Origin of the sequence: Rufibacter sediminis (genome assembly GCF_014269285.1) — a bacterium.
GTDB lineage: Bacteria > Bacteroidota > Bacteroidia > Cytophagales > Hymenobacteraceae > Nibribacter > Nibribacter sediminis.
The window spans coordinates 1-115343 of record NZ_JACOAF010000044.1; the positions used below are offsets into that span (position 1 = coordinate 1).

General features: G+C 52.5%; 78 protein-coding genes, 2 tRNA genes, 1 rRNA gene and 1 pseudogene. 43 read left to right on the forward strand and 39 right to left on the reverse strand.

Translation table 11 applies throughout. From position 1 onward, the window contains the following. Positions 1–81 (forward strand): 5S ribosomal RNA (rrf, locus tag H7U12_RS18600); the annotation flags it as partial. Between the two features lie 490 nt (positions 82–571). Here rrf and H7U12_RS18605 read toward each other — a convergent pair. The 6 genes from H7U12_RS18605 to H7U12_RS18630 form a co-directional block, all read right to left on the reverse strand. Beyond that, complete coding sequence (locus tag H7U12_RS18605; RefSeq protein ID WP_186640913.1) at positions 572–1852, reverse strand: M16 family metallopeptidase; 1281 nt, start codon at positions 1850–1852, stop codon at positions 572–574. Positions 1853–1858: 6 nt separating this feature from the next. Further along, the gene (gene porV, locus H7U12_RS18610; RefSeq protein WP_186640915.1) at positions 1859–3025 is read right to left on the reverse strand and encodes a type IX secretion system outer membrane channel protein PorV; all 1167 of its coding nucleotides are present in this window, start codon (positions 3023–3025) and stop codon (positions 1859–1861) included. Positions 3026–3053: 28 nt separating this feature from the next. Further along, positions 3054–6911 (reverse strand): type IX secretion system sortase PorU, encoded by a 3858-nt coding sequence (porU, locus tag H7U12_RS18615; protein WP_186640924.1) that lies wholly within the window; start codon positions 6909–6911, stop codon positions 3054–3056. 93 nt (positions 6912–7004) lie between these two features. After that, entirely contained in the window at positions 7005–7256 is a 252-nt protein-coding gene (gene purS / locus H7U12_RS18620) for a phosphoribosylformylglycinamidine synthase subunit PurS (protein ID WP_186640926.1), read from the reverse strand. Then, the gene (locus H7U12_RS18625) at positions 7253–7957 is read right to left on the reverse strand and encodes a CDP-alcohol phosphatidyltransferase family protein (RefSeq protein ID WP_186640928.1); all 705 of its coding nucleotides are present in this window, start codon (positions 7955–7957) and stop codon (positions 7253–7255) included. The genes purS and H7U12_RS18625 overlap by 4 nt, the downstream gene beginning before the upstream one ends. Positions 7958–7996: 39 nt before the next feature. Further along, the gene (locus H7U12_RS18630) at positions 7997–8656 is read right to left on the reverse strand and encodes an MBL fold metallo-hydrolase (protein WP_241749538.1); all 660 of its coding nucleotides are present in this window, start codon (positions 8654–8656) and stop codon (positions 7997–7999) included. A gap of 56 nt (positions 8657–8712) precedes the next feature. On the opposite strand from H7U12_RS18630, the gene H7U12_RS18635 reads away from it, so the two are divergent. Together H7U12_RS18635 and H7U12_RS18640 are read left to right on the forward strand one after the other, a co-directional pair. Continuing rightward, the gene (locus H7U12_RS18635; protein ID WP_186640930.1) at positions 8713–9789 is read left to right on the forward strand and encodes an NAD(P)/FAD-dependent oxidoreductase; all 1077 of its coding nucleotides are present in this window, start codon (positions 8713–8715) and stop codon (positions 9787–9789) included. After that, complete coding sequence (locus H7U12_RS18640; protein WP_186640932.1) at positions 9786–12992, forward strand: hypothetical protein; 3207 nt, start codon at positions 9786–9788, stop codon at positions 12990–12992. Before H7U12_RS18635 ends, H7U12_RS18640 begins: the two co-directional genes overlap by 4 nt. Before the next feature lie 606 nt (positions 12993–13598). Here the strand turns inward: H7U12_RS18640 and purQ are convergent. Continuing rightward, entirely contained in the window at positions 13599–14291 is a 693-nt protein-coding gene (purQ, locus tag H7U12_RS18645; RefSeq protein ID WP_186640934.1) for a phosphoribosylformylglycinamidine synthase subunit PurQ, read from the reverse strand. Positions 14292–14422: 131 nt separating this feature from the next. On the opposite strand from purQ, the gene H7U12_RS18650 reads away from it, so the two are divergent. Continuing rightward, entirely contained in the window at positions 14423–15307 is an 885-nt protein-coding gene (locus H7U12_RS18650; protein WP_186640936.1) for a YicC/YloC family endoribonuclease, read from the forward strand. Between the two features lie 53 nt (positions 15308–15360). Further along, positions 15361–17469 (forward strand): M43 family zinc metalloprotease, encoded by a 2109-nt coding sequence (locus H7U12_RS22715; protein ID WP_186640938.1) that lies wholly within the window; start codon positions 15361–15363, stop codon positions 17467–17469. A gap of 331 nt (positions 17470–17800) precedes the next feature. On the opposite strand, the gene H7U12_RS18660 is transcribed toward H7U12_RS22715, so the two are convergent. From H7U12_RS18660 to H7U12_RS22905, 9 genes are all read right to left on the reverse strand, one after another. Continuing rightward, positions 17801–19072 carry a M28 family metallopeptidase gene (locus H7U12_RS18660; RefSeq protein WP_186640940.1) on the reverse strand — a complete coding sequence of 424 codons (1272 nt, stop codon included), beginning with the start codon at positions 19070–19072 and terminating at the stop codon, positions 17801–17803. A gap of 10 nt (positions 19073–19082) precedes the next feature. Further along, positions 19083–19481 carry a VanZ family protein gene (locus H7U12_RS22720; RefSeq protein WP_186640942.1) on the reverse strand — a complete coding sequence of 133 codons (399 nt, stop codon included), beginning with the start codon at positions 19479–19481 and terminating at the stop codon, positions 19083–19085. Positions 19482–19493: 12 nt separating this feature from the next. Continuing rightward, positions 19494–19874, reverse strand: a complete 381-nt coding sequence (gene gcvH / locus H7U12_RS18670) for a glycine cleavage system protein GcvH (RefSeq protein WP_186640944.1) — start codon at positions 19872–19874, stop codon at positions 19494–19496. A gap of 58 nt (positions 19875–19932) precedes the next feature. Further along, complete coding sequence (gene sov / locus H7U12_RS18675) at positions 19933–27000, reverse strand: T9SS outer membrane translocon Sov/SprA (RefSeq protein WP_241749540.1); 7068 nt, start codon at positions 26998–27000, stop codon at positions 19933–19935. 102 nt (positions 27001–27102) lie between these two features. Next, the gene (gene ruvA, locus H7U12_RS18680; protein ID WP_186640946.1) at positions 27103–27693 is read right to left on the reverse strand and encodes a Holliday junction branch migration protein RuvA; all 591 of its coding nucleotides are present in this window, start codon (positions 27691–27693) and stop codon (positions 27103–27105) included. Between the two features lie 160 nt (positions 27694–27853). Beyond that, positions 27854–30124 (reverse strand): NADP-dependent malic enzyme, encoded by a 2271-nt coding sequence (locus H7U12_RS18685; protein WP_186640948.1) that lies wholly within the window; start codon positions 30122–30124, stop codon positions 27854–27856. Positions 30125–30343: 219 nt separating this feature from the next. Further along, positions 30344–31915, reverse strand: a complete 1572-nt coding sequence (locus H7U12_RS18690) for a lytic transglycosylase domain-containing protein (RefSeq protein WP_186640950.1) — start codon at positions 31913–31915, stop codon at positions 30344–30346. Then, positions 31915–33351, reverse strand: a complete 1437-nt coding sequence (gatA, locus tag H7U12_RS18695) for an Asp-tRNA(Asn)/Glu-tRNA(Gln) amidotransferase subunit GatA (protein ID WP_186640952.1) — start codon at positions 33349–33351, stop codon at positions 31915–31917. Before gatA ends, H7U12_RS18690 begins: the two co-directional genes overlap by 1 nt. 3 nt (positions 33352–33354) lie before the next feature. After that, a complete protein-coding gene (locus tag H7U12_RS22905) occupies positions 33355–33747 on the reverse strand; it encodes a Sec-independent protein translocase subunit TatA/TatB (protein ID WP_186640954.1) in 393 nt (130 codons plus the stop codon). Positions 33748–33983: 236 nt separating this feature from the next. Here H7U12_RS22905 and H7U12_RS18705 point away from each other — a divergent pair, with 236 nt between their 5' ends. The 3 genes from H7U12_RS18705 (at position 33984) to H7U12_RS18715 (ending at position 38268) form a co-directional block, all read left to right on the forward strand. Beyond that, positions 33984–35090 (forward strand): endonuclease/exonuclease/phosphatase family protein, encoded by a 1107-nt coding sequence (locus tag H7U12_RS18705; protein ID WP_186640956.1) that lies wholly within the window; start codon positions 33984–33986, stop codon positions 35088–35090. 687 nt (positions 35091–35777) lie between these two features. Beyond that, positions 35778–37271: a cysteine--tRNA ligase gene (cysS, locus tag H7U12_RS18710; protein ID WP_186640958.1), complete on the forward strand. Its 1494-nt coding sequence runs from the start codon at positions 35778–35780 to the stop codon at positions 37269–37271. A gap of 1 nt (position 37272) precedes the next feature. Beyond that, positions 37273–38268 (forward strand): M28 family peptidase, encoded by a 996-nt coding sequence (locus H7U12_RS18715; protein WP_241749542.1) that lies wholly within the window; start codon positions 37273–37275, stop codon positions 38266–38268. Positions 38269–38561: 293 nt separating this feature from the next. Here the strand turns inward: H7U12_RS18715 and H7U12_RS18720 are convergent, their stop codons facing one another. Continuing rightward, on the reverse strand, positions 38562–39470 hold the full coding sequence (locus tag H7U12_RS18720; protein WP_186640962.1) for a S66 peptidase family protein: 909 nt from the start codon (positions 39468–39470) through the stop codon (positions 38562–38564). 327 nt (positions 39471–39797) lie between these two features. Here H7U12_RS18720 and H7U12_RS18725 point away from each other — a divergent pair, with 327 nt between their 5' ends. The 3 genes from H7U12_RS18725 to rlmN all read left to right on the forward strand — a co-directional run bounded on the left by H7U12_RS18725 (position 39798) and on the right by rlmN (position 42894). After that, complete coding sequence (locus tag H7U12_RS18725; RefSeq protein ID WP_186640964.1) at positions 39798–41216, forward strand: T9SS type A sorting domain-containing protein; 1419 nt, start codon at positions 39798–39800, stop codon at positions 41214–41216. Positions 41217–41358: 142 nt separating this feature from the next. Beyond that, the gene (locus H7U12_RS18730) at positions 41359–41787 is read left to right on the forward strand and encodes an acyl-CoA thioesterase (protein ID WP_186640966.1); all 429 of its coding nucleotides are present in this window, start codon (positions 41359–41361) and stop codon (positions 41785–41787) included. Between the two features lie 21 nt (positions 41788–41808). Then, on the forward strand, positions 41809–42894 hold the full coding sequence (gene rlmN / locus H7U12_RS18735) for a 23S rRNA (adenine(2503)-C(2))-methyltransferase RlmN (protein ID WP_186640968.1): 1086 nt from the start codon (positions 41809–41811) through the stop codon (positions 42892–42894). Between the two features lie 110 nt (positions 42895–43004). On the opposite strand, the gene mscL is transcribed toward rlmN, so the two are convergent. The 7 genes from mscL to H7U12_RS18770 all read right to left on the reverse strand — a co-directional run bounded on the left by mscL (position 43005) and on the right by H7U12_RS18770 (position 54102). Then, a complete protein-coding gene (mscL, locus tag H7U12_RS18740; protein WP_206683952.1) occupies positions 43005–43424 on the reverse strand; it encodes a large-conductance mechanosensitive channel protein MscL in 420 nt (139 codons plus the stop codon). A gap of 60 nt (positions 43425–43484) precedes the next feature. Beyond that, positions 43485–43976 (reverse strand): RDD family protein, encoded by a 492-nt coding sequence (locus H7U12_RS18745; RefSeq protein WP_186640972.1) that lies wholly within the window; start codon positions 43974–43976, stop codon positions 43485–43487. Positions 43977–44059: 83 nt separating this feature from the next. Continuing rightward, entirely contained in the window at positions 44060–45598 is a 1539-nt protein-coding gene (locus H7U12_RS18750) for an N-acetylmuramoyl-L-alanine amidase (protein ID WP_186640974.1), read from the reverse strand. Positions 45599–46054: 456 nt separating this feature from the next. After that, positions 46055–49243 (reverse strand): WD40/YVTN/BNR-like repeat-containing protein, encoded by a 3189-nt coding sequence (locus H7U12_RS18755; protein WP_206683953.1) that lies wholly within the window; start codon positions 49241–49243, stop codon positions 46055–46057. A gap of 128 nt (positions 49244–49371) precedes the next feature. Further along, positions 49372–50619, reverse strand: a complete 1248-nt coding sequence (locus tag H7U12_RS18760; RefSeq protein ID WP_186640976.1) for a hypothetical protein — start codon at positions 50617–50619, stop codon at positions 49372–49374. Continuing rightward, entirely contained in the window at positions 50609–53065 is a 2457-nt protein-coding gene (locus H7U12_RS18765) for a DUF2339 domain-containing protein (RefSeq protein ID WP_186640978.1), read from the reverse strand. The genes H7U12_RS18760 and H7U12_RS18765 overlap by 11 nt, the downstream gene beginning before the upstream one ends. 128 nt (positions 53066–53193) lie before the next feature. Further along, positions 53194–54102: an NAD(P)/FAD-dependent oxidoreductase gene (locus H7U12_RS18770; RefSeq protein WP_186640980.1), complete on the reverse strand. Its 909-nt coding sequence runs from the start codon at positions 54100–54102 to the stop codon at positions 53194–53196. Between the two features lie 157 nt (positions 54103–54259). Between H7U12_RS18770 and H7U12_RS18775 the strand changes: the two genes are divergently transcribed. After that, positions 54260–54634 (forward strand): Fur family transcriptional regulator, encoded by a 375-nt coding sequence (locus H7U12_RS18775; protein ID WP_186640982.1) that lies wholly within the window; start codon positions 54260–54262, stop codon positions 54632–54634. Between the two features lie 368 nt (positions 54635–55002). On the opposite strand, the gene H7U12_RS18780 is transcribed toward H7U12_RS18775, so the two are convergent. The 3 genes from H7U12_RS18780 to H7U12_RS18790 all read right to left on the reverse strand — a co-directional run bounded on the left by H7U12_RS18780 (position 55003) and on the right by H7U12_RS18790 (position 56822). Then, complete coding sequence (locus H7U12_RS18780; protein ID WP_186640984.1) at positions 55003–55614, reverse strand: superoxide dismutase; 612 nt, start codon at positions 55612–55614, stop codon at positions 55003–55005. 68 nt (positions 55615–55682) lie between these two features. Then, positions 55683–56129 carry a nucleoside deaminase gene (locus H7U12_RS18785; protein WP_255897018.1) on the reverse strand — a complete coding sequence of 149 codons (447 nt, stop codon included), beginning with the start codon at positions 56127–56129 and terminating at the stop codon, positions 55683–55685. A 141-nt stretch (positions 56130–56270) separates the two neighbouring features. After that, positions 56271–56822, reverse strand: a complete 552-nt coding sequence (locus tag H7U12_RS18790) for a hypothetical protein (protein WP_186640986.1) — start codon at positions 56820–56822, stop codon at positions 56271–56273. A 453-nt stretch (positions 56823–57275) separates the two neighbouring features. Between H7U12_RS18790 and H7U12_RS18795 the strand changes: the two genes are divergently transcribed. The 14 genes from H7U12_RS18795 to H7U12_RS18860 all read left to right on the forward strand — a co-directional run bounded on the left by H7U12_RS18795 (position 57276) and on the right by H7U12_RS18860 (position 71112). Continuing rightward, a complete protein-coding gene (locus H7U12_RS18795; protein WP_186640988.1) occupies positions 57276–57659 on the forward strand; it encodes an NADH-quinone oxidoreductase subunit A in 384 nt (127 codons plus the stop codon). Positions 57660–57763: 104 nt separating this feature from the next. Beyond that, positions 57764–58318 carry an NADH-quinone oxidoreductase subunit B gene (locus H7U12_RS18800; protein ID WP_062543819.1) on the forward strand — a complete coding sequence of 185 codons (555 nt, stop codon included), beginning with the start codon at positions 57764–57766 and terminating at the stop codon, positions 58316–58318. A 3-nt stretch (positions 58319–58321) separates the two neighbouring features. After that, entirely contained in the window at positions 58322–58828 is a 507-nt protein-coding gene (locus H7U12_RS18805; RefSeq protein WP_186640990.1) for an NADH-quinone oxidoreductase subunit C, read from the forward strand. 72 nt (positions 58829–58900) lie between these two features. After that, a complete protein-coding gene (nuoD, locus tag H7U12_RS18810; RefSeq protein ID WP_186640992.1) occupies positions 58901–60115 on the forward strand; it encodes an NADH dehydrogenase (quinone) subunit D in 1215 nt (404 codons plus the stop codon). A gap of 72 nt (positions 60116–60187) precedes the next feature. Then, positions 60188–60727, forward strand: a complete 540-nt coding sequence (locus H7U12_RS18815) for an NADH-quinone oxidoreductase subunit NuoE family protein (protein WP_186640994.1) — start codon at positions 60188–60190, stop codon at positions 60725–60727. Further along, positions 60709–62052, forward strand: coding sequence for an NADH-quinone oxidoreductase subunit NuoF (gene nuoF, locus H7U12_RS18820; RefSeq protein ID WP_186640996.1), 1344 nt, complete (start codon positions 60709–60711; stop codon positions 62050–62052). The genes H7U12_RS18815 and nuoF overlap by 19 nt, the downstream gene beginning before the upstream one ends. Positions 62053–62406: 354 nt before the next feature. Continuing rightward, a complete protein-coding gene (locus tag H7U12_RS18825) occupies positions 62407–63411 on the forward strand; it encodes a 2Fe-2S iron-sulfur cluster-binding protein (protein ID WP_186640998.1) in 1005 nt (334 codons plus the stop codon). Next, positions 63411–64466 carry an NADH-quinone oxidoreductase subunit NuoH gene (gene nuoH / locus H7U12_RS18830; protein ID WP_186641000.1) on the forward strand — a complete coding sequence of 352 codons (1056 nt, stop codon included), beginning with the start codon at positions 63411–63413 and terminating at the stop codon, positions 64464–64466. The genes H7U12_RS18825 and nuoH overlap by 1 nt, the downstream gene beginning before the upstream one ends. A 119-nt stretch (positions 64467–64585) precedes the next feature. Beyond that, complete coding sequence (locus H7U12_RS18835; protein ID WP_206683954.1) at positions 64586–65047, forward strand: NuoI/complex I 23 kDa subunit family protein; 462 nt, start codon at positions 64586–64588, stop codon at positions 65045–65047. A 33-nt stretch (positions 65048–65080) separates the two neighbouring features. After that, positions 65081–65596 carry an NADH-quinone oxidoreductase subunit J family protein gene (locus tag H7U12_RS18840; protein WP_186641002.1) on the forward strand — a complete coding sequence of 172 codons (516 nt, stop codon included), beginning with the start codon at positions 65081–65083 and terminating at the stop codon, positions 65594–65596. A 299-nt stretch (positions 65597–65895) separates the two neighbouring features. Then, complete coding sequence (gene nuoK, locus H7U12_RS18845; RefSeq protein WP_062543829.1) at positions 65896–66225, forward strand: NADH-quinone oxidoreductase subunit NuoK; 330 nt, start codon at positions 65896–65898, stop codon at positions 66223–66225. 58 nt (positions 66226–66283) lie between these two features. Then, the gene (nuoL, locus tag H7U12_RS18850) at positions 66284–68239 is read left to right on the forward strand and encodes an NADH-quinone oxidoreductase subunit L (protein ID WP_186641004.1); all 1956 of its coding nucleotides are present in this window, start codon (positions 66284–66286) and stop codon (positions 68237–68239) included. A gap of 11 nt (positions 68240–68250) precedes the next feature. Next, on the forward strand, positions 68251–69699 hold the full coding sequence (locus H7U12_RS18855; RefSeq protein WP_186641006.1) for a complex I subunit 4 family protein: 1449 nt from the start codon (positions 68251–68253) through the stop codon (positions 69697–69699). Between the two features lie 36 nt (positions 69700–69735). Further along, on the forward strand, positions 69736–71112 hold the full coding sequence (locus tag H7U12_RS18860; RefSeq protein WP_186641008.1) for an NADH-quinone oxidoreductase subunit N: 1377 nt from the start codon (positions 69736–69738) through the stop codon (positions 71110–71112). Positions 71113–71291: 179 nt separating this feature from the next. Here H7U12_RS18860 and H7U12_RS18865 read toward each other — a convergent pair. The 5 genes and pseudogenes from H7U12_RS18865 to aspS form a co-directional block, all read right to left on the reverse strand. Next, positions 71292–72020: pseudogene (locus H7U12_RS18865) on the reverse strand (DUF2625 domain-containing protein). 80 nt (positions 72021–72100) lie between these two features. After that, positions 72101–72817, reverse strand: coding sequence for a LytR/AlgR family response regulator transcription factor (locus H7U12_RS18870; RefSeq protein WP_186641010.1), 717 nt, complete (start codon positions 72815–72817; stop codon positions 72101–72103). After that, positions 72798–73856: a sensor histidine kinase gene (locus tag H7U12_RS18875; protein WP_186641012.1), complete on the reverse strand. Its 1059-nt coding sequence runs from the start codon at positions 73854–73856 to the stop codon at positions 72798–72800. Before H7U12_RS18875 ends, H7U12_RS18870 begins: the two co-directional genes overlap by 20 nt. A 14-nt stretch (positions 73857–73870) precedes the next feature. Then, positions 73871–74737 carry an alpha/beta fold hydrolase gene (locus H7U12_RS18880; RefSeq protein WP_186641014.1) on the reverse strand — a complete coding sequence of 289 codons (867 nt, stop codon included), beginning with the start codon at positions 74735–74737 and terminating at the stop codon, positions 73871–73873. 285 nt (positions 74738–75022) lie between these two features. After that, on the reverse strand, positions 75023–76777 hold the full coding sequence (gene aspS / locus H7U12_RS18885; RefSeq protein WP_186641016.1) for an aspartate--tRNA ligase: 1755 nt from the start codon (positions 76775–76777) through the stop codon (positions 75023–75025). 345 nt (positions 76778–77122) lie between these two features. Here aspS and H7U12_RS18890 point away from each other — a divergent pair, with 345 nt between their 5' ends. The 4 genes from H7U12_RS18890 to H7U12_RS18905 all read left to right on the forward strand — a co-directional run bounded on the left by H7U12_RS18890 (position 77123) and on the right by H7U12_RS18905 (position 82909). After that, complete coding sequence (locus tag H7U12_RS18890; RefSeq protein WP_186641018.1) at positions 77123–79600, forward strand: TonB-dependent receptor; 2478 nt, start codon at positions 77123–77125, stop codon at positions 79598–79600. Between the two features lie 418 nt (positions 79601–80018). After that, the gene (locus H7U12_RS18895) at positions 80019–80645 is read left to right on the forward strand and encodes a hypothetical protein (protein ID WP_186641021.1); all 627 of its coding nucleotides are present in this window, start codon (positions 80019–80021) and stop codon (positions 80643–80645) included. A gap of 1206 nt (positions 80646–81851) precedes the next feature. Beyond that, the gene (locus tag H7U12_RS18900) at positions 81852–82418 is read left to right on the forward strand and encodes a tetratricopeptide repeat protein (protein WP_186641023.1); all 567 of its coding nucleotides are present in this window, start codon (positions 81852–81854) and stop codon (positions 82416–82418) included. 98 nt (positions 82419–82516) lie between these two features. Continuing rightward, positions 82517–82909 (forward strand): hypothetical protein, encoded by a 393-nt coding sequence (locus H7U12_RS18905; RefSeq protein ID WP_186641026.1) that lies wholly within the window; start codon positions 82517–82519, stop codon positions 82907–82909. 99 nt (positions 82910–83008) lie between these two features. On the opposite strand, the gene H7U12_RS18910 is transcribed toward H7U12_RS18905, so the two are convergent. Beyond that, positions 83009–83554, reverse strand: coding sequence for an RNA methyltransferase (locus tag H7U12_RS18910; RefSeq protein WP_186641028.1), 546 nt, complete (start codon positions 83552–83554; stop codon positions 83009–83011). A 457-nt stretch (positions 83555–84011) separates the two neighbouring features. On the opposite strand from H7U12_RS18910, the gene mutS reads away from it, so the two are divergent. The 3 genes from mutS to H7U12_RS18925 all read left to right on the forward strand — a co-directional run bounded on the left by mutS (position 84012) and on the right by H7U12_RS18925 (position 87326). Beyond that, the gene (gene mutS, locus H7U12_RS18915; RefSeq protein ID WP_186641591.1) at positions 84012–86597 is read left to right on the forward strand and encodes a DNA mismatch repair protein MutS; all 2586 of its coding nucleotides are present in this window, start codon (positions 84012–84014) and stop codon (positions 86595–86597) included. Positions 86598–87095: 498 nt separating this feature from the next. Further along, positions 87096–87168 (forward strand) — tRNA-Gly (locus tag H7U12_RS18920). Between the two features lie 74 nt (positions 87169–87242). After that, positions 87243–87326, forward strand: a tRNA-Leu gene (locus tag H7U12_RS18925). Between the two features lie 119 nt (positions 87327–87445). Here the strand turns inward: H7U12_RS18925 and H7U12_RS18930 are convergent. From H7U12_RS18930 to H7U12_RS18945, 4 genes are all read right to left on the reverse strand, one after another. Next, positions 87446–88594, reverse strand: coding sequence for a hypothetical protein (locus tag H7U12_RS18930; protein ID WP_186641030.1), 1149 nt, complete (start codon positions 88592–88594; stop codon positions 87446–87448). After that, positions 88566–89099 (reverse strand): hypothetical protein, encoded by a 534-nt coding sequence (locus H7U12_RS18935; protein WP_186641032.1) that lies wholly within the window; start codon positions 89097–89099, stop codon positions 88566–88568. The genes H7U12_RS18930 and H7U12_RS18935 overlap by 29 nt, the downstream gene beginning before the upstream one ends. A 672-nt stretch (positions 89100–89771) precedes the next feature. Beyond that, a complete protein-coding gene (locus H7U12_RS18940) occupies positions 89772–90632 on the reverse strand; it encodes a hypothetical protein (protein WP_186641034.1) in 861 nt (286 codons plus the stop codon). Between the two features lie 380 nt (positions 90633–91012). Further along, a complete protein-coding gene (locus tag H7U12_RS18945) occupies positions 91013–93934 on the reverse strand; it encodes a PAS domain S-box protein (protein WP_186641036.1) in 2922 nt (973 codons plus the stop codon). A gap of 386 nt (positions 93935–94320) precedes the next feature. Between H7U12_RS18945 and H7U12_RS18950 the strand changes: the two genes are divergently transcribed. Continuing rightward, positions 94321–95085 carry a sterol desaturase family protein gene (locus H7U12_RS18950; protein WP_186641038.1) on the forward strand — a complete coding sequence of 255 codons (765 nt, stop codon included), beginning with the start codon at positions 94321–94323 and terminating at the stop codon, positions 95083–95085. A gap of 25 nt (positions 95086–95110) precedes the next feature. On the opposite strand, the gene H7U12_RS18955 is transcribed toward H7U12_RS18950, so the two are convergent. Further along, on the reverse strand, positions 95111–96250 hold the full coding sequence (locus H7U12_RS18955) for a glycoside hydrolase family 43 protein (protein WP_241749544.1): 1140 nt from the start codon (positions 96248–96250) through the stop codon (positions 95111–95113). 202 nt (positions 96251–96452) lie between these two features. Further along, complete coding sequence (locus H7U12_RS18960; RefSeq protein ID WP_186641040.1) at positions 96453–97994, reverse strand: alpha-N-arabinofuranosidase; 1542 nt, start codon at positions 97992–97994, stop codon at positions 96453–96455. Positions 97995–98655: 661 nt separating this feature from the next. On the opposite strand from H7U12_RS18960, the gene H7U12_RS18965 reads away from it, so the two are divergent. The 9 genes from H7U12_RS18965 to H7U12_RS19005 all read left to right on the forward strand — a co-directional run bounded on the left by H7U12_RS18965 (position 98656) and on the right by H7U12_RS19005 (position 115323). Further along, positions 98656–101718: a SusC/RagA family TonB-linked outer membrane protein gene (locus H7U12_RS18965; protein WP_186641042.1), complete on the forward strand. Its 3063-nt coding sequence runs from the start codon at positions 98656–98658 to the stop codon at positions 101716–101718. Between the two features lie 32 nt (positions 101719–101750). Then, positions 101751–103304 (forward strand): RagB/SusD family nutrient uptake outer membrane protein, encoded by a 1554-nt coding sequence (locus tag H7U12_RS18970; protein ID WP_186641044.1) that lies wholly within the window; start codon positions 101751–101753, stop codon positions 103302–103304. A gap of 104 nt (positions 103305–103408) precedes the next feature. Beyond that, a complete protein-coding gene (locus tag H7U12_RS18975; protein ID WP_186641045.1) occupies positions 103409–104872 on the forward strand; it encodes an arabinan endo-1,5-alpha-L-arabinosidase in 1464 nt (487 codons plus the stop codon). Between the two features lie 162 nt (positions 104873–105034). After that, positions 105035–107401, forward strand: a complete 2367-nt coding sequence (locus H7U12_RS18980; protein WP_186641047.1) for a glycoside hydrolase family 127 protein — start codon at positions 105035–105037, stop codon at positions 107399–107401. 87 nt (positions 107402–107488) lie between these two features. Continuing rightward, a complete protein-coding gene (locus H7U12_RS18985; RefSeq protein WP_186641049.1) occupies positions 107489–109477 on the forward strand; it encodes an alpha-L-arabinofuranosidase C-terminal domain-containing protein in 1989 nt (662 codons plus the stop codon). A gap of 291 nt (positions 109478–109768) precedes the next feature. Further along, complete coding sequence (locus H7U12_RS18990) at positions 109769–111766, forward strand: glycoside hydrolase family 97 protein (RefSeq protein ID WP_186641058.1); 1998 nt, start codon at positions 109769–109771, stop codon at positions 111764–111766. Positions 111767–111928: 162 nt separating this feature from the next. Continuing rightward, complete coding sequence (locus tag H7U12_RS18995; RefSeq protein WP_241749546.1) at positions 111929–112987, forward strand: arabinan endo-1,5-alpha-L-arabinosidase; 1059 nt, start codon at positions 111929–111931, stop codon at positions 112985–112987. A gap of 68 nt (positions 112988–113055) precedes the next feature. Further along, positions 113056–114246, forward strand: coding sequence for an aldose epimerase family protein (locus H7U12_RS19000; protein WP_186641060.1), 1191 nt, complete (start codon positions 113056–113058; stop codon positions 114244–114246). Positions 114247–114618: 372 nt separating this feature from the next. Continuing rightward, positions 114619–115323 carry an NUDIX hydrolase gene (locus H7U12_RS19005; protein ID WP_317170805.1) on the forward strand — a complete coding sequence of 235 codons (705 nt, stop codon included), beginning with the start codon at positions 114619–114621 and terminating at the stop codon, positions 115321–115323. Positions 115324–115343: the final 20 nt, after the last annotated feature.

Genomic DNA, 115343 nt, shown 5'->3' on the forward strand with positions numbered 1-115343 from the left:
TCCCATTCCGAACAGAGAAGTTAAGCCCCGCCGAGCCGATGGTACTGCGGTCACACGCGGGAGAGTAGGTAGCCGCCAACCCCCAACAAGACGCCCGCCCCTGCAAAGTCAGGTGGCGGGCGTTCTCCGTTTACACGGGTAGCGGGGAAGGACCTAGATAAGGTGGATGCCCGGTCACCGGATGGTACTTGGCTTTTCAGGCCCGGTTTAATGAAAAGGGCCCCGAAACGTGAACACGCAGGAGGCTAACCTCACCTTATATAAGCTGCTTTACATCCGTGTGGGTCCTTTACGTCTAAGTACTATATTTATTCTACACTTCTACTCCAAAAGGAAAGGGTGCCGCTACTCAGTAGCGGCACCCTTTCCTTTTATATGCTATAATATTGTGTGCCCTCACTGCTGCGTCTCTGCAGGGGAAGCATTCGTTCCCTACGTGTTCTTAGCTAGGGTAGGTCAGCCATTATCAGGGTTCATCCTTCCCCTCATGCTTATCAAAAGTGAGGCTCCCCGATCCATGATCAGGGAGCCTCACTTTAAACTATTCTGTCTTTCGTCAGCCTTGAGGCGCTCATCCCTGCCTGCCGCCTGCGGCTACGGCCAGCAGGGTATTCTCATCTAGATGACGCACGGCTGAAGCCTGCAAGTCACCCGGAGTCAACCCTTGTATCGACGCTAGCAGTTGGGAATGGAATTGAGGTGGTAAACCTAAGAGAATGTTTGATTTATACTTATCCATCTTATCGAAGATGGTAGCATGATCTGAAAGGAACTTACCGGCTAAGTGCTTTTTAGCTGTCAGGAATTCTTCTTCGCTTACTTCTTCTTCCTTCAGGAGATTGATTTCTTTGAAAATCTCTTCCAGCGTCTCGTTGATTTTATCTCCTTTGATATCAGCTCCTATAAAGAACAAAGAGTTATTTTCTTTATGCGAAAGAGAAGAGTAGATACCGTAGGTATATCCTTTGTCTTCCCGAATGTTCTTCATTAACCTGGAACCGAAATATCCACCTAAGATATGATTGAGCAAATAAAAGGCTGGATAATCTGAATGGCTTGGCTTGATAATGGGTTTTCCTACCCGTAAAGAGGCCTGCATCTGATTAGGAGTGCTCTTAGACAATAAACCCGTCTGGGGCAGGTTCTCCTCAAATGAAAGGATCTTGCTTGGATTAGCTGTAGTTCCAGTGATACCAGAGAGGATAGTAGTTACCTCCGCATCCGTGATATCACCGGTAATGAATACTTCAGCAGTAGCTAAAGAGTAAGCTTCCTGGTGGAAGACAAGCAGGTCATTTAGTTCTAAGGCGGCAATCTCTTCTTCTGTGATAGAGGAGACATATGGGTGATCTTTCCCATATACTGCTATGGTAAAAGCCTCCGTGGCTAGGTACCCATTCTTTTGCTTGTCTACGGCCAAGGTCTGGATGACCCTTTGTTTCAGAAGGGCGAATTCATCCTGCGGAAAGGACGGTTGCTGGATAATCTCAAAGGTGAGTGGAAGCAGCGATGGGAGGAATTTTGACAAGCAGTATAAGGTGACAGTGGCTTTGTCAAATCCATGGTTTACCTCCAAGGAAGCACCATAGTAATCTACCATATCCGCTATTTCTTTAGCAGAACGTAACGTGATGCCTTCCTTGAGCATTTTAGCCGTCAGAGACGCTACTCCGGGTTTGTTTTGGTACCATTTACCAGCTTTAAAAACAAATTCAACCCGTACCACAGGTTGAATGTTGTTCTTGAATACATGAAGGCGAGAACCCGAAGGGGTAATAATTACTTCTGGTGCAATAGATAAATCAGAAGATAGTTCTGCAATGGCAGGTGCTACTGTGCGGTTAAGAGACATAGAAAATTATTCAGCTTCGTCTAATCTGAAATGAAGCGAGAAACGGAACGTCTGGGCTAAAGGGTTATTTTGTTCGTTAGGGATCATGTAAGCTCCGTCAAATCCAAACTTCTGGTAACGGATACCTAGACCCATGGTAAAATACTGACGGCCGCCTTTCAACTCATTTTCATAAAAGTAACCGGCGCGGGCCGCAAACATATTGTCATACCAGTATTCTAAACCAGTAGAGAGCATAATCTCTTTTAGTTCTTCGCTTCCGCCGCCTGGCGCATCATTGAAAGATTTGAAAATACCGGAGAAGACGTTGGTGTCATCATTGGCCGCTGGGTCATCTGATCTGGTGTACGGGACCAATAGTTTGTTACCGTCAATGGCTAAGGTAATCTTGTTGTAGGGGTCCAATTCCATGGTGAAGGCCGTACCCAAGCGTAAATTGGTTGGTAAGAAGTCTTTTCTGCCGGCAGTGGTGTAAGAGATTTTCCCTCCAATGTTAGACACGTTTCCGCCCAGCGCCAGGTTGTAGTTTTTGCTACCTATCGCCAGGTCTTTGGTGTAGTATATGCCTAAATCCACGGCGACAGAGTTGCCGGGCTGAGATTCCCCAATCACGTTTCCGCCGCTTCCTACATTGACGTTCCCGGAAAGGTTGGAGTGAATGAAGCGAGCTCCTACCCCTAAGCTTAAGTTCTCACTCAGCTTCTGCCCATACGCCAGGTTAATGGCATACTCTTTCGGGTTGAAGTTCTGAATGGCATTGCCAGAGGCATCCGTGAAATTCAATTCGCCTAAATCGAAATAAAGCAGAGAGGCCGCGATGGAAGAGTTTGCCGTTACTTTCTTATGCACAGAAAGCTGACTCAGCGACATGTCATCGACGATCTTCGAAAGCCAGGGGGTATACGAAAGCGAAACACCTAGATCAGTTTCAATGAAGCCCAGTTTCGCCGAGTTCCAGTAGATCGCGTTTGCATCTGGCGAGGTGGCCACCCCTGCATCACCCATTCCAGCAGCACGGGCATCAGGTGAAACCGATAGAAACGGCACCGCAGTGGTGATGGGTCTATACTCTGTACTCTGCCCAATGGTAGTGTTTTGAGCATTGGCAGAGAGCCCAGCCAGAGAAACAAGCGAGAGAGCAAAGATCGAAGATCTGAAGAAGGTGCATTTCATGCGGTAGAGGTTGTAGTATCTGGTGGTATTATTTAAGTAAAACTAGCTTTTCGTAACGAGATGTACTAGCTCCATCCTGACGAGAACGTACATTTACCTTGTATATGTATACGCCTTTGGCTAAAACGTCATTGCTGTCGTCCCGCCCATCCCAGGTAAGGTCAGAGAAGTGGGTGCTTCCGTCACCAAACCCGTGCAGAGATTTGACCAGTTTTCCTGATACGGTAAAAACCTGAATAAGTATATCCAACTCTTGCCCCGGCCGGTTATGATCGAAATGAAAAGTAGTGTTAGTCAGGAAGGGGTTAGGAATGTTGAACACATGGTCTAACGCCAGTTTCTCTGAAGAAGCTACAATAAATTCAATTTTAGTGGTATTGGAGTTGTTATGCGTATCCCAGGCTTTCAGGGAAAGCGTGTGTGGTCCTATAGGTACGTTTTTTAGAGAATATCGGACTTTGCCAGACTGATAAGAATCTACATCGGCGGTGTAAAACTCATTCAGAATAATGGGTTCTGAGGATTTCTCATCCAGAATAGCGGTAATCTCGTGCCCAATGCCGGCACCTGCCGTGTTGATCCCGTTATCGTCAAACAAATGAGCCAGTAAAGTGGCGTCTGTTCCGGTAATGCCGCCCGAGACAAAAGACGCATCGTTCATGTACAGTTCTAACTGGGGAGGAGTGTTGTCAGCGGCCGCATCGGCATTTGCTCCGCCAACTGGTACTCCCGTGGCGCCATGCCCGTCCAGGGAGGAGGAAGAGGCGTATAAATGAATGCTACCCGCGCCAATCTGGTAATTGATGTCTTTCGGGATGACGAAGGTAACTTGGAAGGCTCCGTTTTTGATAGTGGCCAGGCCATCATACAGCACATTGCTGCGGTTCAGGACCTGGCGTCTGGCATTCTGGTCGCCTAGGGTAGTCAGCGTAGCCCGTTTATCATACACCGTTAAATGAATCTGGCCCTGAAAATCTGTAGCTACCTGTTGCTGGCTGTTTTGCACCACTCCTTCTAACTGCACTTTAGAAAGCGCCTGAAGCGTATCAGCAGAAGCCGAGGTGAACGGTTTGCCATTAAGCTTTGAAAGCACCACCTCCAGGGAAGGATAGGCGAGGCGCATTGCCGGATCTCCCAGCAGGGCGAAGTTCCGGTTGTTCACCCCAAACAAACTCGCGTTTTTGGTCTTTTGGGTGAGCACTCCCACCGTAGGCATAGACCCGTCAGAAAGCGGAGAAAACAGGAAGTTGAAGAAATTGGTATTCAAGGCCCGGTTTCCGTCTGAGTACACCGGGCGGGTAGTGGTCAGGAGTCCAATGGCCCCGCCTTCTGGGTGGAACAAAGCGGTTTCAGCTCCGGAGGTACGCCTGGGGTCATCGTAGCGGCCAATCTCGCAGGTTGCCGTCAAAAAGAAGGTGAGCTTGTTGCGGTTCTTCCAGCTCTGGATTTCATTGATCGTCAGGATTTGTTCATCGGCGAGGCTTACCTCATTGCCGTGCCCGGTGTAATTGGTGACCAACGCTCCTTTTTCAATGGCTTCCCGTAAGGCTTGGTTTGTTTCCGGGGAACGCTGGCCGTTGGGCACCGATATCTGAGGATAAAGGTCCAGGTAGATCTTTTGGGGCAGGTAATCAGAATGGTTCCGTTCAACAAACTCGGCCAGGTAATCAGCGTCGTTCAAATGCTCATTGGAATCACCGTCATCGGCTAAGAAAATAAGCCGTTTGCGCCAGTTGCCCAGCGTCTGCTCACTTTCATACCGGATAATTTTATCGATCACCAGATCGGCCTCCGCCGAAGATTTAACGGGTAGCCGGCCAATGCCAACATCCAGCAGATGGGCGCGGGAGAAATCCACCTCAGACCATTCTCCTTCGTCCTCATCCAGAAAACCTATGTAGTCATCAGAGGAGTAGGATAAGATAGGGTCAAGCGACTGGCGCGACTCATAGATCGGGATAAAGTTGGTGTTCTGCTGGATTCTGTTTTTAGGGTCAAAAGAAGCATCTCCTAACAAGGCCACCTGTAGCAGGTCATCTCCTTGTTTGTGGCTCCGCTCATACAGCATCTTTAGAAAGTCCCGGATGGCCGTAATGTCCTGTTTGCCCGAGGAGAACTCTTCGTAGATCTTAGGAAGCTCCACCACCTCTACCTCCAGACCGCTCCGGGACCGCCGATGAGCCGCCAAGCGCTGCGCTTGCGCGGAAAAGGCCGTTGGCGTAATGATGATCATGTCCAGCTCGCCGTTCAGGTTGAGGCTGTGCAGGTTCTGGTTGGCTACTTTCCCCAGAAAAGTAGGCGTAGGAAAAGCCGAACCTTGGAAAGCCAGGTACTCCCGCAGCTGTTGGCTATTGGCCGAGAAGCTGGCCGTGCCGTTGCTGAGGGTGATGGTCTGCTTCACCGGTTTCAGCGGATCAGTGACGTCCCACACCTGCGCGTCAGAGGCGGTGAGCCCGCTTATTTGGAACGTAGTGACAGCATTCCGTTTACTGGCCAAATTCCGGAAACTCGTCTGATTCCCATAGAGCTTTAGCTGCCGCTCGGCCACTAACGTGAAGTAATTGAGATAACCGGTGGCGGAAGAACTGTTGCCCGGCTGGTAAGTATAGGCTACGTTTAGCTCATTGGAGTACGCCAGTGACCCCAGTGCCGGGGAGAACTGCAGCACCTGGCTGACGCCTTCGGGGTGGTAATTATACGAACCTCGGCCAGAGATTTGGTGCGTCCCTAGAGCCGATCCGTTTAATCGCACCGAAAAAGAGCTGTTTTCCGGGGAGTTGGCCATCACCGCCGACGTAAACCAGACATTGCTGTTAGGAACCAGATCAGAGGCCGGCACGGTAAAGTTTTGCTGCAGGGCAAAAGAGGTAAACTCCTCGCCAAACCATTCGCGGCCGGAGTTGACCATGTTTCTCAGGTCTACCTCATGGAACCAACGCTCATCATACGTCTGCACCACCGGGAAAGAACCGGGCAGGGAGGCCTGCTGACTGAGCCGGAGACCGGCGGAAGGCCCAACCGTTAAATAGTAGTAGGTGGTATCACTGTAGAGATGAAGCGAGTGCAGAAACGGCGACTGGCCCGTCACCGGGTTCTCGGCCCAGGTATGAGGCCCTTGCCCGTAGAAAAGGAGGTAATCGTTAGCATCAAAGGAGCCATCCTGCTCGCCTTCTACCCACACAGCGTTCTCTACCAGATCATCGGGGCGAGGGGCGCTGTTGGCCTGCGGAAGCATTCCGCCACCGTTTCCAAACAGACGCAGGTTGCGCGGGTTCAGGTTCTGGAGGTTCAGTCCCATGGCCTGAAGGGCGGCCCGGTCCAGTTTATACATTCCTGAGGCCGGCACTCCAATCTTATACCATTCGCCGGAAGCTAACACCGACCGGGTGGAATACGTCCGGCGGACGGAGGCTTGTCCGGGCGCTTTTCTGAGGTTGTTTCCGGAAGTATAGCGATAACTGAACTTCAACAGCTTTTCCACCGCACCCGTCTGCGGGTTCAGCCGGAACGGCTGGAAAGCTACTACGGAGTGGGGAAGCCGGTTAGCGGTGCCGGAACTGATGGAAGTTTGTAGTTCTGTTTTGAGGCCCTTTTTAGGAAAAGAGCGCATTTCTGCCTCCGTTAATGGCCCAAACTCTAGGGAGGTGAACTCAAAGGAAGAGACCTGCACGTTTGGCACAGACAGAAGATAGAAAGGAAGCACCTCGCGGCCCTGAAACGCGGCTTCCTCAAAAACAGGAAGCGCAGCCGTAGCCGGAGTCCCCGGGGAGAGACCAGCAGCGGCTGCGCGCCAGGTAATAGTGCGGGTTTCCGGCGTCTGGGCCCAGGCAGAAAAAGCTGCCAGCCAAACGCCTGCCGCAAAAAGAAACTTCCTTACAAGATGCATGTACGCGGGTAAAAACAATTACTCCGCAACACAGTCCTTCTCTCATAGGTTCAGCCCAACAGAGGAGCCAACCTGTGAACGTAGGGGGATTACTTAGTTGGCTGTGAGACGGTAAGAAAATGACTCCATAATCATGTTGGCCAGTAACTTCTTACAAGCCTCTTCTACTTTCTGGGCAGCGGCGGTTTCGCTTTCCGCTTCTAATTGTAAACGAATGTGTTTGCCAATTCTTACATCAGAAACCTGCTCCAGGCCTAAATGTTCCAAGCCCAACATCACGGCCTTTCCTTGAGGATCTAACAGTTCTGTATGCGGCATGATGTCAATTTCGGCAGTGAATTTCATAGGGAAGAAGATTTATTGAAAAAGGATAGAATAATGTAAATCGCGAGATTTAACGGAACAGCGGTAAAGTTAAGGATTGCCAGGAAAAGAATGGAAAGCCCCATGAAAATAAACCGGACTTCGTTGCCTTTCCAGGCCATATTCTTGAATTTAAGCGCAAAAAGCGGCAGCTCGGCAATGAGCAGGTAAGAAAACAGCACCGTGATGCCCAGCAGTACAAACGGGTTGAGGATGATGGGCGTTAAGCCGAAGTCGTCATAGGCCAGGATCAGCGGCAACGACATGATGAACAGCGTACAGGCCGGCGTGGGCACCCCAATGAAAGAAGAAATCTGGCGGGTGTCAATGTTGAACTTAGCCAGCCTGATGCAGGAGAAAATAGTGATTAGGAAACCGGCATACGGCAGAAACGCAGGCAAATCATACCCACCGGTGTCAATGGCTTGGGAGATCATCTGCACCATGGCCGCGCCGGGCACCACGCCAAACGAGACCATATCGGCCAGAGAGTCCAATTGTTTTCCGATCTCAGAATAAGTGTTGAGCACCCGGGCCACCATGCCGTCCATAAAATCCAGGGCGGCCGCCGCCACTATCCAGCCCGCCGCCGCAATTAGGTCCTGCTGAAACACAGAAACCAGGGCAAGGCAACCACACAATAAGTTAAGGCAGGTGATGAAATTAGGAATGTGTTTCTTCATAGAGTTGTAAAGGTCTGTTTTGAGCCTGTTTTTCTGAAACTAGCTCAAAAACGGATTACCGGCTTTTTCTTCCCCAATGGTGGTAGAGGGGCCATGACCCGGATATACGGTCACATCGTCTGGGAGGGAGAACAATTTCGTGCGGATGCTCTGGATGAGCGTGTTGTAATCGCCGCCGGGCAGATCGGTGCGGCCAATGCTGCGGTTGAAAAGAACGTCGCCGCCAATCAGGTTTTTGCTTTCCGGGTGGTAGAAAACTACGTGGCCGGGGGCGTGGCCGGGCGTGAACAGCACCTCCAGCTCGGTTTCCCCGAAGGTGACGTTTTCGCCCTCTTTCAGGAATTTCTCCGGTAAAACCTCCTGGTACTGCGGAAAGCCGTAGGCGGCAGAATAGGTAGGCACCGCGCGTAACACGGCCAGGTCTTCCTCATGGATCTCCAGCGGCACGCCGTAAGTATCGGCTACGAATTTATTGCCCAGCACGTGGTCAATGTGGCAATGCGTGTTCAGCAAGCGCACTACTTTCAGTCCTTCAGTCTGGATGAATGCCTGCAGTTCCTGTTGTTCCTGTTTATCGGCGCAGCCGGGGTCAATGACCACGCACTCGTTGGTGGCGTCATAGAGCACATAGGTGTTTTCCTGGAACGGATTGAACGTGAAGAATTTTACTTGCAGACCAGTGGCAGCCATGGAGGACATTGTTTTTTGCAGGCTCTAAGTTACAGATTTCAGCGGCACAAGCCGTACCTTGGGGCATGAAATATGATTATCTGGTAGTAGGGCATGGTCTGGCCGGCGCGATTCTGACCTGTTTTCTGGAAAAGGCCGGTAAAACGGTACTGGTGCTGGATGCCCGCAAAGAGAACTCCGCCTCCCGGGTGGCGGCCGGGCTGATTAACCCCGTGGCTGGAAAACGCTTCGCCAAAAGCTGGCAGGTAGACGCGTTTCTCCCCGCCGCCACGGCCTTTTACCAGGAGATGGAAGCGCGCTACCAAACCGATCTTTTCTTCCGCAAACCTATCCTGAAACTGTTCTCCAGCCCTGAGGAGCAGAATAACTGGATGGGCAAAAGCACTGATGCCGCCTGGGACGGGTACATTGAAACCACGCACCTGCAACTCCCCGCCTCTGAATACGTTCATCAGGAATTGGGCGGTTTACTTATCCAGAAAGGAGGCTACGTGGCCTTGCGGACGTTCCTGGATGCCCGCGAAGCAGACCTCCGGAGCCGAGGCCGCTATCGGCAAGAGGCGTTTGACATGTCGCAGTTGGAGCTGTTGCCGGACGGCGTGCGGTACGGGGAGTTGGAGGCCGGTAAAATCATTTTCTGCGAGGGAGCCCAGGCGGTGCAGAATCCTTTTTTCAGCTGGTTGCCCTTTTCCTTGAATAAAGGTGAAATTTTAGATATAAATGTGCCCGATTTTGAAGCCTCATATATCTATAATAAAGCAGTTTACGTTGTGCCTTTAGGACAATATCACTACCGGGTGGGCGCCACCTATAACTGGCGCAACCTGGCCGAAGAGCTTACCCCCGAAGCCAGAGAAGAACTGGCTTCCAAGACCCAGGATATTCTGAAAAAACCGTTTGCCGTGACAAAGCAGTATGTAGGGACCAGGCCGGCGGTGCGGGACCGTAAACCCCTAATTGGGGTGCACCCGGCGTACGGGCAGGTAGGCGTTTTCAACGGCATGGGTTCCAAGGGAGTACTGATGGCGCCTTTGCTGGCCCAGCAGTTTATTTCTTTCCTGGAGCAGAGTACGCCCTTATGGCCAGAGGTGTCTATTGCCCGATATTTATCGTTATATTTAGCATCTACGTCAACCACATGAGTCAACTCTCTACTCGTTTCTTACATGTGTGCCGGTTTTTCGTGTTGCTCCTGGGCATGGGGGCACCCGCAATCACGTATGGTCAGGCTACTGCCCCAGATGACTTCGGGCAGAACCGGATCCAGTACAAGCGCTTCAACTGGCAGTACTATAGCACCCAGAACTTCAACATCTACTTCTCAGAAGACGGCCGGCAGTTGGCGCGCAACGCCGCCGACCACGCGGAGCGGGAACTGAAGCGAATCACCTCCGTCATCGGGTACTATCCTTATTCCAAAATCACCATCATCCTGTACAACTCTGTCTCAGACATGAAGCAGAGCAACATCGGGTTGATTGATGATCCGTACAAAGGCGGCAACGATGCCTTGTTTGTGAAAAGCAAGATTGAGGTGGCGTTTGAGGGCTCCCAAACCGAGCTCAAGCGCCAGATGACGTACCGCATCTCTGAGTTATTGCTCTCAGACATGATGTACGGCGGCAGTTTGAAGGAAGTCATCCAGAGCAATTACCTGCTGCGTTTGCCAGAGTGGTTTGTCTCGGGGGCTGCGGCCTACCTGGCCGAGGGCTGGAGCGTGGACATGGACGACTACATGCGCGACATGATCCAGAAAACGGGCGGAAAACGCCCCGATCCGCTGTTTGCCCGCAACCAGCGCGTCACGGGACAAGCCATCTGGAACTACATCACAGAGCGGCACGGCGCGGCGGCTATCCAGAACATCCTGAATCTGACCCGCATCACCCGTGACATAGAGGTAGGCATTGCCAGCAGCCTGAACATGCCCTACAAGCGGTTCAGCCGCGATTGGTTTGCGTACTATACCCAAATGAACACCTTCGCTGATGCCACATTGCCTTCACCCAGCAAAGAGAACAAGATCAAGAAAGGCAACGCCCGGCAGGCCCTGTATTCAGAACCGGCCCTTAGCCCCAGCGGCCAGAAACTGGCGTTTGTGATCTATGACCGCGGCGCGTACAAAGTCTTTGTGCGGAACCTGTCTTCCAAGAGCCAGCGCGTGGTGTACCGGGGCGGCTATAAAATGCCCAACCAGGAAGTGGACCCAACGGTGCCTTTGCTGTCCTGGCGGTCAGAGACACAATTGGGTATCTCAGATGTACGGCGCGGGAAACTGCAGCTGAAGCTTCAGAGTGCCAATCAACGGTACATCCCCGGCGTGGCCACGGTGAAGAACCTGTTAGGAAAAACCAAGAACGTGCTTCCGCTGAGTGCCTACAGCCAGGTAGTGGGCGTAGATTTCTCTGAAGACGGGCAACACATGGTGTTAAGCGCCGTCAAGAACGGACAAACAGACCTGTACCTGTACCGCAACGGGCGCCTGGTTCGCCAATTAACCGATGACGTGTTTGATGACCTGCAACCGTCTTTCTTACCCGGTACCAGCAACCGCATCGTGTTCAGTTCTAACCGTTACGCAGATTCGTTGCAGTCTAGCCGGGGCAAGTTCAGCTCGGTGACCAACAACTATGACATTTACCTGTTTGACCCCAACAACGCCCAAAGCCGCTTCTGGCAACTGACGTACACGCCTTCCAACGAAGTGATGCCCATCGGGCTTTCAGAGGACGAAATCATGTACCTGGGGGAGGAAACCGGCATCCGGTCGCTGTATCGGCATAACATCAAGACGGGGTCCATTGCGCGGGTGACAGATTTCAGACAGAACATCAAAACCTATGACTACAATGCGCAGACGGGCAACCTCACGTTTGTGGCCAATGACCGAGCCAAGGAATTCCTGTACTGGTACCCCAGCTCGCCTTTGCAGGCCGTAGCCCAGCAGGATTTCAAAACCAGACGCCAGCAAGTGCTGGAAGGCAATTTGCAGCGCCGCATCCAGCAGGAAAACGCCCGGGTAGCCGCTGCCCTGGCCGCCAAAGCCGCCGCAGATTCACTGGCCGCTCTTAGGATAACCCAGGTACCAGATAGTACTGGCCGCACCCCAGACAGCACGGCGGTTGCAACCGCTCCGGCCAAAACTCCGGCCCCCGCCGCCAAGCCCAGAACCATCATGAGCATGGCATCGCCAGACTCGCTGGTACTCAATTATCCCCGGCCGTATGACCTGCGTTTTGGCGTGAACAGCCTGCTCACCTCCGTGTACGCCGATCCATTGTTAGGCTTCGGGTTTGTGATGGAAGTAGGCATGGCCGATCTCTTTGAAGATTACCGGATTAGAGGCGGGGTTTTCGCCCTCACTGATCTACGGACCACCAATTTCTACGCCGAATACTCAAACCTGAAAAACCGCTATGATTACCGGGTTGGGTTCCAGAAACAGAGCATTGAGCTAACCTCCACGGGCGGGCTGCGGACCAGGTTGGCTAAATATGAGATTCTTCCGGCGTTCAGCTACCCCTTGACCAATGCGTTGAGTGTGAAGGTGCTGCCGAGGTTTGCCAACGTGCGGGCCATTGCCATGGAGAATTTCGCTGAACCTGATCAGGTGACGGACTTAGCCGGGATAGGCGGGGAGATTGTGTACGATAACTCGGTGGTGACCGGCATGAACATGCGCGAAGGAACCCGCATGAAGGTGGGCATCAGCAGAATGTACGGCATCAAAAACAAACCAGCGGGCTTCGGTAACTTCTACGTTGACATACGGCATTATCAGAAAATCCACAAGGAGTTTGTCTGGGCCAACCGGTTAAGTTACGAACAGTCCTTCGGGCCGGCGCCCAAACGGCACAAGCTGGGCGGCGTGGATAACTGGATCAATGCCGATGACGATGACAGCCTTGCCATGGGGCCGGTTGATTATCTGTTCATGAACTTTGCCACGCCCATGAGGGGCTTCAACTACGGTGCCCGCAACGGAACCCGCTATGTGCTGTGGAACTCAGAACTACGGTTGCCGGTCTTCCAGTACCTGTTTGAAGGGCCTATCAACTCGGGCTTCTTCCGGAACCTGCAGCTGGTTGGTTTCTTTGATGCCGGTACCGCCTATGACAGCGGAAACCCGTTCAGCGATGATAACTCCGTGAACACGCAACCTGTGCCGCGTCCTCCATTCCAGGTGATTGTCCGCAACTTCCGGAACCCGTTCATGTACGGCTACGGCTTTGGCGCGCGCACTACCTTGCTGGGCGTCTATGGTCGGTTTGACATGGCCTGGGGAGAACGCAACCTGAAACGCGAAGGACCTAAGTTCTACTTCTCCATGGGTTATGACTTCTAATCAGCGATAGCCGGTGCCGGAAAAACCCGTTTATAAGCTGATTTCCTGAAAACGCCCTTAAAACAGAGCGCCTCCTTTTAAGTAAAAGGAGGCGCTCTGTTTTTGCCAGATACGGTAGCTTTCTCTGCGCAAATGCTCTTGAGGCGGCATCTGTTTTACGCCTGATTTCTCTAAAACAGCCCCAAAACAGCAACACCTCCTTGAAGAACAAGGAGGCGTTGTATCATGAAGTAGTTGTTTTCGCTGCCTTTGTTGGTGTTATCACCAACAACCTTGCGGTTGCCAGCACAAGGGCAACCACAAGGGATTGCCCCTACAAACTATTTACAGGAAAACCATCATGGGCCTTCCAAAGGTGAATGGAATGCGATAGCGCTTAAACTGCGTTGACCAGCGCAAGGGCAACCACAAGGGATTGCCCCTACAACCTATTTACAGAAAAATCATTCCGTCCCTTTAAAGGTGGACGGAATGCGAAAGAGGTCCATTCCTGTTTTGAGGCTGTTTTACAGAAAATAGCCCTAAAACAGCAATGCCTCCCTGGAAGACCAGAGAGGCATTGTATAATTGAGCAAGTATGCTGCTTTCTTCTGGAAAGGAAACGGGTTACGCCTGTACAGACTGTAAGAGTGATTCAAACAGAAGACGGCCATCGGTGTTGTTCAGGTCGGCGTCAACGGCGCGCTCTGGGTGCGGCATCATGCCAAACACGTTCTTGTTCTTGTTGCTCACGCCGGCAATGTTGAGCAAGCTGCCGTTGCAGTTGCAGTACTCATTCACCTCACCGTTGGCATCACAGTAGCGGAACATGATCTGGCCGTTGTCTTCCAGTTGCTTCAGGGTGTCGGCATCGGCGTGGAACCGGCCTTCGCCGTGGGCGATCGGAATTTTATAGGCTTTGCCAGGTTCTAGCAGAGCGGTAGGCAGCGCCTCGTTGTTCTCTGGGGTGATGTACACGTTCTGGCAGATGAACTGCTGGCTGGTATTGCGCAGCAACGCGCCGGGCAGCAGGCCCGCCTCCGTCAAAATCTGGAAGCCATTGCAGATGCCCCACACGTATCCGCCGGAGTTGGCGAACTTCACCACTTCCTGCATAATAGGCGAAAAACGGGCAATAGCGCCGGAACGCAGATAATCACCATAGGAGAAACCTCCTGGCAGCACTATGAAATCACAGTTCTGCAAATCATGGTCTTTGTGCCACAGCCTGACAACTTCCTTCTGGGTAGTGTGTTGCAACGCATCAATGACATCCTGGTCACAGTTGGACCCCGGGAAAACGACAACTCCAAATTTCATACGGCAAAGATAAAGAAAATACCTGAGCTTAGTAAAGGAAAGCCCCTCAGAAAGCTCAGGCGGCAAGATAGGGAGAGAGTGGCACTTTTTTCATAAATTTACTTTTCAACTTTTTACTTACGTAAGTACTTATGCTTTTATCCATGACTGGGTTTGGGGCGGCCCACCTAGAGACAGAAGGTTCTATGGTCAGCATTGAGCTGAAATCGCTTAACTCAAAATCCATGGACCTGAGCCTGCGCATCCCGCGCAGTTTGTCTGACAAAGAGCTGGAAATCAGAAACCTAATAGGCAAGAGCCTGGTGCGCGGCAAGATCAACCTCACCATTGAGGTCAGCCGCAACAAAGCCAACGCCACCCGCAGCAGAATCAACACCGAGTTACTGAAGCAGTACTACCAGGAAATTGAGCAGGCCGCCCAAGCCCTGGGAGCCCAATCGCCGGATCTGTTCCGGTTGGCCCTGCACATGCCTGACGTTTTACAGGCCGAATCTTCAGAAGACACCAAAACGGAGGAGATTGCCTGGGAGCAGGTGCTCCCGCTGTTGCTGGAAGCCATTGACAAGTTCAACACCTTCCGGGCCGATGAAGGCAAAGCCCTCACCACCGAGATTGTTTCCTACATAGACCGCATCCGGATTCTGCTGGCCGAGGTGGATAAGCATGATCCTACCCGGGTAGAGCAGATCAAACAGCGCATCCAGGGGCACCTGCAGGAGATCAGCTCGTCAGAGTCGTTCAACCAGAACCGCTTTGAGCAGGAGATGATCTACTACATTGAGAAACTGGACATTGCCGAGGAGAAAGTGCGCCTGGTCAACCATTTGCATTATTTTACCGAGACTGTCTACCTGCCTGAACCAACCGGTAAGAAACTGGCGTTCATCTCTCAGGAAATAGGAAGAGAAATCAACACCATCGGTTCCAAAGCCAATGACGCCACCATCCAGCACCTGGTGGTAGAAATGAAGGAAGAGCTGGAGAAGATCAAAGAGCAGCTGAACAACATCTTGTAGCCGTTCGGTTTCGGCCTGTTTTCCAGAAAACGACCCTAAAACGCACCTAGCCGATGTCCCGAAGACTACGCATCTTTTTCTTTCTGCTGATCTTGGGGATGGGCGAAGTCCTGGGGCAGGACCGTTCCTGCGGCACCATGGAGTACGTGAAGCGTCTGGAGCGGGACAGGCCTAACCTGCGGGCGCAATTGCAGCAACAAGCCCGCGAAGCCAGAATCGGGACGAAAAATGCCTTCGAGAAACGGGTCCTGGGTGGGGTGGTGACCATTCCGGTGGTGGTGCACGTAGTGTACAACACAGACGCGCAGAACATCTCAGACGCCCAGATCAAATCCCAGATTGCGGTGCTGAACAAAGATTTCCGGCGCCTGAACACCGATGTCTCCAACACGCCTGAAGCTTTCAGAGGGGTGGCCGCTGATGCCGAGATTGAGTTCTGCCTGGCGCAGCGTACCCCAGACGGGGAACCTACCACCGGTATTACCCGCACCAAAACCACTACCACCACGTTCAAGGTAGACGATGCCATGAAATTCAGCGGTACTGGCGGAAAAGATGCCTGGAACACGAGTCAGTACCTCAACATCTGGATTGTGCGGTTCGCCGCTAGTGAATCGGTGCTGGGGTATTCTCAGTTTCCTAACGCGGGGGCACCCTCCACTGACGGTGTCGTGATTGATTACCGATACTTCGGGACCACGGGCACCGTCTCCCGTCCGTTTCATCTGGGCCGCACCACTACCCATGAAGTGGGTCACTGGCTCAATCTGTTCCACATCTGGGGCGATGAAGAATGCGGAGATGACCAGATCGCCGATACGCCTACCCAGGAAACGAAAAATACCGGTTGCCCCACGTTCCCGCATGCCAGCTGTTCCAATACCAGTGATATGTTCATGAATTACATGGACTACACCAATGACGCCTGCATGAACCTGTTCACCACCGGGCAGAAAAACCTCATGCAACAGACGCTTGCCGCGCATAGAGCGGGGCTGCTTTCCTCGCCCGGCTGCACGGCTCCGCAGGTACCTGATCTGGATGCCGCCCTGCTGGAAGTGTCTTCCCCCGGAAAAATTCTCTGCACTACTTCCTTCACCCCGGTGGTGGTGGTGCGCAACCGCGGAAATCAGTCCCTCACCTCGGCCCAGATTCAGTACAGCGTAGACAACGGCCCCACCCAGACATTCAACTGGACCGGCTCGGTCGCTTCCTTCCTGAATGCCACCCTCACTCTTCCGGCAGTGACAACAGCCGCCGGAGCACACACGATCCGGTTTACCATCGTCTCTCGGAACAACGCTGCTACAGACGCTAACGCCGCGAATGATGCCATCTCCGTCGCTTTTCAAGCCCAGGGAACAGCCCTGCCGCTGCAGGAAAGCTTTGAGAGTGCCGTTTTCCCGCCCGCTGGCTGGACCATCCAGAACCTCAACCAGGATCTCACCTGGGAGCGTACCACCAAAGCCGCTAAAACCGGCGCGGCCTCGGCGTACATGCAGAACATCGCCTATGAAGCCAATGGTCTGGTGGATGAGCTGATATTGCCTCCCTTGGATTTGACCACCAGGGCCATGCCTAAAATGACCTTTCAGGTGGCATACTCGCTGCTGTCAGAAAGTGGTTTCTCTGATACCCTGGAAGTCTGGGCCTCCACTAACTGCGGAGCCACCTACCAGCGCCTCTACCAGAAAGCTGGGAAAGACCTGACCACCGCCACTCCTTATTTCACCGAGGACGACTTTGTGCCGACCGCTTCGCAATGGCGGCTGGAAACCGTTGATCTGGCGGGCCTGGCTTCTTCTAAAACTGTGCTCCTCAAGTTCCGGCACATCACGGACTTCGAAAACAACCTTTACTTGGACGACGTGAAAGTAAACGGAGACCCGCTGGGGGCCGAGGAAGAACGCGCCAAACAGGCCATCACGGTTTCCCCTAATCCTACTACTGGAATTCTCTACATTGATTCACCGGAGGCCGTTATCACCAGTGTTCAGGTCTGTAACGCAGTAGGACAAATCTTGCAGGAAACCTCCTCGCCCCGGCATGTACGGGGCCAACCGCTGCAGTTCTCCCTGCAAAACCAGACGAACGGGCTCTACCTCATCAGAATGCAAACCGATAAAGGTGTGGTGGTGCGCAGGGTTCTGCTGATGCGGTAAATCGCACTTAGAAAGCAGAAGGCCCTATCCAAGCCCATAGCCTGCTGCAGGCAGCTGGCACGAGTCTGGAGACTCGCGCCAGGGGCTGTTTTGGAAGTTTTCTAGTTTCAAAGATTAATCGGCGAGGACTTGGAAGTGCTTCCCGGCTTTGTGAGATGGGCACCTTATTGCGTTGCTTCCGGATCCTATCGTTAGCTGTTTCTACTCATAAGGGAAACTATGCCGCCGGAAACAGGTTCCTTCGTTTTCCTTCCCGAGCCATATAGAAGCACAGCTGTTTTGGGCCTGTTTTCGGAAAAACGGGGCCAAAACGGTCTTCGGCTGATACGTTTTACAAGGCTTTGATGAACCCTTGGATCAAGGCCATCACTTCTTTGAATTTAGTGAGCGGCAGCGTGTCAGCGGTGTCTTTGGGATGGTGGTACTCGGTGGTGGTGCCGCCCAGGGTGTAGAAGAAGAACGCGGGAACACCTTTCTCGGAGAAGAAGTAATGGTCTGAGTTGGCGGCTTTGCCCCGGCTCCTGATCTGGGAAACATACCGGTGCTGCTGGTTCAGTTGCTGCAACAGGGAAAACTGTTTGGGGAAGACGCTGCCGTTCACTACCATCAGTCCTTCTTCGCCGGTGCTCATCAAATCAAGGTTCAACAGGAACTTGATTCTGTTCAGCGGGAAGAGCGGATTCTCGGTGTAGAAACGCGAGCCTACCAGACCCGCTTCTTCTCCCGCGAAAGCCATGAACGTGATGGAAACGTCTGGCGTGTTTTGGGGCTGGGCGTAATAGCGGGCTAGTTCCAGCAACATGGCCGTGCCGCTGGCGTTGTCATGCGCGCCGGGAAAATACAAGTCTTTGCCTTGATGGCCTAAGTGATCATAATGCGCCGTCACTACCAAAAAGGAATCTGGCTTGATTTTACCAGGAATAAACCCGATGACATTCTGGCTCCGGTACTGTGGGTCAAGGCGGGCATCTACGGCAAAGGACACTTTCTTCGCTTTTTTCGGCCAGGATTTTTCCAGCACCTCCAATATCGGGAACGGCAACTGCTCGCCCTTGATAGTACCCATCAACTTGGGGCCGGGCTGGCGCACGATCACGGCAGCCACGCTTCTGAGCTGCGGCTGGAACGGCTCCGGTAACGAAAGCAACTCTTGGAAATGGCGTTGGTACACCACCAGTATTTTGTTGCTCAGGTTATTGGTCAGGAACTGTTGCGCCACGTCCACGTCTTTCAGGATCAGGGTGTCTATGTCATAGACTCTGCCTTCGCCGGCTCCGGACCCGGTGGCCGCGTGCGCGATGAAATCAACCCCGGGCACCAGGGCTTTGCCGTCAATCTCCAGTTTAAGGCGGTTCTCCAGAATGTTGACGGGAAGGGTAAACGGTTGCTTGTAGCCGGCAGCGAAGGGACGCAGACCAATGGCTTCAAACTGTTTCTGTAGATAATTGGCGGCCAGGCTATCTCCTTTGAAGGCGTACCCGCGGCCGTGCAGAGCCGGGGAGGAGAGATCAGAAATGGTTTGGCGCACCCGCGTCATGTCCTGGGCTTTTGCCTGAACACATAGTAGGAAGAGGAGGAGAGAAAGCCAGCGGTAGGGGAGCATGGAATCGTTTTTAGCCTGTTTTACGGAAACTGGCCGCAAAACGCCGCACGAACAGAAACCACAGCGCCAAGCCAATGACCCCGCCAATGGAATTGCTCAGGGCATCTACGGGATCTGCGGCCCGGCCCAAGCCCATGGAGCCTTGCAGGATCTCCACCAGAATACCGAAAGCCACTACCAGCAGAAAAGAGCCGGTGATTAGGCGGGTTTTTAAATGGACGGAAGGGTCACGCTGTAACCCGAAAAGCAGGAGAAGCAACTGCACCCCAAAGAGGAGGGCGTGCACCAGGGAATCAACGGTGAAGAACTCCAACTCTGGAGCAGGTGGTAAAAGAGGGGCGGGCAATAAGGTCAGTACCAGAATGATTACTGCCCACCCCAGTGCCAGTGCATAGTAAGCAAGACGCACGGCAGAACGATGTTAGGCGCCTACCAGCTCGCGGTACGCGGCGGCAGAAAGAAGCTCGCCTACTTCGGCTTGCTCAGCGATAGACATCTTGATCATCCAGCCATCGCCGTAAGGATCAGAATTCACCAACTCAGGGCTGCCGTCCAGTTTCTCGTTGATTTCCAAAACCTGGCCAGAAAGCGGGCTAAACAAATCAGAAACGGTTTTTACCGCTTCAACGGTACCAAATACTTCTTCTTTGGCTACGTCTTTGTCCAGGGTGTCAATGTCTACATACACAATGTCACCCAGCTCGCGCTGCGCGAAATCAGTAATGCCTACGTACGCTACATCGCCTTCAATCCGGATCCACTCGTGGTCTTTGGTGTATTTCAGCTCCTCAGGGAAGTTCATAAGAGATTAATTTAAGTTTGTTTCAAAATTACATTCTTTTTGGCACGTGCCGCAAGCCTTATTCAGATAAACTGAACCGAAGCTGGATGCCGCCCTCGGTCACGGTGTTCCGGAACGCGTTGGCCACTTTGGGTTCGTTGATGTTCTTGGTGAAGTAGAACTGCAGGTTCAGGCGCTGGCTTACCACGTAATCAACGGTAGGCCGTATCTGTACCTGCAACGCGCCGGCGGTGGTCAGGTTGTTCTGGTACTCGTTTCCGTTGGTATCTACCGCAATGGTGCGCTGAATGGTTTCATTGTCCCGGAAAGTAAAGTCCAGGCGCATGGTCAACTCATTCTCCAACGTTCTGCGCGAGCCACCCACCCGGAACGGAATTTTGAAGTTAGTGGTGGTGTAGCCCAGGCCTACTACCACATCTTTCACGTCGTTCTCGGTTACCTGCGCGTTGGTCATGTTCAGGAGCAGGTTGCGTTGGGTTTTGTACTCCAGACGGCCGGTGATCTGTCCTTTGGTCCGGAAGTTAATCCCCACCAGTGGGTTCATGCTCTCGGTGATGGCTACCTGGCTCACGATGTAGTACGGAATCACTTCGCCATTTTCGTTTGCCCGGTCCGGGAAGCCGCTCGGCTCAAAGCTGTAGTCCAGCGACGTGCTGAAGTTGGCAACCGTGTAGGTAGACTGGTAAGCGTGGTTCAGGGTAAAGGAACTGAAATATTGCTGGAAGAAAGGCAAGGCCGCCAAACCATTGTACACCACGTTCCAGTTAGGCAGTGGTAGTGCATCAAACGGTTTGGTGGATTTTGCCTTGTAGCCGTTGATGTCCTTGCCCTGATACGCGTTCAGGAACGCCGGAATGAGCACGTCCTGTGAATTCAGGGCGTACAGCCCCGGTCCGTTGTTGGCCGTGTTCAGCCTTTCTGCCACCGTAGCCCGGTACCGGATAAAGTTTTCAAAAGCCTCTGAACTGTTCCCGGAACCTGACTCAAACATGGTTTGCAGCGAGATAAAGGAAACGCGGTAAGAGCCGGTGGTGAACGGAGTCTGCCGTTTCACGATCAGATCCTCAGTGTCACGACGGTAGTACACTTCATCAATCTCAGATTTGTTCATGATCCCGTCCAGGGTGATGATGAAGTTCCTGAATGGCTCAATGGTGGCACGGGCTGTTAGGTTAACGGATTTCAGGGAGCTCAGCGGCGTGTTCAGGTACTGACTGCTGTCGGTGTACCAGCCTTCGCGGTTCGCTCTCTGGAACAGTTCATCCAGTTCATACTGCTTGCCCAGCACGAAGTCCAGACCCGGCGCGCCAAACCCATCGGCTAGCCCGAAGTTCTTAGTGGTAGGCAGGAAGCCCGGCAGCAAGGTGCCTTCGGTACGCGCATACGTGAAGTTGACGGACCGCGCTGACATCAATGCGCGCAGGATTCCGTTTAGGACCTGCCGTCCGCCACTTCTGGTAGAATCTGGCGTTGCTGGCTGCCCCGGCTTAACCGACTGCTGCCGCACTCCCGGGTTAGGAGAGGCTTCGTTTGCCGCCTTCAGGAAGCGCACCTTGTTGTAAAGGCGTACCAGGTCCAGTTTTCCGCTCAGGCTGGTCTCAGTGTTGTTCTCAATGGTGTTTCCCAGTTGCAGGGTATCGTTTCGGCTGAGGGCGGTAGAGGCGGAGGTCCAGGTGAAACCGGCCTGGTACCGCGCATCGGCTGAAACCCAGTCGGTGAGCGGGAACTTGTCCAGCGGTAACCGGTACGTGGCGGCTACTATCTGGTTGAAGTTGGTATTGCGGCCAAATCTCTTCAGGTTATCCCAGATCACTTTGTTTTTGTAGCGCAGGGAGTCCACTTCGTCCGTAATGCGCCCGTCTGGTTCATCTACCACGGCCCGGTTGGTGGCGGTATAGTCCAGGGAAAGGCTCTTGGTGATGTCCCACTTCACGTCATAGATGCGGTTGAAGAAGAACGATTTCTGGAAAGTAGGCAGGAAACCGACGGTGTCTGGCAAACTGTACGGCGAGGTGCGGCCCTGCAGGAAGGTCTCGTTGTAGCGGCGGTCTAAGTCTGCCCGTACGGAGATTCTGCTGGGCTGTAGCGTGAAGTTGAATTCCTTCAGCCATTTGAGGTACGGCGACTGGAACGCTTTCACGTTGGCAAACGGGGTATAGCTTTTAGGGGAGTTGTTGTAGTTGTAAGCAATACCGCCGGTGTAGGTTTTAGAGTAGTTCCGGTCCGTGGAGATATCGGTGTGCAGGACTTCGGTGTAAGCGTAAGAGAAGGACAGGTTCTCTATGTCATACACGTGGCTCTTGGCTTCCGGATCGGTTTTCTCTTTCCGGACGTTGAGCAGGTTCACGCTCTTGGTGGTGGTCTGGCTTACTACTTCCTTCCGGTACCGGTCCTTTTCTGAATCACTGTCAAATTTCTGCAACGAAAGGTCTAACTCGGTGTCTCGGTCCAGCGGGTCATAGCGGGGCTCACTGACGGTGCTGCCGTACTGCACAGACAGGGGCACTACCAAGCCTAAGCCAGAAGGCAGCAGTTTCTCCGCGGCCACGTTGGCGGTGACATCAAACTGGCTGGTGGTCTCTCTAGCCCGTTGCGAGGCGGTCTGCTGAATGCCGCCAAACCCTACAGTGGTGTAAGAACCGGTGGCGGTGATGTTGGCAAAGTCAGCGAGCTTCACGTTGGCGCGGGCGGTGGCGGCCCAGCCGGCGGTGCGGTCAAAATCTGACACACGCAGCTCATTCACCCACAGCGTCACCGAATGGGCCGCCTTGTCTGGTGAGGCCGGGTTCTCCAGACCTATCATCAAACTCTGCACGTCACTGAAGTCCGGGTTCCCTATCACTCTGAATACCTTGCCGTCTTCGCGGGATTCGGTAAACACCTGGTTCAGCGGGAAGCTGGCCTGGTTCCGTCTTGATTTCAGTTTCACAAACTCCTCAAAGGCCACGTCAATGAAGTTCTGCTCGTTCCAGATCTGGTACGGGTCACGGCTGCCCTGCGGCGTCATCTTCAACGGAATGGAGAACTCATAGTAGTTCTGGGTAAAGTCGGTTCCTATCCGGAGGAAAGCGTTTACTTCGTTGTCCTGAGTACCGCTTGGGCTCTGCGCATGCACGTACATTTTCAGGCGCTTGTAGATCAGCATGTCCTGTGACACGTTTTTGTACACGGCCTTGCTGAAAGAATCCCGCAGGTTCTCCACTGTTAACTGCAAAGACTGTTCGTTCTGGCGGCGGTTGTTGGCCGAGGAGTAATCCCGCTGGCGTTCTACGCCCGGTGGCACCACGTACGGGATGGTACCGGCATCTACCTCGCCATTTTCCTCAATGCTAACCGAAGATACCGCAAAAGAAGAGGCATCAGAGTCGCAGTCACCTACGCAGGGAGCCCCGTTAGACAGAATAGAGTTGTAGGTACGCCACTGGTTGGAGACAAACTGCATCTGGGCAAAGCGCAGAACTACGGGCTCGGCAAACTGGGTGGTGTACATCCGCATAAACCGGATAGACTTGAAGCCTTGCATGTTGTTCACGTTGCCAGTCGGTTTTCTCACCGGAATCCGGAACTGGTACCAGCTGATTCTATTGCCGTTCGCGTCTGTGGAATCTACTTTGTCTACAATGTAGTTATCGCCTACAGCCAGTTTGTTTGGCCGCAGGTCAATGTTGTATTCATAGTACTGCTCCAGATCACTGAGGACGTTGTCTTTGTTCAGGTCTTCTTTGTCTGGGAAGGCATTGGAGGAAAGCTCACTGTTCACCGGGGAGTTGCCTTCCATGCCGTTGAAGTTCTTGTAACGGCCTAGTACCCCGGTGTTGGCCGCGTCATACGCCCCGTCTAAGTGGTGCCGGAAGTTATCAGCCGATGGATCTTCCAGGGTGCTGTAGATGCCTTGGAAGAAGGCGCGTTCGTCCGTATCGTTCAAACCATCCAATCCGATGTCCTGGAACTGGCGGGAACCGGGTTCCGCGTCAAAGGCATCGGTCAGGAACTGGTTGCGGGTGACGCGGCCCCAGGCGGTCGCCTCAGTGGCCTCCAGGTTTCCGTTGGTCGGCAGGCCGTTCTCAAACTGGTAGCGCTGGTCTTTCAGGAGGTCTTCTGAGATATTACCTAAGTTAAAGACCAGTTTACCGTTTTCATCCTGGCTGTTACGGGCATCATCTAAGCCTGTGATGATGCTCCGGCCCCGGTCTCCCTTGATAAACGGATCCAGCATCCAGAACTCCAGGTACTCTATGTTGGCGTTGTCAAAGTTGTTGTCAAAGGAAATCTCCCGGCTGATACCGCCCCAGTTGTTCCGCGGGTCTCCGGGTAAGGTGCGACCATCTGAACTGACTCCTGGGTTGTAGTTGTACTGCCCGCGTTCTCTGGGGTAATACGCCAGGTCAAAGGTGTATTCATAGGAGTTGTTAGTCTCCGGGTCACGGTTAGGGAAGATCTCCCGTCGCTGCACGCCCCGGACATAGTGGTTGGCCAGTTCTTCCCGGCTGATGTTGTTAGGGCGTAATCCGCTGGAGGTGTAGTACACCTGGTCAATGGTGTACCAGGCCAGTTTGGCCCGGTTGTAAGCGTGTGCCAAGCCAGTGGTACCATTGGCAAGAGGAGCCGGAGTGGCCGCCAAGCGCCAGGTATTGGTATTGAATCCGCCGAGAGAATACGGGGTTTTGGCGTTTTCAAAGTCATCTATGTATGACACGCCGTCTTCTCCTACAAAGGAGGTTTTTTGGGGCACCAATTGGGCAATCTCGGCTCCTAAAGTAACGGCGGAAGGTTCCTTGGTTTCCAGGAAAGGCAACTTGTCAGTGAGGCGGGTCAGCAGACGGGACTCCCGCCGATAGTTGACATCAAATCCGTAGATGGTGTTGTTGCTGGGCTCGTCCCCAATGTTGACGCGCTGGATAAAGGGCCTTTCGCCCTGGTGCAGCACCGTGGCGCCCAAAATGAGGTCATTGTCTACCCTGTAATCAAACCTAGCGCCTAACAGTGTTCTGGGCTGCACGCTAAGAATATCGGCTTTCTCATAGGTGACGCGCAGGTTGCTGGCGCTGTTGAGATAGCTGGGGTTCAGGATTTTCACGCGGCCTAGGTCATAGAATACCTGGTAATCCTGGCCCTCTACCAGTTTGGTACCACCGGAGTACACCGCCACCGAGCCTTCGGCAATCCGGATGCCGGGTAGGGTGATCTCATCGGTGCTAGAAGCCTGGTAACGGCCCTGGATAAAGAACTTATTTTTCTGGGCGAACTGCTGGGCATCAGTCTGGATGGAGTCATACAGCTCCTGGTACACATATTTATTGATGAACTGGTCTTCTGTGCCCGGCGTGAACTGGGAGCGGAGGAAAGAACCAAACGGCTCTACCTGCGGGAAGAAGATGCGGCCAGATTCTGTGTCAATGGTGATGCCTGATAGAAAGTCAAAGTTACCGTCTTTGGGAGGGTCATTGTTGGTGTTGACGTTGTCCAGGTTGAATACCTGGATCAGCGGAATGCCTTTCAGCCGCGATTCATCCTGAAAACTGGTCAGGTCTCCGCCGGTGGCATCGTCTTTATAGGCAATGTTCAGTTGGAAATTCTGGCGGTCCACCTGGTTGGCGTTGAGCGCATAGACGTTTTTCATCATCAGGTCCCAGGTAGGCAGGTTCAACCCGGGGTTGGTGCCCCGGAGAAGCTTCAGGTAAATCACCTGGTCTTCGGGCACGTTCTGGTAGTCTTCCTGAAGTTCCCCCACTTTGTAGGTGCGGCCATTCAGCGTGTATTCAAACGCAACGCCCAGCACCTGCTCCGGCAACAAAGCGGCGTTCAGGGAGATGTAGCCCAACTGCGCGTTGAACTTGTATTCGGTCTGGTCCAGGCGACGCGCCCGCACGTGCTCAAAGTCAGAGGTCTTGCGCAGGCCAAACCCTTCCAGGAAGTTGTCAACCTGGGTATTGTTTCTATTGGTCAGGCTGGCGTATAAGGTGTTCTGGTTGTTGCCGGCGGCGGCATTGGCGGGTAAGTTGTTGCTGAAACGGCTCTGAAACGGCTGCGGCTCACCTAAATCCATCAGGGCGACTACGTTCCGGAGGTTTTGAGTGGCGCGGTTGTCATTGGTGATGTACACTTCCAAACGGCGCACCACAATGCCCGAGTTCACCAGCGGCAAGTTGCGGAGCGCCTGGTCATAACGGTTCCGGAAGAATTGCGCCAGAAAGAAGTGGCGGTCGCGGTCATACTCATCTGCCCTGATCTCAAAGCGGCGGTTTTGCGCCCCGTTTTGAATATCTACCGCATCAATGCTCCCGCGTTGGTTGGCGGCAATGGCGGTCACCGAGAGTTTCCCCAGCTGCAACTGCGCCTTTAACCCGAAGAGGTTCTGCCCACCCTGGATCAGGGAGTTGTTCAGGGGCAGGCTCACGTTACCAGCCTCTATTTTCTGGATGATCTCTTCTGGGTAGCCGGTGTACTCCAGCTTGAGGTTGTTCTCAAAGTCGAAGTTAGCTTTGGTGTCCCAGTTGGCCGTAATGCGCATCTTTTCGCCAATGCGGCCGTCAATGTTCAGGGCAATGCTTTGGTCAAACTCAAAGTCCCCGATGCTCTGCTGCCGGATAGGAATGGCCGGGTTCTCGTTCTTGTTGAAAAGAGCTCCGAACTTGAGCGTGGCCAAACCGTTGGGCCGGATATCTACGGTGTTTCCGCCAAACAAGCGGTCAAACGTACGGCCTCCTAAGTTAAGGGTAGGCACCAGCCGGCGGCTGGGCGCGGCGGGGTTCTGCTCATCCAGCGCCGCAGATTTGGTGCGCCAGTAATCCCGGATGGCCTTCTGCTGCTGGTAGCGGGAGTACTCCTCAAAGGTCATGGTGCTGGGATCGCGGTAGTCATAGCCGCCAATCTGCTCCGTGATTTCGTACCTTTTCAAGCTGTCATCGGGCACTACCTGTAACTCTACGTTTTTGGGCAGCGGCAACAAAAGCGGTGACAGCGTGGTCCTGTTGGAAAACGGATCTCCCCGCCGATCATCGAAAATCAGTTTAGGACGCCGGGAAGGAATGTATCCCTGGTTTTTGATTGTGTCTTGTACTTCTTCTTCATCTATTTCAGACAACCCTATGAGCGAGGCGGAGGCACCTGCCATAGTAAAACTCATTGGCTCGGCCTGAGAAAGCCAAGCCATCAACGACACCAACCCTACTGCGGCTGCAAGAACGTGAGGCTTTCTTTTGTAAAACACAAATAATGGGGAAGTTTCTTAAGACGACTTCAAAGCGAATTTGATCATTTCTTCCACGGTCAAGCCTGCGCCCTCCCGCTTGATGATAGCATCCAGGGTTTTCTCGGCGATGTTCTTCGCGAAGCCTAATGTAACTAACGCTGATAACGCCTCCTCCCGTGCCGTATTGTGCGCACCAAAAGAGACGTTTATCGCATCTGGACCCAATCCTTTCCGGAATTTATCGCGGAGTTCCAGGATGATGCGCTGGGCCGTTTTGGCGCCTATGCCTTTCACCTGCTGGATGGTCCGGACATCTTCCCGCACAATGGCCTGCTGCACTTCCTGCACGGTTAGAGAGGAAAGAATCATAAGACCAGTGTTAGGCCCCACCCCCGAAATGGAGATTAAATGCAAAAAGGCGCTTTTCTCAGCGGGGGTGGCAAAACCGTACAAGGTATGCGCGTCTTCCTTGATGTGTTGGTGCGTGTAGAGACGGCAGCGTTCTCCCTCGGGCAGTTGCCCGTAGGTGTTCAGGGAAATACGCAGTTCATACCCCACCCCTCCCACATCAATGATGACGAAAGTAGGGTCTTTCTGAGCCAGGCGGCCATCTAAGTATGCGATCATTTGACCAGCAGTATGTAAAGTGAAATCAGATTTATAAGATAATAAAAACATTCTGTTTTCAGCCTATTTTCAAAGGAATAAGCTAAAAACAGAATGCTGTAGTATAGAACTAAGAGAAGCGCCCGCCGCTCAGGATAGACCCACTACGCAGTGGTACTATTTAGAGTTTTGTCTTGGATGTTTGCGCATCTACCACCGCAATGGCCACCATATTGATGATCTCCCGCACGGAGGAACCTAACTGCAAGATATGCACCGGTTTACGCATGCCCATCAGGATAGGGCCAATGGCTTCTGCCCCGCCAATTTCCTGTAAAAGTTTATACGCAATGTTACCGGCAGCCAGTCCCGGGAAGATGAGGGTGTTGGCCCCCACGTTCGCGAGTTCGCTGAATGGATAGTGTTCGCGCAGCAGATCACGGTTTAGGGCGGTGTTAGCCTGCATCTCGCCGTCAATGATCAGGTCTGGGTAACGCAGCTTGGCCAGGCGGGTAGCCTCCCGGGTTTTAGTTGGTACCTGTCCTGAACTGGACCCGAAGTTGGAGTAGGAGAGGACCGCCATGCGGGGCTCCTGGTCAAAGAACCGCACGTAACGGGCCGTCAACCCGATGATGTCCACCAGTTCCTCGGCGGTAGGTTGCAGGTTCACGGTGGTGTCAGCGAAGAAGTATGGCTCTTTCTTGTTTTGGATTATATACATACCCGCCACTTTGTTCACGCCTTCTTCCACGCCAATGACGTGCAGGGCCGGCTTGATGGTAGAGGAATACTCGCGAGTAAGGCCGGAGATGAGGGCATCGGCTTCGCCGGTTTCCACCATCATGCAGCCGAAGTAGTTGCGGTCGCGCACCAGTTTGCGGCAGTCAAACAGAGTTAAGCCTTTGCGCTTGCGTTTCTCATACAATAAGTGGGCAAATTTCTCGCATTTGGCGTCTTCTTCGCGCGGATCAATGATCACGCTGCCCGTCAGGTCCATGTTGAACTCTTCAATCATCTCCTGAATGCGCGCGCGCTCACCCAACAGAATAGGATACGCCAGTTTCTGCTCTAGTACAGTTTGGGCCGCCTTCAGAATCTTGTAATGATCGGCTTCCGCGAAGACCACGGTTTTAGGGTTCTGCCGGGCCTGGGTCAGGATCCGGTTCATCAGTTTCTGGTCAATGCCAATGCGGGCCTGCAGTTCCTGGTGGTAGCGCTCCCAGTTGGTAATAGGAAAGCGGGCTACGCCGGAATCCATGGCCGCTTTGGCGACCGCCGGGCTGATGGTGGTGATCAGGCGGGGGTCCAGCGGCTTAGGGATAAGGTACGTGCGACCGAAAGCGATGGAGTTATCGCCGTAGGCTTTGTGTACGATGTCCGGCACGCCTTCTTTGGCCAGTTCTGCCAGGGCATACACGGCAGCCAGCTTCATGGCTTCGTTGATCTCGGTGGCGCGGACGTCCAGGGCACCCCGGAAAATGTAAGGGAAACCGAGTACGTTGTTCACCTGGTTAGGATGGTCTGAGCGGCCGGTGGCCATGATCAGATCTTCACGGGTGGCCATCGCGGTTTCGTAGGCAATCTCGGGGTCTGGGTTGGCCAGGGCGAAGATGATGGGGTCTTTTGCCATCAGTTTCACCAATTCAGGCGCTAAAACGTTGCCGGCACTCAGGCCCACAAACACATCGGCTCCTTCCATGGCTTCGGCCAGGGTGGTGATCTTTCGGGTGGTCACGAACTGGGCGCGGTAGATGTCCAGGTCGTTGCGCTCCGGGTTGATGATGCCGTCTTTGTCAAACATGACGATGTTGTCAATCTTCACGCCCAGCTCCAGGTACAGCTTGGCGCAGGCAATGGCGGCGGCTCCGGCCCCGTTCACCACCATCTTGATCTTGTCAATGTCCTTGCCCACCACTTCCAGGGCATTCAACAAGGCGGCGCTGGAGATGATGGCGGTACCGTGTTGGTCATCATGCATGAGCGGGATGTTCATTTGCTCACGCAGGGCATTCTCAATCTTGAAGCTCTCCGGTGCTTTGATGTCCTCCAGGTTAATTCCCCCGAAGGTGGGCTCCAAAGATTTCACAATCTGGATGAATTTCTCTGGGTCGGTTTCGTCAATCTCAATATCGAACACGTCAATGCCCGCAAATTTCTTGAAGAGCACGCCTTTTCCTTCCATTACGGGTTTGGAGGCATCGGGGCCTATGTTCCCCAGACCTAAAACGGCGGTACCATTTGAAATAACGCCCACCAGGTTGCCCTTGGCGGTGTATTTGTAGACATCGTCTTTGTTGGCGGCAATCGCTTTACAAGGCTCCGCTACACCCGGCGAATACGCCAGGGCTAAGTCCATCTGCGTGCTCACCATTTTGGTAGGCACCACCTCTATCTTGCCGGGTTGGCCCTGGCTGTGATAATTCAGTGCGTCTTCCTTGTTGATTTTAATCATGTCCTTCAATTCTCGTGTAGTATTCTAAGTGTGGCCAAACCGCAAAACCATGGCTGGTCACGCGGGTAATAAATACAAATTGTTAAGATTTTTCCGATTCACCAAAGCGGGCCCGGTTTCTGGGTGGTCTGTTTTAGGCACGTTTTGGCGTAAACACCAAAAAAACAAAAAGCATCCCAAGCCGAAGCCAGAGATGCTACTTTTATGTTTTTGCCCGCATCAGCCCACAATCAGCTTCATGCCGGGTTTTAAGTCGTCACCTTTCAGTTTGTTTACTTTTCTGAGTTTTTCCACACTCACGTTGTTGTAGCGTTTGGAAATGTTCCAGAGCGTATCGCCGGCTTGCACGTGGTGTACCGTCTGCGGTTTTTCTACTTCAGCTTTTTTAGAGGCAGCAGTTTTCTTGGAAACCATGGCAATGGCCGCATTCTCCTTCGGAACAGAATTAGCGTCAGGCCCAGCGTGCTTCGTGGCGGCAGGAAGTTCCTCGGCAGAAGCCAAAAGCGTCGTCTCGGTGGCTGGGGTTTCTTTCTGTTTGGCGTCCAGGGTTTCTTTTGCGGCTGGCTTTAACACCACTAGTTTCTGGTTAGCCGTGAGCATGCTGCCCGAGATCTTGTTCCAGGCCTTGAGCTGCTCTACCGTTACGTTCTGCTCCTTCGCGATTTTGGAAAGATTGTCGTTGCGGCGTACGGTGTAGAAAGTCTTGACGGAACTGTCTCCCGCAGCAGGCTCCGCTTTCGCCAAAATGGCGGCGGGAGCTTCCTGCAAAGTAGGCAGTTTGGTTCTGGCCGGTGCCCGGTAAGGTGCCACGTAGCGCGATGAGTCCAGGATGGCCATCCGGTTTTCCGCCAGGAAAGGGCGAACATCGGCCGGAATGCGCAATGGGAAGTTCTCCACGTTTTCGGGGATGTGCTTCAGCTTCAGGGCCGGATTCAGGTTCACGATCTGGTCTTCGGGCAGGTTCAGTTGCTTGGCCAGCAGTTTCAGATCCAGGGGCTGGCTGATGAGCAGCGTGTCCACGGCAATGGGTGTCTGTAACTTGGCCGGGTGCAGGTTGTGGTCCTCGGCGTGGTTCAGCGCATAAACTAAAGCGGTGAAAGAGGGCACGTAGGCACGCGTTTCTTTAGGCAAATACGGATAAATGCCCCAAAACGTCTTTTTGCCCCCAGAACGCGCAATGGCTTTTCTCACGTTGCCAGGGCCGCAGTTGTAGGCAGCCAACGCCATTTCCCAGCTCCCGAACATGCGGTACAACTGCTTCAGGAATTTGCAGGCGGCTTCGGTGGATTTCTCCGGGTCCATGCGCTCATCCAGGTAATGGTTCTGCACCAGCTTGAAGTCACGGCCGGTGAAGTCCATGAACTGCCACAGACCAACGGCTTTGGCGGAGGAAACCGCCTTGGGCAACAACGCTGATTCCACTACCGCCAGATACTTCAGCTCATCTGGCATGTTATGCTTGGCCAGGTATTGCTCAAACATAGGGAAGTACAGGGGCTTGCGCTCCAGCACGCGCCGGGTGTATTTCCGGTTCCGGATGGTGAAGTAGTCAATCAACCCTCTTACCTGCTTGTTAAACTCCAAGGGAATCTCCTGTTCCAGACAGCTGAGGCGGTCTTGGATGAGTTCATCGGTTTCTACCGGGATGAATTCTACAGAGTCAACGAGTACCTTGGTAGTGTCTTTTACTTGCACCGCTGGAGTGACCAGTGTCGGGATTTCCTGAGCTTGCACGGCAGAGCCCAAGCCTAGTGAAAGTACAAGGCCAGTAAGAAGGGTAGTTTTGCGCATTAGGCGGTTAGGTGTGGTTGATGGTTCATCAGTTGTTTAGAGAAAGCCAGTAACTGCTCTTCCCCAAAAGCTTTGGTCATCAGCTGTACCCCAATTGGGAGCCCTGCGGCGTCTGTGCCAATTGGTAACGAAATAGCCGGAATGCCTGCCAGGTTTGCCTGTACCGTGTAGATGTCCTCCAGGTACATGGCCAGCGGATCCTTGGTGTTTTCCCCTATCTTAAAAGCAGTGGTAGGGGTGGTAGGTAGAATCAGAAAATCGTACTGGCTCAGGAGCTCATCGGTTTTCTCTTTGATCAGGCGGCGTACCTGCTGCGCCTTGGTGTAGTAAGCGTCATAATAATCAGCGGAGAGCACGAAGGTGCCCAATATGATGCGGCGCTGTACTTCCTTCCCGAAGCCTTCGGAACGGGTTTTCTTGTACATAGAGGCCAAATCCGTGGCGTTCTGGCTCCGGAAACCATACTTCACCCCATCATACCGGCCCAGGTTGGAACTGGCTTCGGCGGTGGTCAGGATGTAGTAGGTGGGCACAATATAATCTAAAAAATGGAATTCCACCGGCTCAACCGTGTGGCCGTCAGCCTGTAAGCCATCCAGTACGCCTTGCACGGCCGCTTTCACCTCAGAATTCAGACCCGGACTCTCAAAGGAATCACGGATGAACCCGATGCGGGCGGGACGGTCAAAGGTCAGGTTTTGGCTGTAGGCAGGAACGGGGCGTTGGCTCACGGTAGCGTCAAACTCATCGGGGCCAGCCATTACTTCCAGAAGAAGCGCGGCGTCTTCCACGCTTTGCGTGATGACGCCAATCTGGTCAAAAGAAGAGGCGTAGGCAATAAGTCCGTAGCGCGAAATGCGGGAATAGGTAGGTTTCATGCCCACTACCCCGCAGTAGGCCGCCGGTTGGCGCACAGATCCACCAGTATCAGAACCAATGGAGGCTAAACAAAGATCGGCTTGCACGGCCACGGCAGAACCGCCGCTGGAGCCACCCGGCACGCGGGAGTTGTCTATTTCGTTGAGGGCCGGCCCGAAAGCGGAATTCTCGTTGGAACCGCCCATGGCAAACTCGTCGCAGTTCTGGCGGCCAATGATGATAGCATCCTCGGCCAGCAGGCGTTGCACGGCGGTAGCGGTGTACAGAGATTTGAAACCGTCCAGGATCTGGCTGGAGGCCTGGAGCGCGTGGCCTTCATAGGCCAGCACGTCTTTGATGCCAATCACCATGCCGGCCAGTTTGCCGGCGGTGCCAGCTTGTATTTTGGCATCCACTTCTTCGGCTTGCCGAAGGGCTTCCTCTTCAAACACTTCCAGAAACGCGTTCAGATGGCGCTTGGTGTTGATGTTCTGTAGGTAACGCTCCACCAGCAGACGGCAGGAGAGCGAGCCTCGGCCTATCTCCTCGCGGATAGCGTCAAGGGATGTATAACGCATGTATTAAACGTTGGGGTTGTTGGGTGTTGGGTTCGGGTTGACAGGCGCGTTGGTGTACGGCGCATTGTCATTGTTGTACGGTGCGCCGTTGTTATAAGGGGCGTTGCCGTTGTTGTAATTAGGATTGTTATAACCTGGGTTTGGGTTGGTATAGCCCGGGCCGTTGTTATAATTGTTTCTGTTCTGGTTATTGGAATGCCGGTCATCATTGGCGGCGTTCTCAATGTCGTTCTTGATTTCCTTGGTGGCGTCTTTGAACTCCCGGATGCCTTTCCCTAAGCCACGGGCCAGGTCTGGAATACGCTTGGCGCCAAACAGCAACAGAACGATCACCAATAAAGCGATAATTTCGCCGGTTCCTAAGTTGCCGATGAATAATAGGCTGGATAACAACATAGCTGTACTAATAAGGTGTTAAGAATGTAAAATTAGGGTATAATTTTCAATTACAAGGCACGTAAGGTCAAGTTTAAAACGGAGAGGCGGGTGGGCTATTTTAAAACCCGGTAGATATTAATAATCCATTTTTGCGCTGTTTTCCTGAAAATGCCCGCAAAGGAGCCAGAACCTACGTTTTTTCAACGGCCTCCGGTTTTTTGCGTAGGTTTACTTCTGCGATTAAATTTTTCTCTGTGCGCCGCAAGATCCTTTCTTTTCTCACGTCTTTGTCTACCCTGTGGCTGCTGGTGGGCGTGGCCTGCCAGTACGTGCCGCCGCATCTTTTCTGGGCCGCCGGCTTCGTGGCCATGTCGCTGCCCGGAGCCTTGGTGCTCAACGGCGTGCTGCTGCTGCTGTGGCTCTGGCAACGCCCAGTGTGGGCGCTCTGGCCCGCGCTGCTCATTTTTCTGTTCTGGAGCCAGCACACCCGTTATTTTTCCCTGAACACCCCAGACGCCCAACCGGAGCCCGAGGAGCAGCGCATCAAAGTGCTGAGCTACAACGTGCGGGTCTTCAACGTCTACAAGCACCTGCATGAAGCAGACCCAGCCCTGCCCGAGAAAGAAATGGAATGGGTGGCCGAACACCACGCCGACATCCTCTGTCTGCAGGAATTCTACCATGACAAAACCGATAACACCTACAACAGCCGCAAGCGGATCGGCAAGCAGCAAGACCGGGAAATCTACGTAGGGAAAGCTCTCACAAATAAAATAGGGGCCGAGTTCGGCCTGGCGATCTTCTCCAGGTTCCCCATTGTAGAGAAAGGGTCTGTGGTGTTTGACCGGCCTACCAAAAACCAGGTGATTTACGTGGATGTGAAGCTCCCCTCCAAAGATACCCTGCGGGTGTACAACATGCACCTGGAGTCCATGGCCATTGAGGAAAAAGACGTAGAGGCCGCCGTGCAGAGTGAAGCCGGTCTCAAAACCAAAGGCCGCAACATCGCGCGTCGGCTCAAGGGCGGCTTCATCGCGCGCAGTTACCAGGTAGAGAAGCTGCTGGAGCACATCCAGGCCAGCCGCCATCCGGTTCTGCTCTGCGGCGATTTAAATGATTTGCCCAGCTCCTACACCTACCAGAAACTCCGGGGGCAGCTGCAGAATGCCTTTGAGGAAGGCGGCAGCGGCTTCGGGTTCACCTATAACGGCAAGCTCCCCATCAGAATAGACAACCAGTTCTACAGCGACCGCCTGGAACTCCTCCGCTTCGATGTCCTGGACCAGATCCAATTCACCGACCACTTTCCGCTGGAATCTACCTACGTCTTGACTGCCCCGGTGGAAGAGGAAGGGAATTGATTGTTTTAGGGCTGTTTTGCTGAAAACAGCCTTGAAACGGTATTGGTGCAGACGCTCGCAGGTCTGAAGACGCTACGAGGTCTTTGGAGTGGGCAGTGTTGCGGTTCTAGGCAATGCTTGCTATTGCTAATCCAGCGAATGTTTTTGAGGCTTTCGCCTCACGGAAGTTGCAAACTTCCGGTCATGGTAGGTCCAAGTCACAGACTTGAACCATGTTTCAAGTCTGTGTGAAGAAGAACAAAAGGAGTAATCAAAAGCTCCCCTCCTTGGCTAAGGAGGGGCAGGGGTGGTTCGCTGTAATAGACAGTAAAGGCCTTTACTAAACGAACCAGTTCCAGTCTTTCCCGAGCGCGCCTCGCTTTTGGCCCCGGACAGACAGAAGCTAAGCGCAAAGGACACTGCAGGCCGAAAGGGCAGTGCGAGAGGGGAAGGCGGGGCCTCGCGGCCGTGAGCGTACGGAGGGAAAAGATGCAACAACCAAGCATAAGGGCTCCGCATCAACCAACCGCTACGCCAGCAACGGACAAATTGCAGGCACTAAGAAAAAGGCTTCGTTTCCAAGCTCCTTCCCAGAAAACACGCCATAAACAACTAAACTTCCTTCGTCAAACTTAAAGAAAACGGCACTTTACCCCATGAACCTCGTACCGTTACCACAAGTACCAGTAAGTTTTATAATTTTGCCCCATGAACCACCCGTTATCTCTATATAATACCCTCACCCGGACCAAAGAACCTTTTACCCCGCTAGAGTCTCCGTTTGTAGGCCTGTACGTCTGCGGACCTACGGTGTACGGCGATGCCCACCTGGGCCACGCCCGCCCGTACATCACCTTTGACGTGATGCGCCGCTACCTCCAGTACCTGGGCTACAAAGTACGCTACGTACGCAACATCACCGATGTAGGCCACCTGCAGAACGACGCCGACTCGGGCGAAGATAAGATCCAGAAACTAGCCAAAGCCGCGCAGTTGGAGCCAATGGAAGTGGTGGAGAAGTACACCAACAGCTTCCACCAGGACATGGAACGCCTGAACGTGCTGCCCCCAGACATCGAGCCCCGCGCCTCGGGCCACATCATTGAGCAGATTGAGATGATCCGGGAGATTCTGGAGAACGGCCTGGCCTATGAGTCCAACGGGTCTGTTTATTTCGATGTGCCCGCCTATAACCAGGCGCATAACTACGGTAAACTGTCGGGCCGCGTGATCGAGGACCTGCTGTCCAATACCCGTGACAACCTGGAAGGGCAGGAGGAGAAACGCTCGCCGCTGGATTTCGCGCTCTGGAAAAAAGCCTCGCCCTCGCACATCATGCGCTGGCCGTCGCCGTGGAGCGATGGTTTCCCGGGCTGGCACCTGGAGTGTTCGGCCATGAGCCGGAAGTACCTGGGCAAGCAGTTCGATATTCACGGCGGCGGACTGGACCTGATGTTCCCGCACCACGAGTGCGAAATCGCGCAGAGCCAGGCCAGCCACAACCACACCGATGCCGCCCGTTTCTGGGTGCACAACAACCTCATCACCATCAACGGCAAGAAGATGGGCAAATCGCTGGGCAATTTTATCACGCTGGGCGAGTTCTTCAAAGGCACCCATGAGGCCCTGCAGCAGGCGTATTCGCCCATGACGGTGCGTTTCTTCATCTTGCAGGCGCACTACCGCAGCACCCTGGACTTCAGCAATGAAGGCTTACAGGCGGCCCGCAAAGGCTACCTGAAGGTGATCAACGGCCTCCGCATTCTGGACCAACTCCAATATCCGGAGACAACGGGTGCCATAGATGCCAAAGCCGAAGAGGAGATCAAAAAACTGACCGCCGAGCTGTTCGCGCCCTTGAACGATGACCTGAACACCGCCAAGTCTATTGCCGCACTGTTCAACCTGCTCAAGAAAATCAACAGCATGCACACAGGCGGCTTCAAACTGGAGACCATCTCCCCGGAGACCTTCGAGGAAATGCGGACGCAGTACCGCACGCTGGTGTTAGATGTGTTAGGCCTGAAAATAGAGCAGACCGCCGATGCCCAGGATTTGCTCCAGGTAGTACTGAGTTTCTACAAAGAAGCCAAGGAAGCCAAAGATTACGCCAAGGTAGACGTGATCAGGGCGCAGCTAAAAGGCCAGGGCATCGTGATCAAAGACATGAAAACCGGTATTGACTGGGCGTATGAAGAATAACATGAAAGTTCTGGCTTTAGGCCTGCTGCTGGCCGCCAGCCTGCCTGCCTGCGAGAAAAAGACGAATACCGAGACCGCTACAACTGAGCAGCCCGCCGCCAAGGCATCGGTGAACGTTCCGGCGTTTAACGCCGACTCGGCGTACCAGTTCGTGGCCCAACAGGTGGCGTTCGGGCCGCGCGTGCCCAATACACCGGAGCACCGGGCCTGCGGCGATTTCCTTATCCAGAAGTTGGAAAGCTACGGCGGTACCATGCAGGTGCAGTCTTTCACCGCGAAAGCCTATGACGGAACGTCGCTGAATCTGCGGAACATCATGGCGCAGTTCAACCCCAAAGCCGGTAAACGCATTTTACTGGCCGCCCACTGGGACACGCGTCACGTAGCCGACAAAGATCAGCAGAACCCTACCAAACCCATGGACGGTGCCAATGACGGAGCTAGCGGCGTAGGCATTTTACTGGAGATCGCCCGTCAACTGCAGGCGAATCCCTTGACCGGCAACGTGGGCGTAGACCTGATGCTGTTTGACGGCGAAGACTACGGCCAACCCGACAACACCGGTCCCTACAAAGAAGACACCTGGTGCCTGGGTTCGCAGTATTGGGCCAAAAACCTCCTGCCCAAAGGCTATACCGCTAATTATGGCATCCTGCTAGACATGGTAGGGGCCAAAGGCTCTCGGTTTGCACGAGAGGAAACCAGCCGCGCCTACGCCGGCGATGTAGTGGAGAAAGTGTGGCGCACGGCGAACCAGATCGGCTACTCAGATTATTTCCCGTTTCAGGACAGCCCGGGCATCACCGATGACCACACCTACGTCATCCAGCACGCCAACATCCGGATGGCCGACATCATCGCCTATGATCCCACCAGCCCAGACGGGTTCTTCGGACCGTACCACCACCGCCACACCGACAACCTGGACGTGATCGACCGGAACACCTTGAAAGCCGTGGGACAAACCGTGTTGCACGTGGTCATGACCGAAGAGTAAGAACCTTCGTTAGACGTGTTTTGAAGCCGTTTTCCGGAAATCAGCCGGGAAGCGGCTTTTCTGTTTCTGATACCTGAAGTAGATGTTGGTGGGGCGGTTCTTTAGAAGTACCTCAAGTTGTGATTTAGCTAAGCTGCATTTACCCACCCCTCCGAGGAGGGGAATACCAGCTACTGTAGAATCTACGCCAAGTATTTTTCAAACCAAACACGCTGGTAGAAAATCCCCTCCTCGGAGGGGTAGGGGTGGGTTGCGAAGTCGTGAATAAATTACACCTTGAGGTAAGTCATTGCTTAAAGCCGCGGTGAGGTATACGCTAGTGAAACGCCTTCTTGGTTAACCTGCAGCGTCGCTTCCCGGCCTATCAGTAACGCCAGGTTGCGGGGAACGTGCCCTACCGGGAAATCAAAGCAGATGGGGTAGCCGTAGCCGGAGCAATGGTCCAGGATAATCTGGGGTACGTCTCTGCCAAACGGAACGGCGGTGTCATTCATGTCTGAGAACTGCCCTACCACCAGCCCGGCCAGTTTTTCCAGTTTGCCCAGGCGTTTCAGGTGCACCAGCACGCGGTCTACGTTGTAATAATATTCGCCCACGTCTTCCAGGAACAGAATCTTGCCGGTGTAGTCTACGTCTGAGGCCGTGCCGGTAATGGTATTGAGCAGGATGAGATTGCCGCCGATGACCTGGCCCGTCGCTTGGCCCAGCAGGTTGCGCGGGTGCGCAGGCAATGAGTAAGGCCGTGGCTGATGAAACAGCATCTGGTGCAGCGTATCATCCGCTTCCTGGGTATCGGGCTTGCCCATGAGCAGCGGCATGGTGCCGTGCACGCTTTCAAAACCCAATGCATGCAAATGGCAGAGCATGGCGGTGACATCACTGAAGCCAATCACCCATTTCGGGTTTTCCCGCAGAGCGGAGAAATTGATCTGGTCCAGAATGCGCGTGGTGCCGTAACCGCCCCTAGCCGAGAAGATGGATTTGATCTGGGGGTTGTCCAGCATCTGTTGGAAATCGGCTAGGCGCAGGGCGTCAGGGCCGCCAAAGTACCCGTCCTCGGCGCCAATGCTCTGGCCCAGCACCACCCGCAGGCCCCAGGCTTCCAGCACCCGGATGCCGTCCTCAATATCTTCAATACTTACTTTTCGGGCTAAACAGACAATGCCAACGGCATCGCCTTTCTGCAAGGCGGGAATGGTCACGGTGCTTAAATCACTTGGTAGAAAGCCCTAAAGTAAGAAATTCTTCCGCGATCATGTACAAGGCGCGGGTTTTTACGTAAAAGGGGCGAGCCGCGCCGTTCTGGTTTCAAGGCTCTTCCCGTACGCGTTGTTTTCTCGGTGTTTTTAAGAATCCAGGGCCAAAACTCAGGAATCTGTACGTAGTTGATTAACCTTCTGCAATATAATTACGAGTAGATTGGTATTGAAGATATCCTAGATGTAACGTAGGTTTGTATCTGAGGTGCTTCCCAGGGTTGAGGATGCCTGGGCTGGTAGGTGACGCATCTTTTATTTATACAGCTTTCTATGAAACACATTTACAGGAAAACCAAGGCTCCCGTGAACTGGCGCAAAGCCCTTACCCTGGGGATTCTTTTCCTGGCATTAGCTTTCACGGGCCTGGCCCAAGGGAGACGGGAGACCGCTGCCGGAGCCCGCTTCCGCGAGAGGGCAACCATGACGGCGTCTTCGGCTAAGGCCGTCCGGGCCAAGACCTCGTCGCGCACTTTGCGCACGGGCGAATACGCTTCGCAGCCGCGCAACGCGCAGGAATTCTCCTGGAACGAAACCACCAACGCCTGGGGATTGGGCTATCTTCATGCCTATACCTTCAACACGGCCGGTTTACTGGTGGAGGATCACGTGACCCAGGCAGACAACAGCAATTTTGCCCGCTTCGTCACCGCCTATGACAGCCACGACAACCTCACCGAAGACCTGCAATATTACTGGGAAGGTGGTGCCTGGCTGCTCTACAACGGCTATAAAGAAGCCTATACCTATGACAACGACCAGCTCACTCAGGCCATCTCTGAGTTCCACAAGAACGGCGTCTGGAGTAACTCCATCAAAAGAGTCTTCAATTACAACCCGGAAGGCCATCTGGTGGACATCACCGAATACGGTTGGGACATCAATGCCTGGGTAGTAGAAGACCGAACCGTGTTTGAGTACGCTGCTGGCAGCAACCAACCCGCCAGCATCACCTACCAGGAGTGGGACGAGAACGCCTGGGTAAACTCAGAGCGCGAAACCGACCTGGTCTGGCACAATTTCGATGACGTAGATCTGTCCAATGAAGATACCTGGCAATTCGTGACGGATACCTATCAGGAATGGCGCAACAACGCGTGGGTGAATGTCATGAAGCAGACCACCGCTTACCAGACCAGCGGAAGTTTTGTCACCGTGGCCGAGGAATGGGAAAACGGCGGCTGGCGACAGGCCTACCGGTTTTCCGAAACCCTGAATGACAAAGGCAACCTGACCCTCCGGGTAGAGGAAACCTGGAAGAACGGAGCCTGGGTTGTGGAAAACGGCTTCAAGTATAACCGCACCTATGACAGCAACGGCCACATGAGCGAAGTGGTCTTTCAGAGATGGGAGCCCGCCTCTGAGGGCAGCAGCCAAGGCACCTACGTCAACCAAGACCGCTACGTGTACAGCAACTTTCAGGTGGTGCTCGCCAGCGGCGATGAACTTGTGCCATCGGCTTGGCGAGTATATCCTAATCCCACTGTGAATAGCTTCTCCGTGAAGATGGAGCAAAACTCTGGTGGCACCGCTACTGTGGTAAGCCTCACCGGGCAAACCTTGTTTACCGTCACGTTAGCCAAAACCGCCGAAGAACAGGAAATCAACATCGCCCATCTGCCCTCCGGCACCTACCTGCTGCAGATCGTTTCCAAAGCCGGCGTGCGCAGCCAGAAAATCGTTAAGCTGTAACGGTCTTTTCTCTGAGAGAACTTTCTAAGCCCCGGCGCGGCCACGTGCCGGGGCTTATTTTTTGCGTATTTTGCCGAAAACAGGCCCAAAACAGGTTCAACGACCTCGGGCTTCATCTTGTATCCTTCAACTCTTTTCAGCTGTGGCCCGCATCAAAATAGACCTCCCCGCCAGTTTCTCTTTCCAAACTGAATTGCCCATCCGGATCACCGATCTCAATTACGGCGGTCACCTGGGCAACGACGCTTTGCTCAGCCTCTTGCATGAGGCGCGCGTGCAGTTCCTGAAAAGCCACGGCTATTCTGAGCTGGAATTCGGCGGGGCCGGATTGATTATGGCCGATGTGGGCATTGTCTACAAAGGCGAAGGCTTCTACGGCGATGTGCTCACCGTGCAGGTGCAGGCCACTGAGTTCACGAAGTACGGCTTCGATCTGGTGTACCGCCTTTCCACCCAAAACGGAAAGGAAATAGCCCACGCCAAAACCGGCATGCTGTGTTTTGATTACCAGCTGCGGAAGCTGAAAACGATTCCGCTTGAAGCACTGGACCGTCTGGAAACTAAAGCGTAAGATATTTTGTACCTTTGTGGTATGAGTACCACATTGATCCCAGATATCGAGATTCTGAACCGGCAGGACATCCGGAAACTGTCTTTGGACCAGCTCAAGGCCTGGATGACGGAAAACTGTGAGAAGCCCTTCCGCGCCAAGCAAGTCTACGAGTGGGTCTGGAAACTGACGGCTACCTCGTTTGCGGAGATGAACAACATCAGTCTGCCGCTGCGCGAGAAACTGGAGCGTTCTTTCACCATCAACAGCGTGGCCGTGAACACAAGCCAGCTGAGTTCAGACTATACCATCAAATCCACGTTCCGGCTCTATGACGGCAACATTGTGGAGGGCGTGCTTATTCCGCACCCCAAGCGCATGACCGCCTGCGTGAGCAGCCAGGTGGGGTGCTCGCTGACCTGCTCTTTCTGTGCCACCGGCAAGATGGACCGCATCCGGAACCTGAACGCCGATGAGATCTATGACCAGGTGGTGCGCATCAAGGAACAGACCGAGAACAACTACAACCGCCCGCTCACCAACATTGTGTACATGGGCATGGGCGAGCCGCTGTTGAACTACGCCAACGTGATGAAGTCAATTGAGCGCATCACCGCGCCCGACGGTCTGAACATGGCCGCCCGCCGCATTACGGTGAGCACCGCCGGCATTGCCAAGATGATCAAGAAAATGGCCGATGACAGCATCAAAGCCAACCTGGCCCTGAGTCTGCACGCCGCCAATGACACCAAGCGTAACGAGATCATGCCCATCAACGAGACCAATTCTTTGGAGGCCTTGAAGGAAGCCTTGGTGTACTACCATGAGAAATCCGGCCGCAAGGTCACCTATGAGTACATCCTGCTCAGCCACTTCAACGATAATCTGGAAGATGCCCAGGAACTGCTGCAGTTCTCCAAGATCATTCCGTGCAAGGTGAACATCATTGAGTACAACCCCATTGACGGCGGGCAGTTCAAGAAGTCAAGTGATGACCGCCTGGAACCGTTCATGCGCTACCTGGCCGACCGAGGCGTGCAGGTGAACGTGCGCCGGAGCCGCGGCAAGGACATTGACGCCGCTTGCGGGCAATTGGCCATCAAAGACAAAAAGGAAGCCGACGCATAATGGCTACGTTCAATAGAAAAACAGAAAGGGCACCGAGATGATCGGTGCCCTTTCTGTTTTAGGCCCGTTTTCCAGAAACGGGCCGCAAAGTAGGAAGTTGGTTTCTAAGCTTACAGAGGCTTGGAACGCAGCGCGTCCCTGATTTCGGTGAGCAGGACTTCTTCTTTGGTAGGGGCGGGCGGAATATCCGGCGAAGCCGCTTTCTTGCGCTTGAGGGTGTTCATCAGTTTGACCACCATGAAAATGGCGACGGCAATGATGAGGAAGTCAATGAGGGTCTGGATGAAGTTGCCGTAGTTCAGGGTCACGTCGGTGAGTTTGCCGTCTGGGCCCAACACGCCTTGTTTCAGTACCAGTTTCAGGTCTTTAAAGTCCACGCCGCCCAGCATGATACCAATAGGCGGCATCAGGATGTCGTCTACGAGCGAACTCACAATCCGGCCGAAGGCAGCCCCAATCACGACCCCCACCGCTAAATCTACCACATTGCCACGCATGGCGAACTCTTTAAACTCTTTTATCATGGACATGGTCTAAGAAAGGTTAAGGATGAGAGAAAAGGAGAAAAGCAGCATACAAAGCAAGAAGCGTTAGCGGGTTTTCACCACCAGCGTGCTGGCAATTTTGTCATGCAAGGCTTGCTTGCGCGAGGAGAAGGCCGCCATGATGTAGCCAATGGCCAGAATCATGCTGGACAAGATGGTGGCGAAGGATCTGAGCAGCGATTTGCCAAAGGAAATCCGTTGGCCCTGCTCATCGGTTACTTTCAGGTTTAAGGCTCTCTTGCCCAACGTAGCCTGCCATGAAGAGCTTTCCATGATGGACTTGTACAGGATCTGCAGAAGAGAACTGATGCCTATGGACGTAGACATGGCCGCCAACATGGCAAACGGATTGGCGGCATCTGTCGCCACTACGGTTCCGCCTATCAAGACCGTGCTGATAATCCAGTTGGGGATCATGAGCACCACCCCATCAATCAGGACGGCGACAAATCTGATCCAGAAGCCGGCATACGTCACGGTATGAGAGGTGTCATAGATGTCTGAGAAGAAGGAATCTGGGGTAGTGGTGTTTTCCATAAAAGTTTGTTAGTTAGGGTTTAGTGTGTTCTAAATATAAGTTTTATTCTACTTAAGACAAGTACTAGCCCCTTAAAAACCAATTATTTCCGTTTTCTGGTTTCTTTCAAGAAACGCTGGACTCCCTTTCTGATCTGTTTGGCCATATTTTCCTGAAACTGGGCGTTAATCAGGAGCTGCTCGTCCTCGGGGTTGGAGCCGAAGGCGGTTTCCACCAGCGCGTTGGGGAATTCCGTGGGCGCGTTCAGCGCGAAGTTGAAGCCGCCAATGTTCCCGAATTCCTTCAGGCCCAACTGGAGCACGTCTTCGTACAGCGCCTGCGAGAGTGGCCGGAACGCCAGGTGGCGGTAATAGGTACTGGTGCCTCTCACCTCGGGGCGGCCCGAGGAATTCACGTGCACGCTCACCAGCAGGTCGGGCTGGGCCTCGCGCAGTTTCTGCAGGCGGGTGGTATTGTCTACCGTGACGTCGGCTTCGCGCGTCATAATCACGGTGGCTTTCTTGCCAGTCAGTTCTTGCTGGAGCTGCTGCGCGATTTTCAGGGTGATGTCTTTCTCCGGGATGCCGGTTTTGCCGGTAGCGCCCTTGTTGGTGCCGCCGTGGCCCGCGTCCACGGCAATGGTGAGGTGTTTCAGTTTCAGCTTAGGCGGCTGACGCTTCACTTTTACCACCAATGACGTGCCCTTGTAGCCCACGCTGTAGCCCCAGGCCTGCGGATGTTTCAGGTCGATGATGACGCGGTACACGTCTGAGGCAATTTGCTGGTACTGCACGTTTTTCACCTCGCGCAGGGTGCGGTGCAGGGTCATCCAGTTGGTGTTGGAAACGGCCCCGTAAATATCCACGATGATGCGCGCGGGGTCCACGTCCATGTACGAAGTGTAAGGCAGGCGCTGGCCCACCGCCACCCGCACGTAGTCGTATTTGCCCTGGGCGCTGTCGCCGGTCACGCTCCAGGAACTGGTGAGGCTCTCGCCGGTGTAGGTGCCGGGTCCTTCCAGTTTCACCTGTTGTTCCGGAATATAGGCATTCAGCGTGTTGGATAACCGGATGCGGTAATCGCGGCCTACTTTCCCGTTCACCTGCACCCGCACCAGCGAATCCAGAAAGCCCATCTTGGCACCGCCCAGGCGGTCTTCGCCCAAACCATAGTTCATGTACGCGTTCTTACTCTGGGTCACGCCATACAGCGGCTGGGCCGGGTTCAAGAGGGTGACTTTGCTGCTGGTGCTAAACACGTTGTACGGGTACACATCGGTGGTGTCATCTACCAGCACCGGCACGTTCAGGTTGGAAAGTTTGTCGCCGGGTTGCACGATGTAGGTGCCCGCGTACAGGCCGGTTTCGCCTTTGTTCTGCGCCGCCGGAAGCTCGGGTAATGGGTGTTTGTTCCAGAGGCTCACTTTGAGCCCGGTTCTGGCTTTCACCCGCACCTGCAGGCGGTCGCCGGGTTGGAGCCACAGTTCGGCATCGGGCTGGGTGCGCACGTATTCCACCTGCAGGGAATCTACTGCGGCGGGCGTAATGGTTTTGGTGGCCGGGGCCGATTTTGCTGGACTGGTTTGAGCAACGGCGAACTGGGCGAAGAAACCCAGGAACAGGAGGGGGATACTAAATTTCATAAAAGCAGCTTGTTCAAGCTGGCAATATAAGGCATCTGCTATATTTCTTGCAATCTTCTTTTCCGCCGGGCCGTTTTAAGCCCCTTTTCTGAAAAGTGCTTCAAATCTGAATTCGTTTCATACTCCCGATTCCAAGACGCGTTTTCCCTCTGATGAGATAGTAGGGGCAATCCCTTGTGGTTGCCCTCATGCGGTTGGTAACGTAAAGGGCAACCACAAGGGATTGCCCCTACATCCTGTTATAGCAGGAAAGTGCATCCACTACAAAGAGGCCGACGGGATGGTAGAGGATTTCTGTTTCAAGCCTGTTTTCAGGAAAAGACCCTTAAAACGCAAAAACCTGTGAGGTCTCCAAGACCTCACAGGTTTAAAATTACTGGCGCGCTTCTCCAGATTCGTGCCTAAGGATGATACGTGTCTCCAGACGCGCCGCGAACCACTAAGTGGGAAGCGGGCTTACTTCGTCTCTTTCTTTTCTTTCAGTAGGATGGCGTCCACGTTCTTGCTCCGGATCAGCTGATTGAGCGCCGGTAAATCCGTGGCGAACACCTGGTTCAGCTTCTTCAGTTGCTCGTCAATCTGGGCCGTCACTTCCTTCTGGAAGGCGTACATCTGATCCGTGGGCCGGAAATCGCCAACCGAGGCTTGGGAAGCCAGATTGGAAAGTTTATTGTTCAACCGAATGGGGTAGTTCAAAGGGTCCTGTCCGCTGCGGTTCTTGGTTTGGTAGAGCGTTTCCTCCACCTCGGTCATTTTCTGGTTCATGGCCTTGGCGGCATCCAGCACATCTTTCATCTCCGGTTTACCCTGGAAGCGAGCGGTGACGCCGTTGATCTGGGTGCGGGCCTCGCGGATTTTGCTGATGGCGTCGTGCGTTTCGGTGAGTTTATCGCGCACGCTGAGCAGGAAGGCTTGTTGCGCCTGCAGATCGGCGAGCGATGTCTGGCTGCGTGGGTCCTGCAAGATGACAAATTCAGTTTCCTGCGGCTGTCCGTTCACGGTTAAGCGGGCTTTGTAGGTGCCGGGAATGGCTTTTGGGCCCTGGGTGCCGCCGCCCCACAGGATCATGCCTTCAAAGCGCGAGGCCTCGGGATAGGTCATGTTCCAGACAAAGCGGTTTAGGCCGGTTTTTGCCTCCAGTTTATCAGCGGCTTCTTTGGCGCCGTAAGTATATTTTTTGATCAGCTTGCCGCCTTTCTCCAGAATCTCTAGGGCTATTTTGGAGGTGGTGTCTGGCGCGGTAGGCAAATAGAAATGCACCATGACGCCACCCGGGTGGTTCTGGCCTTCAAACTTAGCATTCGCAAAGTTTCCGCCGGTCATCTTATAAGTAGGCATGGGTTTGAACAGGTGCGCCTTACTATCAGCTAACTGTGGCGTTAACTGGTGCAGGAGCGTTAAATCATCGATGATCCAGAAGCCCCGGCCCTGAGTAGCAGCAATGAGGTTGTCGTTCTTGATGGTCAAATCCGTGATGGGCACCAGCGGAAGGTTCAGGCGGAACGGTTTCCAGGAAGCGCCGTCGTTGAACGAGACGTACATACCGTACTCGGTACCGGCGTACAGTAAACCAGCTCTTTTTGGGTCTACGCGCACTACGCGGGTAAAGTGCGTGGCCGGAATGCCATTGGTGATTTTCGTCCAGCTTTTCCCGTAATCCGTGGTCTTGAAAAGCAGTGGCTGGAAATCGCCGGTTTTGTAGAGCGTGGCCGCCATGTACATCACGCCTTTCTGGGTAGGGTGCGGGTCTACGCTGTTAATCATGCTCCACTCCGGCAAGGCTTTGGGCGTGACGTTGGTCCAGGTTTTGCCGGCATCGCGGGTCACGTGCACCAGGCCGTCATCGGAACCCGTCCAAATGACGCCTTCCTCCGCCGGGGATTCCATGGCCGCGAAGATGGTGCCGTAGTACTCCACGCTGGTATTGTCTTTGGTAATCGGTCCGCCGGATGGTCCCAACTTGGTTTTGTCGTTGCGCGTTAAATCCGGGCTGATGACTTCCCAGCTTTGGCCTTCGTTCGTGGTCACGTGCACGTGGTTAGATGTGGTGTAGAGCCTGTTCGCGTTGTGCGGCGAGAAGAAGATAGGGAAGTTCCACTGGAAACGGTACTTCATGCCCTCGGCCCCGTGGCCCATGGGATTGTCTGGCCACACGTTGATGGTGCGCTCAAAGCCGGTTTTATGGTCTAACCGGCCAATAAAGCCGCCATAGTTTCCGCCGTACACAATCTCGGGGTCTTTGGGGTTCACGGCAATGTGCGCGCTTTCAGAACCTGCCGTTTCTTCCCAGTCGTGTAACCCAATGCTGCGGCCGCTGGTGCGGCTGGCAATTCTAACGGCGCTGTTATCTTGTTGGGCGCCGTAGATGCGGTACGGGAAAGCGTTATCGGTGACCACGCGGTAGAACTGGCCGGTAGGCTGGTTGTCAGGCGTGCTCCAGTTCTCGCCGCCGTCAAAGCTGACCTGCGCGCCGCCGTCATCCGCCAGGATCATGCGCTTGGGGTCTTCCGGAGCAATCCACAAGTCGTGGTGGTCTGAGTGCGGGGTAGCGATGGATCTAAACGTTTTGCCGCCGTCAGTGGAGTGATGGTTCCCCACGTTGAGCACGTACACGCCATCCAGGTTTTGCGGATCGGCGTAGAGGCGGGTGTAGTACCAGGCGCGTTGGCGCAGGCTGCGGTCTTCGTTCACTTTGGTCCAGGTTTCGCCGCCGTTTTCAGAGCGGAACAAACCGCCGTCCTCGGCTTCCACCAAAGCCCACACGCGCTGGTTGTTCACCGGCGAAACGGTCACCCCAATGATGCCCAAGGTGCCTTTGGGTAAGCCGGTGGCGCGGGAGATTTCTTTCCAGGTGTCGCCGCCATCGGTGCTTTTCCAGATGCCCGAACCAGGTCCGCCAGAGGAAAGGTTGTAGGGCGTGCGCTGTACCCGCCAGGAGGTGGCGTACAGGTTTCTGGGGTTTACCGGGTCAATGGTCAGGTCTACCATGCCTACCTCGTTGTTCACGAACAGCACGCGCTCCCAGTTCTTGCCGCCGTCTTTGGAACGGTACACGCCACGCATGTCATTAGGCGCATAGATGTTGCCCATCGCCGCGGCGTACACCAGATCAGGGTTCTTGGGGTGAATGCGTACGCGCGAGATGTGCTTGGAGTCTTTCAGGCCGATGTGTTTCCAGGTCAACCCCGCATCCTCTGACTTCCACATGCCAAAACCCGAGGACACGTTGCCGCGCACGGTTTTCTCGCCTTCGCCCACGTAAATCACGTTAGGGTCGGCCTCGCTCACGGCCACCGCGCCAATGGAACCCCCGAAGTACTTGTCAGAGATGTTTTCCCAACTGGCCCCGCCGTCTTTGGTGCGCCACACGCCGCCGCCGGTAGCCCCAAAGTAATAGAGGTTCGGTTTGCCCGGTACACCGGTCACGGTAGCCGAACGCCCGCCACGGTACGGCCCGATGGAACGCCAGGTCATGCCGTTGTACAGTTTCTCAGGATAAGGGTCTTGCGCGGCTTTCTTGTTCTTGGCCGTGCTGGATTTCGGCTTTTTCTGGGCCTCGGCGGCGAAGGGCGTCAAAAAGGTCAGGCCGCTCAGCAGCAAGGGAAGGCACTGCCGGAAGAACCGGGTGGAGTAGGGGTGTTGCATGTAGCTTTGTTTGTTTGGGTAGTAGTTGGAACGGAGGCAATAAGCTACTGAAAAATAGTTAAATGGCAGGAGCAAGCGCCTTGTTTTTAGCCTGTTTTCAGAAAAAAGCCCTTAAAACGGAAGAGACTTTACCCCTTCTTCTCCATGTCGCGCAGCAGTTTGATGGTCATGTAGCCGAGGCCTATCGCCAGCACGGCAATGGCGGCCCAGATCAGGAGCCTGGAGCTTTGGGGCCGTTTTTCAGATTTCGGGGGTAAAAGAGAGCGGATGTTCTGCACCTGAAGCACGGGGATATCCTGGGGAATGCTGTCCTGAAAGAACTGCAGGTCATAGTCCGGGGCATTCAGCTTCTCGTTCCCGAAGCGCAGCGTGTAAAGCTGATTTGGCTCCAATGCCGCGATTAAATAACGGTTCAGTTGCAGCACCCGCACCGAGTCAATGGTGAGCGGCGGATTATCGGCGTTCTCAATCTGGATGATCAGTTCGTTTACCTTTCGGTGGGGCAGGTCCAGCACGGCCGGAGCGTTGGAACTGAGCAGCAGCGGCTCTGAAACCTCTCTCATCCGCCTCCGGCGGGGTCTTTTCAAGCGGCGTTTGTACACCTGCTGCTTGCCCAGGACTACTTTGCCAGACCGATGGTAGAGTTGCGGGGCCGTGATGTGGAAGACCACTTGCTCAGGGTACACCGGCTGCCCGAATTTCAGGCGAAGATAGGTGGTGTGGTTTTCTGCGCTATCTGTACGGCTGAGCGTCTGGATGGGAATGCGGGTGTACTTGCCGGCCTCTGAATAGGTGTCATAGTAGCCAGCCTGCAGAATGTTAAGCGGAGCGCTCACGGAATCGTTGAGCTGAAGCCGGAAGAAGCGGTAATTGCTCAAGGGGAAGTCCAGCAACTTGACCTCGGCAGTGCTTTGCGTGCTCCGGATGGCGTAAAGCAAATCCCGCTCTTTGAGCACGTACCAGTTCTGCCGGTCATCGCTGCCGCTCAAGGATACCTGTTTCCGGACCTCGGCGTTGCCAATCAATAGGCTGATGTTGTTTATGCGCCGTTTTTCAGGATTGTGCACCAAAACCTCTGATACGCCACCTGGGCGACGTTCGTAGCTCAGAATCTGGTAGGGCTTGAACAAGGTTCGGTACAGCACGGGCACCTCGGTGCGCACCAGGTAGGGCACCGGCTGATTTTTGGGGCCAAACAACCGGAGGTCCTCCAGATCGGGTTGCGCATACCCCGTGATCTGCGGCGACAGCAGGATGCGGTGATAACCCGGTTGCGTGGCGGGGGCCACCTGCGTTTGCCAGGCAAAGTCCTGCGCGCGGGCGGGCAGCAGTTGCCCCAGCATTCCGGCTAAAAAGAACAGCAGCTTACTCTTCATGCGAAGCGGGCGTTGGGTCTGGCGGAGTAGTTTCTCCTTCTAAAATCAGGTTTTTGAGCTTCTGGTACATAAACGAAATCACCAGCAGCAGCACGCCCAGGCAGATGAAGGCCGCAATCTTGCCGCCCTCCGACATATCCCGCACATCAAACAGGAAGAGCTTAAGCAGCGTGAGGAAAAACAGGGTGAGCGAAATAATGCGCAGCGTTTTGATCTTGCGGGACATGCCCACCATCATCAGGGCGAAGGAAATAACGCCCCACAGAATAGGAAAGCCTATCTTGCGGATGTGGCTCATGCTTTCATGCAACTCAGCCGATGCGGGATGCGATTTTAGCAGCCACAGATGCACCAACTCAAAACTCAGCATAAAAACACCCGCCGCACTCGCCAGCCACAGGCTAATTTTCCCCAGTCTACTGGCAAACCCGAATTGCTGCTGCACCTTTTTGAGTACCGTCGCCAATAAAACAATCAATGTGAACAGCGGCAGATAATGGCTGAGGAAAGCGGCCAAGGTCTCAGTCTGGTTGAACAGATAGCCGTTCCGGAGGTAACTCGCCGACGGTTGCAGATTAGTGAGATACGCCAGCAAGCCAATTACGGCCAAGCCCATGACCATTCTGCCGTACAGCGGGTTAAGTAAACGGCGGCTCCACCACAGTAAACCCAGCAGGAACAAATAATGGAAGAAGCCGAGCACCTGTATCTGGACGTCTACGCTCCAGGTGGAGTGGGTCAGTTGGTGCTGTAGCTCTAGCAATAGCACCAGGTATAGGAAAACCACGAGTAAAATACCCACCACCGTCCGGTAAGAAGTCATGAACCTGCCTTGCAGAGCATCATTGTTTTCGCGGGCCAGCAGCCACCAGGTGCCCGCCAGCGAGCCGACCACCACTACGCCGGTGATGAAAAGCTTGTTCAGGAGCAGCGGCAAACCCTCGCGGGAAATGGAATAGTCCAGCCAGTCCATGGCCAGGCTGCCCAGCATCAGGAACAGCACCAACACCGAAGCGTATTTGATCAGCTGAATGCCGGATCGCTGCGAGAGCCACAGCAACAACACCGCCTCCAGCGCCCAGAACAGCGTGATGTAATTCCCTTCCAGCTGAATAGGCGCCGATAAACTCAGGAACGTGAGCACCAACCCGATGAGCAGGTACACCAGGTTGCGGTCTACGCGCTGACTGCGGTAGAGCCCGTACGCGAACGCAAAGTTGAAAACGCCCAGCAGAATGGTGAACAAGCCCCGGTAACTGCCTTCCGCCAGGTGTGACATCACGTACATGCCCACGCCATAGTCCAGGAACGTATTGCTCAGCAGCATCATGATCTCGGGACCCGTGAATCTACGGCGCTCCTTCACGTTGTAGATGATGGTCATCCCGAAGAACACCAGGTAAAACAGCGTCGCGAACACCAGCGCACCCACGTATGGCGGGTTCACCATGCCCACCACCCGCGTGCCAAACCAGCTGCCGTACAACAGAATGGTAAATCCGTAAGCGATGAGATTGAGTAGGTTCCACTTCTTGAAGTACGCCAGCACCAGAATACCCACGTTCAGGAGCAAAATGAAAACGAACAGCACCACGTAATTGCCCTCGCCGGTACTCACCATGAACGGGCTCCCAAAGCCGCCAATCAAAGCCAACACCGCCAACTCCATGCGGTCATAGGCCATGGCCAGGAAGATGGTAAAGCCTGTAATGCCCACCATCAAAAGAAACGCCACCGTCTGGCTGAAAATCTGGTATTCGTGAAAAGCAATGGCGATGGTAAAGTACAAGACCGCCATGCCGCCGCCAATGAGCACCGAGCTGAAGGCTTTGTATTCTCTTCTAAGCCGGTGCGCCACGCCCAGCAAGGCACCGCCCGCCAGCAAGCCAATGGCCACGCGGCCCACTTCGTTGATCCAGTCCTGGTCAATGGCGTACTTCACGAAGAACCCGATGCCCAGCACCAGAATAGCGATACCCAGTTTGTTGATCAGGTTCTCCCCGATGAACTTCTCCCAGTCCAGTTTTCGGGAAAAGAAGGAAGGTTTCTCCGAGTCCAGATCCTGGAAAACGGATGTAGGTTCAGTCGCGGTGAAGGCCGCCAGAGGAGTTGAGGCCGGAACTGCGGCTGGAATGGGCATCTCAGCTGGTCTTTTCGCCGGAGCAGGAGCCAAGGGTTTCACCACCGGGGACGGAATAGGAGCTGGCGGGGCGGGTACCGGAGGTGTTGCGGGAAATGGTTCAGCGGAGATAGCATCTCGCACGGTTGCGGCCTGAGCAGCATCTACAGGCGGACGAACCGGCGAACGGCTGATCTGCTCCCGCAAGCGGGCCAGTTCTTCCTGTACTTCCTGCAAGTCGCGGTGGTGCTGCAGAAAATGGTTCGATATCCTGGTTCCAAACCAGAGCGCCAGCCCCACCAACACCAAAAGCAGAAATACCTCCATAAAAGCCTGTTATAGTCTAGGCTCTATATTACAATTTTATCTTGTAATATAATGGGCAGAGAAAATGCATTGGTGCGGAGAAGGGCTGGCGCTCGGGTTTGTTTTGGGGCTGTTTTCCAGAAAACAGATCAGAAACGCTCTTCTATGAGTTCTTTGTTCACCATTGCCCCAGCCACTAATCCGGCAGCCACTGCCACCGCCACTGACCGCATCATGGTGGTGGCGTCGCCGGCAGCGAAAATACCGGGTACCGTCGTTTTCTGGAAACCATCTACTTTCAGGTGACCGGTTTCTGTCAGTTCGCAACCCAATTCCTCCGGAAGAGGGCAATGCTGCTCAAAGGCGGGGCGGGCAAAAATGGCTTTTACGGTGTGGGAGGAGCCGTCTTTCAAGGCAATTTGCTGCACGTAGCCTTGGTCATGCACCAGGGCTGTGATTTCCCCCTCATTTAGGAGCACCTTTTTTCTTTGCAGTACTTCCCGCTGCTCTGGGGTGAGGGTGGAGGGGCCGTTGGTAAACACCGTCAGCGTGGGTGTCCAGTTTTGGAGAAGCTTCACCAGCTCAAACGCCATGTCACCGTTGGCCATGATGCCCCATTCCTGGTTCCGGACTTCGTAGCCGTGGCAGTAAGGACAGTGCAGCACGGAGATTCCCCAGCATGAGGTAAAGCCCTCCAGGTTAGGCATCAGGTCTTTGATGCCGGCGGCGAAGATGAGTTTACTGGCGTGGAAGGTAGCTCCCGACGCGGTGGTCACTTGAAAATCCTGGTTCTGTCCCGTGGCTGTAAGGGCTTCTTCCGCCAAGAACGTGACCGTAGGATAGGCCAATACCTGCTCCTGGGCTTTTTGGGCGATGGCGGCGGGCGTTTCCCCGTCCTGCGTGAGGAAGTTGTGGGAGTGCGGGGTTTGGCGGTTACAGGGTTTTCCGCTGTCCAGGACCAGTACGTTCCGCAGCGATCTGCCCAACGCCATGGCGGCGGAAAGTCCGGCATAGCTTCCGCCAATGATAATCACATCAAATTCTGTTCTCTTTTCCATATCGTTTACGCGTTATAAGCCTGTTTTTAGGAAAGGAAAGCCAAACGCCTTTCTTTCCTCCGACCGGGAGAATGTCTCTCCCAGAGGTAGTTAATGCGGAGGATTTGGCAAATGTAGAAAATTTTGTTATTATTGCAACAATGTTGCATTAGTTGAGATGAAAAGACGAACCACCCCCGCCCAGACCGCCATTTTAGATTTGTTGAAATCTTCCGGCTCGGCGTTAAGCCAGGACATGATTGAGCAGAAGATGAAAGGCGAAACTGACCGCGTCACGATTTACCGCGTCTTGAACCGGTTCTGCGAAGATGGGTTAACCCACCGCATCGTCTCTGACGACGGAAAATCTTATTTCGCCCTGTGTCACGGCTGCCAGGGCAACCACCATACGCATGACCATTTTCACTTCCGGTGCCTGACCTGCCAAAAGGTGGAGTGTCTGTCAGAGAAGGTGCAGGTGTCGTTGCCCCAAGGCTATCGGGCAACCAACGTGAATGCCTGGGTCTCGGGTTATTGTGCGGGCTGCATTTAGATAAGGATTGCCCCTGCTTTTTAAAACTTTTTGAAGAGATTCTTGCTGATCGCTGGCGCGAGCCTCCGGCTCGTGTCCGGGCGTATTCCGTATCCATTTTGTCATCCTGAAAGGATCTTGTAAGCAAGCAGTAGTAGCGGTTCTTTTATGCTTTCTTAGTCTGCCCACAAGATCTTTCCAAGATGACAGGAGCGGGTGGATCGAAAGCCCGATGGAATACGTGCGGACACGAGCCGGAGGCTCGCGCCAGCGGAGGAGATGATTGCTTTTAAGCCCGTTTTCAGGAAAACAGGCCTAGAACAATAGAAAGCAAAAAAGGTCTTGCCGTGACAGCAAGACCTTTTTCAATTATAAAAATCTGTAATCGCTTAGCCGTTGGCTTGGGCGTAAAGACGGTTCACTTCGTCCCAGTTGATCAGGTTGAAGAACGCGGTGATGTACTCTGGTCTGCGGTTCTGGTACTTCAGATAGTAGGCATGCTCCCACACATCTAAGCCCAGGATTGGAAGACCGCCGCAAGAGTCAACGCCTTCCATGAGAGGATTGTCTTGGTTGGCAGTAGAGCAGATCTGCACAGATCCGCCTTCCACGGCGCAAAGCCAGGCCCAGCCAGACCCGAAACGGGTAGTGGCGGCTTTGGTGAATTCTTCTTTGAACGCATCGTAAGAGCCGAACGCCTTGTCAATGGCCTCAGCTACGGGACCGGTTGGGTTGCCGCCGCCGTTCGGGCTCAGGATAGTCCAGAACAGGTTGTGGTTGTAGAACCCGCCGCCGTTGTTACGGATAGCCGGCGTTTTAGCCGCATCGCGCAGGATTTCTTCAATAGACTGGTTCTCTTTCTCAGTCCCCTGGATCGCATTATTCAGGTTAGTGGTATATGCCTGGTGGTGCTTGGTATGGTGGATTTCCATTGTCTGACGGTCGATGTGCGGCTCCAGCGCATCGTACGCATACGGAAGTTGCGGAAGTTCAAATGCCATAGTTTTGTGTGGTTATAGGTTAGAAATACAAAGGTTCTGCTAGTAATACGGAACGGGCCAAAGATAAACTAAATTCTTTTCGCTCTGAAAAAGTCCGTCATCAATTGCGAACACTCGTGCGCCAGGATGCCGGTGACCAGTTCAGTCTTGGGGTGCAGCAGGTTCACACCCGTGCGCCGGTAACCGCGTTTCTCGTCTGCCGTGGCGTACACCACGCGCTTCAACTGGGACCAGTAGCTGGCGCCGGCGCACATCACGCAGGGTTCCACGGTCACATACAGGGTGCAGTCATGCAGGTATTTATTGCCCAGGTGATTGGCGGCGGCGGTAAAGGCCAGCATCTCGGCGTGGGCCGTGACGTCGTTCAGTTTCTCGGTTTGGTTGTAGGCGCGCGCAATGATCTTGTTCTGGCACACCACCACGGCCCCAATGGGGATTTCGCCCTCCTCCAGGGCGTATTGCGCCTGCTTGTAGGCTTCGCGCATGAAATGTTCGTCTGAATGGATGCTTAACACAAGGTTCAAGTTAAGAGAAAACTAACCTTTTTTTACTCCGGTGAGCTTTCTTTGGTTGTATCTGAAAACGTTTAGGGCCTGTTTTCTGGAAAACAGGCCCTAAACAAAAGCGGTCGCTTCCGGCAAAGGAAGAGAGAAGTACTATTTCACGTTGGCGCTGGCCATCACGGCTCTGGCGGTTTCCTGCCATTCGTTCTGCAAAGCCACCGGCGCGTTGAAGCTGAAAATCACCATCTGTTCCTTCAGAAACGTGTACTGAATGAGCGTGTACTTGCGTACCGGGGCCATGTTGCGGTTCCGGCGCTCATCGCGCACGGTGGAGACAAACTCATACACCAAAAAATCGCGGCCGTTGATGGTTTGTTTCTCCTCGCGCAGGAACTGCACCTCGGTGAACATGCGCTGGATGGAAGCCTTGTAGAACGGCAGCAGGATGTTGATGTCATCGGCGGGGAAGGTGCTGGGGCGCTGGTTCACGCTGATGTCTACCTGCCCGTCAGGGCTGGTGAACACGCCCAGCGGCTTGCGGGCCGCCGGGTACTCGCGGGCGATTCCGTCATCGGGCATCACCTCAAAGTTCTGCGGAATAGAAAGTGAAACGTTCTTGGCCACCGACACCTTCTTCAGTTTGGGCGCAAAGGCCAGCAAAACCGCGAGCGGCAATACAAGTAATATTAGATAGGTTCTCTTCATAAACGTGGTCATGCGTCAATTTTGACTCATCAGCCGAATGCAAATACCAGGCCGTTAAGTTCCGGAAGGGCGCAAAGGTAGTTTAGAAAGTGATTTTTTCAATCTGGCCCCACACGGAAAAAGCCCAACTAAAGTAGATGGGCTTTTATCGGGATGAAGAAAACTTACTAAAAACTCAGTGCTGGCAGCGGGAGGAGGGGACAACCCGCTGACTTCTGAAAAGTGAATTACACTCTTCATGCACATGAGTCATTAAACTTTGAAAATTTTTACAAGAATCCCTAACTTTTTTTGTTATTTCTAATTTACATCGATTTCATAGCGAGCATTTTGCAAAATAAACAGAACGGTTGTTCGTTAGAGAAAGCCGGGCGCACAAAGCCGGTGAGAGAATGTATTTTAGTTTGAATCTTAGGTTTAAGTGCCTACTTTTGCACCAAATAGCTTTATAATATGGAAACAACTGCCCCTGCACAATATTTACCAGCCGATTATCTGCCAATTGTGATTCAATTTGTGGCGGCTTTGGGTTTTGTGATCTTTTCCATGGTGGTGACCCACCTGATTGGGCCAAAACGCAAGAGCGCGGTGAAACACGCCTCTTGGGAGTGCGGTATTGAATCCAAAGGCGATGCCCGGGCTCCTATCTCCATCAAGTATTTTCTGATTGCCATTCTGTTCGTGCTTTTTGACGTGGAGGTGATCTTCCTCTACCCTTGGGCCGTGAACTTCAGAGCCTTGGGTCTGGATGGTTTCGTCTGGATGCTCATGTTCATGGGACTGCTGTTGACCGGTTTCTTCTACGTGATCCGGAAAGGCGTTCTCAAGTGGGAATAGCTCCAGAAATCGTCGCGTAGGCGGCAAACTTTTACAAGCGATAACGTGTTCAGAGAGAGGCCGGTTTCTGGCCTGATTTTCTGAAAACTAAGCGAAAACGACTCATGAGCGATAACAATAGCAATTTAACCATGGTAGACGCCCCAGAAGGGGTAGAAGGAACCGGCTTTTTCGCCACTTCCCTAGAGAAAGTAGTAGGTCTGGCCCGTAAGCACTCGTTGTGGCCTTTGCCGTTTGCTACCTCCTGCTGCGGTATTGAGTACATGGCTACCATGGGCTCGCACTATGATATTTCCCGTTTCGGGTCTGAGCGCCCCAGCTTCTCGCCCCGACAAGCCGATTTGCTGATGGTGATGGGTACCATTGCCAAGAAAATGGGTCCGGTGGTGAAACAGGTGTACGAGCAGATGGCTGAGCCCCGTTGGGTAATCGCCGTAGGCGCCTGCGCTACCAGCGGTGGTATCTTTGACTCTTACAGCGTGTTGCAAGGCATTGACCGCATTGTGCCGGTAGACGTGTATGTGCCTGGTTGCCCACCACGCCCTGAGCAGATTCTGGATGGCTTGATGCGCATTCAGGATTTAGCCGAGAACGAGTCGCTCCGCCGCCGGAACTCTCCGGAATATCAAGCATTACTGGCTTCTTACAACATTAAATAAGGCATGGCCGAACTAACCAACGAACTGCTGGTGCAAGCGCTGCAAGAGAAATTTGGCGACCAGTTGTTTGATATCCATGAGCCTTACGGGCTTGTGACCGTGACCACTACCCGGGAAAATATCATCCCTATGCTGCAAGCGTTGTACGATGATGCCTTCCTGCAATTCCAGTTCCTGACCACTATGTGCGGTATTCATTATCCAGATAACAAGGGCCAGGAATTAGGCGTGATTTACCACCTGCACAGCCTGGTTCATAATATCAGGCTACGCATCAAAATCTTCTTTTCTGAAGATGATGCCGTGGTGCCTACCGCTACTAACCTGTACGCCACCGCCAACTGGATGGAGCGCGAAACCTTTGACTTCTACGGCATCCGCTTTGAGGGTCACCCTAACCTTATCCGCATTCTCAATGTGGAGGAGATGGAGGCGTTTCCTATGCGCAAAGAGTTTCCGCTGGAAGACCAGACCCGCGAAGACAAGATTAATACCTTCTTCGGAAGATAAACCTTATAAACGCCAACGGCTTTGTTCTCAAGACAAGGCCGCCGGCGTTTCTGCTTACTACTAAGTTCCCACATGGAGTTAGCCAAACAGAATACACAGATAGTTACCCCAGATTCCTACATGCAGGAGCTCACCACCCTGAATTTAGGACCTACGCACCCCGCCACGCACGGCATCTTCCAGAACATCCTGCAAATGGATGGCGAGAAGATTGTGTCTGGCGTGCCGACGATTGGGTACATCCACCGCGCCTTCGAGAAAATCGCGGAGCGCCGTAACTTTTACCAGATCACCCCGCTCACCGACCGCATGAACTACTGCTCCTCGCCCATCAACAACATGGGTTGGTGGATGACGGTAGAGAAGCTGTTGGGCGTGACCGTTCCCAAGCGTGCCGAGTACATCCGGGTAATCGTGATGGAACTGGCCCGTATCGCGGACCATTTGATTTGTAACTCAATCCTGGGGGTAGATACCGGAGCCTTCACCGGCTTCCTGTACGTTTTCCAGGAAAGAGAGAAAATCTACGAAATCTATGAGGAAATCTGCGGTGCCCGCTTGACTACCAACATGGGTAGAGTAGGCGGCATGGAGCGTGATTTGTCTCCCGTAGCTATCCAGAAAATCAGAGACTTCCTGCGCGATTTCCCTAAAGTGATGCGCGAGTTTGAAACCATGTTCAACCGTAACCGGATTTTCATTGACCGGGTGGAGAACGTAGGGCCAATCACCGCCGAGCGTGCCTTGAACTATGGCTTTACCGGCCCTAACCTAAGAGCCGCCGGGGTAGATTATGACGTGCGCGTGATGAACCCTTACTCTTCTTACCAGGACTTCGATTTTGAGATTCCGGTAGGTACCAAGGGTGACACCTATGACCGCTTCATGGTTCGCAACGAGGAAATCTGGCAGAGCTTACGCATCATCCAGCAAGCCATGGACAACTTGCCCGAAGGTCCGTTCCACGCTGATGCGCCGGAGTTCTACTTGCCGCCAAAGCAGGAGGTGTACCGCAACATGGAAGCCTTAATCTACCACTTCAAAATTGTGATGGGCGAGATTGACGCGCCGGTTGGTGAGGTGTACCACTCAGTGGAAGGCGGAAACGGAGAGCTTGGTTTCTACCTGGTGTCTGACGGAGGCCGCACGCCGTACCGCCTGCACTTCAGAAGACCTTGCTTTATCTATTACCAGGCCTATCCAGAAATGGTTGTGGGCACGCAGTTGTCAGATGCGATTGTGATTCTGTCTTCCATGAACGTGATTGCCGGTGAGCTTGACGCTTAAGCGGTTCCCATTTTAGAAACGATTTTTCCTAAGCCTGCCTAAAACGCAGCTTTTATACCTGCCATTTACCAAATGGACCAAACAGTAGAGAAACCACAAGTACAGTTTTCGGAAGGGGCCATGGCCGAAATCCGGCGCTACTTATCTCATTATCCCGCTGACCGTCAGAAGTCCGCTATTTTGCCTATCCTGCACATCGCGCAAGCGGAGTTTGGTGGTTGGGTAAGCCCCGAGGTGATGGACAAGGTGGCCGAAATCCTGAACATACAACCCATAGAAGTGTACGAGGTTGCTACCTTTTACACCATGTTCAACCTGAAGCCGGTAGGCAAGCACGTGTTGGAAGTTTGCCGCACGGGCCCTTGTATGCTGCGTGGCTCAGACCAACTGATTGAGCACCTGGAGAACCGTCTGGGCTGCAAAGTAGGCGAGACCTCTGCCGACGGTAACTTCACCCTTAAAACGGTAGAATGTTTGGCATCCTGCGGCACCGGACCGATGCTGCAAGTGCGTGAGCAATTCTACGAAAACCTGGACCCCGCCAGCGCTGACCAGATGCTGGAAGACCTGAAAGCCTTAACCGTAAGGAAACCATGGGAAGAAAATTATTAACTGAGCATATCAACGTTGAGGGCATTCACACCTTTGACGTCTATCGCAAGCACGGCGGTTACGCCTCCGTAGAGAAAGCTTTGAAAACCATGTCCCCAGAGGAAGTGGTGGAAGAAGTGAAAGCTTCGGGCTTAAGAGGCCGGGGTGGTGCCGGATTCCCTACGGGGATGAAGTGGAGCTTTTTGGCCAAGCCAGAAGGCAAGCCGCGCTATTTAGTTTGCAACGCCGACGAATCAGAGCCGGGTACTTTCAAAGACCGGTATTTGATGGAGAAACTTCCGCACCTGTTGATTGAGGGGATGATTACGTCTAGCTACGCGCTGGGGGCTCGTACTTCTTATATCTACATACGAGGCGAGTTATTGTATGTGCTGCGCATTCTGGAGAAAGCCATCGCTGAAGCGTATGCGAACGGTTTCTTAGGTGAGAACATCTTAGGAAGCGGTTACTCTCTTGACTTGCACGTGCACCCAGGCGGTGGTGCGTACATCTGCGGCGAGGAAACAGCTCTGTTGGAATCTCTGGAAGGCAAGCGCGGAAACCCGCGTAACAAGCCTCCGTTCCCGGCGGTATGGGGCCTTTACGGCTGCCCAACCGTGGTGAACAACGTGGAGTCTATTGCTACTGTTCCGTGGATTATCACCAACACCGCTGCTGAATACGCGAAGTTCGGAATTGGCCGTAGTGCGGGTACAAAACTGATCTCTGCGGGTGGTAACATCAACAAGCCAGGTGTGTACGAGATTGAGTTGGGGGTTCCCGTTGAGGAATTTATCTATTCAGACGAGTACTGCGGAGGTATCTGGAAAGGTCGTGACATGAAAGCGGTCATCGCCGGAGGTTCTTCCGTTCCGATTCTGCCGAAGGAGTTAATCCTGAAAACCGCAAACGGGGAAGATAGATTGATGACCTACGAGTCACTTTCAGACGGAGGTTTTGCCACGGGTACCATGCTGGGTTCCGGCGGATTCTTCGTGATGGATGACCAAACCTGTATCGTTCGCCATACTTGGACCCTCGCCCGTTTCTACCACCACGAGTCTTGCGGACAGTGCAGCCCGTGCCGTGAAGGAACCGGTTGGATGGAGAAAGTACTACACCGTATTGAGCACGGCCACGGCCACATGCACGACATTGACCTGTTGGTGAGCGTAGCCAAGCAGATAGAAGGAAACACCATCTGTCCGTTGGGTGATGCCGCTGCCTGGCCGGTTGCGGCTGCAGTTCGTCACTTCCGTGAGGAGTTTGAATGGCACGTGAAGCATCCGCAGGCAGCTACAGCTCCGGGCGCGGTGTTCAACAAGGCTGAATCTGTATTAGCATAAATATCTGTTTCAGGCCTGTTTTAGAGAAAGCAGACCTGAAACAAAAGTAAGTATTCCTGATAAGTCCCCCTTTGAAGGGGGTAGGGGGATGACAAAGGTGGAAGAAGAAGCAGACACAAACGCTAAAAGCAAAAGGGAAATTGATTCTCGGGAATGCATAATCAGCACGAGTAATCATCCCCCCACCCCCTTCAAAGGGGGACGAAATGCGTGAAGCTTCTTTGGATAAGTTTTTAATCAATTGCCGTTTAGAGCCGTTTTCTTGAAAAGAGGCCCTAAACAGAAGTACATATAAATAGCCTATTGCTGTGCGTCAAGAACAATCAACCGTCAGCAATCAACAATAAATTTAACATGGTAAAAATAACGTTTGATGGCATAGAGGTGGAGGTAGAGGAAGGAACTACCATCCTCAACGCAGCCCGTAAAATCGGCGGCGAGGTGGTGCCCCCAGCCATGTGCTACTATACCCCTTTAAAAGGAACCGGCGGAAAATGCCGCGCCTGTATGGTGAAGGTGGCAGCCGGATCCGCGAAAGACCCGCGCCCAATGCCTAAGTTGGTAGCGAGCTGCATTACCCCGGTACAAGACGGCATGGTGGTGGAAAACACCACCAACCCAGATGTATTGGCTGCCCGCAAAGGCGTAGTGGAAATGCTCTTAATCAACCACCCGCTGGATTGCCCTATCTGCGACCAAGCCGGGGAGTGCGATTTGCAGAACTTCGCTTACGAGCACGGCACGTCCGGCACCCGTTACGAAGAAGAGCGCCGCACCTTTGACAAAATCGACATCGGACCGTTGGTGCAGTTGCACATGACGCGTTGCATTCTGTGCTACCGTTGCGTGTATACCGCCGACCAGTTAACCGAGAAGCGTGTGCACGGCGTGTTAGGCCGTGGTGATGCTGCGGAGATTGGAACATACGTTGAGAACATCATCGATAACGAGTTCTCTGGGAACGTCATTGATGTGTGCCCGGTAGGTGCCTTGACTGATAAGACCTTCCGTTTCAAAAACCGTGTTTGGTTCACCAAGCCGGTAGATGCGCACCGCGATTGCCCTACTTGCTCCGGTAAAGTAGTGCTGTGGATGCGTGGGAACGATGTGTTGCGCGTGACTGCCCGCAAAGACCAGTACAACGAGGTGCAGGAGTTCATCTGTAACACCTGCCGCTTCGACAAGAAAGACGCGAACGACTGGACCATTGAAGGACCGCGCAAGATTGCCCGTACCTCGGTGATCTCTGCAAACCACTATGAGTTGCCAGTTCTCAACGTGGACGTAATCCCGAACTTGCCAGGGTCCACCGAAGAAGACTTACAATCCACTCCTTTTAACCTAGGAAGACAAGTATAATGGAGCTATCCTTATTATTAATCAAAGGGCTCATCATCTTTGCCGTTTTCGGTATTACGTTGCTGATTGCCACTTACTCCACCTACGCTGAGCGGAAAGTGGCAGCCTTCATTCAGGACCGTGTAGGCCCTAACCGTGCCGGTCCGTTCGGGCTGGCGCAGCCGCTGGCTGATGCGGTAAAGCTTTTCTTCAAAGAGGAGTTCGTTCCTGCCAATGCAAACAAGTTCCTGTTCATTGCTGGTCCATCGCTGGCAATGTTAACGGCCTGTATGTCCAGCGCGGTAATTCCGTTTGGCGGCACGTTGATTATTGGCGGTGAAGCCATTCACTTACAAGCCATCGAGGTGAACATCGGGATTCTGTACGTGTTCGGGATTGTGGCTCTGGGCGTATACGGCATCATGATTGGGGGCTGGGCTTCCAACAACAAGTTCTCCTTGTTAGGTGCTATCCGGGCAGCTTCGCAGAACATCAGCTACGAGCTGGCCATGGGTATGTCTATCATCGCGTTGTTGCTGGTAACGGGTACGCTTTCTATGCGTGACATAGCGGCGCAGCAAGGACAAGAGTTGTTCGGGATTTCCGGGTTGAACTGGAACATCTTCTATCAGCCGGTAGGCTTCTTGATTTTCATTATCTGTGCTTTTGCCGAGACCAACCGCGTGCCTTTCGACTTACCGGAGTGCGAGACCGAATTAGTTGGTGGTTACCACACCGAGTATAGCTCTATGGGAATGGGCTTGTACCTGTTCGCAGAGTACGTGAACATCTTCGTGGCATCGGCGGTAATGGCAACCCTTTACTTTGGCGGATACAACTTCCCGTTCATGCACCAGTTAGGCTTGCCGCACAACGTGGTGACCATCCTGGGAACGGTGGTATTGTTCGCTAAGATTTTCTTCTTCATCTTCTTCTTCATGTGGGTACGCTGGACCTTGCCGCGTTTCCGCTATGACCAGTTGATGAACCTGGGCTGGAAAATTTTGATTCCGTTGTCTATCCTGAACGTAATCGTGACCGGCGGAGCTATTCTGTTAAAAGCAGAGTTGTTCTAAAGACATTATGAGTAGGAGAGGAGCAGACGTAAAACTTTGTTCCTCTGCCCAATCATTTAAAGAGTATAAGAGACATGCAATCACTTAGTAATAGAGCGAAAAAGCTGGAGAAGAAACCCATGAATTTTTCCGAGAGAATGTATCTCCCGGCAATTTTCCAGGGCTTGTCTATCACCATGCGTCACTTCTTCAAGAAGAAAGCTACGATTAAATACCCCGAGGAAACCCGCCCGATGAGCGCGGTGTGGCGTGGTTTGCACGTGTTAAAGCGTGACGAGAAAGGCAGAGAGCGTTGCACGGCCTGCGGTCTGTGCGCGGTGGCGTGTCCGGCCGAGGCCATTACCATGGTAGCTGGTGAGCGCAAGCGTGGCGAGGAGAACCTGTACCGCGAGGAGAAATATGCCATCAGCTACGAGATTAACATGTTGCGTTGCATTTTCTGCGGCTTGTGCGAAGAAGCTTGCCCTAAAGCGGCCATCTTCCTGCAAAACGACAAAGTGGCTCCGGCCCGTTACGAGCGCGATGAGTTTATCTACGGCAAAGACCGTCTGGTAGAGCCCATGCCTATTCAAAACCTATAATCCGCCGAAAACAAGCGTTTATCATCCAAAACTATGACGGGTAATTTCTTTTACTTTCTCACTTTCTTAACCTTGTTCGCGGCCATTGGGGTAGTTGTCTCCAAAAACCCGGTGTACAGCGTTCTGTTCATGATTCTGACGTTCTTCGCCTTAACCGGACACTACATTCTGTTGAATGCCCAGTTCCTGGCGGCGGTAAACTTCATTGTGTACATGGGCGCCATCATGGTGTTGTTCCTCTTCGTGATTATGTTCCTGAACATGCGCGAAGACACTGAGCAGCACAAGCCAGTATTGAGCAAAATTGCCGCGGCCATTGCCGGGGGTATTTTGTTTGTGGTGATGATTGCCGCCTTGAAGGACGTGAACACTCAAATGATGCAACCCGCGGTGTTTGACTCACAGATTGGGATGGTGGAGAACCTGGGGAAAGTGCTTTTCAGAGATTACCTGTTGCCGTTTGAATTGGCCTCGGTTCTGTTCCTGGCGGCTATGGCCGGAGCGGTGATGTTGGGCAAGCGTGAGCCGGGCGAGCAAAATAGATTCTAAGTCTCTTGCAAGAGGCTGAAAAAGGACAGCTATCCACGTTGTCCTTTTTTATTGTCGGTTCTGTTAAACTTCCGTTTTAAGCATGTTTTTCTGAAAAGAGGCCTAAAACAGATAATGCAGTCTAGCAAGAGGTGATTCGTTTTAGGGCTATTTTCTTAAAATCGGCCTTAAAACGCAACCAGAAGAGTGCAAGCTACCCCGTAGAGGGTGGCTTTTAATATGGTTTTACCAAAAAATGGGAATAACTTTGGGTGCTGTTGTCAAGCGCGTCCAACGCTTATTTCACCAACGTATTTATCATGAATGATATTCCTGAGGTCATAAGGACCATCCCGCTGAACTATTACCTGTATTTCAGCACCGCTCTTTTCTGTATCGGGATTATTGGGGTTCTCACCCGCCGCAACGCCATCATCATCTTTATGTGTATTGAGCTGATGCTCAACTCGGTGAACCTGTTGCTGACGGCTTTCTCGTCTTATCGCTCAGACCCCAACGGGCAGATTTTCGTGTTTTTCATCATGGCGGTGGCTGCTGCCGAGGTAGCCGTGGGTTTGGCTATTATTGTGATGATTTACCGGAACGTGCGCTCCACCGACATCAACATCCTGAACAAGCTGAAATGGTAAAGCGGTTTTCCGCTCTGCTGAATCTCTAAAGAATACCGTTCCATTTACGTTTTAACAAATGCAAGAATTTATTTTGCCGGCAAACAACGCTGAGATGACCTGGGTGTGTTTGCTGATTCCGCTCCTGCCGCTAATCGGGTTTCTGATTAACGGTTTGGGTAACCGGAAATTGCCGAAAGGGCTGGCGGGACTGGTGGGTTGTGCCACCGTGATTGGTTCATTCCTGCTGTCACTGTACCTGTTTTTCGGGTTTGAAGGCTACGGCAACCGTCCGTACACCACAGACATCTTCAACTGGATTCACGTAGGTGCCCTTCGCATTCCGTTCTCGTTCCAGATTGACCAATTGTCGCTGATTATGCTGCTGTTGGTAACGGGCGTGGGTTCAGTCATTCACATTTACTCGGCGGGCTACATGAGCCATGACGAGAACTTCGGTAAATTCTTCTCTTTCCTGAACCTGTTCGTGTTCTCCATGCTCCTGTTGGTGATGGGGTCTAACTACGTGATGATGTTCGTGGGCTGGGAAGGCGTGGGGCTTTGCTCGTACCTGCTCATCGGGTTCTGGAACAAAGTCACTCCCTATAACAACGCCGCTAAAAAAGCCTTTATCATCAACCGCATCGGGGACTTAGGTTTCCTGTTGGGTATCTTCCTTATTTTCCAGACCTACGGCAGCGTAGTGTACGGCGAAGTGTTCAACCAGGCGGCCCAACTGAGCGAGGTGAACGACGGTGTGGTGATTGCGATTACCTTGTTACTGTTTGTGGGCGCTATGGGTAAATCGGCGCAGTTGCCGCTCTACACTTGGTTACCAGATGCGATGGCTGGTCCAACTCCGGTTTCTGCCCTCATTCACGCCGCTACCATGGTGACTGCCGGTATTTACATGGTCATCCGTTCCAACGTGTTGTACACGCTGGCACCAGACACCCTGGAGATTGTCGCCATCATTGGTTTGGCTACAGCTTTGTTCGCGGCTACTATTGGTCTTTTCCAAAACGACATCAAAAAAGTATTGGCTTATTCTACCGTGAGCCAGCTAGGGTATATGTTCTTGGCCTTAGGCGTGATGGCGTATTCGTCTTCGCTCTTCCACGTGTTAACACACGCCTTCTTCAAAGCCCTGCTATTCTTAGGCGCAGGTAGCGTGATTCATGCCATGAGCGGCGAGCAGGACTTGCGCAAAATGGGTGGTTTGAAGAAAGCTCTACCAATTACGTTTATCACCTTCTTAATCGGAACGCTGGCTATTTCCGGTATTCCGCCGTTCGCTGGTTTCTTCTCCAAAGACGAGTTGCTGGCGCACGTGTTTGTGCATAGCAAAGTGATGTGGGCGTTTGGTCTGTTGACCTCGTTCATGACGGCCTTCTACATGTTCCGGCTGTTGTATCTGGCTTTCTACGGAAACTTCCGGGGTACCGAAGAACAGCGCCATCACCTGCACGAGTCTCCGGCCGTAATGACCATTCCGTTGATTATCCTGGCTATTCTTTCCACCATTGGTGGGTTCATGGGTTTACCACCTGTTTTCAGCGAAAACCACTCCTTAGGTAACTTCCTGTCGCCGGTGTATGAACTGGCCAGAAGAGCCGTGCCAAGTGCCTTTGCTGAGAACCACCTGTCGCACGAACTGGAGTACATCCTGATGGCGGTATCAGTAGCTGTGGCGGTAGTCGCTATCATTATGGCGTACTTCATCTACGGCAAGAAACGCACTGTTCCCGCCGAGGAAGGTGCTGCTTTGTCGCCGTTGCATAAACTGGTCTACAACAAATACTATGTGGATGAACTCTACAACGGGCTGTTTGTGAAACCAGTGATGGGCTTGTCTACCGGGCTGTACCGCTTCGTGGAGAAAGGCATCATTGACCCCATCGTGAACGGATTCGGGAAAGTTACTCTGGGCGGAGGTCGTTCGCTGCGCTTTGTGCAGAGCGGCGCCACCGGGTCTTACCTGCTCCTGATGGTGCTGGGCATCGCGTTGATCTTATTGCTGAACTTTATTATCTGATACTGCCAAACATGTTAACCGCTTTAATAATCTTATGGCCTGCGCTGGCCGCACTGCTGGTACTGTTGGTAAAAGGAGACGGCGCCCGGAAAATCGCTTTCGGGGCTGCTTTGGTGGAACTGGTGCTAGGCGTGTGGGCCTGGATTAACTTCGTTCCGAACGCGAGTACCCAATTTCTTCTCAACGAGCCTTGGATTGCCAATGCCGGCATCATGTTCAAAGTAGGCATTGACGGCATCAGCTTACTCATGGTGCTCTTGACCGTGTTCCTGGTTCCGCTGATTATCCTGTCTACGGCCAAGCACCGCTACGAGAAGCCTTCTTCTTTCTACGCGCTCATCCTGTTCATGCAAACGGGTTTGCTGGGGGTGTTCACCGCGCTAGATGCGTTTGTATTTTACTTCTTCTGGGAGGTAGCGCTTATTCCTATTTACTTCATCGCTGGTATGTGGGGTGGGGAGAACCGGGTGCGCGTGACGTTCAAGTTCTTTATCTACACGGTTTTCGGTTCTTTGTTCATGCTGGCCGCCTTCGTGTATCTATATTTCCAGACGCCGGGCACGCACAGTTCTGAGGAAGTTGCTTTCTACCAATTAGTGCTGGATGCCGGTACCCAAAGCTGGTTGTTCTGGTTCCTGTTCATTGCATTTGCCATTAAGATGCCAGTTTTCCCGTTCCATACCTGGCAGCCCGATACCTATACCACGGCTCCGGCCGCCGGTACCATGCTCTTGTCTGGTATTATGCTGAAGATGGGTATTTACGGTGCCTTGCGCTGGTTACTGCCGGTGGTGCCTTTAGGTGTTAGCCAGTGGGCGAACGTAGTGCTGGTATTAGCCATCATCGGGATTATCTACGGTGCTATCATTGCCATCCGGCAGCAGGACATGAAACGTCTGGTGGCATTCTCGTCTATTTCGCACGTGGGTTTGATTGCCGCTGGTTTGTTCACCCTGAACCACCACGGATTACAGGGAGCCATGATTCAGATGTTGAGCCACGGCGTAAACGTAGTGGGGATGTTCTTTATCATTGACATCATCCAGAGCCGTACCGGTACCCGCGAGATTGCCGCTATGGGTGGTATCACGCAGAACACGCCGTTCTTATCGGTGACGTTCCTGGTGCTGTTGTTGGGAACTGTGGCCTTGCCGTTGACCAACGGGTTTGTGGGCGAATTCCTGCTCTTGATGGGCGTGTACCAATACAATGCCTGGATGGGAGCCGTTGCCGGATTGACCATTATTTTAGGAGCCGTGTACATGTTGCGCATGTTCCAACGCGTGATGTTCGGCGAGAAAAACGAAATCACCCAGGGCTTCACCGATTTGACTTTCAACGAAAAGGCCGTGTTGGTGCCGTTGGTAGTGATGGTGTTCTGGATTGGCTTGCACCCGAACACGTTCCTAACTATTTCTGAGCCCGCCGTTCTGAAACTACTGGACGTGATCAAACGCTAACCCTGACGCTATTTTAACCCAGGAAATAACCTGCTCATGACATCCATTATTCTACTCTCCATATTCGGTATCCTGAACCTCTTTGTAGGCTTCATGAAATCCAAAAAGGTGCTCATGCCCGTGGTATTGCTGTTCTTGGCAGTAGCCCTAGGCGCGACTATGTTCGACTGGAACCAGCCGCAAAGCTATTTCAGCAACATGCTTTCCACCGATAACTTCTCCGTAGGCTTTACCGCCGTAATGGTGCTTTCCACCTTGTTCATCCTGCCTTTTTCGCGCAGCTACGTAGTGGCAGAGAATTCCAACCTGGCCGAATACTACTCGCTGTTGCTGTTCGCGTTGGTGGGCGGCATCATGATGGTGTCGTATGAAAACCTGCTGATTCTGTTTGTGGGCATCGAGATTATGTCCATCAGTATGTACATCATCGCTGGTTCTGACAAGCGCAACATCCTGTCTAACGAAGCTTCCATGAAGTACTTCCTGATGGGTTCGTTCTTTACCGGCATTATCCTGTTCGGAATTGCCTTACTGTACGGAGCTACCGGTGCTTTCTATTTAACAGATATTGCCGCTGCCGCTACCAGAATGGACCCTGCCACCTCGCCGTTGCTGCTGATGGGCTTATTGCTGGTGTTGATTGGCGTTACTTTCAAGATTGGCGCTGCGCCTTTCCACTTCTGGACCCCAGACGTGTACGAAGGAACGCCTACCGTTTTCACCAGCTATATGTCTACCGTAGTGAAAACTGCGGGTATTGCTGCTTTCTATAAGCTGATGTCGGCTGCTTTTGGAGGCGTGTATGATCAGTGGTTCCCAACAGTAGTAGCCATTACCGTATTGACCTTGTTAATCGGGAACATTGGCGCGGTGGCGCAAACCAGCATGAAGCGGATGCTCGCTTACTCCAGTATCTCGCACGCCGGTTACCTCATGATCGCCTTGACTTCCTTCAACGACCGTTCCGAGAATGCCCTGCTGTTCTACTCCCTGGCGTATGCCATCGCTACCATCGCGGCTTTCGGGATTTTGAAGTACGTAGGCGATGCCCGCGGTTCTGATGACTACACCGCTTTCAATGGCTTGGGCAAAACCAATCCGTTGTTGGCTTTCGTGATGACCGTGGCCATGCTGTCGTTGGCGGGTATTCCGTTGACCGGTGGTTTCTTCGGGAAGCTGTTCCTATTCTCTGCCGCCTTGGAGCAAGGCATGATCTGGCTGATCATTGTGGCCGTGCTGATGTCGGCAGTTGGTATCTATTACTACTTCCGGGTCATTATTGCCATGTACATGCGTGATGCCGAAGGAGAGCGCATTGCGGTTGATCCATTGGCTACCTTCACCTTGATTTCTTTGGTGGTCTTAACGGTGCTGATGGGCGTGGTACCAGGCTTGTTCAGCAACTTGCTGTAGAACCCTCCTAAAACGCTATAAAGCAGAAGAGGCACCCATGGGTGCCTCTTCTGCTTTATAGCGTTTTAGGAGGGTTTTACAGCAAGTAAGGCCAAAACGGAAAACTGACGGAAGGACGGGAATGCTACACTCGTAACGTGTGGTGGAATAGAATGTGATTAGGGAAGACCGTTATATCTCTACTTCTTTTGACCACTATACAGCCCCCAAAGTTCTTCTATGGGCACCGCTTTCCGGCTGGCTTTGTTGATGTCGCTGCCTTCTGTGGTCCAGAGGTACGGATAGCAGTGGAAGGCTTGGTCGCCGGAGAGTTTCTTTACTTCCTCTCGCTAGCCTTTCCAGCGCAGGCCTTCGTAAAATCCTTCCAGGTCGGCTGAGAAGCAGAACTGCAGGAAATCAGAGTAGCCTAACTGGGTAGATTCCCACTGCAGATTATCGGGAGACAGATAAAAGACCTTTCCCAGATCTTTCTCGCTGATGCCGCCGGCATTGAGGGCGAAGAAGCCGCCCAATACATCATCGGCGATCAGTAAGAACGAGGGTTGTTCCCCATCCTGCCGGAACGATTTGCCTTTGTTCCAGGCCATCAAACTCCGGGGCAGCCGTGCAGTACCGGAACCCAGAATCCTGATCCAGCCATCGTCAATGAGAATTCCGCCTGTTTCATAGACGATGGCGCCCATCGGCGAGCGGGTGGTCACCTGTGTCTGCAGCAAGGCCGCCTCGGCATTGGCTTGGGAGGTGGGCAGCACATCTACCTTGTTTCTGGCGTCCTTTTTCCATTCCAGCACCAAATTCCAGCCAGGTTCTTTCGTGTCAATGAGTTCGGTCAGCGAGCGTTTAGGCAGCGGCTGGGTGAAGCCTTGCAGGCAGACGAGGAAGAGCAAGAGGGTGAGCGGGAGTTTCATGGAGCCAAGATCTGTGAGATAGGAAGATACCACAAATGCCGTTTTGAACCTACTTTTCGCAAAACAGGCCCAAAATGGGGCTACAAACTCATCAACTCCTTAAACACCTGCGTCTGCCGCCGCGACACTTCTACTTCCTCGCCGCCTTTCAATTGAAGCTTGATGCTGCCGCTGAACCACGGGTTGATCTGCTCAATAAAGTTCACGTTGATGATCTGCTGGCGATTGGCTCTGAAAAAAACTTTGGGGTCTAGTCGGCTTTCCAGGTAGTTCAAGGTCTTGAGGATGCACGGGCGCTCGTTCTCGAAGTACAGGAAAGCATAATTACCATTAGACTCCATCATTCTTACCTGCTTCAGGGCCACAAACCAGCAACGCTCGCCGTCTTTGACAAACACGCGGTCCTCCTCACTTAGCTGGGTAGAAGGAGCGATGGGTTTGGCTACGTCCTGCTTGGTCATCGCTTTCTCCACAGCTTGGCGCAGGCGGCTTTCCTCAATGGGCTTCATGAGGTAATCCAGCGCATTCCGTTCGAAGGCTTTTAGCGCGTATTGGTCGTACGCGGTGGTGAAGATGACCTGCGGGGTGTACTCCAGTGCTTCCAGCAGTTCAAAGCCACTCTTCTGCGGCAGGTGAATGTCCAGAAACAGCAAATCTGGCCGCAGGGATTCAATTAATGCAATGCCGTCTTCGGCGTTTTCGGCTTCGCCGATGAGTTCCAGTTCGGGGAACTTGGAGAGCAGATGTTTCAGTTCCAGACGCGCCAGCCGGGAGTCTTCAACGATGCAGATTTTCATATTCTTTCCAGGCAAGGGTGAGCGTGGCGGTCACGCGGTTTTCACTTGTTTGAGCAAGGGCGAACGTGCCGGGTTGGTCCAGGGAGTACGCCACCCGCTCCAGCAGCCGTTGCAAACCTATTCCTTGGGAGACTGAAGCAGCGGCCAAGGTGCCGGTGTTCTCTACCTGCACCCGTAAGTGCCCGTTCTGACGGTTTAAAGATAACCGGATCTGTCCGCCTTTGGTCTGCGTACCGATGCCGTGCTTGATGGCATTCTCTACCAACAACTGAATGCCCAGGGGCGGAATAGCCGCGGTAATGGCCGCATCTTCTACGTGCGAGGAGAAGTTCAGCTTGTCTTCAAAGTGAATCTTCTCCAGCGCCACGTAATGCTCTAAAAACGCCAGCTCTTCGGCCACAGGCACCAGGTTGTTCCGGTTATAGCCAATCACGTACCGCATCATGGCCGAAAGGCGGGTAATCATCTCCCGCGCCTTGTTCTGGTCCACCAGCACCAGCGACCGGATGTTGTTCAGGCTATTAAACAGGAAATGCGGGTTCAATTGCGACCGGATGGCCTGTAATTCGGCCTCTTTCAAAGACAGTTGCAGTTTCCAAGCTTCCACTTCCTTTTCCTTCCAGCGCTGAATGGCCTGAAACGCGAAGTAAATGGTAGACCAGAAACTAAGAATCACCAACCCATTAGCCGAGTACATGACCAGATACCCAAAGCTGAATTCCTGTAAGGTGAACATGCCAATGCTCAGCATGAAGAGGCACACCAGAAACTGGCACGTGACCGAGGCTACCGCATTGTAAGCTAACACCAGCAAAACCATTTTGCCCAAAGGCAGTTCCAGCCAGCCATACTTGCGTTGCAGGTGCCGTTGCAGGTGCGTGGTAGCAAAGAAAACACCGGTGCCCACAAACTGCACGCTGTACATGCCGGTTTGTTTTTTGAAGAACAGGTAGCTCATCAGGAGTCCTATGAATAGGTAGCAGGTCCAACCAATTGCTTGGCAGACCCAATACCATTTTTGCTGACGGGAAGCGGTCATGAATGAGGCGTTCTTTATTTCTTCAGGAAAGCGTCCATCTGCGCGAACATCCAAGTGGGTTCATCATACATGATGAAGTGCTTGGCGGAATCGGCAATTTTTACTTCGGCGGTAGGCAATTTAGCAAATTGCGCGGTATACATGCTGGTGGTAAGGGCTTTGGTGATTCCATAGTTTTTGTATCCGGCCCAGGCACCCAAGACTAACACCGGAGCTTTGATAACGGCTATGTCTGAGCGGAGGTCGGAGAGGTACATTTCATACATGGCCTGCCCGGTGGTAGTATAGTCTGATTTCCTGCCCCAGTCAATGATTTTTTTGATGTGTGCCGAGTCAGTAGCCATAGACACTCCGAAACCGGCTTCCATTTGACTTTGCATCTCTGGGCTAAGCTTGCCCATGGATTTCTTCATCTGCTCGGCCATCGGCTTGATGCTCTCCACCGTAGCGGCAGGATCCTGAGCTGCGCCAATGTAAGGCAAGCCGTCTACTACCACCGTCTTCCCGAACAACTCAGGCGCTTTCACATTCAGGGCTAGTGCCAGGTAGCCACCCAGGCTATGCCCCACCACTACTGGTTTTTTCAGCTTGTTTTCCTGCACATAGGCGATAATCTCGTCCCGTACGCTGTTCAGGAGGTGGTCTGTCTTCACGGCAGGCTGCCCCGCGAAACCCGGTAAAGTCAAGACGTAGCAGGTGTAGTTTTTCTGGTAATGCGCCACCGTCTCGTCCCAGACTTCACCCGCTGAATTCAGGCCCGGAATCAGAATCATAGCCGGACCTTTGCCAGTTTTGACTACTTTGAACGAAGGTGCTTTGGCCTGAACACTTATGGAGAGAAACAGGAGCAGAGCGAGGAAAGAGGTGATTTTTGTTTTCATGGCTTTCTAGAGTTTAACTTGTTTTAGTGCGTTTGACTGTGACAAAGGTGCCACCTGAAAGCTTGCTGCTGAAGTGAAATATGATGAGCGGTAAAAGGCAGGGGTGAACGGCGAATGATTATTCGTTGGTCGTTGTCCGTTACCTGATTTTAGTTTCCGGCAGTAAGCGGAAACCTGCTTTAGGCCTGTTTTCCGGAAAACGGCCCTAAAACGAAAAAACCTGTGAGGTCTTCAAGACCTCACAGGTTTCAACAACTAATCACTGATAACTCTAGAAACGAATAACTAGCCCTTCAAGCGGGTGTCTATCTGCAACTCATCTAACTGCGCTTGCGCGATAGGAGACGGAGCATCAATCATCACGTCACGACCTGAGTTGTTTTTAGGGAACGCGATGAAGTCCCGGATAGAATCAGCGCCGCCGAACAAAGAGCACAGACGGTCGAACCCGAAGGCGATACCGCCGTGCGGAGGTGCGCCGTACTCAAAGGCATCCAGCAGGAAGCCGAACTGCGCTTGTGCTTCCTCAGTGGTGAAACCAAGTAAGTCAAACATGCGAGACTGCACGGCACGGTCATGGATCCGGATGGAGCCGCCGCCCACTTCCACACCGTTGATCACCATGTCATAGGCATTGGCGCGCACGGCACCGGGGTTGGTGTCAATCAGGTCCATGTCCTCGGGTTTAGGCGAGGTGAACGGGTGGTGCATGGCGTGGTAGCGGTTGCTTTCCTCGTCCCACTCCAGAAGCGGGAAGTCCAGTACCCATAGGGTAGAGAACGTGTCTTTGTCGCGCATGCCTAAGCGGGTACCCATTTCCAGACGCAGTTCGTTCAGGGCTTTGCGGGTTTTATCGGCGGGGCCGGCTACTACTAACAGCAAGTCGCCGGGCTGAGCGTTGAAGGCTTGCGCCCATTGCTGTAAATCTTCCGGTGAGTAGAACTTGTCCACGCTTGATTTCACGCTGCCGTCTTCCTGCACGCGGGCGTACACCAGACCAGTGGCCCCCACCTGCGGGCGCTTCACAAAGTCAGTGAGTTCGTCCAGTTGCTTGCGGGTGAAATGGGCGCTGCCGCTGGCGTTGATGCCCACCACTAATTCGGCATCGTCAAATACTTTGAAGCCTTTGTTCTTCACCACGTCGTTCAGTTCCACAAACTGCATCCCGAAACGGGTGTCTGGTTTGTCTGAGCCGTAGAGACGCATGGCATCGGCGTAAGTCATGCGGGGGAAATCAGCCAGCTCTATTCCCTTCACGGTGCGGAACAGGTGCTTCACCAGGCCTTCAAAGGTGTTCAGGATGTCTTCCTGCGTCACGAAGGAAAGTTCGCAGTCAATCTGAGTGAACTCCGGCTGACGGTCGGCGCGCAGGTCTTCGTCTCTAAAGCATTTCACGATCTGGAAGTACTTGTCAAAACCAGATACCATCAACAGCTGCTTGAACGTCTGCGGCGATTGCGGCAGGGCATAGAACTCACCGGGGTTCATGCGGCTGGGCACCACAAAGTCGCGGGCACCTTCGGGCGTGGATTTGATGAGCACCGGGGTTTCTACCTCAATGAAGCCTTGGCTGTCCAGGTATGACCGAACTTGTTGCGCCATGCGGTGGCGCAGTTCCAGGCTCTTGCGTACCGGTGAGCGGCGCAGGTCCAGGTAGCGGTATTTCATGCGCAGGTCATCGCCACCATCGGTCTCGTCTTCAATGAGGAAGGGAGGCAGTTTGGCGGGGTTCAGGACTTCGAGCGTGGTTACTTTTATCTCAATGTCGCCGGTGGCGATTTTGTCGTTTTTAGACACGCGCTCAATCACGGTGCCGGTGGCCTTGATCACGAACTCACGGCCCAGGGTACGGGCCAGCGTAAGCGCCTGCGAATCAGAAACGCCTTCCTCCAACATCAGCTGCGTGATGCCGTAGCGGTCGCGCAGGTCAACCCAAAGCATGCCGCCTTTGTCGCGTGTTTTCTGTACCCATCCGGTCAGGGTCACTTCCTGACCAACATTCTCGAGGCGCAATTCGCCGCAGGTGTGTGAACGAAGCATTGTATCTGTTCTTTAAAGACTAAGCCGCAAAGGTACTAATTGTTTCAATAGGTGCTGACACGCGTTTTAAGGCAGTTTTGGCAAAAACGGCTTATAAATAGCCAGCGCGGACAACAGCGGTGGGCACTGTTCGGAATCGGAGATTTCCTGTCCAGTTCCGAACAGTGATTTGGGGGTTGTTTGCGGTAAATGGCTTAAAAACAGCAGTTGTGAAGGGTGGCACGGGAGTTGGAATATACTTTCTGACGGGCACGTGCAGCCTGTCACGCGTTGGCTGGTCTTTTAGAAACGGCCGGGCGCGCGAAACCAGGTATTTCCTCATACTCCATACACGTTATCCGGTCCATGAAAAAGACGTTTTCTCTGTTTGCAATCCTACTGCTGTGCTGCGCTTTCCTGAATCAAGCACTGGCACAGAACAAATTTGACATCCGGGGGACGGTCAAAAGCCCCAAAGGCGAAGCCCTGGTAGCCGCAAACCTGCAACTGGTGAAAGACTCCAGCCAGGTGCTGGTAAAAGTGGAGGTGTCTGATGCCCAGGGGACTTTCACGTTCAGTAACATTCCGCCGGGGAATTACAGACTCATGGCCTCGCACTATGACTATGCCCTGTACACCTCGGGCGTGATTCAACTGCAAAGCCACACCAACGTAGGCGAGTTGGTGCTGCCGGAACGGGCGGTGGCCTTGAAAGAAGTAAAGATTGAGGCGCAGAAGCCGTTTGTGGAGCAGCATTTCGACAAGACGGTACTCAACGTGGAGAACAGCATCTCGGCGGCCGGTAGCAACGTGCTGGAGGTGCTGGAGAAAGCCCCGGGCCTGTCCGTAGACCAGAACGATAACATCAGTATGCGCGGCCGCACCGGCGTGCTGGTGATGATCAACGGCAAGCGCGTGCCCATGTCCGGTACAGAATTGGCCACCATGTTGCGGAGCCTCAACGCCAATGAAGTAGCGAAGATCGATCTGGTCACCAACCCGTCGGCGAAGTATGAGGCAGCCGGTAACGCGGGCATTATTGACATCCGGCTGAAAAAGGATACCCGCCTGGGCTCCAACGGCAGCATTACGTCTTCTTTGGGCCACGGCGAACTGCCTAAGGTAAACCAGGGCCTGCAACTGAACCACCGCGACAAGAACCTCAACGTATTCGGTTCTTACAATTACGTGCACCGCAAAGACTTCAACCGGCTGGACATCTTTCGTGAGTTTTTCTCGCTCAACGAGGCCCGGTCATTCCAGAGCGCATATGACCAGCAGAATAGAATCAGGCACCAGGTGAACAGCCACAACGCCCGGCTGGGGGTAGATTACAACCTTTCGCCTAAAACCATTATGGGCGTGGTGGGCAGCGGAATCTTCACCGACATTAACCGGACGGTGGCCAACCAAGCCTTGGTTCTAAATGAGCAGCGGCAACATGCTGCGTCTTTTCTGACGGATGCCTTCAGTGAAACCAACCGCAACTCGCAATCCCTGAACTTCAACCTGAAGCATACCATTGATACCCCTGGGCGGGAAATCTCGGCTGATGTGGATTACGCGGCGTACCAGAGCAACGACCTCCAGAACTTCACTACCAATTATTTCAACCTCGGCGGCGAGAAAACTGATTCAGAACTGCTGTTTGGCAACATGGACGGCGGTTTGACCATCAAATCAGTGAAAGTGGACTACGCGCAGCCCTTACCCGGAATAAAAGCGAACCTGGAGGCGGGCCTGAAAAGCAGCCTGGTCAACGCTGATAATGAACTGCTGTTTTACCAACGCGAGAACGGCCAGGATGTGCTGGATGTGAACAAAAGCAACCACTTCAAATACAAAGAGAACATCAACGCCGCGTACCTCAACCTGAACAAGAAATGGGAGCAGGTGAGCCTGCAGTTGGGGTTGCGTTTAGAAAACACGAACGCCCAAGGCGAGCAGCTAGCCGAGTACGCTCAAGTGAACGGCGATAGTTCCTTTGACCGGAACTACACGCAATTATTCCCCAGTGCTTTTGTGGGCTACACCTTGAACAAGAAGCATGACTTGGGTTTGTCCCTGAGCCGTCGCATTGACCGACCCACGTATAACCAGTTGAACCCATTTGTATTCTACATTGACCCTAGCACCAAGTCATCGGGTAACCCGTTTCTGCTGCCGCAGCTGACGTACTCGTTTGAGTTCACCCATACGTTCCTGCAGAAATACATCACCAAGCTCAGCTACAGCCGCACCACCGATAACATTATTACGGTACTCTCGCCGGAGCCTGATTCAGATCCTACCTCGGAAGAAAACCCGGTGGTGATTCAGCAGGACCGCAACCTGGCGCAGTTTGATTACTACGGGCTGAGTGTCTCCGTGCCCATTACCGTGGCCCGGTGGTTTACCAGTACCAATAACCTGCAGGCGTATTATGGGCTGTACCAGGGCAACCTGGCCAATACCAACCTGCGCAACGGCAGACCTACTTTGAACCTGAACTCCAACAACTCCTTTACGCTCCCCAACGGGTGGTCTGCCGAGCTAATTGGGGTGTACCAGTCACGGGAGATTTACGGTTTTCTGGACGTGCAGCCCATCCGGTTTCTGTCTGTAGGGGTGCAGAAACAGCTCTGGGATAAAAAAGCGAACCTGAAACTGAACCTGGCGGACATTTTCTACTCCAACAGAACCCGCGCCACGACGGCCCTCATCGGCTACTCAGAACGCTTCTACCAGCGCCGCGACACCCGCGTAGCCACGCTTAGCTTCACCTATCGGTTTGGGAAGAGCCAGGTAGCCCCTTCGCGCCGCCGCACCGGCGGAGCCGAGGAAGAGAAGCGCCGGGCCGGTTAATTGGGTTAACCAGAATTTGAATGGGAACCGCAGCCCTGGAGCGTCTTTCGTTTCAGGGCTGTTTTCATGAAAACAGCCCTGAAACTGGATGGCTATTGCTGTTGGCGGTAAAGAAGTCTTCTTGCTCTAGACAGCAGTTTAGAAGTGAATAGGATCTATCTTCTTTCCGGTTGAATGCTACTCCTGATTTAAAATTAGGTTTTAGTCTTAAAAAGGAAGTTGTTATATTCTTTGAAGAAAGATTTTGTGCCTATCTAAAACTGTAGTAAATAGCTTAAGGATAAGTGACATAAAGCAGTTGATGAGAAGACTTCTCCTAAACTGAAATTATTGAAGATCGAATTCTGATAAAGGGTAACAAGGGCTATTTTAATAAAAATTATTAGTGATGTTTAATTCTGTCTGGAAGACGCTGACATTGAGAAAATCTAAGAACAGGTTAGATTTAGGAAGCCTGTCCAAAGAGGATTATTTTGATAGAGTAAATTACGTGCGCACCGTGGCGGGGCTCCGCAACGCGTTGACTGCTCCTAAGCAAACCCTGGTGAATACCAGTAAGACGGTCACCTTCCGCGGGCTGGCCTTCGGGGCGTCTTTGAAAGAGGCGAAACGCCTGTTGGGTAAACCGGAGTTCAAGGTGAGCCAGGATCAGAATGTGGAAGGGCACGAGGTGCTGTTTTACTTCTCCTCCATTGGGTCGGCTAAGGTGACGCATTGCCTGCACTTCCTGTACGGCAAATTCATCCTGGGGCAAAGCATTGTGAAAACGCCTAAGCCCGCCAGGTGCAAAGCAATTGTGGAGTCGGTACTGAACAGCTATAACCTGCTGCCTGCCACGCAGGAGACTCTCGCGCTGGAGAGCGCTTTCCCGGTGTGTGACGCATCCCGGAACCGGATTGAAATGCACTATGCGTTTGATTTGGCTTTCACCTACGCCACCGGCGATCCGGAGGTGCTTCCGTTGGTGACCAAGGTGCAGATGCTGGAGAAAAGCAGAAACACTTTCTGGAGAGGCAATTTCCAGGAGCAGGTGCGCTACGTGTAGCCATACACAATAATCAACCTCAAAGCCGATGCCCTATCTTCAAAAGATAGGGCATCGGCTTTTTTTATGCTTGTAGGAAGAGAGTGTTTTAGGTGTGTTTTGGTAAAAACAGGCGCAAAGCGGAAGTGGGCGTAATAAAGTTTGTAAGCGGGTCTAGCTTTCTGAAGCTTATGTGTGGCATTCAGAGTGCGTGTCTGCTGCGATGCCAGTGTACCTGTGAAAGCCAAGATTCAAGATCAGCCCGGACTAAGCTGGCAATTCCTGCCAAAGATAGGTAGCGAGACAGCTTATGATCCTAGCACATTGCTTGACTAAGGCTTAACGAACGGCCTGATAGAGATGGCCATGAAGCATGATGTAAAGAACTTAGTTCATGTTGCTGCTGGTCTGATAGGCGAAGCGCTTCTCCTTTGTCATGATTCACCTCCGGTATTCTCTTTGGTAGACCAGCTCCGGGCCTGTGCTTCAAATCAGAACCTATCATTCAGCGTTTCTTCTCTCCCTGGGCGCTTCCGTTCCTAAACGTCCTATCTGGTCAGTAAAATGTTTACCAATTGCTCGGGCATCATCCCGCAGTCTGTTTTGCTCCAATTTGAGGGTAAGCTATGATAGAAGTAAAAGTGTGGTTTTGTTCAATTGTCAGACAATAACCTACTTGTCTTCCTGGAGTTGCTTGTGCTTCTATAAATGGTTGTAAATAAAATGAGTACAACTGAATAAAAGGAAAGTTTAAGCGCAGTATACAGAATTTAGATTAGTGGTTTAGGTCTTTATTATTGTAAAAGTTATAAAAATTGTAGGTGAGATGATTCGATTGGCGAAGGTATGTAATTTAAGCTTTTACAGTTTGCTCTATTCTGAGCCAATCTTCGGTAATCACGAGAGAAGAATTCCCTAAGTGTAAGAAAATGTTGATCTAAAAAACCGCGTTTAGAAGCTGTTAAGCCACTTTTTATAAAAAAGTTCATTTTTTAATACGTTTTTTTATATAAACACTTGCTTTCATCCTAACAGGTGTTCTATATTTGTCTCATTCTTCTAATCAATTGAAGTATTTCTGTTTAACGGGAAAGCTTTCCTGAGAAGGGGAAGACAGGTGGAGTTTACCATTGATTTTAAAGCGTAAGTAAGAAAATGCGGCGGCTAAGAGTTTTGATTGGCATAGTAGTTTTGTTTGGTGCTTCACTGCAGGCTTCGGGATCAACGATGCCGGCGTCTACGAACTCTGTCGCTAAAATCAGGATAAAAGAGCTTACCCAACTTATCAAGCAGCAGCCCGGTAATGCCCAGGCGTACGCCGAGCGGGCCGACGCTAAAATGGAAATGCGGGATGTGTACAGCGCCATCAAAGACTATTCCATCGCCTTGACCATTGCCTCGGCGACCAATACAGACCACGCAGCTGCCCGGGTGGGCCGGGGCAATGCGTTTCTGGAAGTAGGGGCGTACAGAGAGGCGTTGAAGGACTTTGAAGCGGTGCTGGCGAAGGATTCCTCCACCGAGGCATTGTACGGAAGGGCCGTGGCGCGGTATTACCTGGACGATTACTTTGGCGCTATCCGTGACTTAGACGAGGTGGTGGCCGCTGATCCAAGTCATTCAAAAGCGCTTTGCAACCGCGGAATCGTGAAGCTGGAACTGAACCAGCTGGAAGATGCCATCGCAGATCTGACACTTTTCCTGGCCCATCACCCAACCCACCCAGAGGCTGCTTACTCGCTGTCGGTGGCAACAAATCGGTTGCAGAAGCGTATTGGCAAACGAAGCATGTAAGCCGGTTGACCACCGCTTGCCTACGCCTTTTGCGGGTGCTTTCACCAAACGAAACAGAAAACAACGACAACTAAATAATACTCTTAATTCAAACAGTCATGAAAAACGCTCTACTTACTTTTTGCTTCTTATTTGTGTTAGTGATGAACGCGGTTGCTCAGAATGGACCTGCTAACCCAGCGGTAGAGAAGACCAGCAACTCCGTTACCCGCCTTATGGTACAATCCATCGGTTTAAACGAGAGTGAGTACATTGTGGTGAAATCATTGAACCAGGAGCGGCTGATGAAAGCGGCGGAGGTAGCCAAAATGTACGGCAACGATGCCGAGATGCGCGATGCCCGCCTGAAAGAGATTGAAGACACCTTTGAAAGCGAACTGTTCAAAGTGTTGAACAGCCGTCAGGTAGAAGCCTACTCTGAATTCAAAGCCAAGCCAGAAGGCAATTTCCTGTCCATGGTGCAGGAAGTAACCAAAGCCAGCAAAAACTAAGCTTAACGCTTTACATAAAAAAGGGAGGCCTGTTCATAGAGCAGGCCTCCCTTTTTTATGGGTGGTTTTGAGAAAGAACCAGAAAACCGGGCAAAGAAGCTAAGCCTGCGGGGCACCCGCCCTGGTTTTGCTGAGCACATCCCACACCACCACGCCCACCGTCACCGAGATGTTGAGCGAGTGTTTGGTGCCAAACTGCGGAATCTCCAGCACGCCATCGGCCACCTGGATGATCTCCTCCTCCACACCAAACACCTCGTTCCCAAACACGAAGGCGTACTTGGCATCGGCCGCGGGCCGAAAATCAGACAAAGACGTGCTCCCTTCGGCCTGCTCCACGGCCCACACCTGGTAACCGCTTTTTTTCAGGCCTTCCACGGCCTCCAGCGTGGACGGCGCATGCACCCATTCCACCGATTCTGTTGCCCCCAGCGCGGTTTTGTGGATCTCCTTGTTGGGCGGCGTGCCCGTGATACCGCACAGGTAGATCTTCTCCACGGCAAACGCATCGGCGGTCCGGAAGGCGGAGCCCACGTTATGCAGGCTGCGCACGTTGTCCAGAACCAACACCAACGGATTTTTTTGCTTATTTTTGAAGTCCTCCACCGAATCGCGCTGGAGATCTTCCATGCTGAGTTTTCGCATAACAGAAGTGATGAATGATCGGACAACTATATCTTTTCCTTCCTTGTCATCCTAAAAGGATCTTGGTGGCAAACGGCAATGGCGTTTATTAACTGCTTTCCTAGTTCGCCCACAAGATCCTTTCAGGATGGAAAAATAGATATTTAAATCTGTCCTGTTACTTAAATCGGAATCGGCCACGGGCCGAAATGTCCGGCAAAGATAGCACATTGCGTGGATAGGTGCGTTTTTGACCTGTTATTGGGAGATCGGGCTTAAAACACCAGCGCGGAGAGGACCCAGAAAAGAGAGGAAAGCTGTTTTAAAGCTGTTTTTACAAAATCGGGCCTGAAACAAGGCTACAATACAAGAGAAGGTTGTGGAGGCTAATTTCAAATTAGCACATCAGCACATTACATAATTAGCACATTATACCGCTTTGGCTAAGACAACCGCAGAATTCAGCGCCACGCCGCTGATGAAACAATACAACGCCATCAAGGCGAAACACCCCGGGGCGCTGTTGCTGTTCAGGGTAGGGGACTTTTACGAGACCTTCGGGGAGGATGCCATCAAGGCCAGCAAAATCCTAGGCATCATGCTCACCAAGCGGGGCAACGGCTCGGCGGCGGAGACGGCTTTGGCGGGTTTCCCGCACCATTCCCTGGACACGTACCTGCCCAAGCTGGTACGAGCCGGGCAGCGCGTGGCCATCTGTGACCAGCTGGAAGACCCCAAAACCGTCAAAGGCATTGTGAAACGCGGGGTGACCGAGTTGGTGACACCCGGCGTGTCGTTCAATGACCAGGTGCTGGAACAGAAACGAAACAACTACCTGGCCTCGCTGCATTTCGGGAAAAGTCAGCTGGGCATTGCCCTGCTGGATGCCTCCACCGGCGAGTTTCTGCTGGCCCAGGGCGATGCCGGTTACATGGCCAAGCTGCTCCAGAACTTCAGCCCCGCCGAGGTGCTGTTCTGCAAAGGCAAGAAAGAATCGTTCTTCCAGACCTTCGGGTCCGATGTCTGCCATTATGCGCTGGACGAGTGGGTGTACAACTATGATTTCGCGCTGGAGGCCCTCACCAAGCAGTTCAACACCGCCTCGCTCAAAGGGTTCGGGGTGGAGGCTCTCACTGAAGGGATCACCGCCGCCGGGGCCATTCTGCATTACTTAGCCGAGACCCAGCACCACGACCTGCGCCACATCTCGGCCCTCGGCCGATTGGAGGAAGACAAATACGTCTGGCTGGATCGTTTCACCGTGCGCAACCTGGAGTTGATCTACCCGCAACACCCCGAAGGCGTGCCCCTGATTGATGTGCTGGACCATACCATCACGCCCATGGGTGGCCGGTTGCTGCGCAAATGGCTCGTGTTGCCCCTGAAAGATGCCGCCCAGATTCGTCGCCGGCTGGATACCGTGGAGGCGCTACAGGGCCGTCCGGAGTTGCTGCAAGACATTCAGCATTACCTGAAACAAATCAGTGACCTGGAACGCCTCATCTCCAAAGTGGCGGTGCGCCGGGTAAACCCCAGGGAACTGCTGCAACTGGCGCGCGCGCTGGAAGCCACGCTGCCCATCAAAGAATTGCTGGCGGTGAGCGGCGTGCCGGCCCTGCAGAAGCTGGCTGACCAACTGCTGCCCTGCGAATCCATCCGGGACGAAATCCAGAAAACGCTCAAGCCCGATGCGCCCATGCTCACGAACCAGGGCAACATGGTGCAAACCGGCATTGATCAGGAACTGGACGAGCTGCGGGCTATCGCCTTCTCGGGGAAAGATTACCTGTTGCAGATTCAGCAGCGCGAGATCCAGAACACGGGTATTACCTCGTTGAAAATCGCGTTCAACAAAGTGTTTGGCTATTACCTGGAGGTGACGCACGCGCACAAAGACAAAGTGCCCAGCTCCTGGATGCGGAAGCAGACCTTGGTGAACGCGGAGCGCTACATCACCGAGGAGCTGAAAACCTACGAAGAGAAGATTCTGCACGCCGAGGACCGGCTGTACGTGATCGAGCAGCGTATTTTCAACGAACTGGTGTTGAGCGCCGCAGAGTTTGTGCCCCAGATTCAGCAGAATGCCAAAGCCCTGGGTATGCTGGACTGCCTGGCGAACTTCGCGCAGCTGGCCACCCAGAACAACTACGTGAAGCCCGAGGTGGACGAAAGCACCATCCTGAATATCACGCAGGGCCGCCACCCGGTCATTGAGAAGCAGTTGCCGCTGGGCGAGCGCTACGTGCCCAATGACATCCGGCTAGACAACGAGGACCAGCAGGTCATCATCATCACAGGGCCTAACATGGCCGGTAAAAGTGCCCTGCTGAGGCAAACGGCCTTGATTGTGCTCATGGCCCAGATCGGCTCCTTTGTACCCGCTGAGGCCGCGCAGATTGGCGTGATTGACAAGATCTTCACCCGCGTGGGCGCCTCAGACAACCTGAGCCGCGGCGAAAGTACGTTCATGGTGGAAATGACCGAGACGGCCAGCATCCTGAACAACATCTCGGACCGCAGCTTGGTACTCATGGATGAGATTGGTCGCGGTACCAGCACGTATGACGGAATTTCCATTGCCTGGGCAATAGTAGAGCACCTGCACAACGCGCCCAAGGGCCGGGCCAAAACGCTTTTCGCCACCCATTACCACGAACTGAACCAGCTCACCGAGGATTTCCCGCGCGTGCGCAACTACAACGTGAGCGTAAAGGAGAGCAACGGCAAGATTCTGTTCATGCGCAAACTGTTGGAAGGCGGCAGTGCCCATAGTTTTGGGATTCAGGTGGCGCAAATGGCCGGTATGCCCAATAGTGTTGTGATTAGGGCCAACGAGATCATGCACCACCTGGAGCAGGAGAAAATCGCCCATCCGCACCAGGAACCGCAGGAGACGCTGAAAAGCCTGCCCAAGCAGCCGTACCAGCTCAGCATGTTTGAACTCAACGACCCGCAGCTGGTGCGCATCAAAGAGGTTTTCGAGAAACTGGACATCAATACCATCACTCCGGTAGAAGCGCTCCTGAAACTGAATGAGCTGAAGATGCTGGTGGACAAAAAATAAGTGCTGAGTCCTGCATAAGGATTGAAGGTGACATCCGTTTAGGGGCTGTTTTATTAAAACAGCCCCTAAACGGATTTCTTTGTGTAGTAGAACTTGTATCTAGTTGTCAAGAACGTCCCGGATCGGTCTCTCTTGGGCCGGTTTTGTCTGCGGAGTCAATAAGCGAAGCTGTTTTATGGCTCTTTTTTGAAAATCCAGGGGAAAACTGGCGCGAAATCCTTGGGCTCTGAATGAAAAACTCAGGGCTGAGCGGCCAGAAGAACGGTTCTTTGCCTGTTTTCTAAGCAAATTCAGGAGGTGGAAGCCCGATGTTTTGAGGCTGTTTTCATGAAAATGGCCCTGAAAGGCGTTGAAGCGTATTTTTCTTGAAAATTTTTCTCCCTGATTTTCAGAAAGATTACGTTTTTGGGGAGATTTTTTTTGGGTCAGGACTTGACTTCGTGATTTTTGTGCTTACCTTTGTATCACTAATTCAAACAGCGGATTAGAAAACAAAACGCGAAAGTAGCTCAGTTGGTAGAGCGCGACCTTGCCAAGGTCGAGGTCGCGGGTTCGAACCCCGTCTTTCGCTCAAAGAGAAAAGACGTTACTCCGGTAACGTCTTTTCTTTATCTGCCTATTTCGTTTCTGCCCAGAAACGAGGTCGCCGGGATGGTGGAACTGGTAGACACGCAAGACTTAAAATCTTGTTTCCATTAGGAAGTGCGGGTTCGATTCCCGCTCCTGGTACTCATTGTAAAACAAAGGCCCTGTAAGGATAAACTTACAGGGCCTTTGTTATTTTTGGGCATAATTATCCACCCGTTGGTTGTTCGTGTCTCCGGACATCATGGGCTTTAGCGGTTGTTTCAGTAATGGGGCTTTAAAACAGGAGTTATTGCTTTCTGGGCAGGCTCCGGTGCTGAGGTGCTGGTTTGCCTGAGAAGGCTTTTTGCTATCAGGTAGATGGCGATCAGCCAAAGGAAAATGCCCAGGTAAAGCTTCATCTCTATTTTGTCAGTAGGAGACAACAGCGTGACGGTTGCGCTTAAGTCAAATGCCTCTTTTCCCCGCATGAACACCAGCAGGATGACAATTCCCGTGCCGACAACTCTGACGCTATGCAGCTGCAGCCATCTGCTCAGTTTCGCATAGAGCCAGGTAAAGTCTGTAAAGGCGAGATACACCATCACGTTAGCGATAAAGGGGATATTGAGCAAAAACGTATTGGTTACATGGAAAATACAAGCCACCAGCAGCCACAGCCGCCAGGCCCGGCGGGAGTGCAGGAGAAACAGCAGCGGCGATAACTCAAACAGTACGGCGGTATAGTCAAAAATCTCCAGCAAGGCAGGCGGAAAGTAGATGACATAGGGTGCCAAGAGGTAATGCCGGTCCAGGAGGTAATACCCGTCATTAAACCAGCCCAGAAACCCATTAAGCGCCAAGTCGAAATCGATCCAGTGGATGGCTTTCTCGAAACCGGCCGAAAACATGGCAAAGCAGAGCAAGACGCTGAGCAGAGACAAGCTTTTGGCGGGCGAATCGACCCGGGAGGGTTTGTCAGGGAAAAGCGCCAGGTGCTTTCCCCAGCCAGAAAAAGCCATGCAGAGCAACAGCGCGTAAATCAGGATGGAGTGGTCTATTTTCCCGAAGGAGAAGTTAAAGGTAAGGCCCAGGAGGCAGGAGAAGAGAAAGACCAGGGTTGAAGCTCGGGCTTTCACGCCCAGCGTGAGGCAGACCAAGCTGAGGAGCACCGTGCAGTCTACCAGAAAAAAGAAGGTGAAGCCCGGGAACCCGTCAAAGAGAGTGGCTAAGCTAAGCAGAGGAGGGGTGAAGAGGGCCTGCGGGGCTTCTGCGATCCAACTGAAACTGGGAACGTACAGGGCCAGCAGAAACAGGCCCACCAGAACCCGGAAAGCGCCCAGGCCTTGCGGATTCTCCGGGGTGGTAGAGTGGCAGACCCGCGTCCAAAAGAGGGTGTTTGCTTTATTGATCCAGGCGTAAAGTGTTTTCATAGGTCACCTTGTAGTTTAACTTCCGGCCATCTGGAATAGCGATAACTTCTTCCACCTTCACCACCTTCAGGACAGACGCATCAAAGTGCTGTTCTCCCAGTCTGCCCCTGAGCCAGGCCTTCACCTCCTGCCGGTCTTGCTCGGTGACGTGCTTGGCCCATAAGATGCTCAGGTCTCCCGCCAATGAAGACTGGATTCCGGGCCTAATGGTGCCGGCGTCTTCCTTCAGGCCAAACTCTTTGGAAAGGATGGGGCTTAGATACTGGATAGGAATGGGGTAAAGCAGGCGAGCGTTGTCAACCCGGCTCCACTGGCCCGTTGCATTCCTGCCCAGCACGGTAGTGTAGCTGATCTGGGCGATGTCTGCGCTGGCGTCTACTTTTCCTGAACCAGAAGGCAGCATCACCGCCGGATACGGTTCTAAGGCTATCCCGTACTTTGCCCTGAAAAAATAGGGGATCAGAAGTATGCCTAACAGTGATAAGGTGAAGCGTAGGGAGAACATACCGGACATCGTTTCTCTTGAAAAGGACAGTAAGCGTGGTGTTCCGCCAGTGAATGCCTGGATTGGGGAGCATGTCAGAAGCTGCTATTTGCAGGAGAGAGGAGCCGTGGGGTAGTTGAGAAAGGTGCCTGGCTTTAGAATTGCTTCAAGTAGGTGGCTAGTCTGCCCCTCGTGCCTGACGTTTGCTAAAGTAGACGTGTTCATGCATAGGTAAGAGTTAGTCGGTTCAGCGGGTGTTCTGGGTTTCTGCTCTGTTTTCTGAAAAGGAGCCAGTAAATAGGTAGTGGTAGGTAAGGCGCTTAGTAGAACAATATTTATAATTTTTATGCAAAAGGCATACACCATTAAGTTATTCGTTGAAATTAAATTTATAAGTTATATTATTTCCATGCAATTATAGGTATTGAGATTAAAATAACAAAGTTAAATAATTAATCTTGCCACTGTCTGTGAATCAGAGTGATACGTGATTAGTGTCGTGGTTTAAGGCAGAATTCAATCCAAAATAATCTATTCCGACTGGTTGGCCTGATTGCACCAGCTTTAGTCATGTAAGTAGTCTTAAGGTGCAAGGATGAAGGGTGATGTAGGATTTTATTTAGAAGATAAAAGGGTGGCTTTTCTAAAGGAGAGGTGAAACGGACCTTGTTGAAGGCGTGGAAGCCCGGAGAGCTACTTTTTTCTGTAGAAATAGAGATGGACCGTAGACGCGAGGCCTTTTTCACTTACTGTAAAATACCCAGAATCTGCCGCAGCGAAAGTAATTGCTTCTCCCTGGGGCTCAATGGTGTAGGGCAGCGTCTCAAACGCGTTTAACAGGTACTCCTCTAAAGGCTCATCTCCTTTTTGCCGGTACAGATACAAAGCGCCGTAGGTTTTGATGATGGCTGCCTTTCCGTTGGGGGAGAGGGCGGCGCTGACCACGTAAGAATAAGGTAAGTTCCCGACCAACTTCGCCACTTGTAGGCCGGAAGAGGCGTACGGGTATTCTACTTTGTATACTCTGGAGAGCGTATCTGTTTTGGTGAAAAGAAGAATGTCTTTGGTCTTTGGATCGATGAGGAAAGCCTCCGCGTCATGCGAGCCGTCTGGGTACTGAAACCGGATCATCGAAACGTTTCTGACGGTATCGGTGGTCAGGGACGGCTCGGGGAAGTGGTAGATGGTGTATTGCCGGGCCGTTCTATTGTTGTCGCCAATGTCAGCGAGGTAAACCCGGTTCTCGAAAATCATCAGGTCTTCCCAATCCCGGTTTTGGACCCCTTTTATGAAAACCTGCTTTAAAACGGCTCCATTGTGCTTGACCAGGTGCAGGCGAGTGGGGTTTCCGCTGTCTTCCTGAGCCCAAATATGCCCCGGAATGGTCTTGCTGTCCGCAATGCCGGAGATTTCCGCAATGAGCGGGATAAGGGGAATTTTCATGGGCGTGGTCGCTTGGACAGGATCTGTCTTCACAGCCTCCTCCGTTTTGCTGCAGCCGGCCAAACCCAGGAAGAAGGAAAAGAAAACGTCAAGGCGGAGGTATGTCTTCATCTGAAAGCCGTTAAGATCAGAACCAGAATAGAGCGCATCGGGCCCGTATGGTAAATGCAGTAGCCAGAGTCACCTTTGCGCTGGGTAGCAGCAACTGTAGGTAAGATAAAGCAGATACTTCAAAAGGCAATACAATGCCGGCATTCCGCCCTTGTAAATGGCAAAGGGGCGCTCATTCGGAGAGAATAGCCTTCTCAGTCACTAGTCTCATACTTCTCCTGGATTGCAACTCCACATAAAAGCTGAGGACCAGGGAAAGACATGCCGCAAGAGTTCCGGCGGGGCAGTCATAAGAAAACAGCCGATCAGGTTTTAGGGCCTTTTTCTGAAAATCAGCTTAAAAACAGTTTGCCAATCACTAGTGCCCGGTTGGGAGGAGATCAGGTGTACGCTTCGTCAAACTCAATGGAGAACTCAGTGCCGTGGTTTACCCGGCTGTGCACGTGGATTTTGCCGCCCAGGGCTTCTACCTGCGTTTTCACCATGTACAGTCCCATGCCCTTGCCATCGGTATGGAAGTGGAACCGTTTGTACAAACCGAAGATCTTGTGCTGATGAGCCGTCAGGTCAATGCCCAGGCCATTATCCCGGAAGGTGATGATGTTTTTCCCGTCTTTTTTGTTGGACAGAATCTCAATGGCGGGCACCTGATTGGCTTGCCGGTACTTGATGCTGTTGGAGATCAGGTTAGCGAAAATGCTGTGCAAGTAGCTTTTAATGGTGTAGATCTTTTCCAGATCAGAGAAGTTTGTCTGGATGGAGACCTTTTCCTTGGCCATGAGGCCGGAGGTCATGGTTTTGATGTCTTCCACCAGCTGGTACAGGTCTACCTGTTCTTTTCGCTCGTTCACCTCCCGCCTGATTTGCAGCACATTGTTCAGGTCGTTGATGACCGCGTCCAGCTTGGCCACCGATATCTTCAGCCCATTGATGGACTTCATGAAAGCCGGGGTGCTGGGTTTCAGCGTGCAGATCAGGTCAGAAAGGCCAATGATGTTGGCCGCCGGGGCTCTGAGGTTGTGCGAGACAATGTAGGCAAACTGCTCCAGGTCTTTGTTTCTTTGCAACAGATCAGCGGTGATGCGTTCCTTTTCCATCTGGGCAAGCCGCTCTTTGGTGACATCCTGCAGAATGCCCAACAGTTTGTCTGGCTGCCCCGGTACCGTTGGTTCCCTTTCAAAAACCAGGAAAATATACCGCACCTCGCCGTCTTTGCGGATGATGCGGCAATTGTATTGGCAGGAAACGTTCTCGGAGTTGAGGGTGCTTATTACCGTTTCTTCCACCATGGCTACATCCTCCGGATGAACGAACCCGAGAAAGGAACTGAAGTCTGCCTCTGTCTCAGCGGGCGAGGTGCCTAAGATGGCATATAGTTCATCAGACCAGATGGTCTGCTGCGTGTCAAAGGCGTACTCCCAGCTACCCAGATGAGACAGGGCTTGCGCTTGTTTCAGGCGGTTCTCGCTTTTCCCAAGCTCCTCAAACGCCTGCAGCAAGGCGGTTTCTGTGTTCTTTTTGGCGGTGATGTCCCATCTGATGATCAAGTATTGGTACGCAACGCCGCTTGCATCCAGAATAGGGATGATGGTAGTATCTGCCCAGAAGAACTTCCCGGATTTGGTTTTGCTCTTGATCTCGCTTTCCCAGATGGTTCCGCCCGAGGCTGTTAGGTTATGGTTTTCAAAAAACTCCTGTGCCGGATGGTAATCTGAAGCGATAATGCTGTAATGTTGGCCAAGCAGCTCTTCTGGCTGGTACTCAGTCAAAAGGCAGAAATTCTCATTGGCGTGAATGTACCTGCCGTTGGTGTCGGTGATGGCGACCAGGGCGGCCTGGTCCAGGGCGTACTTATAGTCTGAGATCTCCTTGATTCTCTCCGCCACGCTTTTCTCCAGCGAGAGGTTCATATTCTTCAGGAAATCGCCCGCCTGTTTACTTTCCGTGATATCCACGAAGGCAGTCATCAGGCATTCGCCCCCGTCTAGTTGCACCAGATCGGCATGAAGTAAGATATGGCGCAGCTCCCCGCTCTTGGTCTTCAGTTCAAACTCCAGAGACCTGAACTCTCCCTTCTCCCGCAACTCTTTTATCAGGATAGAACGGTCAGAGGGGTTTTTCCAAAAATTGAGCTCAGTGCTGGCTTTGCCAATCAACTCTTCCTTCTCATAGCCAAAGAACCTGGTGTAGTTGTCATTGACATCCAGGTAAACGCCGGTGTCTACCTCTGAGATGCACTTCATGATAGGGCTTTTGTAGAAAATCTGCGAGAACAGGGTTTCGCTTTCTTTTAGCCTCTTCTCGGCCATTTTCCGGTCGGTGATGTCCTCAAAAGCCATGATCAGGCACTTCTCATTGTTAAGGAACACCTGCTCCATGTGGTACACCACGTTTCTGATGCGGCCGTTCCTGGCTTTTATCTGCGTCTCCAGGTTCTGTACTTTCTGGTCGTGTTGCAGGCGTTCAAACATGATCTCCCGGAAAGCGGGGTCCAGAATTATGTCCATTTCCCTGACAGATTTCCCGATGACATGCTCCCGGGTTTGGCCAAAGAACAGCAAGGCGTTCTCGTTGATATCCATGATCTTTTCCGTAGAAACCTCCACCAGTGTGAGCATGATGGGGCTCTTGTAGAAAAGGCCCGAGAAGAGCTGTTCTTTCTCTTTCAACACCTTGGCGGCCCTGCTGCGGTTAGACAAGTTCCTGCTGATGAAGAGATAGGTAGTCATGAAGAAGAGGAACATGAAAACCGAGAAGGCCGTGAAAATGGTCAGCATGCGCTCTGACCTCACCGACGATTCTGCGCCGTTAGCATATAGCGTTGCTCTTTCTTTTTCTTCTATGGCATGCACCAGAAGTTTGATGGAGGCCAACTGGTCCTGCAATTGCTCCCGCGCCAGGTCAGGCGAAGGAAAGGAGCCAGTGCCGGATACAACCATGGCGGCGGTCTTCACAAAGGATTCCGTGAGGCCCGATAAGGTTTTGATCTGGTATCTTTCTGCACTATCGGTTACTTGGGCGCGTAGAAGCGCCTGCAGGTGCTTGGGATAGAGTTCCCGGGCTGCATTGTACTGCGATAAGGAGGTTTGCCGGTGAAAGGAGGAAGCAGAAGCAGCTCCTTCTTCCATGTCCTCCAAATTATTGAAAAGCACTTCAATGGATTTCAATACCTGCAAAGAGACTTTCTCCTGGCGGTCCAGCGCGGCATTCTCCTGTAAGTTGAAGTACGCGATGACGGTGAAGAGCACCAGGCTAAGAAAAGCAATCAGGAAAACACCAAAAAGAGTGCGTTGGATGTGCATGGCTTGGTACAGATAAAATCTTGTATACAGTTGGCGTAGCGTCTCTAATTTGAAAAGTGCTACAATTTCCTTAGCTGTTAGGGTGTAAAGGAGGAGCGGTGCTTTTTTGGGGATAACAAGCTTTTACAGCACTTTTTTGCAGGTAAAAGGCTTAATTTCTGATGAATAATCTCAAAGTTAAGGATATTCTTAGTTTGATTAGCTATAAAAGACCTGTTTTCATAAGAAGGTATGAATAAATTCCTGTTTTAGAGCCGAATTTCCAAGGGAAGGCAAAAAATAGGTTTCTACGATTAATAAATAAACTTATTCCTTCCCTTAAAATGTTCCCTCAAAGGAAGATACCTGATCCGGGTCTTCCGGAGCAAAACAATCGAGGTAAAGAAATGAATGCACAATTTTGGTTTTTCTATGCGGTTCTGGCAGCCCGGTATCTGGCTATTGCAGGACTGGCTTTCTTGGTATTTTATATTTTCTTCCCCACTAAATTCGCCTCCCGGAAGATACAGGCTGTTTTCCCCAAACGGAAAGATTACGCCCGCGAAGTAGGGCATTCCTTCTTCACCTTTCTGGTGTTTGCGTTGTATGGCGTGGTGCTTTCCTCTGGGTGGGTTTTGCCGCATACCCAGGTCTATACCTCTATCTCACAGTATGGATGGGGTTATTTTGCGGTGAGTGTGGTGCTGGCGTTAGTCATCCATGACACGTACTTCTATTGGACGCACCGGCTCATGCACCACCCGCGCCTGTTCAAGTCCTTTCACCTGACGCACCATAAGTCTGTGAACCCGTCTCCGTGGGCGGCTTTCTCGTTCAGTCCGCTGGAGGCGGTGGTAGAAGGCGGGATTATTTTCGTGGTGGCTTTTCTCATGCCCATCCATCCGCTGGCCATTGTGCTGTTTCTGCTGCTAATGACGGTGTACAACGTGTACGGGCACCTGGGGTATGAAATCTACCCTAGGTGGCTCGTGAAGAGTGCGGTGGGTAAATGGCTGAACACCTCCACCAACCACAACATGCACCACAAGTATTTCAAGGGTAACTATGGGCTGTACTTCCGGTTCTGGGATGAATGGCTGGGGACCACCCATGCGAAATACGACGAGACGCTGGCAAAGCTTGTGCACTCAGGAAAGAGCAGCGGGCTTTAGGTCTGGATAGAGTTCTTGATACGCTTTAAAGAAACAGCCGCAAAACAGCCTTGCCGGTTTGCTCCGGAAGGCTGTTTTGCGGCTGTTTTTGGGAAAAGAGCCCTGAAACGCCTGTGCCCTGCAAGAGGATCTGCATTTCTTTTTTCACGGCCTTCACCCCTTCTGAGGTCATGACCACGCGTTTCAAAGAGCCGTCTTTGTTGTAGTCCAGGTAATCAATGCACACGGAGCGCCGGAAACTTCCGCCGTCGGGCTGCATGCCGCCGTTGTGGTAAATGAAGTAAGATTTTCCTTTGAAGTCGATGATGGCCTGGTGGTTGGTGTTGGAGTTGCCAGCCAGTTCGTTCAGGATGCCTTTGTACTCCCAAGGGCCTTCAATGTTCTTGCTCATCGCGTAAGCGGTTTTCTCCGGGAACTGGTACGCATAGGACAGGTAATACCAGCCGTTGCGTTTGTGAACCCAGGGCGCCTCAGTGAAATTGGGCAGCTTAATGGTGTTGATGGGGCCGTCCAGCTCGGTCATGTTTTTCTTGAGTTTGGCGTAATGCAGGGTGGTGTTGCCCCAGAAAATGTACGCCTGACCATCGTCATCAATGAAAACCGCCGGGTCAATGTCGTCCCAACCGATTTTGATGTCAGTGGTCATGTCATTGGTGATAAGCGCCGAGCCGCGAGCATCTTTAAACGGCCCGATGGGGCTGTCCGAGACCGCCACCCCAATGGCTTTGCCCGGAATGGTGGCGTGCTCCACGGTAGAAAACCAGTAGAACTTCCCGTCGCGCTCAATCACGTGCGATGCCCAAGCCTCGCCTTTGGCCCAAGCGAAGTCCTTCGCCCGTAACGGAACCGGATGTTCGGTCCAGGTGACCAGATCCGGGGAGGAGAACACCAGCCAATCGTTCATCACATATCCTTCCCGCCGGGTTGGGGCCTCGTCAAACCCAGCGTACACGTACACCTTACCTTTGTGCACCAGCGCGGCCGGATCTGCGGTGTACTTGTGCGTGAAAATAGGGTTGCTGGTGGCTTTGATCACCGTATCGGCAGGTGAGGAGGAGACAAAAGCCGCTGCCGGGCTGCTGAACGCAAGTAAGCTAAGGCTTGCCAGAGCCAGTTTCTGGCGGGTGGTGGAAGCAATGGAAAGAAGCGGTTTCATGTAATTCATAGCGACAAAGGGAAACGGCTGCCAAGGGAGCCAGAGGGAAATAGGGAAAGGAGACGCTTCCCCAGCGTTGGACCCAAAAGGGTAAAAGCTGTTTCGGGCCTGCTTTTACCAAAACAGGCCCGAAACGCATGGAGCTTAGCAGGTGAAGGCATCCGTCAGTTTACTCCCTTTGGGAAGGCTGCTGATCGCCGTTCAGAAGAGCTTATTTCATCTCCAGTACCACCACCGAAAACGGCGGAAGCTCTACTTTCAGGGAATTGCCTTTCAGTTTCGCGCCTTTGAAAGCGGCGGGAGTGATCTGGTTGGGCTTCTCAAAGGAGTTGTGGTCCTGCAGGTTTTTAGAGGCAAGGATGCGGCCGGACACTGACTTGTAGTTAGCCCCGTCAATGGTGATGGTGATCTCCTGCTTTTTCTTTGGGTCGATGTTCACCAGAGAAACGTGGGTCACGCCGTTTTTGTCTCTGGAGGCCGAACCGTTCACGGCGGTCAGTTTTTCGTTGCCTAAGGTGTAATCGGCGCTTTTCACGGTGAGGGGCAGGTAGCTGGCGTCCTGGTGCACGTTGTACATCTCCATCACGTGGTAAGTGGGCGTCAGGATCATCTTCTCCTCATCGGTCAGAATCACGGCCTGCAGCACGTTGATCGCCTGCGCCAGATTGGCCATGCGTACGCGGTCTGAGTGGTTGTTGAAGATGTTCAGGGTAGAGCCCGCAATCATGGCGTCGCGCATGGTGTTCTGCTGGTACAGGAACCCAGGATTGGTGCCCGGCTCCACTTCATACCAGCCGCCCCACTCGTCTACCACCAAGGCCACTTTTTTCTCAGGGTCATACTTGTCCATGATGGCGCTGTGTTTCTGCACCAATTCCTCCATTCTAAGGGCGCTTTTCATGGTGGCGAAGTAGCCTTGCTCCGTGAACGTAGTGGAAGGGCCTTTTTTGTTCCAGTCAATTACGGCGTAATGGTGCAGCGCCACTCCTTCAATCAGGTTTTTAGGCACATTTTTCATCAACGTCTCGGTCCAGTTATAGTCAGCGGAGTTGGCGCCGGAGGCGATGCGGAAGATGCCGCCCGTGTTGGTCCAGTCAGACACGAAGGTGGCGTACTTGCGGTATTCGTTGGCGTAGTACTCGGCGGTCATGTTGCCGCCACAGCCCCAGGCCTCATTCCCGATTCCCCAGTATTTTACATTCCAGGGCTTGTCGCGGCCGTTTTCCCGGCGAAGCTTCGACATGGGGCTTACGCCCGCAAAGTTGGTGTACTGCACCCAGTCGGCCAGTTCCTGCACCCCGCCAGTGGCCATGTTGCCGGCCAGGTACGGCTCAGCGCCGATCAGTTCGCACATGTTCAGGAAGTCATGCGTCCCGAAGCTATTGTTCTCGGTCACGCCGCCCCACCAGGTATTCACAATGGTAGGCCGCTGGTCTTTCGGGCCGATGCCGTCTTTCCAGTGATAAGTATCCGCGAAGCAACCGCCCGGCCAGCGCAGGTTGGGTACTTTCAGTTTCTTGAGCGCATCCACCACGTCATGTCTGATGCCGGCCGTGTTCGGGATTTTGGTATTGTTCTCGCCCACATAGAAGCCCCCGTAAATACACCGCCCCAAATGTTCCGCAAAGTGACCATAGATCTGGCGGCTGATGGTCCGGTCTGGTTTGGCGGGAACCGTAAGGGTGGCGGTATTCTGTCCGAAAGAGCTGAGCGTGCTCAGCAGGAGTAAAAAAGTAAAGATTGCGTTCTTCATACTTGGGAGGGGTTTTAGTGCGGGTTCTCTGTAAGATTTTAAAACGATCAGAATTTTATTCGTAAAACTTGCAATAAATATAAGTGTATTTATTACATTTATACAAGCAAATTTTTAGATTTGAGCTCTGAAATTTGAAAGCGGTCTATAAAGCTTCTCTATATAGTAGGAGCAACCACTAATAAAAGTAGGGGTTCAAATAGAAATAAGAAGCGCAGAGGTGCTTCTTTCGTTTTGATGCCGTTTTCACCAACCGATTTCAAAACCTGATCTAGGTTTATTGGGCCATGTTTCAATGGCTTTATAGAGTTGAGCGGAACATAGAGGTTGGAATAATAAAAGAGCATCTATAAAGATTCGCCTTACTTGTTCAGAGTCCGGTGAAAGAGTCCTGTTGCTGGCAAAATGCCTGATCCTAGTGAACGCAGAAGCCTTTCTTCTAAGGCGTCTGCGTGGTGTGAAAAGCAGGAATACCTGTTTAATTGTCAAATCGTCACTTTAAAAAATAATTTTTTCCTTTTTGTTGTGAAAAATGCTTGGAGGGGCTACATTTATGAAAAATTGATAAATGTCATTTTAACATTTACAATCTGAGTTACTTCTTTTTTGGGTCCTGCGGGTCTGATCTCAATCTATAATCTTCATCCATAATCTTAATCCTATGCAACAAAATTTACTCATCAAGAAAGGGTGGATACTAGTACTCTTTCTGCTATATGGTTCCATGGTGAACGCAATGGCGCAAGGTATTGCCATTAAAGGCAAAGTGACAGACGCGAGTGGGGCAGGGTTGCCTGGGGCTTCGGTTGTGTTAAAAGGCACTAGCATAGCTTCTGCTACAGACGTGGATGGTAATTTTACCTTGAATTTGCCCAGTGGTACAGGCACCTTGGTGGTGTCTTATATTGGCTTTGTTCCAAAAGAAGTAGGCATCAATAACCAGACTACTATCAATATAGTGTTGGAGACAGATGCAAAGTCTCTGGATGAAGTGGTGGTGGTAGGATATGGTACCCAGCGTAAGTCTGACATTACCGGGTCAGTGGCCGTAGTAGATGTGGCGGATATGAAAAAGGTGTCTACCAATGATGTGGGCGCGATGCTGCAGGGGCGTGTTTCTGGGGTAAGTGTCAACACAGATGGGCAACCAGGGGCCTTCCCGCAGGTAAGGATTAGAGGGATAGGTACATTTGGAAACTCAGATCCCTTGTATGTGATTGATGGGGTGCCTGTTAGTACGGTTCCCCGAGAATTTAGTCCAAATGATATAGAGTCAATGCAAGTGCTGAAAGATGCATCTGCTGGAGCTATCTACGGTTCCAGGGCTGCTAATGGGGTAGTTATCATTACTACCAAGAAAGGCAGAAAAGATACTCCTTTGCAAGTGGGCTATTCTGGGTACTATGGGATTGACCAAGTGTGGCAGCGTATGCCGGTGACAAATCGTGCAAACTATCAGATACTTAATAATGAGTCTCGCCTCAATGCCGGGAAAGCATTAGCTCCGGCCAATGATCCCTCCCATCCTTCTTTTATTGATGATGTGAATACTGATTGGCAAGAAGAAGGCCTCAAGACTGGTAACCGGCAGAATCATAATGTGAGCTTGTCTGGCGGAGGTGCTAATAACACTTACAACGTCTCCCTGGACTATTTTGGGAACAAAGGGACTTATGTGGGCAATGGCCCGTCTTATGACCGCTACACTGCCCGGGTAAATACCACCTTAGAGAAAGGTATTTTCAAGGTTGGGCAGGCGTTCAATTATACTAAATCGAATGAAAATGGCTTAGTGACCGGAGATGGAGTATTGGCCGGTGGTAGGCCTCCTTTGATCAATGACTTGGTGTTTGCCATACCTACTATGGCTTTGTACGACCCAAATAATGAAGGCGGCTTTGGAGGTACTTTGTCAGAAAGAGAAGACGCCATCTCCCTTAATGGGATTGGTTACAATAGCCTTATCAGAAATACTACAGATGTAGACCGCTTATTTGCAAGCATCTTTGGAGAGGTGGAAATTATCAAAGGCCTTAAATACAGATTGAATTTGGGCTATGACGCTACCAACATCAGGGACTATAATTTTATCCCTGAGTTTAATTTAGGGTACTTCTTCCAAAACAATATAGCAAGGCTGAATGACAACTCCAGAAGGCTGCAAACCCTTTTAGTTGAAAATACTCTCAACTACGAAAAGGTTATTGGCCAGCACTCTCTGGCTGTATTGGTAGGCCAGATGTATCAGAAAGATGATGGCGTGTACAGACAAGGATATGCCGAAGGATTTGTGAAGCCGTACTTGCCTGTCTTATTTAACGGTGCCACAAGTACTGCCTCTGGTACAGAGGATTCCCATGTGTTGGCTTCCTACCTGGGAAGAGTTAACTACAGTTTCGCAGATAAGTATCTGGTAACAGCTACTCTTAGAAGAGACGGTTCCTCCAGATTCTCGCCCGCAAACAGGTTCGGTTATTTCCCTTCTCTTGCTTTAGGTTGGAAACTCATCAATGAAGAATTCATCAACTTGCCTGAAGACATTTTCACGGACCTTAAGATCAGAGCGAGCTGGGGTAAACTAGGGAATGAGAACATTGGTAACTACTTATACTACCCGCTCATCAACTCAAACGTGGTCTATACTTTCAATAATGGGCAACGTGTATTGGGCGGTTTGCAAACCAATGTATATGATGAGTCAATTAAATGGGAAGAAAAGTCAACTACCAACATCGGATTCGATGCTGTTTTATTTAATGGTGCTGTTGACTTATCTGCTGAGTATTATAATAGCAAAAGTGAAGACGTGCTGGTGAATATTCCTATTCCGGCATCAGTAGGATCTGTGAATGCTGCTCCTGTCACTAATGCTGGTACTTTAAGAAATTCAGGTGTTGAGATAAGTGCAGGATACAACAAGCTTGCTGGTGATTTCAGGTACGGCATTTCGGCCAATTTTACTACTCTGCATAATGAAGTACTAGATCTAGGCCTGAATGTAACGGAGAGATATGGAGTTGGCTCTATCACTGAGGTAGGAGGAGAAGTAGGCCGCCATTACGGTTGGTTAGCCGATGGAATCTTCCAATCTCAGGAAGAAATAGCAAACCACGCCTTCCAAAAAGATGGTACCTCCCCAGGTGATATCAAGTTTAGAGACATTAGTGGACCAGAAGGTACTCCCGATGGTATTGTTGATACCTATGATCGTACTTACTTGGGCAGTGGTATTCCTAAATTTACATATGGCTTAAACTTCAATGCCTCTTACAAGAATTTTGACTTCACCTTATTTATGTCAGGGAAGGGTAAATATCTTATAAACAGCAGGCTGTATAGGTCATTGATGCACACTGCGGGAGATGACAACTGGCACGAGGATATCCTGGATCGTTGGACTACGGTGAACACAGATACTGATATCCCTCGCCTAATTCACTCTGACCCAAATGAAAATGGGAGAGATTCTAATAGAGAGGGTTGGTTACAAGACGGTACCCACTTGCGCATCAATACTATCTCTCTGGGGTACAATTTTAAAGAGGGGCTTATCAAGGGCCTCGCAAGCGCCAGAGTTTATGTGACTGCTCAAAATCTATACACCTTCCAAAAATACAAAGGGTATAATCCTGATTTTACTGCCGGAGTTTTCGAGCCAGGCTTTGACAATGGCTCTTTCCCTAGGCCTAGAACTCTTATGCTAGGTGTGCAAATTGGATTTTAAGCTGTTGGTTTAAAGTATAAAAGATATTCCCAATGAAAAAGATAAAATATTTAGCAGTTGCTTTGATGCTGTTTTCTAGTTGCGACGATAAACTAGAGATTACTAATCCAAATCAAAGAACTACTAACACCTACTGGGCAACTGAAGATCAGGCTTTTGCTGGAATAGTTGCCGTTTACAATGCCCTAACTACAGACGGTACCTATCAGAGGACATTTCCAAGCTTTAGTGATAGCAGAGGAGATGATATGTATGGAGATAGCCCTGCTACTTATCTTGAACTAGGTGGTCAATTCACCCTGCCAACCAACGCCGGAGAAACGCAATGGATCTGGAGAGATCACTATATGATTGTGTTCCGCGCAAACCAAGTGATTGAAAATGTAACCAAAATGGATGCCGCTATCATAGGCGATGAAGCTAGGAAGCGGATTTTAGGGCAGGCTTACTTTCTGCGGGGCTTAGCCTATTATAATCTTGCAATCACTTACAAGGCTGTACCTGTGATTACCATCCCGCCAGCAGACAAAACCGAGTACTATCCGGCTACTGCCACGGAAGATGAATTGTGGAGCCAAATCTACAGTGATTTGAGAATGGCAGAGGAGATGCTTCCTATCAATTATGATAATGTGGTAGGGCCAGACAAAGGGCAGAAGGGCCGTGCCACCAAAGGGGCGGCGGCTGGTATGTTAGGGAAAGCCTATCTCTACCGAAAGATGTATGCCGAAGCTGAGGCGCAGTTTGCCAAGTTCTTCAGCGGGCCTTTACAAGGTATGTACTCTTTGGTGCCTAATTATAGAGACAACTTCACTACTGCTAATGAGAACAATGCAGAGTCTCTGTTTGAGGTGCAATTTAGTGCCGTTGGAGGGTCCGTAGGAAACTGGACTGGTGAGCCTACTGCTACCTGGCGGCAATTTATTGCTCTACCAGTGGCCTACGGCATGGACGGTAAAGGTTGGTCAGATTATCAGCCTACCCAATGGATTTTCAACGAGTATAAACAAGAAAAAACCAAAGAAGGAAAGACGGATCCAAGACTAGCGGCCACTATTCTTTTCTATGATGAAATAGATGGCATCACGGCTCCCTATGGTTCTCCCTGGCCAGCAGACCGGCGGAATCAGATTTATCCTAGAAAGTATACCATGGAAGGCCAGGGAGTACCTTTTGAAACGCCAGAAACAGGTGGTGTGAACTACAGGGTCTTACGATATGCTGATGTTCTTTTAATGTATGCTGAAGTGCTGAATGAATTGAACCGTACCGCAGACGCTTATGCGTACATACAACAAGTTAGGAACAGAGCCAATCTACCTGATTTGGCTACTGTGAAGCCTAACATGACTAAGGAGCAGATGCGAGATCAGATTGCGCATGAAAGGGCTCTTGAGTTTGCCATTGAAGGGCAACGCATTCAAGATATCATCCGGTGGGGATGGCTGTATGATCCTGCAAAGTTAGCTATGTTGAAAGAACATGATGATGATTTCAACACCTGGACTCCTGGCAATGAATATTTGCCCATTCCACAAACAGAGTTGGATTATAATGTAAATCTTCTCCCTAATTCTGCGAACTAATGAAAACTGCCTTCTTCTGCTTTCCTTGATTCTCTAAGCGGAGAGATAAGGAAAGCAGAAGAAGGGCAGAAAAACAGTCAATTTATATTCCAAGACTTGGTGCCATGGCTAACATAATAAAAAAACTTCTTGTTTTTACGCTGTTATCAGCGACCGTCCTCAGTTCTTGTCAGCAAGATGATGATGAGCCTCTAACAGAGATTGATCCGGGTATTTTCGCCCAGTACAATGATACTTATCCCCAACTTGCCTCTCTTGATTTTGCCAATTTATGGGGGCCATATAATGTTCATGATCCTTCTATCATCAAAGAAGGAGAGTGGTTTTATTCTTTTAACACAGACGTAGCGTATGGGGTTGCGCCACGCGTGGGGATTATGGTTCGGAAATCAAAGGACCTGATCAACTGGCAATATATTGGTTGGGCTATTAATGGCCTGCCCACTATGGGCTCACAGTATATAACCTCTAAAGGAGGAACTCCTGTGCAAGGCTTATGGGCGCCCTATGTCCTGAAGGTAGGGAGTGAGTTCAGGCTCTATTACTCCCTTGCGCCAACAGAAGGGCGTACCAGCGCAATCGGATTGCTAACCTCAAACTCCCTGGAAGGCCCCTGGACTGAAAAAGGCTTAGCTGTGACTTCTGACAACGACGGACCTGGTACAAACGCCATTGACCCCTCGGTGGTGGTGACTCCTGCGGGGCAACACTGGATGGTGTACGGATCATCCTGGGATGGTTTGTATGAATTGCAGTTAAATCCCGCTACAGGGCTAGCAATGACAGCAGGCGACAAGGGCGTGCGGATTGCCAGAAGAGGAAGAACCGGTAATATGGTGAATGGTAACCTGGAAGGCCCTGAAATAATCTACAATGCTCAAACCAAGATGTATTATCTGTTTGTGGCCTACGACTGGCTGGCGACCAAATACAACGTTCGCGTGTTCCGCTCGGCTAACCCCAACGGTCCTTTTCTGGACTGGAATGGCGTAAACGTAGACAATCTGGATGACAATGCTCCAATGATTCTGTCTCCTTACAAATTCATGAACCACAGTGGTTGGCAAGGGGTGTCACACCCAGCCGTATTTCAAGACAACGGTCAGTTCTACATGGCCCACCAAGGCAGACCAGGGGTAAACCCAGGCTTTATGGTCATGCACGTTCGGAAAATCTTCTGGACGCCGGAAGGTTGGCCGATGGTGTCTCCAGAGCGCTTTGCCAATGTTGAGCAAACTCCAATTACTACGGCCAATATTGCGGGTGAATACGAACAGATCGTTCTTACCCAAACCGTAGTGCCTGGTTTTGGGAACGAACAGACTGATCCTAACTTCTCCAATGCCTTCAACACTACTTTAAACGCCAATGGGACCATAAATGGGGATCCCAACAACACCTGGGCCTACAATGCGCCGTGGATTGAGCTCAGATGGGCCGGAGGCATGTTCATTGACAAACTGCACGTTTCTAGAGAAAGAGACTGGGAGAATAAAAAGGCCTCTACTATTGTGATGACTGGTCTAAACGGTGGCGGTTTGGCCATCTGGCTTAAAAAGAAACAATAAGTAAATCATAAATTGCCCAGTGATCCAGGGAAATAACCCTTCGGGTGTCACTGGGCAAATCTCCGTTTTAGGCCTCCTTTTGTGAAAGCAGGGCTAAAACCCAAAATGAAGTTCAAAGAGGTGATGTCTCTGGATACTGCCTCATTTTTAAAACGAATTCAGATGATAGTAAAAGCTTTACAGGTGTTGGTTTTTGCGCTGATACCGGCGGCGGTAGTTGCCCAGACGACTAAACTCCAGCCCTTCCCCTTGTCCTCGGTGCGTCTGTTGGAGAGTCCCTTTCAGCAGGCCCAGCAGACCGATATGCGCTACATCCTGTCTTTGGACATGGACCGTTTATTGGCTCCTTATCAAAAAGAAGCCGGAATCCAGCCGAAGGCCGAGAACTACGGCAACTGGGAAAACACCGGCCTGGACGGGCACATCGGGGGGCATTACGTGTCGGCGTTGGCGTTGATGTATGCCTCTACCGGAGATCAGGAGATACTGCGCCGGTTGAACTACATGGTAGACCAACTGGAGGCTTGCCAGCAGAAAAGCGGCAACGGGTATCTGGGCGGCACCCCTGGCGGCAAGCAGATGTGGCAAGACATCAAAGCTGGTAAAATAGATGCCGGAAGTTTCTCCCTGAACAAGAAATGGGTGCCTTGGTACAACATCCATAAAACCTATGCGGGGCTGCGCGATGCCTATCTCTTTGCCGGGAACGAGAAAGCCAAGAACATGCTGGTGAAGCTCACCGACTGGTGCATCGATCTGACCGCCAACCTCACCGATGCCCAGATCCAGGACATGCTCCGGAGCGAGCACGGCGGCATGAACGAAGTATTCGCCGATGTGGCTCAAATCACCGGAGACCAGAAATACCTTACCCTGGCCAAGCGTTTCTCCCAGACGTCCGTGCTCAATCCCTTGCTGCAGGGCAAAGACCAACTGAACGGCATGCACGCTAACACCCAAATCCCGAAGGTAATTGGCTATCAGCGGGTGGCTGAGGTGGGCGGGGATACGGCCTGGACCAAAGCCGCCGATTTCTTCTGGAACACCGTGGTGAACAACCGTACCGTTTCCATTGGGGGCAATAGCGTGAGCGAGCACTTCCACCCGGCCAATAACTTTTCTTCCATGCTGGAAGGCAAAGAAGGCCCCGAGACGTGCAATACCTACAACATGCTTAAACTCTCCAAGCAACTGTTTCTGAACAGCGCCTCCGCCCAGTACCTGAACTACTATGAGCGGGCCATGTACAACCACATCCTCTCGTCGCAGCACCCAGAAAGGGGAGGTTTTGTGTATTTCACCTCCATGCGGCCGCGTCATTACCGGGTGTATTCCCAGCCTCAGGAAGATTTCTGGTGCTGCGTGGGTTCCGGTCTGGAGAACCACGGCAAATACGGCGAGTTGGTGTATGCCCATTCAGACAAAGACTTGTACGTGAATCTGTTCCTGCCCTCACAGCTGGAGTGGCAAGCGAAAGGATTGACCTTGACGCAGAAAACGAAGTTCCCTTTTGAGGAACGCTCAGAACTTACCCTGAACCTGAAGAAAGCCCAGAAATTCACCCTGTACATCCGGCAGCCGGAGTGGGTGAAGCAAGGTCCGTTGAAAGTGACGGTTAATGGCAAAGAAGCAAAAGTAAGCACGGCCGCTGCCGGGTACGTGGGCATTGACCGGAAGTGGAAATCTGGAGATGTGGTGGCGTTCTCCCTTCCCATGGAAACCAAAGCCGAATACCTGCCCGATGGCTCTCCCTGGGTATCGTTTGTGCACGGCCCCATCGTGTTAGCGGCCGCAACTGATAAGAAAGACTTGACCGGCTTGCTAGCCGATGGCAGCCGCATGGGGCACGTGGCCAATGGCCCACTGTACTCCCTGGAAGAAGCGCCTTTGCTGGTGTCTTCTGCCAAAGACGTGGCCAATTTGATTCAACCGGTCCCCGGAAAGCCGTTCACTTTTACCGCTTCGGGGCTAATCCAGCCCAGCCAGTACAAAGACCTGGAGCTGGTACCATTCTACCAGATCCACGATGCCCGCTACATGGTGTATTGGCCGGTGACCACCCCAGAAGGGTTGGAAGCCAGAAAAGCCGCCATCAAAGAAAAAGAAAGAGAGAAGCTAGCCCTGGAAGCCAGAACGGTAGACCAGGTAGCCCCCGGTGAGCAGCAACCTGAGTCAGACCACGGGTTCCAGGGAGAACGCTCCGAAACCGGTGTGCACCGCGACCGGCATTGGCGGCTCGCCAAAGGCTGGTTCAGCTATAACCTGAAAAACAAAGGCACGGGGGCCCGCAAGCTGCGCGTCACCTACTTCGGGCGCGACCGCGACCGGGCATTTGACATTCTGGTGAACAACCAACTGCTCAAAACCGTGACCGCAGACGGTTCCGGCGGCGACAAGTTCGTGGAGGTAGACTATGACATCCCCGCAGAGATGTTGACCAAAGCCCCGAATAACGTCTTACATATCAAATTCCGGGCGAAAGAAGGCTCCTCCACGGCGGGTATCTACGAAGTCCGGTTGTTGAAGTAAATTTTCCTTTTGCTGAGCAATTGTTCCCAAGAGCAGCCCTCTGTGTATCGATTCCAATTTGGTAGTATCTGTTTTTATTGACATAACATGAAGAACAAAATTTCCTTCACGGCCCTGGCCGCCGGATGTATGATGGCGTTCAGCCTGTCCGCGCAGACAAATTCGGCCACCAAAACCTTCCAGGTAAAAGCTGACCAGGTGTATGGCGAGATTGCGCCCACCATGTACGGGATCTTTTTTGAAGACATCAACCTGGGGGCCGACGGCGGTATTTACGCGGAGCTGGTGAAGAACCGATCCTTTGAGTTTGACACGCCTTTAATGGGGTGGAAGGAGCAGAAACAAAACAATGCCGAGGGGAGCCTGCTCGTGCACAACCGCGGGGAACTGAACGGGGCCAACCGCCGGTTTCTGCGCCTGACCTCCACCTCAGACAATGGAGGTTACGGCGTAGTGAACGAGGGTTTCCGGGGCATGGGCATCAAGAAAGGCGAGCAGTACAACTTCACGGTGATGGCCCGCCAGCAACCGGGCAGCGCCACGCCCATTATCGTGGAATTGCTGAGCGCCAAAGGCGAAAAGCTGGGTTCTGCCACAGTGACTCCCGCCGGGACCGAATGGAAGACCTACAACGCCAGCATCACCGCTACCAATACAGATCCCAAAGCCACCCTGCAAGTACTTGCCAAGGGGAAAGGCGCCGTGGACCTGGACATGATCTCCCTGTTTCCTAAAAATACCTGGAAAAACCGACCCAACGGCATGCGCGCCGACATGGTGCAATTGCTCGCCGACATGAAACCGGGTTTTCTGCGTTTCCCGGGCGGTTGTATTGTGGAAGGCCGTACCCTGGATGAGCGTTTCCAGTGGAAGAAAACCATTGGCGAGGTAGCTAACCGCGCTACCCTAGTGAATCGCTGGAACACGGAGTTCAAACACCGGCACACGCCAGATTATTTCCAGACCTTCGGGTTGGGCTTCTTTGAATATTTTCAGTTAGCCGAGGACATTGGCGCGGCTCCGCTTCCCATCCTGAACTGCGGCATGGCCTGCCAGTTCAACACCGGCGAGGTGGTTCCCCTGGACCAACTGGACCCCTACATCCAGGATGCGCTGGACCTGATTGAATTCGCCAACGGACCGGCTACTTCTGAGTGGGGCAAGGTCCGGGCGCAGATGGGCCACCCGGCTCCGTTCAACCTGAAATACCTGGGCGTGGGCAACGAGCAGTGGGGCGAGCAGTACGTGGAGCGCTACAAGATTTTCGAGAAAGCCCTGCGGGCGAAGTACCCAGACGTGAAGCTGATCACTACCACCGGTCCTTTCCCGGACGGTCCGGAGTTCGATTACCTGAACAAAACCATGCGCAGCCTCAACGCCGACATCATTGACGAGCACTACTACCGCGCTCCGGAGTGGTTCCAGGAAAACGTGACGCGCTATGACAACTATGACCGGAAAGGCCCCAAGATCTTCGCCGGGGAATATGCCTCACAAACCGTGGCCATCGCCAGCCCGGATAACAAGAACAACTGGAAAGGCGCGCTGTCAGAAGCCGCTTTCATGACCGGCCTGGAGCGTAACGCCGATGTAGTGGTGATGGCTTCCTACGCGCCGCTGTTCGCCCACGAAGAAGGCTGGCAGTGGACCCCGGACATGATCTGGGTAAACAACCTTCAATCCTTCGGGACGCCCAACTACTACGTGCAGAAGCTTTTCTCTACCAATGTAGGAACGCACCTGGTGCCCATCCAGCGGAACAACGCCAACGTGACCGGCCAGGACAAACTGTTTGCCTCGGCCAGCATCAACAAGAAAACGAACGAACTCATCCTGAAAGTGGTGAACACCGCTGACAAAGCCCAGGACGGAGAGTTTGTGCTGGAAGGCGTGAAAAACGCGCAGAGCAAAGGCACGTTGCAGAAACTGAGAAGCAGCAATCTGGAGCAGATGAACTCCTTCGCCAATCCTACGGCCATCAGCCCGGTGCAACAGTCCATTCAGGTGAAGAACAAACGCGTGAAACTGTCGCTGGAACCGTACTCGGTGAACGTGATCCGGGTGAAGATCTCTTGACAAAAAGCTACAGCGGGAGTGAATGGATGAAAGGAAAATGGGAGAGGAGCCGCAACAAATGCGCTCCGTTTTGAGGCGGTTTTCAATAAATCGGCCCCAAAACGCTCCCGCTTTTCGCTTTGCTTTTTTGCTCCCGGTAAGACTTCTGTGTCTTGGGGATGACTATAGATTTCCTCAAAATTCGGCTGGGTTGCGGAAGTAAATCCCGGCTGATGTGTCTAAAACTGCCGTTTAGAGCTTCTTTTTGTAAAACACTCTCAAAACGCATCGCTCAATTAGCTAATTACGTTCATGCCGTTCAGATTAAAAGAAAGTACATCGCGCTTCTGTAAATACCCGTTCTTCCTGTTAGCGCTCGGTCTGCTGGTGCTGGGGGCCTGTTCCCAGAAAAGCAGCACCTCCAGCAGTTCGGCCCTGGAAAAAGAATACACGGTGCAAAGCCCCGATAACAGCATTGCCGTCCGGTTTTTCCTTACCGAGCGCCAGGGTGCTGCTTACGCCATCACCCGCGAGGGGGCTCCTGTGCTGCAAGCGTCAAAACTGGGCGTGAAGATGGAAGACGCTGACCTCACCCAGGGGCTGGTGCTGGAATCGGTGTCTGGCGTGGAGACGGTGAAAGATGACTACGAGATTTTGACCGCTAAGCGCAGGAACAACACGTACCGCGCCAACAAGCGCACTTTCCATCTCAAGAATGCCCAGGGCCAACGGATGGATGTCATCTTCCAGGTGTCCAATGACGGGGTGGCGTTCCGGTACTACTTCCCAGGGCAGGCTTCGGGCATCAAAAAAATCACCCAGGAAATCACCTCTTTCAAATTCCCTGAGAGCGCCAAAGGCTGGTTGCAGCCCATGTCAGATGCCAAGACCGGCTGGAGCGAGACCAACCCCTCCTATGAAGAACACTACCTGAAAGGCATTCCGGTGGGCACGCCCTCGCCCATCAAAGCGGGGTGGGTGTTCCCGGCGCTGTTTGAAAGCGGCAACAGTTGGGTGCTGATTACGGAATCGGGCCCGGACGGGAGTTATTGTGCCAGCCGGTTGGCGCAGAATGCCCCGGGCGGCGAGTACAGCATCGCATTCCCGCAGGCCGCGGAGAAGATGGCGGGTGGGCCGGTGAACCCGGAATCGGAGTTGCCCTGGTACTCGCCGTGGCGCATCCTGGCGGTGGGCTCTCTGAAAACCATCACGGAGTCTACTTTGGGCACCGATTTGGCAAAACCGGCCAAAAACATGGACCAGAGTTTCATCAAGCCGGGCAAAGCGGCCTGGAGCTGGGCCTTGCTGAAGGATGATTCCATTGTGTATGACGTGCAGAAACGGTTTATTGACTACGCAGCCCGCATGAACTGGTCTTACTCGCTCATTGACGTTAATTGGGACCAGAAGATTGGCTATGACAAAATGAAGGAACTAGCCGATTACGCCAAAACCAAGAACGTAGGCCTGCTGCTGTGGTACAACTCGGCGGGGCCCTGGAACACGGCGCCGTACACGCCCAGAGACAAAATGCTCACCCATGAAAGCCGCATGCAGGAGTTTGCCAGGCTGCGCGAGATGGGCATCAAAGGTGTGAAGATCGATTTCTTCGGGGGCGATGGCCAGAGCGTGATGCAGTATTACAACGATATTCTGAACGATGCCGCCGAGAATAAACTACTGGTGAACTTCCACGGGTGCACCTTGCCGCGCGGCTGGCAGCGCACCTATCCCAATCTCATGACCATGGAGTCCATCAAGGGCTTTGAGTTCATCACCTTTGAGCAGCAGAACGCCGATGAGGAAGCCGCCCACGCCGCCACCATTCCATTTACCCGGAACGCGTTTGACCCCATGGATTTCACGCCGGTGAACCTGGACCAGATTCCCAGAATTACCAGAAGAACTACCAAAGGCTTTGAGTTGGCGTTGTCGGTGCTGTTCATTTCGGGCATCCAGCATTACGTGGATATCCCGCAGGGCATGGCGAAACAACCAGCCTATGTGCAGGACTTCCTCCGGGAGGTACCCAGCGTCTGGGAAGACTCCAAGTTTATTGACGGTTACCCGGGTAAGTTGGCGGTGATCGCCCGCAAGGCGAATGGGAAGTGGTACGTGGCTGGCATCAACGGCGAGAACTCCGCCAAAAATGTGGAGCTGGACCTTTCCTTCCTGAACGGGAAGAAAGGCTCCTTTATCTCTGACGGCACCGATGCCTCGGGCCTGCAGCAGAAAACGCTGGAAGTAGCCGCCAACGGAAAAACGACGGTAGAGCTGAAGCCCAACGGTGGGTTTGTGATGGTGTTCTAGCGGAAAGCTGTTCTCTTGTCTACATTTGGGAGGCGAACGAAAGGAAAACGAGTGCGCCTGGAAATCAGCGGTGAACGGAGGAATTACCTTAGTTCTGGCGAAGTCTGTTTCCGGGGCATTTTGGCAAAAACAGCCACAAAACGAAAGACTATAAAAATAGATATGATGGTAAGAAGCTTCATCTTCAGTATACTCTTGCTCACGGGCTTAGGTTCTGTGCAGGCGCAGCCGCCGCAAGGCCCCAAAGTGGGCGACATCCGGCCGGTGGATAACATCACGGTGCATGACCCCGTGATGATCAAGCAAGGCAAAACGTACTACCTGTTCAGCACGGGGCACGGCATCTCGGTGTGGTCTTCGCCTGATCTGCAGAACTGGAAAATGGAAGCCCCGGTTTTTGCCTCGGCCCCGGAGTGGGCGACCCAGGCGGTGGCCGGTTTCAAGAACAACCACATCTGGGCCCCCGATATCAGTTTCTACAACGGGAAATATTACCTGTACTACTCCATCTCGGCCTTCGGGAAAAACACCTCGGCCATTGGACTGGCCACGAACACCACGTTAGATCCGAAGGACAAGAATTTCAAGTGGGTGGATCACGGCAAGATCATTGAGTCCATCCCGGGGCAAACCAACTGGAACGCCATTGACCCCAACCTGTTCACCGATAACAAAGGGACTCCTTGGATGACCTTCGGGTCGTTCTGGGGCGGCTTGAAACTGGTGAAAATGAACAAAGACCGCTTATCTGTGGCCGAGGAGATCAGCAAGATTCCCACCATTGCGAGCCGCAAAAAAGGGCTGACGCTGCAGACGAATCCGGCACCGTTGCCGGGCAATCCGGCCGAGGCCGGAGGAAATGCGATAGAGGCACCTTTTGTTTTCAAAAAAAACGGTTATTATTACCTGTTCGCTTCCATTGACTACTGCTGCAAAGGGGCGAAGAGTGATTACAAAATGATTGTGGGTCGGTCCAAAAACGCGCAGGGGCCTTACCTTGACAAGAACGGGGTGGCCATGGATGCGGGCGGCGGCACTATTCTGCTGGAAGGAAATGCGCAATGGAATGGGGTAGGGCACAACGCGGTCTACACGTTTGACAAGACCGATTACCTGATTTTCCATGGCTACAACGCCGCGGAAAACGGCCGTCCCAAGCTTCGGATTGAGAAGTTGACCTGGGACAAAGAGCAGTGGCCGGTGGTAGCCCTGGCGCAATAACCGGTGTGTTTTTACAGATTGAAGAGTTAAGCTTTCAAAAATATTGCTTTAAAACCCCATAAAAACCTATGAACTACGTACTAAAACCTGTTTCCGCGATGCTGCTAGGTACTGTGCTGCTGACCAGCGCCTGTAATCAAAGCTCCGGCACCAAGGAAACGACCGAAACTGAAACCACTACCAACGCTACTACCGCCAAAGAAGTGAAACTACCCGCCCGCGCCAATTTCCAGAAAGAGATAGACGGCAAGCAGACCGATCTGTTCGTCCTCAAAAACAAGAACAATGTACAGGCCGCCATCACCAACTACGGCGGCCGCGTGGTAAGCCTGCTGGTACCGGACAAAACCGGGAAACTAGTGGATGTGTCCATCGGGTTCGATAACGTGGAAGATTACACCGAAGGCGCCGATACGTTCTTCGGGGCCACCATTGGTCGGTACGGCAACCGCATCGCCAAGGGCAAGTTCAAGCTGGAAGGCAAAGAGTACACCCTAGCCACTAACAACAACGAGAACCACCTGCACGGCGGAAACAAAGGTTTCTCCCGCGTAGTCTGGGATGCCAAACAGGTAGACGATAAAACCCTGGAACTGACCTACGTGGCCAAGGACATGGAAGAAGGCTACCCCGGTAACCTGACCACCAAAGTGACCTATACCCTCACCGATGAGAACGAGCTGAAGATCAACTACCAGGCCACTACGGACAAGGCTACTATCGTGAACCTCACCAACCACACGTTCTTCAACCTGAACGGCGAGGGCAGCGGTGACATTCTGGGCCACCAGCTCCAGATCAACGCCGACCGCTACAACCCGGTAGATTCTACCTTGATCCCGACGGGCATTGAGCCAATCGCCAACACCCCGTTTGATTTCCGTCAGGCAACCGCTATTGGGGCCAGAATCAAAGACGAGAACCAGCAGCTGAAATACGGCAACGGCTACGACCACAACTACGTGCTGAACGGCGCTGCCGGCAAAGACCTGCAACTGGCCGCCACCGTAACCGGCGACAAGAGCGGCATCACCATGGAGATCCGGACCCAGGAGCCAGGCATCCAGTTTTACAGCGGCAACTTCATGGAAGGCGGCCACACCCTTAAAACCGGCGGCAAAGATGAGTTCAGAACGGCTTTCTGCCTGGAGACCCAGCACTTCCCAGATTCACCTAACCATCCGGCTTTCCCGTCTACCGTGCTAAAGCCGGGCCAGACGTACAACACCACCACGGTGCATAAATTCTCGGCGAAATAGGCATTTGCCTTTCCGTCGCAACCAAATCCCCGGAGATGAGACTTACGCCTTGTTTCCGGGGATTTTCTCTTTTCCTGGGTTCGCGTTTCGGGGCCGTTTTCCGGAAAATGGGCATAAACCGCTTGTTTAGCCGGTAAGCAGGCTGAGAAACAGGAATATTTACGCCAGCGGAGCCTGTGACGCTTGAAAAGTGCTGACTATTCCTTTATTTGCTAAGGAGAAGAAAACCGGTCGTGCCACTGCTGACAGAAATGGGCGTTTCTGTCTCATCACGGGTTTTACCTGGATGCCGCCTGACGGCAATGTAACTCATAATCTTAGCTCTTTGATGACCCGCAAGGGTAGTCTGGACTATAACATATCAGTAGAATGATGAAGTATTCGGGGCAAACAAGGGTTCTTGTTGCGGTAGATTGTATCATATTTGGCTTTGACGGAGAGAATTTTAAACTGTTGCTGATTCAGCGGGGCTTTGCGCCCCAAAAGCAGAAATGGAGCTTAATGGGTGGTTTCATCCAGCCCCATGAAAGCCTGGAGGTGGGCGCTCAGCGGGTCCTCAAACAGCTCACCGGCCTGGAGGGCGTGTACCTGGAGCAGATCCCGGCGTTCAGTGAACCTACCCGCGACCCGGTGGAGCGAACTATTGCGGTGCCCTACTTCGCCCTCATTGACATTCAGAAATACGAAACGCAGCTCAGCTCTGATTATCACGCCGAATGGTTTCTGCTGAGCGAGATGCCCCACCTGATCTTTGACCACGAACGGATGGTGGAGATGGCCAAGATGCGCCTGCGCTACAAGGCCGCTTTGCACCCCATCCTGTTTGAGCTCCTGCCCGAGAAGTTCACCTTGCCCAAACTGCAGACGCTTTACGAGAAACTCTACGAAACCACCTTTGACAAGCGCAACTTCAGCCGGAAGGTCCTTTCTACCGGTTTGCTGGTGCGCCAGGAAGACAAAGACAAGGAAAGCTCCCGGAAAGGTGCCTATTACTACAAACTGGACAAGGAGAAGTATTATGACAACTTTGAGGCCTTCCTTAAATTCATTCCCAATCCGGAGAAGTTTCTGATGTAAGGTGTGGTAAGCCAGTGTCT

Excerpts from the sequence above, each read along its gene's own strand:
- H7U12_RS18605 (WP_186640913.1), bottom strand. The coding sequence starts at position 1,852 with ATGTCTCTTAACCGCACAGTAGCACCTGCCATTGCAGAACTATCTTCT.
- porV (WP_186640915.1), bottom strand. The coding sequence starts at position 3,025 with ATGAAATGCACCTTCTTCAGATCTTCGATCTTTGCTCTCTCGCTTGTT.
- porU (WP_186640924.1), bottom strand. The coding sequence starts at position 6,911 with ATGCATCTTGTAAGGAAGTTTCTTTTTGCGGCAGGCGTTTGGCTGGCA.
- purS (WP_186640926.1), bottom strand. The coding sequence starts at position 7,256 with ATGAAATTCACTGCCGAAATTGACATCATGCCGCATACAGAACTGTTA.
- H7U12_RS18625 (WP_186640928.1), bottom strand. The coding sequence starts at position 7,957 with ATGAAGAAACACATTCCTAATTTCATCACCTGCCTTAACTTATTGTGT.
- H7U12_RS18630 (WP_241749538.1), bottom strand. The coding sequence starts at position 8,656 with ATGTCCTCCATGGCTGCCACTGGTCTGCAAGTAAAATTCTTCACGTTC.
- H7U12_RS18635 (WP_186640930.1), top strand. The coding sequence starts at position 8,713 with ATGAAATATGATTATCTGGTAGTAGGGCATGGTCTGGCCGGCGCGATT.
- H7U12_RS18640 (WP_186640932.1), top strand. The coding sequence starts at position 9,786 with ATGAGTCAACTCTCTACTCGTTTCTTACATGTGTGCCGGTTTTTCGTG.
- purQ (WP_186640934.1), bottom strand. The coding sequence starts at position 14,291 with ATGAAATTTGGAGTTGTCGTTTTCCCGGGGTCCAACTGTGACCAGGAT.
- H7U12_RS18650 (WP_186640936.1), top strand. The coding sequence starts at position 14,423 with ATGCTTTTATCCATGACTGGGTTTGGGGCGGCCCACCTAGAGACAGAA.
- H7U12_RS22715 (WP_186640938.1), top strand. The coding sequence starts at position 15,361 with ATGTCCCGAAGACTACGCATCTTTTTCTTTCTGCTGATCTTGGGGATG.
- H7U12_RS18660 (WP_186640940.1), bottom strand. The coding sequence starts at position 19,072 with ATGCTCCCCTACCGCTGGCTTTCTCTCCTCCTCTTCCTACTATGTGTT.
- gcvH (WP_186640944.1), bottom strand. The coding sequence starts at position 19,874 with ATGAACTTCCCTGAGGAGCTGAAATACACCAAAGACCACGAGTGGATC.
- sov (WP_241749540.1), bottom strand. The coding sequence starts at position 27,000 with ATGAGTTTTACTATGGCAGGTGCCTCCGCCTCGCTCATAGGGTTGTCT.
- ruvA (WP_186640946.1), bottom strand. The coding sequence starts at position 27,693 with ATGATCGCATACTTAGATGGCCGCCTGGCTCAGAAAGACCCTACTTTC.
- H7U12_RS18685 (WP_186640948.1), bottom strand. The coding sequence starts at position 30,124 with ATGATTAAAATCAACAAGGAAGACGCACTGAATTATCACAGCCAGGGC.
- H7U12_RS18690 (WP_186640950.1), bottom strand. The coding sequence starts at position 31,915 with ATGCGCAAAACTACCCTTCTTACTGGCCTTGTACTTTCACTAGGCTTG.
- gatA (WP_186640952.1), bottom strand. The coding sequence starts at position 33,351 with ATGCGTTATACATCCCTTGACGCTATCCGCGAGGAGATAGGCCGAGGC.
- H7U12_RS22905 (WP_186640954.1), bottom strand. The coding sequence starts at position 33,747 with ATGTTGTTATCCAGCCTATTATTCATCGGCAACTTAGGAACCGGCGAA.
- cysS (WP_186640958.1), top strand. The coding sequence starts at position 35,778 with ATGAACCACCCGTTATCTCTATATAATACCCTCACCCGGACCAAAGAA.
- H7U12_RS18715 (WP_241749542.1), top strand. The coding sequence starts at position 37,273 with ATGAAAGTTCTGGCTTTAGGCCTGCTGCTGGCCGCCAGCCTGCCTGCC.
- H7U12_RS18725 (WP_186640964.1), top strand. The coding sequence starts at position 39,798 with ATGAAACACATTTACAGGAAAACCAAGGCTCCCGTGAACTGGCGCAAA.
- rlmN (WP_186640968.1), top strand. The coding sequence starts at position 41,809 with ATGAGTACCACATTGATCCCAGATATCGAGATTCTGAACCGGCAGGAC.
- mscL (WP_206683952.1), bottom strand. The coding sequence starts at position 43,424 with ATGTCCATGATAAAAGAGTTTAAAGAGTTCGCCATGCGTGGCAATGTG.
- H7U12_RS18745 (WP_186640972.1), bottom strand. The coding sequence starts at position 43,976 with ATGGAAAACACCACTACCCCAGATTCCTTCTTCTCAGACATCTATGAC.
- H7U12_RS18750 (WP_186640974.1), bottom strand. The coding sequence starts at position 45,598 with ATGAAATTTAGTATCCCCCTCCTGTTCCTGGGTTTCTTCGCCCAGTTC.
- H7U12_RS18755 (WP_206683953.1), bottom strand. The coding sequence starts at position 49,243 with ATGCAACACCCCTACTCCACCCGGTTCTTCCGGCAGTGCCTTCCCTTG.
- H7U12_RS18760 (WP_186640976.1), bottom strand. The coding sequence starts at position 50,619 with ATGAAGAGTAAGCTGCTGTTCTTTTTAGCCGGAATGCTGGGGCAACTG.
- H7U12_RS18765 (WP_186640978.1), bottom strand. The coding sequence starts at position 53,065 with ATGGAGGTATTTCTGCTTTTGGTGTTGGTGGGGCTGGCGCTCTGGTTT.
- H7U12_RS18770 (WP_186640980.1), bottom strand. The coding sequence starts at position 54,102 with ATGGAAAAGAGAACAGAATTTGATGTGATTATCATTGGCGGAAGCTAT.
- H7U12_RS18775 (WP_186640982.1), top strand. The coding sequence starts at position 54,260 with ATGAAAAGACGAACCACCCCCGCCCAGACCGCCATTTTAGATTTGTTG.
- H7U12_RS18780 (WP_186640984.1), bottom strand. The coding sequence starts at position 55,614 with ATGGCATTTGAACTTCCGCAACTTCCGTATGCGTACGATGCGCTGGAG.
- H7U12_RS18790 (WP_186640986.1), bottom strand. The coding sequence starts at position 56,822 with ATGAAGAGAACCTATCTAATATTACTTGTATTGCCGCTCGCGGTTTTG.
- H7U12_RS18795 (WP_186640988.1), top strand. The coding sequence starts at position 57,276 with ATGGAAACAACTGCCCCTGCACAATATTTACCAGCCGATTATCTGCCA.
- H7U12_RS18800 (WP_062543819.1), top strand. The coding sequence starts at position 57,764 with ATGAGCGATAACAATAGCAATTTAACCATGGTAGACGCCCCAGAAGGG.
- H7U12_RS18805 (WP_186640990.1), top strand. The coding sequence starts at position 58,322 with ATGGCCGAACTAACCAACGAACTGCTGGTGCAAGCGCTGCAAGAGAAA.
- nuoD (WP_186640992.1), top strand. The coding sequence starts at position 58,901 with ATGGAGTTAGCCAAACAGAATACACAGATAGTTACCCCAGATTCCTAC.
- H7U12_RS18815 (WP_186640994.1), top strand. The coding sequence starts at position 60,188 with ATGGACCAAACAGTAGAGAAACCACAAGTACAGTTTTCGGAAGGGGCC.
- nuoF (WP_186640996.1), top strand. The coding sequence starts at position 60,709 with ATGGGAAGAAAATTATTAACTGAGCATATCAACGTTGAGGGCATTCAC.
- H7U12_RS18825 (WP_186640998.1), top strand. The coding sequence starts at position 62,407 with ATGGTAAAAATAACGTTTGATGGCATAGAGGTGGAGGTAGAGGAAGGA.
- nuoH (WP_186641000.1), top strand. The coding sequence starts at position 63,411 with ATGGAGCTATCCTTATTATTAATCAAAGGGCTCATCATCTTTGCCGTT.
- H7U12_RS18835 (WP_206683954.1), top strand. The coding sequence starts at position 64,586 with ATGAATTTTTCCGAGAGAATGTATCTCCCGGCAATTTTCCAGGGCTTG.
- H7U12_RS18840 (WP_186641002.1), top strand. The coding sequence starts at position 65,081 with ATGACGGGTAATTTCTTTTACTTTCTCACTTTCTTAACCTTGTTCGCG.
- nuoK (WP_062543829.1), top strand. The coding sequence starts at position 65,896 with ATGAATGATATTCCTGAGGTCATAAGGACCATCCCGCTGAACTATTAC.
- nuoL (WP_186641004.1), top strand. The coding sequence starts at position 66,284 with ATGCAAGAATTTATTTTGCCGGCAAACAACGCTGAGATGACCTGGGTG.
- H7U12_RS18855 (WP_186641006.1), top strand. The coding sequence starts at position 68,251 with ATGTTAACCGCTTTAATAATCTTATGGCCTGCGCTGGCCGCACTGCTG.
- H7U12_RS18860 (WP_186641008.1), top strand. The coding sequence starts at position 69,736 with ATGACATCCATTATTCTACTCTCCATATTCGGTATCCTGAACCTCTTT.
- H7U12_RS18870 (WP_186641010.1), bottom strand. The coding sequence starts at position 72,817 with ATGAAAATCTGCATCGTTGAAGACTCCCGGCTGGCGCGTCTGGAACTG.
- H7U12_RS18875 (WP_186641012.1), bottom strand. The coding sequence starts at position 73,856 with ATGACCGCTTCCCGTCAGCAAAAATGGTATTGGGTCTGCCAAGCAATT.
- H7U12_RS18880 (WP_186641014.1), bottom strand. The coding sequence starts at position 74,737 with ATGAAAACAAAAATCACCTCTTTCCTCGCTCTGCTCCTGTTTCTCTCC.
- aspS (WP_186641016.1), bottom strand. The coding sequence starts at position 76,777 with ATGCTTCGTTCACACACCTGCGGCGAATTGCGCCTCGAGAATGTTGGT.
- H7U12_RS18890 (WP_186641018.1), top strand. The coding sequence starts at position 77,123 with ATGAAAAAGACGTTTTCTCTGTTTGCAATCCTACTGCTGTGCTGCGCT.
- H7U12_RS18900 (WP_186641023.1), top strand. The coding sequence starts at position 81,852 with ATGCCGGCGTCTACGAACTCTGTCGCTAAAATCAGGATAAAAGAGCTT.
- H7U12_RS18905 (WP_186641026.1), top strand. The coding sequence starts at position 82,517 with ATGAAAAACGCTCTACTTACTTTTTGCTTCTTATTTGTGTTAGTGATG.
- H7U12_RS18910 (WP_186641028.1), bottom strand. The coding sequence starts at position 83,554 with ATGCGAAAACTCAGCATGGAAGATCTCCAGCGCGATTCGGTGGAGGAC.
- mutS (WP_186641591.1), top strand. The coding sequence starts at position 84,012 with ATGAAACAATACAACGCCATCAAGGCGAAACACCCCGGGGCGCTGTTG.
- H7U12_RS18930 (WP_186641030.1), bottom strand. The coding sequence starts at position 88,594 with ATGAAAACACTTTACGCCTGGATCAATAAAGCAAACACCCTCTTTTGG.
- H7U12_RS18935 (WP_186641032.1), bottom strand. The coding sequence starts at position 89,099 with ATGTTCTCCCTACGCTTCACCTTATCACTGTTAGGCATACTTCTGATC.
- H7U12_RS18940 (WP_186641034.1), bottom strand. The coding sequence starts at position 90,632 with ATGAAGACATACCTCCGCCTTGACGTTTTCTTTTCCTTCTTCCTGGGT.
- H7U12_RS18945 (WP_186641036.1), bottom strand. The coding sequence starts at position 93,934 with ATGCACATCCAACGCACTCTTTTTGGTGTTTTCCTGATTGCTTTTCTT.
- H7U12_RS18950 (WP_186641038.1), top strand. The coding sequence starts at position 94,321 with ATGAATGCACAATTTTGGTTTTTCTATGCGGTTCTGGCAGCCCGGTAT.
- H7U12_RS18955 (WP_241749544.1), bottom strand. The coding sequence starts at position 96,250 with ATGAATTACATGAAACCGCTTCTTTCCATTGCTTCCACCACCCGCCAG.
- H7U12_RS18960 (WP_186641040.1), bottom strand. The coding sequence starts at position 97,994 with ATGAAGAACGCAATCTTTACTTTTTTACTCCTGCTGAGCACGCTCAGC.
- H7U12_RS18965 (WP_186641042.1), top strand. The coding sequence starts at position 98,656 with ATGCAACAAAATTTACTCATCAAGAAAGGGTGGATACTAGTACTCTTT.
- H7U12_RS18970 (WP_186641044.1), top strand. The coding sequence starts at position 101,751 with ATGAAAAAGATAAAATATTTAGCAGTTGCTTTGATGCTGTTTTCTAGT.
- H7U12_RS18975 (WP_186641045.1), top strand. The coding sequence starts at position 103,409 with ATGGCTAACATAATAAAAAAACTTCTTGTTTTTACGCTGTTATCAGCG.
- H7U12_RS18980 (WP_186641047.1), top strand. The coding sequence starts at position 105,035 with ATGATAGTAAAAGCTTTACAGGTGTTGGTTTTTGCGCTGATACCGGCG.
- H7U12_RS18985 (WP_186641049.1), top strand. The coding sequence starts at position 107,489 with ATGAAGAACAAAATTTCCTTCACGGCCCTGGCCGCCGGATGTATGATG.
- H7U12_RS18990 (WP_186641058.1), top strand. The coding sequence starts at position 109,769 with ATGCCGTTCAGATTAAAAGAAAGTACATCGCGCTTCTGTAAATACCCG.
- H7U12_RS18995 (WP_241749546.1), top strand. The coding sequence starts at position 111,929 with ATGATGGTAAGAAGCTTCATCTTCAGTATACTCTTGCTCACGGGCTTA.
- H7U12_RS19000 (WP_186641060.1), top strand. The coding sequence starts at position 113,056 with ATGAACTACGTACTAAAACCTGTTTCCGCGATGCTGCTAGGTACTGTG.
- H7U12_RS19005 (WP_317170805.1), top strand. The coding sequence starts at position 114,619 with ATGAAGTATTCGGGGCAAACAAGGGTTCTTGTTGCGGTAGATTGTATC.